Source organism: Pseudomonas sp. R11-23-07, assembly GCF_003852295.1.
GTDB lineage: Bacteria > Pseudomonadota > Gammaproteobacteria > Pseudomonadales > Pseudomonadaceae > Aquipseudomonas.
Map to the genome: position 1 here is coordinate 2,335,323 of NZ_CP027761.1, position 115,343 is coordinate 2,450,665.

A 115,343-nucleotide genomic window follows, 5' to 3' on the forward strand; every position below is an offset into this window, starting at 1 on the left:
AGTTATGCTTGGCATCGCTGGGATCCACCAGCACGTTTCCGTCGGCCTCCACCAGCATCAGGTAGCCGCTGTCGCCCAGCTTGATGGTGCGCACCAGTTCGGTGAGCTGCTTGAGCGACACGTCCAGGCCGACCACGCCAAGGATATTGCCAGTGGTGTCGGCGACGGTATGCACGGTACCGATCAGCACCACATCGTCCGGTGCCCAGTAATAGGCACCGGTGCGCACGGTCTTGCCCGGCGCAGCAATGGCCGCCTGGTACCAGGGGCGCACGCGTGGGTCGTAGTTGGTCAGTTTGGTGTCGTCCGGCCAGCTGGCGTAGCCGCCGTCGCGCAGGCCCAGGGACAGGTAGGCAGTGCTGGGATGGCTTTTGGCGAATTGGTCGAAAATCGCCAGCAGTTCGGTGTTGGTCGGTGTGAGCGGGATTTGCGCGGCGTCCGCGCTGGCGTAGCTCTTGAGGTCCTTGGCCGCGATAACGCGCGGGTCCTTGGCCACGTACTCGACGTTCTGGCTGATGCCGTCGAAAAACTGCTTCATGCCATTGTCGATCTGGCGGATTTCGCGGCCGCTGCTGTCGAGAAAGTTGGCGAGGGCGCCTTCGCGCACATTCAGCACCACGATCATCGCGACCAGGACGACCGGGAGGCACGCGATGGCCGCAAACGCCCATGTCAGCTTCTGCTTGATATTCATGACTTCACCCGCGGGTATTTATAGTTTTGGCAAGGGAGAAAACGGTCGTGCTGTGCGTCGCATGCGTTTTATGAGGACATGGTCATGCTTACCCTCGATATATCGACCGAGGGCGGCGGCACTTGAGGGGAGGGGGGCAATCAGCCGATCTGGTCACCGGCCAGGGCGTCACGGCGCATCGACTGCAGGTTCTTCTCGATGGTTTCGCAGATCGCTTCCATTTGAATCTGATGTTCACTGGAGCGAAACGGGCTTTGCAGGTCGGTGCCGATGCGCTCGATGGCCAGCAGCATGAAGCCCACCACTGTGGAGGCCAGCGGGGTGAACCAGCCGAGGGATTCCACCAGGCCCACGGGCACGATCAGGCAGAACAGCGAGATGAACAGACGTGGAAAATACACGTAAGGGTAGGGCAGCGGCGTGTTGGCGATCCGCTCCATGCCGCCCTGGGCATTGGACAGGTCCACCAGCGTCGACTCCAGCCGCGCCAGGCGGATGCTGTCCAGGTGACCGGCCTTGTATTCCCGGGCCAGCAAGGCGGCCGAGCCGGTGAGAATGTCGTTGGCGAAGTTGTTGGTGGCGCCATTGCGGGCGAATTCCGCGTCAGGGATGAACGCGCGCACTTCCTCCGGGCAGGGCTCGCCCTTGAGGTGCGCGGCCAGGCAATTCACATAGGCCACATGACGGCGCAACAGCGTGGATTTGATCGGGTTCACTTCGCTGTCGGGATCGTCCAGCAGGGTCAGTACCTGGCGCGCGAAGCTGCGCGAGTTGTTGACCATCGAGCCCCATAAGGTGCGCGCTTCCCACCAGCGGTTGTAGGCGCTGCTGTTACGGAAACTGATCAGCACCACCAGTGCCGAACCCAGCAAGGTCAGGGGCATCAGCGGCAGGTTGATCTTGGAGTTGAGGAACAGCATGAAATCCACCGTGACGGCGATATCCCACAGCAACAGCCAGAACAGGGCCCAGCCCACATAGCCCATGGTCTTGATGATCAGGCGGTATTTCTTGAGAAGGGCAGCTTTCAAACGAGAACCTCGCGGCGTGCGGTTGGCAACAGTGCCAGGTTACGACGCCGTAGACGGGTGAAGGTTCGCCTGACGGGACCCGGTTCGGGAAATCTGGAACAACTTTGGTACTGATGTCGTCTGGCGCGGCAATCGCTGTACATTGCGCCGAGGCAAAAAGCCATTAACCGCAGGGTTTACCACGTGATTTGTTTTGGGGCCGGGCTGCAGGGATTTCGTAGCTGAGATCAGTGGAATCAAGTTGGATGATCAGGGCTCTTTCATGCATGTCAGTTCGTTGAAGTCGGCTATGTGTAATACCGCGCAAGCGCTCGAACGTCATAGGGATTTTGAATCGTGCTTGAGAGCGCATTACCACGTGCTGCTCGTGCCCTATTCCAGACGACCGTTTTTCTATAAGAGTGCACTTAAATACAGCCGTTTGATGGTGTCGTTTGCGTTATTGAGCGAGTACTTCGCCACACCGCTGCCGTTGTTGTCCGAAGTTAAAAACCTGTGCGTGACGCGCAGGTATTGTTCGAAAAACAGCCTGGAATCGATCTTTCTGTTGTTTCGTGCGCTGGGCTTCATGGAGGTTGCGCCGCACCCCGAAGACAGTCGCTTCAGGGTGTATGCGCCCTCGGACGAAGCCTGCCGTGAAGCGCGCCTGATGTTGACCTCACTCACGGAGTCGTTGGCGCGGCTGTACCCCGAGAGGGCGATTTTTCAACAATTGCGCGAGTTGGATGACCGCGGTTTCCTGGCCCTTTACTTCAGGGGGTTTGCCATCATTCTCGACGCCGACCTCACGGTCGATGTATTGCTGCCCGAGTGTTACTGGCTGGTGAAAAGAGACGCCGGGCACCTGTTGATGTTGGCCATTTATAACGATGCCTTTGCGCCGGAAAATGATCGGGCAACGTTCAGGTCATCTTCGTATCTGGCATTGGCCAAGCAACTTTCGGTGTCCAAGACCCACATTATTCGAATGGTGCAGGAGGGCGTGGAAAAAGGCTATTTCAAAGCGCACTCCAAGACCCGGCTGGAAGTTCTGCCGCCCTTTGTCAGCCTGGTAAAGCGGTTCATGGCCTTTTCATTTGCGGTTGGCCTGCATGCTATTGAAATGGGAGCGTAGGGATGCCTGCTCACTTGAAGTTAAGGCCCAGGATGCGCCGGTTGCTGTCGCCTGCGGTAACGCAAGCCGAATGGATAGGCATCGTTGCCTGGATTGGTATCGGCTTGATCCAGGCGATGATGTTCGACCCGTATGTGTTGAGCGTCACCCTCGGCCTGTTAGTTGTGTGCCGTGTTCATTCACTGACGACGAACTTCCTGTTGTGGCGGTTGCTGGGGGTGAGCTATATCGTGCTGTTGTCGGTGGGGTTTGCCTACATCATTCACTTGAATCCGCCATTGCGTATCTACGGCTTGCCCCTGGCCGTCACCCTGGTTGTCGGCAGCGCGATCCTGTTTATCAGTGTCCAGGATTATCTGGTCGGCGCCCTGTCGGTCTGGCTTATCCTGTGGTCGCCGATGCAGGCCGAACTCTATGCCGCAACCCAAAGTTATCTGCTGATATTTTGCGCGTCGTCGGTGTCGATCGGTTTCATCCTGAGTTACTCATACTTGAAGAACCTGCGTTCGGTGCTGCTGGTGGAAAGTGAGTTTCGCGCATTGGCCGAGACCGATTACCTGACCTCTATCCTCAACCGACGCGCGTTCATGCAAAGCTTCGAAAAGTTGCTCGACAGCGGCCAGGGCGGCTACTTCATCATGTTGGATATCGACAGTTTCAAGGCCAAGAACGACCTGTACGGCCACGACGTCGGCGATAAGATTTTGCGCGCCATGGCGCTCTGCCTGAAAAACGCCAAAGGCAGCCACAGCTTTGGACGCATCGGTGGGGAAGAGTTCGGCGTGTTGTTGCAGGGCGATGACTCGGCGCTGGCCGGCGAGTTTGTGCTGGATTTGTTGCAGGCGATCCGCTGCAGCGTCGCCCCGCCGCACAACTACACGTGCAGTGCCGGCATGGCGCGCTTTTCGGCAGGTGACGAATTGTCGACAGTGCTCAAGTTAGCCGACAAAAACCTGTATGGCGCCAAGCGCAACGGCAAGGACTGTGTGCATCTGGATGGCGCGCCGCTGCGGTCGGTTACGGCCTGAAGCGCAGGGGCCGGTGTTCAGCGCTGGGCAAGCACACTCGCCAGCAAGCCGGGGAAGCGGCCTTCGAGCTCTTCGCGACGCAACGAGTTCATGTGGGTGGTGCCGACATTGCGGGTGTTCACCAGGCCCGCATCGCGTAACACCCTGAAGTGGTGGGACATGCTCGATTTGGGGCGCCCGCCGTCCAGTTCGCCACATGTGGCTTCGGGCACGCCGGCCAGGCAGCGCACGATTTCCAGACGCACGGGGTCGCTGAGGGCGTAGAGCACGCGCTCAAGTGTCAGCTCTTGCGGGGTAGGGTGTTTGAAGGCTCGCATGGCGCGGATCATAACAGGGGGGTAGCGTTGAATACCATAGTTCGATTACCATCGAACTATCGAATCACGCACGCTTATCCGGAGTATCTGATGTCCGCTTTGTTCGAACCGTTCAAACTCAAAGACGTTACCTTGCGCAATCGCATTGCCATCCCTCCGATGTGCCAATACATGGCCGACGACGGCATGGTCAATGACTGGCACCACGTGCACCTGGCCGGCATGGCCCGTGGCGGTGCCGGCCTGCTGGTGGTCGAGGCCACTGCCGTCGCGCCGGAGGGGCGTATCACCCCGGGCTGCGCCGGTATCTGGAGCGATGCCCATGCCGAGGCGTTCGTGCCGATGGTCAAGGCGATCAAGGCCGCAGGTTCCGTACCCGGTATCCAGATTGCCCACGCCGGTCGCAAAGCCAGCGCCAACCGTCCATGGGAAGGCGACGACCACATCCCGGCCTCCGATGCCCGCAGCTGGGAAACCATCGCCCCGTCGGCCATTGCGTTCGGCGCGAACCTGCCCAACGTACCGCGTGCCATGACCCTGGACGACATCGCCCGCGTCCAGCAAGACTTCGTCGACGCCGCCCGTCGTGCCCGTGACGCCGGTTTTGAATGGATCGAGCTGCACTTCGCCCATGGTTACCTGGGCCAGAGCTTTTTCTCCGAACACTCCAACCAGCGTACCGACGCCTACGGTGGCAGCTTCGACAACCGCAGCCGCTTCCTCCTGGAAACCCTGGCCGCCGTGCGTGAAGTCTGGCCGGAAAACCTGCCGCTCACCGCCCGCTTCGGCGTGATCGAGTACGACGGCCGTGATGAGCAGACCCTCACCGAGTCCATCGAACTGGCCCGCCGGTTCAAGGCCGGTGGCCTGGACCTGCTCAGCGTCAGCGTCGGGTTCACCATTCCCGACACCAACATTCCGTGGGGCCCGGCGTTCATGGGCCCGATTGCCGAACGTGTGCGCCGTGAAGCCGGTATTCCGGTGACGTCGGCGTGGGGCTTTGGTACCCCGCAACTGGCCGAAAGCGCGCTGCAGGCCGGGCATCTTGACCTGGTCTCCGTGGGCCGCGCGCACCTGGCTGATCCGCATTGGGCGTACTTTGCGGCCAAGGAACTGGGCGTGGACAAGTCGTCCTGGACCTTGCCGGCGCCTTATGCGCATTGGTTGGAACGTTATCGCTGAGTTAGCGACTGCGTAGCGACTTGGTAAAACTGTGGGAGGGGGCTTGCTCCCGATGGCGGTGGGTCAGTACCAGATTGTCTGGTTGATCCACCGCCATCGGGGGCAAGCCCCCTCCCACATTTGGTTTTCAGACATCAGGAATACCGAGTCACTGGATACAGAGGCGATACGCGAAAAATAACAAATGAGAATGGATGTCAAACGCGAATGCGTTGATATATGATGCGCGGCGAATTCTTGGCAGGTTTGCCGCCCCATCTGGCTCATTCACTAGGTTCAACATCCATGCGTCGTACCCTGATTTCCATCTGTGTGCTTCAGGCGTTTTCCCCTTTTACCTGGGCAGAAGAAGCCCCGACTGAAAAAGCCGGTATCGAGCTGCAAGCAACCAATGTGACCGCCACGGCGGATTTCGAGTCAGCCCAGGGCCCGGTGCAGGGCTACCACGCCACGCGATCAGCCAGTGCGACGCGCACCGACACCTCGATTCATGAAACCCCGCAGTCCATCAGCGTGGTGTCCAGGGATGTGGTCGAAGACATCGGCGCAACGCGCCTGCAGGATGCCCTTGATTATGCCGGTGGGGTCGGCCGCGCCAACAACTTCGGTGGCCAGGGCCTGACCACCTTCACCGTGCGTGGCTTTACCACCGGTGAGTTCTACCGCAACGGTTTCCCGATCAATCGCGGTTACCCGAACATGCCGGATGCCAATACCATCGAGCGCCTCGAGGTGTTGCGCGGCCCGGCGACCATGCTCTACGGCCGTGGCGACCCCGGTGGCACGTTCAACGTGGTGTCCAAGCAGCCGCTGGCCGAACGCAGCGTCACCTTGGGCAGCCAAGTCAATGACCAAGGCATGAAGCGCGGCACCCTGGATGCCTCCGGCCCGCTGGACGAAGCAGGCCGCCTGGCCTATCGCCTGAACGTGGTGGGCGAGGGCGGCGACACCTTCCGCGATCACGTCGAGACCGAACGCTACGGCGTGACGCCGGTGCTCACCTGGCAGGCCAGCGATGACACCAAGGTGATTTTCGAAGGCGACTTCATGCGCAACAATGCCCCATTGGACCGTGGCCTGACGCGCTACCCGAATCAGCGCGGCACGCCGTCGCGCGAGACGTTCTGGGGCGACAAGGACGTAGGCAAGCTGCATAACGACAACGACATGGCGCAGTTGCGTTTCGAGCATGCGCTCAATGACAACTGGACGTTGGGCGGCGGTTTCCAGTGGTTGGATGGGACATTGAAGGGCAACGCAATCGAGGCTAACGGCCTGGGTGCCGATGGCCGCACCCTGCAACGCAACTTCAACTACCGCAAGCTGGAATGGACCGACAAGGACTATCAGCTCAACCTGACCGGGCATTTCTCCACCGGCGGTTTCGAGCACACCTTGCTGACCGGCATTGAGTACGAAGACTACGACTATAAGTCGATCATCCAGCGCTCCAGCGCCGCCTCGGGCACGTACCCGATCGATATTTTCAACCCGGTCTACGGCCAGGCGCGCCCGCCGCTGACGCGCACGCCGACGCATGACAAGGAAAACCTCAAGACCTACGCGGCCTTCGTGCAGGACCAGGTGGCCCTGACCGAGCGCTTGAAAGTCCTGGCCGGTGCACGTTTCGAAAGGTTTGAACATGACTACGAAAGTTATGTGCCCGGCGTGAACCCCTTCCAGAGCGCAGAAAACGCCGTCACCCCACGTGTGGGTGTGATCTACGACCTCACCGATACCGTCGCGGTGTATGCCGACGCCGCGCGTTCGTTCAAGCCGAACACCGGTGCGGCACGCGAAGGCGGCGGCTTCGCGCCGGAGAAAGGCAAGTCCTATGAGATGGGGATCAAGTGGGAAGCCTTGGACCGCCAACTGAGCGTTGACGCTTCGATCTATCAGATCGACAAGAAAAACGTACTGACCACCGACCCGGTAATCAACACGTTCAGCGTCGCCGCAGGTGAAGTGCGCAGCCGAGGCTTTGACCTTAACGTCGCGGGCAACCTCACGCCTGAGTGGCGCATGATCGGCGGCTATGCCTACGTGGATGCCGAAGTCACCAAGGACAACAGCATCCGCTCCGGCACGCGCTTGTTGAACATCCCGCGCAACAGCTTCAGCCTGCTCAACGTCTATGAGTTCCAGGACGGCGCCCTCAAGGGCCTGGGCCTCGGTGTGGGCGGCAAATACGTCGACCAGCGCGCCGGGCAGACCGCCAATACCGCCTTCTCGATGGACGCCTACACCGTGGTCGACCTGCTGGGCTATTACAAGGTCAACGAACAGGTACGCCTGAACCTGGACGTGAAAAACCTGTTCAACCGCGAGTATGAAGAAGGTGCGTTCGGCAACGTATATGCCTACCCCGGCGCACCGCGCACGGTGCAGGTCGGAATCTCCTACACCCTCTGACGCCGTACACAGTTCCAAATGTGGGAGGGGGCTTGCTCCCGATAGCGGTGTATCAGTCAAAAATATTGAGACTGACACACTGCAATCGGGGGCAAGCCCCCTCCCACATTTGATCCCATTTATCCCTTGAGAGGCTACAACGGCGTCAACACATTCATCACCGTATCCAACGCCACCCGCGTGTCATCCAACTGCACCAACGATGCATGCCGCGCGCCCAGTGCGTCGCGGTTTTTGATCGCGGTGAGGATCGCCTTGTGCCGGGGCAGGCTCAGGCCCTGGATATCCGGGCGGCGGTTGGTGATGTTGATCGACTCGCGCAACGGCAAAGAGAGCATGTTGCACATATAGGCGAGCAGATCGTTGCGGGTGGCGTCGGCAATGGCGCGGTGGAAGTCCAGGTCGGCCTGCAACAGGTCTTCGTGGGTTTTCGCGGTTTCCATGCCCACATAGGCCTTTTCGATGGTGGCGATGTCTTCATCGGTGGCGGTGGTCGCGGCCATGGCGGCGATTTCCGGTTCGAGGATGCGCCGCACCCCGGCCAGGGTGTTGAAAAACTCGCTGTGGGGCGTGGACTGCATCAACCAGGACAGCACGTCCGGGTCGAGCAGGTGCCACTTCAAGCGCGGCCGCACCACGGCGCCCACCCGAGGCTTGGAATACACCAGGCCCTTGGCGCTGAGCACCCGCGTCGCCTCGCGCAACACCGAACGGCTGACCTTGTATTCCTCGCACAGCGTGGCTTCCATGGGCAGTCTTTCTTCCGGCTTGAAGCGCCCGGAAACGATGTGCATGCCCAAGTCCTGAACGATCTGGGCATGCATGCTCTTGCGCGGCTTGGGCGGCTGGTGATCCATAACGACGGGCAGGCTCTGGCTTAAATTCGCCGCATCATAGCATCCCAATTAGTGGGAATGCCGGGGGACTTCGGCGCCACGGCAGCCCACCAGGAAGTCGAAGTCGCAACCCTGGTCGGCCTGCAGCACATGGTCGATGTACAGCTGGCGATAGCCGCCGACGATCAGTTTCTCGGGCGGCGCCAGGTCGGCCATGCGCGACGCCAATTCGGCGTCGGGAATGTCCAGGTGCAAGCGCCCGTTGGCGCAGTCCAGTTCGATCCAGTCACCTTCCTGCACGGCCGCCAACGGCCCGCCCGCTGCGGCTTCCGGCGCCACATGCAGCACCACCGTGCCATACGCGGTACCGCTCATGCGCGCATCGGAAATCCGCACCATGTCGGTCACGCCCTGGGCCAGCAATTTGGCCGGCAGGCCCATGTTGCCGACTTCGGCCATGCCTGGGTAACCCTTGGGCCCGCAGTTTTTCATGACCAGGATCGAGTTGGCGTCCACGTCCAGCTCGGGGTCATTGATGCGCGCCTTGTACATGTCGAAGTTTTCGAACACTACTGCGCGGCCGCGGTGCTGCATCAGCTCGGCGCTGGCGGCAGACGGTTTGAGCACCGCACCCAGCGGCGCCAGGTTGCCGCGCAGCACGCAGATGCCGCCGTCGGCGCGGATCGGGTTGTCGAGGGTGCGGATCACTTCGTCCTGGCCGTAGATCGGTGAGTCCTTGGTGTTCTCGCCCAAGGTTTTGCCGTTGACGGTCAAGGCATTCGGATGGGGGATCAGGTTGGCTTCGCCCAGGCGGCGCAGTACGGCGGGCAGGCCGCCGGCATAGTAGAACTCTTCCATCAGGAAGCGCCCCGAGGGTTGCAGGTCGACGATGGTCGGCATGCCACGCCCGATGCGGGTCCAGTCGTCCAGGTCCAGCTCGACGCCGATGCGCCCGGCGATGGCTTTCAAGTGGATCACCGCGTTGGTCGAACCGCCGATGGCCGCGTTCACCCGGATCGCGTTTTCGAAGGCTTCCTTGGTGAGGATCTTCGACAGCTTCAAGTCTTCGCGCACCATCTCCACTGCACGCATGCCCGACATGTGCGCCAGCACATAACGCCGTGCATCCACTGCCGGAATCGCCGCGTTGTGGGGCAGGGAGGTGCCCAGGGCCTCGGCCATGCAGGCCATGGTCGACGCGGTGCCCATGGTGTTGCAGGTACCTGCCGAGCGCGACATGCCGCCTTCGGCTGCAAGGAAATCATCCAGGGTAATGGTGCCGGCCTTGACCTGTTCGCTGAGCTGCCACACCACCGTGCCCGAGCCGATGTCCTGGCCCTTGTGCTTGCCGTTGAGCATCGGCCCGCCAGTGACGACGATGGCTGGCACATCACAACTGGCGGCGCCCATCAGCAGGGCCGGGGTGGTTTTGTCGCAGCCGGTGAGCAGCACCACGCCATCGATCGGGTTGCCGCGAATCGCTTCTTCCACGTCCATGCTCGCCAGGTTGCGCGTCAGCATGGCGGTGGGGCGCAGGTTGGATTCGCCGTTGGAGAACACCGGGAATTCCACCGGGAAGCCACCGGCTTCGATCACGCCGCGTTTAACGTGCTCGGCGATCTGGCGGAAGTGCGCATTGCACGGGGTCAGCTCCGACCAGGTGTTGCAGATGCCGATGATCGGCTTGCCATGGAACTGATGGTCGGCAATGCCCTGGTTCTTCATCCAGCTGCGGTACATGAAGCCGTTCTTGTCGGCAGTACCGAACCACTGGGCGGAGCGTAGGCCGGGCTTTTTATCAGACATGATCGATTCTCTTATTGTATGACTATATGTTCTGAGCGTGGTTAAACATAAGCGCAAAATCGAAGCTTTGGAAGAGTTGTTTTGCAAATAGTCCTACTATATAGTCTTTCTCAACTGAGGTATGACCCTGGCGGATTTTCGCGAGAGGCGTCCCCCGAGCTTCTATAAAAACAACAATCGGAGATCGACCCCCATGAGCCAGGAACTGCGGCTTATTCGGCGCATCACGCTGAAACTGATTCCCTTCCTGATCCTGCTGTACCTGATTGCCTACGTGGACCGTTCCGCCGTGGGCTTCGCCAAGCTGCACATGGGCGCCGACGTCGGCATCGGCGATGCGGCCTATGGCCTGGGCGCGGGGTTGTTCTTCATTGGCTACTTCCTGTTCGAGATTCCCAGCAACCTGATGCTCGACCGTTTTGGCGCGCGGCGCTGGTTCGCGCGCATCATGATCACCTGGGGCACCATCACCATCGGCATGGCCTTCGTACAAGGGCCGCACAGCTTCTATGTGATGCGCTTTCTGCTCGGCGCGGCCGAGGCCGGGTTCTTTCCGGGCGTGCTGTACTACATCACCCAATGGTTCCCGGTGCGCCATCGCGGCAAGATCCTCGGGCTGTTCATCCTCTCCCAACCGATCGCGATGATGATCACCGGTCCCGTGTCCGGCGGCTTGCTGGGCATGGACGGCACCCTGGGCCTGCACGGCTGGCAGTGGCTGTTCATCGTGATCGGCACCCCGGCGATCCTGCTCACCTGGCCGGTGCTGCGCTACCTGCCGGACGGCCCTAAACAAGTCAAGTGGATGAGCGAGGAAGAGAAGGCCTGGCTCACCGGTGAGCTCAACAAAGACCTGCAAGCCTACGGCCAGACCCGCCACGGCAACCCGCTGCATGCGCTCAAGGACAAGCGCGTGTTGCTGCTGGCGCTGTTCTACCTGCCGGTGACCTTGAGCATCTACGGCCTGGGCCTGTGGCTGCCGACCTTGATCAAGCAATTTGGCGGCAGTGACCTCACCACCGGCTTCATCTCCGCCGTGCCTTACATCTTCGGCATCATCGGCCTGCTGATCATCCCGCGCAGTTCCGACCGTTTGAATGACCGTTACGGCCACCTTGCCGTGCTCTATGTACTGGGCGCCATCGGCCTGTTCTTCAGCGCCTGGCTCAGTGTGCCGGTGCTGCAAATGGCGGCCCTGTGCCTGGCGGCGTTCGCGATGTTTTCCTGCACGGCGGTGTTCTGGACCTTGCCGGGGCGCTTCTTCGCCGGTGCCAGTGCGGCGGCGGGTATCGCGTTGATCAATTCGGTGGGCAACCTTGGCGGCTACATCGGCCCGTTCGTGATCGGTGCGCTCAAGGAATACACCGGCAACCTGGCCTCGGGCCTGTACTTCTTGTCCGGCGTGATGCTGTTCGGGCTGGTGCTGACCCTGGTGGTCTACCGCCTGCTGGAACGCAAGCATGTGCTGCCCGCCGACCAATTCGCCGCCAGTGCCCGTGGCGCCACACGTACTTAATTCAGGAGAAATGGCATGCGTTTAGTTCAGTTCGAGTTGCCCAACGGCGAACGCCGCGTCGGCGTAGTGGAAGGCACACAGCTGCGCGAAGTCCAGGCGGCGCGCAGCGTGCGTGAATTGGCCCTGGCCGCGATCGAAGCCGGTGTCGGCCTGGAGCAACAGGTGAACAGCCTTGGCCTGGGCGACAGCCACGACTACGCCGCGTTGCTGGCCGAGCTCAAGGTGCTGCCGCCACTGGACCACCCGGACCCGGCCCATATGCTGATCAGCGGCACCGGCTTGACTCACCTGGGCAGCGCTTCGGCGCGAGACAAAATGCACCAGGCCGGTGACGACACCGCCCTGACCGACACCATGCGCATCTTCAAATGGGGGGTTGAGGGCGGCAAGCCAGCCGCCGGGCAGGCGGGCGTGCAGCCGGAGTGGTTCTATAAAGGCGACGGCAGCACCGTGGTGCGCCCCGGCGCCGCGTTCCCGGTACCGCCGTTTGCCGAAGACGCCGGCGAAGAGCCGGAAATCGGTGGCCTCTACGTGATCGGCCCGGACAGCAAGCCCTACCGTGTGGGCTTTGCGGTGGGCAACGAATTTTCCGACCATGTGATGGAACGCAAGAACTACCTGTACCTGGCCCATTCCAAACTGCGCAGTTGCAGCTACGGGCCGGAGCTGCGCGTGGGCGAGTTGCCCCAGCACCTGGCAGGCACCAGCCGCATCCTGCGTAACGGCGAAGAAATCTGGCGGAACGAATTCCTCAGCGGCGAGGCCAATATGTGCCACAGCCTGGAAAACCTCGAATACCACCACTTCAAATACCGCCAGTTCCTCAAGCCCGGCGATGTGCACATCCACTTCTTCGGCACCGCCACGCTGTCATTTGCCGACGGTATACGTACCCAGGAAGGCGATGTGTTCGAGATTACCCAGGCTGAATTCGGCGCGCCGCTGGTCAACCGTGTCGGCAGCAGTGATGCGGCATTCGAACCCGGCAACGTCATTACCCTTTAAAGGAGAGCCCCATGCCCCAGTTCCTCGGTCACAACTACATCGGCGGCCAGCGCAGTGCCAACGGCAGCACCCAGTTGCAGAGCGTCGACGCCACCACCGGCGAAGCCTTGCCCCAGGCGTTCTACCAGGCCACCCCGCAGGAGGTCGATGCCGCCGCCAAAGCGGCCGCCGCCGCGTACCCGGCTTACCGCGCCTTGAGCGCGTCGCGCCGTGCGCAATTTCTTGATGCGATTGCCGACGAGCTGGACGCATTGGGCGATGATTTCGTCGAATTGGTCTGCCGCGAAACCGCCTTGCCGGCGGCGCGCATCAAAGGCGAACGTGGGCGTACCAGCGGCCAGATGCGCCTGTTCGCCACGGTGTTGCGTCGCGGTGATTTTTACGGCGCGCGCATCGACAAAGCGCTGCCGGATCGCCAGCCATTGCCGCGTCCGGACCTGCGCCAATACCGCATCGGCCTGGGCCCGGTCGCGGTGTTCGGCGCCAGTAACTTCCCGCTGGCATTTTCCACCGCCGGCGGTGATACCGCCGCTGCGCTGGCAGCCGGTTGCCCGGTGGTATTCAAGGCCCACAGCGGGCATATGGCGACGGCGGAGCAGGTGGCCGATGCGATCATCCGCGCGGCCCAAGCCACCGAAATGCCGGCGGGCGTGTTCAACATGATCTTCGGCGGCGGTGTTGGCGAAGCGCTGGTCAAGCACCCGGCGATCCAGGCCGTCGGCTTTACCGGCTCGCTCAAGGGCGGCCGTGCCCTGTGCGATATGGCGGCGGCGCGCCCGCAGCCGATCCCGGTGTTTGCCGAGATGTCGAGCATCAACCCGGTCATCGTGCTGCCGCAGGCGCTGCAAGCCCGCGCCGACAGCGTCGCCCGCGACCTGACCGCCTCGGTGGTGCAAGGCTGCGGCCAGTTCTGCACCAACCCTGGCCTGGTGATCGGCATTGCGTCCCCAGCGTTCAGCGCGTTCATGCAACAAGTCGCGAAGCTGATCGGCGAGCAACCGGCGCAAACCATGCTTAACGCGGGCACCTTGGGCAGCTACGGCAAGGGCCTGGAAAAGCTCCTGTCTCACCCCGGTATCGAGCACTTGGCGGGCAACGCCCAATCGGGCAACCAGGCCCAGCCGCAGTTGTTCAAGGCCGATGTGCGCCTGTTGATCGACGGCGATGAAGTGCTGCAGGAAGAAGTGTTCGGCCCGACCACAGTGTTCGTCGAAGTCGCCGACCAGGCCCAGCTCAGCGCCGCCTTGCACGGCCTGCACGGGCAGTTGACCGCCACCATCATTGGCGAACCGGCCGACCTGCAACAGTTCGCCGAGCTGACGCCGCTGCTGGAACAGAAAGTCGGGCGCATCCTGCTCAACGGTTACCCCACCGGTGTGGAAGTCTGCGATTCGATGGTGCACGGCGGGCCGTACCCGGCCACCTCCGATGCCCGTGGCACCTCGGTCGGCACCTTGGCCATCGATCGGTTCCTGCGCCCGGTGTGCTTCCAGAACTACCCTGATAGCCTGCTGCCCGACGCGCTGAAAAACGCCAACCCGTTGCGTATCCAGCGGCTGGTAGATGGCGCGCCGTCTCGAGAATCCCTGTAAGTCATCCGGAGGCTTCATGTCGTTGAGCGCAGTCACCCCGCACCGTGCCCGGTTGGGCGAAGGGCCGTTCTGGGATGCTCCGTCCCAGGCCCTGTATTGGGTGGATATCGCCGCCCGCCAGGCCCTGCGCCTGATGGACGGGCAGTTGCGAGTCTGGCAATTACCCGAGCACGTCTCGGCGTTCATTCCTTGCGAAAGCGGGGATGCGCTGGTGACCCTGAGCAGCGGTGTGTACCGGCTGGACTTGAACACCGAAGCCCTGACCTTGCTGTGCGTGGCCGACCCGCAACCGGGTAACCGCGGCAACGAAGCCCGTTGCGATGCCCAGGGCCGACTGTGGCTGGGCACCATGCAGAACAACATCGGCGCCCACGGCGAAGACCTGCCCATCACGCGACGCTCCGGCGGGCTGTTTCGTATCGACGCCGATGCGACGGTTACGCCGCTGCTGAGCGGCCTGGGCATTCCCAACACGCTGTTATGGAGTGACGACGGCGGCCATGTGCATTTCGGCGACAGCCTGGATGGCACGCTGTACCGGCATGCCATTCAGCCCGACGGCCAGCTCGACGCCGCCCGGACCTGGTTCGCTGCCCACGAACGCGGCGGGCCGGACGGTTCGGCCATGGACAGTGAGGGCTACATCTGGAATGCGCGCTGGGACGGCAGTTGCCTGCTACGCCTGACGCCGCAAGGGCAGGTGGACCGCATCGTCGAACTGCCCGTCAGCCGCCCCACCAGTTGCGTGTTTGGTGGGCCTGATCTGACCACCCTGTATATCACCAGCGCCGCCAGCCCCTTGGATCACCCATTGGACGGTGCGGTACTGAGCATGGAGGTGGAGGTGCCAGGCAAACCCTGTCACCGCTTCGCCGGATAAACCGAAAAACGAATATTCAAAAACAACAACAAGGAGTCACCCGTATGAATCGTCGTCGTGGTTTGCGTTCCCTGTGCTGCGCCGCTGTGGCGGTCTCGGCCATGAGCTTGAGCGGCCTGCTGCTGGCCGCTGAAGAAGTGAAGATCGGCTTTCTGGTCAAGCAGGCCGAAGAGCCCTGGTTCCAGACCGAATGGGCCTTCGCCGAAAAAGCCGGCAAGGAACACGGGTTTACCGTGATCAAGATCGCCGTGCCCGACGGTGAAAAAACCCTCTCGGCCATCGACAGCCTGGCCGCCAACGGTGCCAAGGGCTTCGTGATCTGCCCGCCGGACGTGTCCCTGGGCCCGGCCATCGTCGCCAAGGCCAAGGTCAACGGCTTGAAAGTGATTGCGGTGGATGACCGTTTCGTCGATGCCAAGGGCAAGTTCATGGAGGACGTGCCGTACCTGGGCATGGCCGCCTTCGAAGTGGGCCAGAAGCAGGGCGCCGCCATGGCCGCCGAAGCGAAAAAACGCGGCTGGGACTGGAAGGACACCTATGCGGTGATCAACACTTTCAACGAACTCGACACCGGCAAGAAACGCACCGACGGCTCGATCAAATCCCTGGAAGAAGCCGGCATTCCCAAGGACCATATCCTGACCGCCGCGCTGAAAACCCTCGACGTCCCAGGCAGCATGGACGCCACCAACTCGGCGCTGGTCAAGCTGCCCAGCGGCGCAAAAAACCTGATCATCGGCGGCATGAACGACAACACCGTGCTGGGCGGCGTACGTGCTACCGAAAGCGCCGGCTTCGCGGCGGCTAATGTGATCGGCATCGGCATCAATGGCACCGATGCCATCGGTGAATTGAAGAAAGCCAACAGCGGCTTCTTCGGTTCGATGCTGCCCAGCCCGCATATCGAGGGCTACAACACCGCGCTGATGATGTACGAGTGGGTCACCAAAGGCACTGAACCGCCGAAGTACACCGCCATGGACGAAGTGACCCTGATCACCCGCGAGAACTTCCAGGCGGAACTGACCAAGATCGGGCTGTGGAAATGACCGCTGCGGCCCTGCGTTTTGACGGTATCGGCAAAACCTTCCCTGGGGTCAAGGCGCTCGACGGCATCAGCTTCACCGCCCATCCGGGGCAAGTGCATGCCCTGATGGGCGAGAACGGTGCGGGTAAGTCGACGCTGCTGAAGATCCTCGGCGGCGCCTATATTCCCAGCACCGGCACGGTGCAGATCGGCGAGCAGGTCATGGCCTTCAAATGCGCCGCCGACAGCATTGCCAGTGGCGTTGCGGTGATCCACCAGGAACTGCACCTGGTGCCGGAAATGACGGTGGCCGAGAACCTGTTCCTCGGGCATTTACCGTCGCGTTTTGGCGTGGTCAACCGCAGCCTGCTGCGCCAGCAGGCGCTGGCGTGTCTGAAGGGCCTGGCCGACGAAATCGACCCCCAGGAAAAGCTCGGGCGCCTGTCCCTGGGCCAGCGCCAACTGGTGGAAATCGCCAAAGCGCTGTCCCGTGGCGCCCATGTGATCGCCTTCGATGAACCGACCAGCAGCCTCTCGGCGCGGGAGATCGATCGCTTGATGGCGATCATCACGCGCCTGCGCGATGAGGGCAAAGTGGTGCTGTACGTGTCCCACCGCATGGAGGAGGTGTTCCGTATCTGCAATGCGGTGACGGTGTTCAAGGACGGCCGCTTCGTGCGCACCTTCGACGACATGAGCGCGCTGAACCACGACCAGTTGGTGACCTGCATGGTCGGCCGCGATATCCAGGACATCTACGACTACCGCCCGCGCGAGCACGGCGAAGTCGCCCTGAAGGTCAACGGCCTGCTCGGCCCCGGCTTGCGCGAGCCGATCAGTTTTGAGGTGCGCAAAGGGGAAATCCTCGGCCTGTTCGGGTTGGTGGGGGCAGGGCGCACGGAACTGTTCCGACTGCTCAGCGGCCTGGAGCGTGCCAGTGCCGGCAGCCTGGATTTGTGCGGTGAGCCGCTGCAATTGCGCTCACCTCGCGATGCCATCGCCGCCGGGGTGCTGCTGTGCCCCGAGGACCGCAAGAAAGAGGGCATCATTCCGCTGTCCAGCGTCGCCGAAAACATCAACATCAGTGCCCGTGGCGCGCATTCTGCGTTCGGCTGGCTGTTACGCGATGGCTGGGAGAAAGGCAACGCCGAGCACCAGATCAAGGCGATGAAGGTCAAGACCCCGAACGCGGCGCAGAAAATCATGTACCTGTCCGGTGGCAACCAACAGAAAGCCATCCTCGGCCGCTGGCTGTCGATGCCGATGAAGGTGCTGCTGCTGGACGAACCGACCCGTGGCATCGATATCGGCGCCAAGGCCGAGATCTACCAGATCATCCATAACCTCGCGGCGCAAGGCATTGCGGTGATCGTGGTGTCCAGCGACCTGATGGAAGTCATGGGCATTTCCGACCGCATCCTGGTGCTGTGCGAAGGCGCCTTGCGCGGTGAACAACTGCGCGCACACGCGACTGAATCCAACCTGCTGCAGCTGGCCTTGCCGCGCGGCCTGGCGAACTGAGAGACGACCATGACCACTCAAAACAACGCGCTGCCCTCGGCACGCAAACCCCTCGATCTGCGCGCCTTGCTCGACAACTGGGCGATGCTGCTGGCCGCGGTGGGTATCTTTGTCCTGTGTGCCTTGCTGATCGATAACTTCCTCTCGCCGCTGAACATGCGCGGGCTGGGCCTGGCGATTTCCACGGTGGGTATTGCGGCGTGCACCATGCTGTTCTGCCTGGCCTCCGGGCATTTCGACTTGTCGGTGGGCTCGGTGATTGCCTGCGCCGGCGTGGTCGCGGCGATTGTGATGCGCGACACCGACAGCGTGATGCTCGGCATCGGCGCGGCGCTGCTGATGGGCCTGATGGTGGGGTTGATCAACGGGATCGTGATCGCCAAGTTGCGGGTCAACGCGTTGATTACCACCCTGGCAACCATGCAGATCGTGCGTGGCCTGGCCTATATCTTCGCCGACGGCAAAGCGGTGGGCGTGTCCCAGGATCAGTTCTTCGTGTTCGGCAACGGCCAGCTGTTGGGCGTGCCGGTACCGATCCTGATTACCATCGTGTGTTTCCTGTTCTTCGGCTGGTTGCTCAACTACACCACCTACGGGCGCAACACCATGGCCATCGGCGGCAACCCGGAAGCGGCGTTGCTGGCGGGGGTCAATGTGGATCGCACCAAGATCCTGATCTTCGCCGTGCACGGTTTGATCGGCGCGTTGGCCGGGGTGATCCTGGCCTCACGCATGACCTCCGGCCAACCAATGATCGGCCAGGGCTTCGAGCTGACGGTGATTTCCGCCTGTGTGCTGGGCGGGGTGTCGCTGAGTGGCGGTATCGGCATGATCCGCCATGTGATCGCCGGGGTATTGATCCTGGCGATTATCGAGAATGCGATGAACCTGAAGAACATCGATACCTTCTACCAGTACGTGATTCGCGGCTCGATCCTGCTGTTGGCCGTGGTCATCGACCGCATGAAACAACGCTGAACCTGATCGTTCCCTCGCTCTGCGTGGGAATGCACCCCGGGACGCTCTGCGTCCACTTCTGAATCGGGACGCGGAGCGTCCCAGGTGGCATTCCCACGCGGAGCGTGGGAACGATCAATGTAGGGTTTTAGTTAGCGGAGAATTTGAACACGGTGTTCTGGGTGTAGGTCTGCCCAGGGTTCAAACGGGTCGAGGCAAACTTGGGCTGGTTAGGCGCGTCCGGAAAGTGCTGGGTCTCCAGGGTGAACCCACTCCAGTGCTGGTAGGTCTTGCCAGCCTTGCCCTTCACCGAACCATCCAGGAAGTTACTGGTGTAGAACTGCACGCCCGGTTCGCTGGTATAGAGCTGCAAACGCCGCCCCGACTCAGGATCATGCACCTCGGCCGCCAGTTGCTTCACATCGCCTTTGGTGTCCAGCGCCCAGTTGAAGTCGAACCCACCCTGTTTCGGTTCGGCGAACTTGAGCTGCGGATGATCCTCCTTGATGTGCTGGCCGATGGCGGTAGGCTTGAGGAAGTCCATCGGCGTGCCCTTGACCGGCGCCAGTTCGCCGGTGGGAATCAGGGTGGCATTCACCGGTGTGTAATGGCTGGCATGCAAGGTGGCGACCTGCTTGAGAATATCGCCGTTACCTGCGCCGGCCAGGTTGAAGTAGCTGTGGTTGGTGAGGTTGAGCACAGTCGGTTTGTCGGTGGTGGCCTTATAGTCGATGTGCAGCTCGTTCTTGTCGTTGAGGCGATAAGTGACTTCGGTTTTCAGGTTGCCGGGGAAACCCATTTCACCGTCCTTGGACAGGTAGGTGAGGGTGACCCCGACCGAATCCTTGTCCTTGACCGGCTTGGCTTGCCACACCTGCTTGTCGAAGCCCTGGGCGCCGCCATGCAGCGAGTTGGGGCCGTCGTTGAGCGGCACCTGGTAGCGTTTGCCGTCAAGTTCGAAGGCGCCGCCCGCCAGGCGATTGCCGAAGCGGCCAATGGTCGCGCCGAAGAATGCGGTACCGCCTTGATAGCCTTGTACGTCGTCAAAGCCCAGCACCACGTCGTCGACCTTGCCGTGTTTGTCCGGCACCTTCAGCGATTGCAGCACACCGCCGTAGGTAATCACCGTGGCTTGCATGCCATGGCTGTTGCGCAACACGTATTGTTCGACGGCGGTGCCGTCATTGGTTTTGCCGAAGGGTTTGTGTTCGCTGGTCAGGCCTGCGGCCTGGGCGCCGCCGCTGGCGATCAACATGGACATTGCCAGGCCGGACAGCAGGTATCGAGGGTGCTTCATGGTCGAACTTCCTTTTGTTGTTTTTGGATTGAATAGTTCTACTAATGTGCGATATTTCATGATTGAGACAGCGAATTTATAGCCTTTAACGCCGATTTCGTAAAATAAAATAAGACTAATTGATCGAGGCATCACGTTATGAGTACTCAGCAGGCCCTGTATCCCGACCTCAAGGGCAAGACCGTATTGATCTCCGGCGGGGCTTCCGGGATTGGCGAGTTCATGGTGCGGGCGTTCGCCGCCCAAGGCGCCAAGGTGGCGTTCGTGGACCGCGCCCAAAGCCAGGGCGAACGCCTGGCCGCGCTGTTGAACTCCAACGGGCATAGCGTTGAGTTCGAATGCTGCGATATCACCGACGAGATCGGCTATCGCGCGGCGATCGGGCGTTTCGAACATTCCCTCGGCCCGATCACGGTGCTGGTCAACAACGCGGCGAACGACGTACGCCATACCCTGGAAGAAATCGACTCGGAAATGTTCGACCGGCTGATTGCGGTCAACCTCAAGCACGCCTTCTTTGCCGCCAAGGCGGTGGTACCGATGATGAAACAGGCCGGTGGCGGCTCGATCATCAACCTGGGCTCGGTCGGCTGGATGATGGCCTCCGCCGGCTACCCGGTGTACGCCGCCAGCAAGGCCGCCGCCCACGGCATGACCCGTGGCCTGGCGCGGGAGTTAGGCCCCCACCACATCCGCGTCAATACCCTGGTGCCGGGCTGGGTGATGACGGAAAAACAACTGGCCATGTGGGTGGACGACGCGGCCCGTGAGCTGATCGCCCGCAGCCAGTGCTTGCCGGGCAGCGTGATGCCCGAGCATATCGCCAATATGGCGCTGTTCTTGGCTTCCGATGCCTCGGCGATGTGTTCGGCGCAGAACTTTATCGTGGATGGTGGCTGGGTCTAGGCCAGGCGCCACTGTTCAACTGTGGGAGGGGGCTTGCTCCCGATAGCGGTGGGTCAGTCAAAGATGCATTGACTGACATGCCCTCATCGGGAGCAAGCCCCCTCCCACAGTTGAACAGTGGTGTTTATGGAGACCGCGTGCTGTTCCAGGCCTTCATGCCGAACGCCTGGCCGCCCCCGGCGGCTGCCCGGTGATGCGTTTGAAGGCACGGCTGAACGCCGCCTGGGAGGTGTAGCCCAGGCGTTGCGCCACGGTTTCGATGGGCATGCGTTCCAGGGTCAGCCATTGGCTGGCCAGGCGCATGCGCAGTTCCGTGGCGTAGCGCAGCGGCGGTATGCCGAGGACGGCCTGGAAGCGGTCAGCGAACACCGAGCGCGAGGTATGACACTGGGCGGCCAGTTCCGCCACGCTCCAGTCGTGGCCCGGCTGCTGGTGCAAGGCGAGCAGGGCGCTGGCCAGGCGCGGGTCGCGCAACGCGGCTACCAGCCCCGAGGCGTTGCCACAGGCGCACTCGACCCAGCCGCGTACGATCATCGCCGCCACCACATCGGCGAGGCGCGCAAGAATGCCAGCAAAGCCTACGCGTGCCGTGGACATTTCGCGTTCCATTACTGCCAGGATCGGCATCAGCCCAGGGTAACGCTGGCCGCCGGCATCGATCAGCATCAGGGCCGGCATCAGGTTGCCGAGCCCCTGGAGGCTGCCGAGCTCAAACTCCATGCACGCACTGAACAACACCAGGCTGGGGACGGTATCGGGTGATGCATTCACGGCGCACACGGTATCCCCCAACGGTGCGCTGTCGAAATGGTCGATGTCCTGCACGACGGCATCCGGTGCGGATAACAGCGCGTGCGCGCCGCCGTGGGAGATGAACACCGCATTGCCGGCCGACAGCGCGAAAAGGCTGTCGTCCTCGGTGCGCAGCGTGGCGCGGCCGGCCGCGAGAAAGTGGAAATAGGCGTGGCCCGGCCTGGCGCCAAAGCCCATGCCGAAGGTGGGCCCGGCCTGGATGCGCCGGTACTGCACACCCCGCAGGCGCATGCCGCGCAGCAACTCGTTGATCAGCTCTGAAGAAGCGGTGAATGCGTCCACTCAAGTCATACTCGGGGTTTCGGTTAAAAACTCAAGGCTTTGTATCATAGATCATCCTGGTCGGCCTACCTAGACTGAGCGCCTCGCTAATGACTTGAGGAAGACCTGCGATGACTGATTGTGCAGCCCATACGCCTGCGGGCGTTGTGACAGAGCCGGCCTGGCTGGCGGTATTTTCCCTGGCGATGGGGGTATTCGGCCTGCTCACGGCGGAGTACTTGCCGGCCAGCCTGTTGACACCGATGGCCCTGGACCTGGGCGTTACAGAGGCGCTGGCCGGGCAAGCCGTCACGGTGACGGCGGTGGTAGCGCTGTTTGCCGGTCTGCTGGTGCCGGGGCTGACCCGTGGTATCGACCGGCGCGTCGTGCTGCTGGGGTTTTCCACGCTGATGATCGCCTCCAACCTGCTGGTGGCGTTGTCCTCCAGCCTGACGGTGCTGTTGTTGATGCGCATCCTGCTGGGCATCGCCCTCGGCGGTTTCTGGAGCATGGCGGCTGCAGTGGCGATGCGCCTGGTGCCGGCGGCGTCCTTGCCTCGTGCGCTGTCGATCATTTTCAGCGGGATCGCGCTGGGCACCGTGGTCGCCGTGCCGCTGGGCAGCTATTTGGGTGGCCTGTACGGCTGGCGCAGTGCGTTTATTGCGGCGGCCGCCGTCGGCCTGCTGACCCTGGCGTTCCAGGCATTCACGCTGCCGCGCATGGCACCCCATGGCACCGCGCGCCTGCGCACCGTGGTGGACGTACTGCAGCGCCCCGGCATCGCCATCGGCATGTTCGGCTGCGTACTGGTGCACACCGCGCATTTTGCGCTGTTCACCTACATCCGGCCGTTCCTGGAAAGCACCACCGGGGTCGACACCGAGGGGCTGGCGCTGATGCTACTGGGTTTTGGCGTGGCGAACTTCGCCGGCACGCTGTTCGCCGGCTGGCTTCTGGTGCGCCGCCCACGCACAACACTGGTGTTAATGCCGGTGTTGGTGGCAATCGCGGCACTGGCGCTGGTCTGGTTGCCTGCGCCACTGCCGGGCCAGGCGATGCTCCTGGCGCTATGGGGCATGGCATTTGGCGGCGTACCCGTGGCGTGGTCGAACTGGGTCGCGCGTGCGGTGCCGGACCAGGCGGAAAGTGCCGGAGGCATGGTGGTCGCGTCGGTGCAGTCGGCCATCGCGGCGGGCGCTGCCGGTGGCGGGCTGATGTTCAGCTTCAGTGGCATTGGCGGGGTGTTTATCGGTGCGGGTGTGTTGATGTTGCTCGCGGCCTTGCTCATCGCCCTGCGTGTGCAGGTGCCTGGGCAAGACGGGGACACCAGTGTGACGCGCCACGCGTCTTTGGTTTAGTCTTAAACCCTTTGTTGATCGCAAGCGCCCCCGAGGAGCACCGAGCATGTCTGACTATGTACCCCCCAAGGTCTGGACCTGGGACACCGAAAGCGGCGGCACCTTCGCCAGCATCAACCGGCCCATCGCCGGCGCCACCCATGAAAAAGCACTGCCGGTCGGCAAACACCCGTTGCAGCTGTATTCCCTGGCCACGCCCAATGGGCAGAAGGTCACGATCCTGCTCGAAGAGCTGCTGGCGCTCGGGCACACCGGTGCCGAATACGACGCCTGGCTGATCAAGATCGGTGACGGCGACCAGTTCGGCAGCGGTTTCGTGGCGGTGAACCCGAACTCGAAGATCCCGGCGTTGATGGATCACAGCGGCGCTGCGCCGATTCGCGTGTTCGAGTCGGGCGCGATCCTGCAGTACCTGGCCGAGAAGTTCGGCGCGTTTTTGCCCACCGAACCTGCCGCCCGTGCCGAATGCCTGTCGTGGCTGTTCTGGCAGATGGGCAGCGCACCGTACCTGGGCGGCGGCTTCGGGCATTTCTACGCGTATGCGCCGAGCAAGATGGAATACCCGATCAATCGTTTCGCCATGGAGGCCAAGCGCCAGCTGGATGTGCTGGACAAGCGCCTGGCGGTGAGCGAGTACATCGCCGGGGACGCCTACACCATCGCCGACATCGCCATCTGGCCCTGGTACGGCGGGTTGGTCAAAGGGCGGTTATATGGGGCGGCGGAGTTTCTCTCGGTGCATGAATACAAGCACGTCATGCGCTGGGCGGATGCGATTGATGCACGGCCGGCGGTGCAGCGCGGGCGGCGGGTGAATCGGGTGTCCGGCGATGATCAGTTGGCCGAGCGCCATAGTGCGAGCGACTTGGACTGAAAGTGTGGGAGGGGGCAAGCCCTAATGCCAGTCAGTTAAGAAGTAGCAGGAGCGAGAACTAACTTGTGGCGAGGGAGCTTGCTCCCGCTGGGGCGCGAAGCGGCCCCAAACAATGGGACTGCTGCGCAGTCCAGCGGGAGCAAGCTCCCTCGCCACAGGTTCGGTGTCGCCTTAACTGACTGGCATTAGGGCAAGCCCCCTCCCACATTTGGATCTTCTTGGCTTCAATTATTTGTAGCGCTGTTCGAACACCGCGACCTGTTCGGGTTTTATGAGTTCGAACGGTACCCACACCTCCGATTCGATTGGCTCGCCCTTGATCATCCGCACCGCCGCTTGTACCGCTTGCGTCGCCTGGGCTTTGGGGTCCTGGAACACTGAGGCGGTGAGCACGCCGCGCCTGATCGCCGCCAAGCCATCGGGCAGGCCATCGATGCCGACAATCGCCACTTCGCCCTTGGCCTTGCCGGCCTGCTGCAAAGCCATGGCCGCGCCAATCGCCATTTCATCGTTGTTGGCCACAATCGCATCGAACTGTGTGCCCGCCAGCAGCCAGTTGCTGGTCAGGTCCATGGCCTTGCTGCGTTGCCATTCGGCACTTTGCTGCTCGACGATCTTGATCCCGGGAAAGTCCTTGAGCACCTGCTTGGCGCCTTCAGTGCGGTCATGGGTGGCGTTTTGCGCCAGGTCGCCCATGATGATCGCCACGTTGCCCTTGCCGCCGAGTTTTTCCGCGAGGTAGCGCATCTGCAATTGCCCGGCTTCGATGTCGTTGGACGCCACGGTCACGACCCCCTTGGGCAGCGTGCGTTGGTCCGGATGGCGGTTGACGTACACCAATGGCTTGTTGGCGGCCACGGCGGCGCGGGTCATGTTGGCGGTGGCGGCGGTGTCCACCGGCAGCACGATGACCGCGTCGACGTTCTGGTTGAGAAACCCTTCGACCTGGTTGAGCTGACGCACCACGTCGCCCTGGGCGTCCTCGAACTGGATCTGCACGTCTTGTTGTTTGGCGGCCGTTTCAAGGCCGGTGCGTACGTAGGTCATGAAGTTATCGTCGACCCGCGCGATGCTCACGCCGATGCGATACGCGGCGAAGGTCCATTGGCTGAACAGCAGCAACAGGGTGGCAACGATCAATGAATAGCGATGCATGAGGTGTTCCTCTTGTTGTTATAGGGTGAAGGCTTGGCGAAAACGCTCCAGGGCGGCTTCGCTGTCGCCGCTGGCCCAGGCTTCCAGGCCGACCACGCCGCTGTAGCCGATGGCATGCAGCGCCCTGGCAATCGCCGGGTAGTGGATTTCGCCGGTGCCGGGCTCCTGGCGCCCGGGCACGTCTGCCACCTGGATTTCGCCGATGGCGCTGCCCGCGCGCTGGATCAATTCGATCAGGTTTCCTTCGCCGATCTGCGCGTGGTAAAGGTCCAGGTTCATTTTCAGGTGTGGGCTGCCCACGGCCTCGATCAGCGCCAGGGTGTCGTCGGCGCGGGCGAATGGCGTGCCGGGGTGGTCGACCTCGGTGTTGAGGTTTTCCAGCAGGAACACGCGGCCGGCGTCTTGCCCCAGGCGAGCGATTTTCTCCAGCGTCTTGCAGGCGCTCAGCCACATGCGCCCGGTGGTCCGGCTGACGGGTTGCACCGGCAGGCCGCCGTCACCCAGGCCGGTGCCGTGCAGGTTGAGGCTGGGGCACTTGAGGCGCTCGGCAACGCTTAAGGATTCGCGGGCGCTGTCGAGCAAGTGGCGGATACCGTCGGGGTCAGTGAGGGTGCCGCTGATGTAGCCGGTCATGGAGGTGAAGTCCGCGCCCGTCGCGGCCAGGGCGTTGATGTCCTTGTCGGTCCAGTTCCAGATTTCGGCGCTGAAACCCAGGGCATGAATCCGCTTGACCCGCTCGACGAAGGGCAGGTCGAGGAACACCATCTCGGCACTCACCGCCAGCTTGAACGGGCTCATAGGCTCACCGCCGTGCCTTGCTCGTAGGATTGGATACAGGCGCGGGCAATCGCCAGGGCGGCGCGGGCATCTTCCCCGCTGGCCAGGGGCTTGGCGCCGCTTTGCAGGCAGTCGACGAAGTGGTTGAGCTCGGCAATGTAGGCATCGCGCAACAGGTCGGTGTCCAGGCGTTGGGTGTCGGCCTGGATGCCCTGGGCCTGGTAGCGCACCAGGTCGCAGGCCTGCACGCCGCCCATGGTCAGCATGCCGGCGCTGCCAAACACTTCACCGCGCACGTCATAACCATAGACCGCCTGGAAGCTGGCTTCGGCGGTGGCAATCGCGCCGTTATCGAAGCGGATCGTGACCACGGCGGTGTCGAGCAAACCCTGGCTTTTGTAGTCCGGGGCGATCAGGGCGTCGGCCATCACCTGCACTTGCACCGCTTCGGCGCCGGGGTTGAGGTAGCGCAGGGTGTCGAAGTCGTGGATCAGGGTTTCCAGGAAAATCACCCATTGTGGTGAGGCGCCAGGGTTGTTCAGCGCCGGGTCGCGGGTCAGGGAGCGCAGCAACTGCGGGGTGCCGATTCGGCCTGCGGCGACGTCGAGGTGGGCGGCGCGAAAGCTCTTGGCGAAACGCCGGTTGAAGCCGACTTGCAGTGGCACTCGGGCATCGGCCGCAGCGGCGATGGCGCGGTCGGCTTCATCGAGGGTGATCGCCATGGGCTTCTCGCAGAAGATGCCCTTGCCGGCACGGGCGGCGCTGATCACCAGTTCGGCATGGCTGCGGGCGGGGGCGGCGATGAGTACGCCGTCGATATCCGGGTCGTCGAGCAGTTGCTGCGGGTCGGTGTAAACCTTGGCTACACCCAGCTCTGCCGCCAGACGTGCGGCTTGCCCTGGGGTAGGGTCGGCGATGGCGGCGAGGCAAGCGCCGGGAATGTGCCGGGCGGCGGTCAGGCCGTGGAAGCTGCCCATGCGACCGGCGCCGATCAAGCCCAGGCGGATGTTTTTTGTATTCATGTATGACCCCTTCTTATTGTTGGCCTCAGGACGGTCCTGGCGGGTAGAGGGGCAAGAGCAAAGGCTGTGCCAGAATATAGGTGGCTGATATTTAACGGGTATAAATAAAATAGTGTTCATTTAAATGACATGTCTATGCTGACATGTCGAAAACATGAACATGGAAACCGCTTATGAGCATGGCGATCAGTGCGCAAGACCTCGATTACCTGACGGCGCTGGGCCCCGCCGCGCTGAATGACGGCCCGGTCGCAGCGTTGGAGCAGGCGTGGCAGGCCTGCCTGGACGGCCAGCTGCAGCGCCCGCCCGAGGTGCGGCAAACGATCTGGGATTCCTGGCGGCGCAGCGTCGAGGCCGGCATCGATCCGGCAGACAACGCGTATCGCTTCGTCGCCGCCGACACACTGGCGGCCACCCTGGCCAGCCACCGCGTGCTGATCGCGGCCGCCGCGCAAGTCATGCATGGTTTGCTGGCCTATAACCCGCGCGGTCATATCAACCTCACCGACACCGACGGCACCACCTTGTATTTTTGCGGGCTGGACATCACTCCCGTGGGCAGTCGCCTGCTCGAATCGGTGCAGGGCACCAACTGCACCGGCCTGGCGCTGGCCGAAGATCATCTGGTGTACGTGCTGGCCGAAGAGAACTTCGCCGTCGGCCTGCGTCAACGCCGCATGCACTGCGCCGCCGCGCCGATCAAGAATGCACAGGGCCAGACCCTGGCCATGCTGACGCTGACGGCCGAGCCCGGCTGGTTTCACTTCCATACCCTGGGCACCGTGCAGGCGGCTGCCGAGGCCGTGTCGCGGCAGATGGCGCTGCAAGCGTTGCTGCAAGAGCAGCAAACCGTGCTTGAAGTACTTAACGAAGGCTTGGTGGTGCTGGATGAACGCGGGTGCATCAAGGCGATCAATCGCTACGCGCGGCAACTGTTCAACGTGGGCCTGGAGCTGCTCGGCAGCCCCTTCAATCGCCTCGCTCGCAGCGAGCTGAGCGACGCCATGCTGCTGCGCGGCGGCGAAAACCTGCGCGACCTGGACTGCACCTTTCATTTGCACGACCGCAGCCAGCTCGCCTGCCTGGTCTCGGTGTGCCCGCTGGAGCAGGGTGGGGTGATCGTGTCGGTGCGTGAAAACCGCCGCATCCGTGAAATCACCCGGCGCATTGTCGGCACCCAGGCCCGCTACACCTTTGAAACCATCCAGGGCACCTCGCGCGCGATCCAGGACGCGCTGCACCTGGGGCGCATCGCCAGTCGCAGTGATTCCACCACCTTGATCCTCGGCGAAAGCGGCACCGGCAAAGAGTTATTTGCCCAGGCCATTCATAACGCCAGCGAGCGTTGCACTGGCCCCTTCGTCGCGGTTAACTGCGGCGCGATCCCACGGGACCTGGTGCAAAGCGAATTGTTCGGCCATACCGAAGGCGCATTCACCGGCTCGGCACGCGGCGGTTCGGCGGGCAAGTTTGAACTGGCCGATGGCGGGACTATTTTCCTCGATGAAATCGGCGACATGGCCTTCGACGCGCAAGTCAGCCTGTTGCGCGTGTTGCAGGAAGGCGAGGTGACCCGCGTGGGCGCGAAGACCTCACGGCCAGTGGATGTGCGCATCATTGCGGCGACCCACCGCAATCTCAGCCAGGCGGTGGCCGAGGGGGCGTTTCGCGAAGACCTTTACTACCGCCTCAACGTGCTGAATATCACCGTGCCGCCCCTGCGGATGCGGCGTGACGATATTCCCTTGCTGGCGCGGCATTTCCTGCAGCGTTGCGCGCGTTCGTTGCGCAAATCGCTGCAAGGATTCTCGCCGGATGCGTTGGCGTTGCTGTCGGCCCATGGCTGGCCGGGCAACGTGCGCGAGCTGGAAAACGCGATTGAGCGGGCGACCAACCTGGCGATGGGCGAGTGGATCGAGCCTGGCGATTTACCTTTGGAGCCCAGGCCGCGCGCCCCGGCCAGCCTACATGCTGCGCCGCCTACGCAAGACCTGAGCAGCCACGAGATGCACGCCATCGTCACGGCGCTGAAAAACACCGCTGGCAATATCCGCCTGGCTGCCCGGCAGCTGAACGTGTCGCGGGGCGGGCTGTACAACAAGATGAATCGGTTCGGGTTGAATGCCGGGGATTTTCGCGGGCTGTGAGCGGTTACCGATGTGGGAGGGGCCGTGAAGCACACGCAGCCCCCTGTAGGAGCGAGCTTGCTCGCGAAAAACGCCCAGGCAACGCGTTTATTCTGGATAAACGCGGGGGGCCTGAATTTTTCGCGAGCAAGGGCTAGCCGCCCGCCTCGCTCCTACAAAAAGCTTTGACTGACTGGCATCAGGGCAAACCTCAGCTGCCCATGTTTTCCGAGGTGACGATGTGCGGCGGGATGTGCACCCGATGCCGCGCCGGATCGAACGCCTCGTCGCTCTGCAGCGCCACCAGCAGGTCCACCAGCGCCACCGCTGTCTGCTGCGGCTGCGAATCCATCACCACATCGATCAACCCTCGGCCCAGGGCCTGGCGCGACAGTTCGGTGGACTCCTGCAAAATGCAGCACAACGCCGGGCGCTTGGGCAGTTGCGCCAAGGCGTTGATCACGCCGTCACCGCCACCGCCTACCACGCACAGCCCGCGCAAGTCGGTGTGGCGGCTGAGCAGGTCGAGGGTGGCTTCTTCGGTGATGTCGCAGTTGTCCAGATTGATCAGCGGTTCCAGCGGCTTGAGCCCCGGTGCGTGTTCGGCCAGGTAGCTGTGCAAGCCTTCGACCCGCGCCTGGTGGCCGAGAAAACGGTGGCCCCCCAGCAAGATGCCCACGCTGCCTTTGCGCGCACCGCAGGTGCGCGCCAACAGCCAGCCCATGGTGCGGCCGACGACATGATTATCCTGACCCACATAAGGTTCGGCCGCGCGTTCGTGGATGTCCGAGAGCAGCGCCACCACCGGCACCCCGGCTGCGCGGATCTGCGCCAGGCACGCATTGATCAACGGGTGGGCGAAGCTGACCACCGCCAGCGCGTCGCACTGCACGGCCAGTTGCTCGATCTGCGCGACGATGGCGCTGGGTGTGCGGTCGACGATGTACTCGAACTGGCAGCTCAGGTTGGCGCTGGCGTGCTGCTGCGCCGCCGCGCTGATCGACTGGGCCAGGTTGGCATAGAACGCCTGGGCGGTGCCCAGCAGGAGAATGCCGAAACGGTAGGTCGGACGCCGTTCGCGAATGCGCTGGCCGATCAGTCGCGCGGCGAAATAACCGACCGCTTCGGCAGCCTGGAACACCTGTTCGGCGGTGTCCGGGTTGACCGGTGCGCGAGCGTTCAATACACGGTCGACGGTGGCCACACTGAGTCCCGCATGGGCGGCAACCGTGGCAATGGTCGGGCGTTTAGGGTTGTGCATGGCGAGCCCCTTGAGCGTCTTGATAGAAAACTATCAAGCCCCGCTGGGCCTGGATGATAGCTTGATAGGGAATGGATTCAAGCCCTTGAGGCTGATTTGGCCGCGCTCTATGGTTGGTTTCGCAAAGCCCCTGAAACCCCACGCTTGCGGAGAACAATAACAATGCCTGAACACACCGCTCACCGCGCCCGGCGCGATTACAGCCTGACCGGCCCCGAAGCCGCCCGCGCTGCCGAAAAAGGCCTGGTCTCGGCCCGTTGGTACCAATCGCCGATCCCGCGCAAACGCATGAAGGAACTGATGCAGCGCCGTGACGGCCCGGCCCTGCTCGACACGGCCATCTGGTTCACCGCGTTGTTCGTCACAGGCTTTGGCGGCTACTGGTTCTGGGGCTCCTGGGCCTGCGTACCATTCTTCCTCGCCTACGGCGTGCTCTACGGCACCGCCTCCAACCCGCGCTGGCACGAAACCGGGCATGGCACGGCGTTCAAGACCCGCTGGATGAATGACGCGCTGTACCCGCTGGCGTGCTTCATGTGCCTGTTCGAACCCCATGTGTGGCGCTGGAGCCATGCCCGGCATCACACCGACACCATCGTCGTCGGCCGCGATCCGGAGATCGTCGAGCCGCGCCCGCCGAGCTTTTGGATGATGTTCCTGAGCCTGTTCAATCTGCCCCTGGCCTGGAAGACCTTCAGTGGCGTGGCCCGCCATGCCATCGGCCGTATGAGCGCCCAGGAGCAGGACTTCATCCCCGAATCCGAATGGCCCAAAGTGTTTCGCGCCGCGCGCATCTGGGTGGGCATTTACGCGTTGATCATTGGCACCGCCTTGTACCTGCACAGCTGGCTACCGCTGATGCTGGTGGGGCTGCCGAGTCTCTATGGCGCCTGGCTCGGCTACCTGTTCGGCCTCACCCAGCACGTAGGCCTGGCCGAAGATGTGCTCGACCATCGCAGCAATTGCCGCACCATCTACATGAACCGCGTGCTGCGCTTTATCTACATGGACATGAACTACCACCTTGAGCACCACATGTACCCGATGGTGCCGTACCACGCGCTCGAACAGCTGCACGAAGAAATCCGCAGCGACTGCCCGCCGCCGTACGCCAATCTGTTCGAGGCCTATAAGGAAATCCTGCCAACCCTGTGGAAGCAGCGCAGCGACCCGACCTATTTCGTCCAGCGCCCCACCCATAGTGGCGAGCGAGCTTGCTCGCGCTGGGCTGCGCAGCAGCCCCAATAAACCTGACGCGGTCTTTCAGATAACCCTCAATCGCGATCCTGGGGCCGCTTCGCAGCCCAGCGCGAGCACGCTCGCTCGCCACCAGGAACGTTATTCACCTGGAGAAAAATCATGAACGATCAATGGATCGACGTCTGCGCCGTGGGCGAAATCGACGAAGAAGACGTGTTGCGCTTCGACCACGGGGCACACACCTATGCGGTGTTCCGCTCCGCCGACAATGAGTTTTTCGCCACCGCCGGCCTGTGCACCCACGAAAAAATCCACCTGGCCGACGGCCTGGTCATGGACCATGTGATCGAATGTCCCAAGCACAACGGGCGTTTCGATTACCGCACCGGCAAGGCCCTGGGCGCGCCGGTCTGTGTCAACCTGAAAACCTACCCGGTACGGGTCGAAGCGGGGCGAGTGTTGCTCGCTGTCACGGCGTGATGATGAGCGCGCCCCTGATTATCGTCGGCGCCGGCCATGCCGGTGGCCGTGCGGCGTTGACCCTGCGCGAGGAGGGTTACGACGGTCGGCTGATCCTGATCGGCGACGAACCGCACCTGCCCTACGAACGACCGCCTTTGTCCAAAGGCCTGTTGCAAGGCAGCCAGGACCTGGCCGGGTGCAGCCTGTGCGACGGCGCCCGGCTGGCCGAGCTGGGCATCGAGCATATCGCGGGCAATGCGGTCAGCCGGTTGGTACCGCAGCACCAGCAATTGCAACTGGCCGATGGCCGCTGGCTGGACTATGCCGGCGTGCTACTCGCCACTGGCGGCCGTGCGCGGCGTCTGCCTCAAGCCCAGGCCAATGTGCTTTACCTGCGCACCCACGATGAAGCGCTGGCCCTGCGCGCCCAGTTGCGCCCCGGCACCCGGCTGGTGATCGTCGGCGGTGGGTTTATCGGCCTGGAAGTGGCGGCGACCGCGCGAGGCCTGGGCTGCGCGGTGACGGTGCTCGAAGCCGGGCCGCGCCTGGCGGGCAGGGTATTGCCAGCGATCATCAGTGCAGCATTGCTGGATCTGCACCGCGAGCAGGGCGTGGACGTGCGCTTGAACGTCACTGTGGCATCTATCCATGCCGACGTCGTGCAACTGGTGGATGGGCAGACTCTGCCGTGTGACTTGGTGGTGGTCGGTATCGGTATGCAACCCAATATCGAACTGGCGGCAGCGGCCGGGCTGGAAGTCGGGCAGGGCATTCGCGTTGACGCGCATTTGCGTACCAGCGCGGCGGCTGTCTACGCGGCGGGGGACGTCTGCGAGTTCCGTCTGGGCGGTCTCTATCAGCGTCAGGAAACCTGGCGCAATGCCGAGGCCCAGGGGCGGCATGCCGCGTTGAATCTGCTGGGCCGGGCATTGCCCTTCGACGCCGTGCCGGGTTTTTGGTCCGACCACTATGACTGGGGCTTGCAGACGGTCGGCGTGATGACGCCGAGGGTGGTCAGCCGCGCCTTGCCCCACGGCGGTCTGCTGTTGTTCTACCTCGATACCGATGGGTATCTGCAAGGCGCCTGCGGCTGGGCGCCGGGCAACAGCGTGGCCAAGGACATCAAGCTGTGCGAACGCCTGATCATCGCCCATGTGCCGTTGCCGTCGGTGGGCCTGGCTGATCCGGCGATCTCTCTCAAACACTGGCTGCGGGGCTGACATGCGCGAATTTCTGGTATTCCAATCGCTGTGGGCGATGCACACCGAACCCGGCCCGCTCGAGGCGCAGTTGGATCGCATCGCCGCCGCCGGTTTCGATGGCGTCACCGATCACTACTGGAAGGCCGCGGAGGTCGCACGTCTGCACGCGGCCGCCGCCGCACGGGGTTTGCAGATCGAAGGCCAGCTGTTTCCGCAATCGGTGGATGACCTGGCGCGGGCACTGGAGGTGATCAGCCGCTACGGCTGTCATCACCTTACCCTGCAAGCTGACGTGCGCCCGCGTACCCAGGCCGAGGCGGGCCGGTTGATCGAAGGCTGGCAACGCCTGGCCGAGCAGGTGGATTTCCCGATCCTGCTGGAAACCCACCGTTATCGCCTGACCAGTGACCTGCTGTTCACCCTCGACCTGCTGGCGCAAATGCCTGACCTGAAACTGCTGGCGGACCTGTCCCACTACGTGGTCGGTCGCGAATTGCCCGAACCCGGCGCCGCCGACGACGATGAACAGATACGCACGATTCTGCGCCATAGCTGGGGCTTTCATGGGCGCGTAGCCAGCAGTGAACAGGTGCAGGTGGCGCTGGATTTCCCCCAGCATCGAGCCTGGGTAGAACGCTTTCTCGGCTGGTGGAGCTACGGAATCGAGGACTGGTTGGCCCGCCCGAACACCCCCCAAAGCCTGTCCTTCACCTGCGAACTCGGCCCGCCGCCTTATGCGATCACCGGCGCGGATGGCCGGGAACTCAGTGATCGCTGGGCTGAGGCGCTCACCCTGAAAACCCTGGTTCGCAACCTATGGAAGCAGTGCCTGGACGATCAACTCAGCAGCCCAGTGCTGACCGCCCCAATCAAAAACACCCCGAGCAGCGCGCGGTAGATCACGAACGGCCAAGTGGAGAAGCGTTCCAGAAACTTCATCAGGCCCCAGATCGCGAAAAACGCCGAAATGCTTGCCACCACCAGGCCGAAGATCAAGTGCGGCCAGGCGTGGGCGGGCAGGTCGGCGTGCAGCAGCACCCACAGTTCTTTCAGGCCGGCGAGGGCGATGGCGGGCAGGCCCAGCAGGAATGAAAAGCGTGCTGCTTCTTCGCGTTTGAAGTTCAGGAACAGCGCGGCGGTCAAGGTTGAGCCCGAGCGCGAGACCCCGGGAATCAACGCGCCGATCTGCGCGATGCCCACGATCAACGCATCACGCAAACGCATTTCGCTCACCTCGCGGGTGTGGCGGGCGCGCAGTTCAGCCGCTGCCAGTAACACCGCCATCACCACACAGGCAATACCGATCACCATCAGCCCACGCAGCGGCGAGTTGCAGGTATTCAAGGTTGACGACAGCGCCAGGCCGGCGATGCAGATCGGGATGGTCGCCAGCACAATCGCCACCGCCAGCTTGAACCAGCGGTCGTTGTAGTCGCCCCGGCGCACGGCACTGATGCTGCCCGTGGTCACTTGCTGCACATCGCGCCAGAAGTAGCTCACCACCGCCGCCAGCGCCGCCAACTGCATCGCTGCGGAAAACGCCGAGCCAGGGTCTTGCCAGCCAAGCAGTGCCGGCACCACGCGCATGTGCGCGGTGGACGACACCGGCAGCAATTCGGTAATGCCCTGGATCACCCCCAGGATAAAAATCTGCAGGTAATCCAGGGAGGCAAACCCCACATCCAGGCCGGCGGAGCAGACGTTAGTCAAAATACGTGTCCTTGAAAAAAAGGGAGAGCCGGCGAAGTTTATTCTAAATGTTTCTGGATTTCGGCCAGGGGCCAGGGCTATTTGCAATCGGTTCAGCCAATAGAAAGGTTGGGCAATGTATTGGCCTTGCCAGCCGATTTGTGAACAATGGCGCCCTGCGTTTTTTCACCGAGAGCCCCATGCCTGAAACCACTGTCGAATTGATCCAGACCGGCCCTGAACACGCCGAGCTGATCCGCAACCTCTACCAGTACTACGCCTATGAGTCTTCGGATTGGGAGCAGGAAGATGTCGAGGCCGATGGCCGTTTCTACATCCACGACGAGCACCTGGCCCGCTATTGGCAAGACCCGCAGTGGAGCGCCAACCTGTTATTGGTCGACGGTTATGTGGCCGGCTTCCTGTTGATCGAAGGCAGCGAACTGCCCGGCATCGATGCCCTGGAGCTGGCCGACCTGTTCATCCTCAAGCGCTACCGCCGCAAAGGCATCGGCCGCGCCATCGCCACCCAAGTGCTGTGCAGCGGCGAGGCCAATTGGCTGGTGCGGTTTTATGACCAGGACGAAGTGTCCCAGGCGTTCTGGCGCACGGTGCTGGATAACCTGCCGCGTCCGGTGCAAACCCTCGAACTCGAGGATGAACCGCACTTGATCAGCTACCTGGTGACCCACGCTTCACTGCATTGAGCGGCCATGGGCCTGGGCGGGGCTGAACAACACCTGCTGCATCGCCTGCGGCGGTTGCCCGAAGGCTCGCAGGAACGCCTGGCGCATGCGCTCGCGATCACCAAAGCCGGTTTCGCGGGCCACCACTTCGACCGGGTGGCGACTGGTTTCCATCATCGCCCGCGCCGCCTCCACGCGCAGCGCCTCAATGGCCTTGGCCGGCGTTTGCCCGGTTTCTTCGCGAAATACCCGGCTGAACTGGCGCGGGCTGAGACGGGCGACGTCGGCCAGGGCTTCCACCGACAGGTCGTGGGTGAGGTTTTCGCGGGCGTAGGCCAGGGCCAGTTGGACGCGGTCGGACTTGGGGTCCAGTTCCAGCAGGGCCGACAGTTGCGACTGTTCACTGCCGCGCCGTTGTGCGATCACCAGCTTGCGCGCAATGCGCCGGGCCAGGTCGCTGCCCAGGTCGTTCTCGACCATGGCCAGCGCCAGGTCGACCCCGGCGCTCATGCCGGCGCCGGTCCACACCTGGCCATCCACCACGAATAACTTGTCTTCTTCCAGGCGGATATCCGGGTAGCGCTTGCGAAACGCCGGTGCGTGGATCCAGTGAGTGGTGGTGCGCTTGCCTTCGAGCAACCCGGCTTCGGCCAGCACGAAAATACCCATGCACAGCGAGGCCACGCGGCGCGATTGCGCGGAGGCGGCCTTGACCATCTCCAGCAGATTGGCTTCCGGCAGGCGAAACTCCAGGTAGCCGCTGACGATCAGCGTGTCGTAACCCTGCGGCCTAATCGGCGCGGTGTTCACCGAAAAACCCTGGGACGTCATCACCGCGCCGCCGCTTTCCGACACCAGGTGAAACTCATAGGCCGGCTCGCCCCGCAGCAGGTTGGCGCACTCGAACACCGAGCCCAGGCTGAGGCTCAAGGACTGGAAATTCGGGTAAACCATCAACGCAACGCTGTGCATCGGCATTCTCCAAGGGGCGCGGGAGAGGCGATTGTCGGCGCGTGCCAGGTAAACGGCAACTGCCTTTGGCCGATGGCCGGAATCCTTGCGCATATGACATTGTGAGCCTGCACCTGCGGCCCTAACATCTCTCCAACGAACTAGACGACTGGTCTAATCGGCAGGGGCGAAGCATGAACAGCGAAACCAAAAGTGCACGGCAGACCATTCTTGAAAGCGCGCAAGCGATTGTGGGCGCCAAGGGATTTTCTGCGGTGGGATTGAACGAAATACTTCAAGCCGCCGACGTGCCCAAGGGTTCGTTCTATCACTACTTCAGCTCCAAGGACGCCTTCGGTGTGGTGTTGCTCGATACCTACTTCGATAACTACACACAAGGCATGGAGCAGTTGTTCAGCCAGGCGCACTTGTCTGCATACGCCAGGCTGATGCGCTACTGGCAGGCTTGGATCGACAACCACACCGGCTGCACCGACGCCGGCAAATGCCTGGCCGTCAAACTCGGCGCCGAAGTGTCTGACCTGTCAGAGCCGATGCGCCTGGCGTTGCAACGCGGCACTTCACGCACCATCGAGTTGCTCGCCCTGGCGCTGCAGCACGGGGTGCAAGACGGCTCGCTGATGATCGGGCAACCCCCCGAAAGCCTGGCGCGACGCCTGTATGCGTTGTGGCTGGGGACCAGCGTCATGGGCAAGATTACCCGTACCACCGCGCCGTTCGATGAGGCGCTGGGGCTGACCCGACAGTTGTTGGGCCACCCCGAAAACCCTGTTAATCACAACGATCGAGGCACTGGAAAATGAAAGTATTAATGGTACTGACCTCTCACGACCAGCTTGGCGATACCGGCCGCAAGACCGGCTTCTGGCTCGAAGAGTTTGCCGCTCCCTATTACGCGTTCAAGGACGCCGGTGCCGATGTAGTGCTGGCATCGCCAGCCGGTGGCCAGCCGCCGCTGGACCCGGTCAGCGACCTGCCGGACTTCCAGACTGACCAAACCCGACGCTTCGCCGCCGACCCGGCCGCGCAACAGGCCTTGGCCACCACGGTGAAACTGGATTCGGTCAACGCCGATGACTTCGACACCGTGTTCTACCCAGGTGGCCACGGCCCGCTGTGGGACCTGGCCGAGTCGCCAGTGTCCATCGCGCTGATCGAGTCGTTCGAGCGTGCCGGCAAGCCTGTCGGGTTTGTCTGCCATGCACCGGGTGCCTTGCGTCACGTCAAGGCGGTCAACGGCGAACCCTTGATCAAAGGCCGTCGCGTCACCGGGTTCTCCAACTCCGAAGAGGCGGCAGTGGAATTGACCGAGGTGGTGCCCTTCCTGATTGAAGATGAATTCAAGAAGCTGGGTGGCAACTATGAGAAGGGCGCTGACTGGCAGTCTTTCGTGATCGTCGATGGCTTGCTGGTGACGGGGCAGAACCCCGGCAGCTCCAGCGAAGTGGCCAAGGCCCTGTTGAAACTCACCGCTTAATTTAAATAACCGATTGATGCGTTGGCGGCTCGCGAGAGTCGCCAGTGTTTTCGTTCGTCCTGAATTTGGAATATCCCATGGCTCATCCATTGAACACCCCAGTAAAACTGGGACATCACACCTTGAACAACCGCGTCGTGTTGCCGCCCCTGACGCGCCAGCGCAGTGCCCAACCCGGCGATATCGCTACCGACTTGATGGCCCGCTACTACCGTCAGCGCGCCAGCGCCGGCTTCATGGTCAGCGAAGGCACCCAGATCGAGCCGCGTGGCCAGGGTTACGCGTGGACGCCGGGGATCTACACGCCGGCGCAGATCGACGGCTGGCGCAAGGTCACCGAGGCGGTGCATGCCGAGGGCGGGGTGATCTTCGCCCAGTTGTGGCATGTGGGCCGCGTATCCCATAACGCCTTGCAACCCGACGGCGCCGCGCCGGTCGCACCGTCGGCGATCCAGGCCGTGCAAGCGAAGGCATTTATCGAAACCGCGCCGGGTGTCGGCGAGCTGAAACAGCCCCCGGTACCCCGTGCCCTGACGGTGCTGGAGATCGAGGAACTGGTCGGTCACTACGCACAGGCGGCGCGCAATGCACTGGACTCAGGCTTTGACGGGGTGGAGATTCATGCGGCCAACGGCTACCTGGTCAACCAGTTCATCTCGGCCCATTCGAACCAGCGTGAGGATGAATACGGCGGCTCACTGGACAACCGTCTGCGCTTTCTGCGCGAGATCGTCGAAGCCGTCTGCCGCGTGGTGGGCCCGGAGCGCGTGGGCGTGCGCTTTTCGCCTTTGTTCAGCGGCACTGACCAAGATCGCGTGTACATCGGCCTGGTGGAAGAAGACCCGCACCACACCTACATCGAAGCGATCAAAGTGCTGGAGCAATCGGGTATCGCCTACGTCTCCATTGCCGAAGCCGACTGGGACAATGCCCCTGTGCTGCCGCACAGCTTCCGCCAGGCCGTGCGCAGCACCTTCAGCGGGCGCATCATTTACGCCGGCCGTTACACCGCTGAACGCGGCGCGCAACTGGTACAGGCGGGGCTGGCGGACCTGATCGCGTTCGGGCGCCCGTTCATTGCCAACCCGGACCTGCCGCAAAGGATTTTCAATGGCTGGCCGTTGAATGCGTTGAAGGCTGAAGGGCTGTATGGCGGGACTGAGGCGGGGTATGTCGACTATCCGGAATATGCCAAACCGGAATGAGCTGAGCGTTACCCCTGTAGGGGAGGGCTTTGCCCTCCAGCGGGAGCAAGCTCCCTTGCCACAGGGGCGTGAAGGGTTTATTCGACGCGCAACACAATCTTGCCGATATGGTCCCCGCCTTCCATGCGGGCGTGGGCCTGGGCAGCGTCGGTGTATTCATACACCTTGTCGATGATCGGCAGGCAGCGCCCTTCGCTCAACACCGGCCAGATATGTTCACGCAACTGCTCGGCAATCGCGGCCTTTTCTTCGCGAGTGCGGGCGCGCAATAGCGAACCGGTGATCACCGCGCGTTTGCCGAGAATGGTCAACAGGTCCACATCATTGGCCTTGCCGCCACCGAGAAAGCCCAGCATCACCAAATGGCCGTCCATGCCCAGGGCCTTGAGGTTGTTGTTGAGGTAGGAGGCACCCATGATGTCGAGGATCACATCAACGCCCTGGCCGGCGGTCTTCTCGGCGATGACCTGAGCAAAATCCTCCTCGCGATAATTGATCGGCTGCGCGCCGAGCTTGGCAATTGCTGCGCATTTTTCGGCGCTGCCAGCGGTGGCGAAGGCCTGGATACCGAATTCCTGGCAGAGCATCAAGGCGGTAGTGCCGATGCCGCTGGTGCCGCCATGGATCAAGGCGCGTTCGCCGCTGCAGGCGCCGCCCAGACCGAACAGGTTGGCCCAGACGGTGAAGAAGGTTTCCGGCACGGCAGCGGCCTGAATCCAGTCCATGCCTTCGGGAATCGGCAACGCCTGGCTGGCCGGCACCGCGCAGAACTGCGCATAGCCGCCGCCATTGGTCAGGGCGCAGACCTTATCGCCGAGCGCGTATTGATCCACGCCTTCGCCCAGCGCCACCACTTCACCGGCCACTTCCAGGCCGGGAATCGGGCTCATGCCGGGTTTCATCGGGTACTTGCCGGCCCGCTGCAAGGCGTCGGGGCGGTTGACCCCGGCCGCATGCACGCGAATCAGGATCTCGCCCGGGCCGGCCACCGGTACGTCTGCACGACGCGGTTGCAGCACTTCGGGGCCGCCGGGAGCGGTGATTTCGATCAGGGTCATTTCTTGAGGCAGGGTCATGAAGGGGTTCCTGTGACGATGAGCGTATGGGTTGGGACCGTGGCGAGCGGTCGACGGTTCAGCCAGATCATGCCCGCTTCCAGCAACAGTGCAACCACAATGGCGCCAGCCGCGATCAGGAACAACAGCCCATGCTGGCCGCCACTGCCATTGAACAGCGCCGAGTAGGCAAAGCCGGCGAGCGCCTGGAAGGTGGCAAAAGACACCGTCGCCCGGCTCCAGGCGATTTGCTGCGAGTGATGCTCGGGGATCAGTTCGTGGATTCGCGCCAGCGCCAGCGGCACAATGCCCGGCGGGAACGAGCCGAGGATCAGCGCCAATACGGCAAGGGCCACGAACGAGCTGGAGACCGCCAGCGAGCCCAATGCAATCGCCTGTATCACCAGCACGACGCGAATACTCAAGCGGGCACCGAGGGTGTCGGCAAGAAATCCGTAGGTCACCGGCCCGACGATGGCGCCCAGGCCATACATCACCCAGATCATCGCCCCGACATGCGCCCCGGCACCCAAGCCGCGTGCCACGTAATCCACCAGGAACACCATGGCCGGCACCAGGCCTGCCGCCATGAAGGCGTATTGCGCGAACAGCAGGTACACCGCTGCCGGTGTCGGCGCTTTAGCCGTTGGCGGCGTTGCCTCCTGCAGCGTGCCGTTGGGCCAGGCGAACCAACTGGCGGCGGTCAGCACCAGGGCCAGCAGGCCCAGGCCGAACCAGGTCTGCTGCAGGCCCAGACTCAACAACGGCGGCACGATTGTGCCGGAGCCGGCGATGCCCAAGCCGATGCCGAGGAAAATCGCGCCACTGGCCACGCCACGGCGCGGGGCCGGAACATGCGGCAGCACGGTCGCCGCTACCAACACCATGATCGCGCCGCCGGCGATGCCCGACAGCAAGCGCCAGGCGAAGAACCACAGCACCGACAACGGATAGCCACAGGCGAAAAACGCCAGGGTCACTGCCACCATCATCAGGCGCAGCGCCGTTTTGTTGGACGTCGCTCGGGCGATGGGCCGTCCGATCAGCGCGCCCACCAGGTAACCCACCAGGTTCGCGGCGCCGAGGTAGACCACGTCGCTGGCGGAAAACCACTGGGCCTGGATCAGCGCGGGGATCAACGGCGTATAGGCAAAGCGCGCCAGGCCGATGCTGACCAGGCTGGCGCAGAGCCCGGCGAAGATCGGTAACCAGACGGCGTTTCGGGATGAAGCCTGTGTGTGCAGCATGATTGCGGTCCTGGATATTTTTCTGTGGCGCCCAGCATAGCCAGGATTGCTGATGCAATAATGCAGCGAATTTGCGGCGCGTTGATGCGTTTACGCAGCGGAGGTATTAATGAATTGGGACGATGCGCGAGTGTTCCTCGCGGTATGCCGGGAAACCACATTACGTGGCGCGGCTCGGGTGCTGGGCGTGGACCAGGCCACGGTCGGGCGGCGGATCAACGCCTTGGAAAAGTCCCTCGGCGCGACGTTGTTCCTGCGCACTTCCGAGGGCTATGCCTTGACCGCCGTCGGCGAAGCCGCGTTGCTTTCGGTGGAAAAAATGGAGCGTTCGGCCCTGGAGTTGCAGCGCCAGATACAAGGGCTGGATGAGCGTCTCACCGGCACCGTGCGCGTCAGCACCACCGACTCTTTGGCCATCGACTTCCTGATCCCGGCCATCGCGCGTCTGCATGAGCAGCACCCGGACGTGCGCGTGCAGCTGGACGCCTCGACCCAGTTCCTCAGCCTGGCCAAGCGTGAAACCGATATCGCCGTGCGTAATATCCGCCCGGACAATCCGGACCTGATCGCCCGGCGCATCGCCCGCTGGCCGGTGGGGCTGTTCGCGGCGCAGTCCTATATCGACCGCCACGGCGTGCCGGAACCCGGCAGCCTGTTCGAAGGCCATGACCTGGTGGTGTATCAACCCTACCTGCAAAGCCAGAAAGACTTGACGCTGGTATGCGAACCGTTGGGGCGCGGGCGGATTGTGGCAGCGTTGAGCTCCAGCCTGCTGGTACGCCGCGCGATTGCCGCTGGCATCGGCATCGGCGAGATTCCGGTGTACACCGGCGAACGCGACGGCCTGGTCCGCCTGTGGCCGCAGCGCACGCGACCGTTGCCCTATGATGTCTGGCTGGTAACCCACGCCGACCTGCGCCATACCGCACGGGTGCGGGTGGTGATCGATGAAATCGTTGCGGGTTTTTCAGCGTCGCCGACCTAAGGTCAGCACACGCCTGCAAGCCCATCGTCGCGGCCAGGGCCACACTGGCGGTCGGTCATTTTCGACGGACACAGGTGGCATATGAACGAAACAAAAAAACAAGATGTCGGGCTGTTGTTCCTGCGGGTCAGCGGGGCGCTGTTTTTGCTGTGGGTGCACGGGTTGCCGAAACTGCTGCACTACAGCGAACAACTGAAGCTGATCGAAGACCCGTTTCGCCTGGGCGCGCCGATCACTTTACTGCTGGCCATATTTGCCGAGGTGCTGTGCCCGCTGCTGATCATCGCGGGGGTGTGGACGCGCCTGGCATGCCTGCCGATCCTGGCGGTGCTGGTGATCGCGCTGCTGGTGGTGCATCCGGAATGGACGCTGTTCGAAGGGCAGTTTGGCTGGCTGTTGATGATTATCTTCACCAGCATTCTGATTGCGGGGCCGGGGAGCCTACGGCTGGGGCAGCGATTGGCCTGAATAGTAAAGGTGATTCAAATGTGGGAGGGAGCAAGCCCCCTCCCACAGGGGTTACTCAGCGGTTCAGGAAGGCCAGCAGGTCTTCATTGAGCTGCTGGGTGTGGGTGGCGGCAAACCCGTGGGGCGCATCTTTGTACACCTTCAGTTGCGCGCCCTTGATCATCTCGGCGGCAACTTTGCCAGTGGTTTCGAACGGAACGATCTGGTCACCGTCACCGTGGATGACCAGGGTCGGCACGTCGATTTTCGCCATGTCCGGGCGGAAGTCGGTCTGGGAGAACGCGGTGACGCAATCCACGGTGGCTTTCAGCGAGGCTTGCAGCGCGATCTGCAGGGTCTGGGTGAGCACGCCCTCCGAGACTTTCTGGCCCTTGTTGAGGCCAAAGAACGGCGTGTTGAAATCGCTGATGAATTGCGCGCGGTCCTTCAGCAGGCCGGCCTTGATGCCATCGAAGACGTCGTTGGGCACGCCCTGCGGGTAATCGGCTTTCTGCCCGAAGATCGGCGTCACCGCACCCAGCAGTACCAGCCCGGCGACCCGCGCGCTGCCATGGCGCGCGATATAGCGGGCCACATCACCGCCACCCATGGAGAAACCCACCAGGGTCACGTCCGTCAGGTCAAGGTGTTCGATCAACTGGGCGATATCGTCGGCGAAGGTGTCGTAGTCGTTGCCGGTCCACGGCTGGTCCGAGCGACCAAAGCCTCGGCGGTCGAACGCGATCGTGCGAAAGCCACGGCTGCTCAGGTATTCCATCTGGTATTCCCACATGTCGGCATCCAGCGGCCAGCCGTGGCTGAACAGCACGGGTTTGCCGCTGCCCCAGTCCTTGAAGTAGATCTGGGTACCGTCTTTGGCAACGAATGTGCTCATCTGAAACTCCTGTGTCTGCATGAAAAGACTGAGTAAAAAATCCGCCTTGTTACATCGCGAAAAGCCTGCGCCAAAAAAACAAGCCGGGCTTGTATCGGTGTGCTTGCCTCAATTACCAACTGAACTTGAGCTCCATGCCCAGGTAGTTGCTGTCGTGCCCGCCGGCATCACGCAGGGTCTGGCCGACCGCGTAGTGCACGGCTTCGACCGCGCCGGTCAGGTTCGGCGTGAAGGCGTAGTCGGTTCTCAGCTGACCGTAGGCACCGGTCCAGCGTTCACCCTGGCCCGCAGTGCCGGCGACCGGCACGCTGGGCTGGGTGTAGACCGCATCCGCAGTGGTTTGCCGCCACAGCAGGCCGATGGCGGTTTGCACGCTGAGCTTGGCGATCGGCTTGACGGTGATCGACGGCTTGACGTGAATCAGGTTGCTGTAGCCGGTATAGCCCGCCAGGGAAAAGTAGTAGCCGTTGGGAAACAGCGGGTTGAAGGTGCCGACGGTGCCGTCACCGGTTTTGCGATCGCCCGAGGCGATGTCCAGTTGCAGGCCCAGGCGCGGCTTCCACGCCAGGCTGTCGAAGGTGTAGCCGGTGCGGCTGCCGCCGGCCCAGGCGCGAATGTCCTTGCTGCCCACCGAGCCGCCTTGGAGCATGGCTTCGATGTCCCAGTCGAAGCCCTGGGCCGCGCCACCCAGGCGCGCATCGAACAGCTGGCGCGTTTCGTCGCCATCGGCGTCCAGGTAGTGCGCCGCGCTGCGCTCATACACGCCGTAGTAGGCCGACAGCTCATTCGTGCCGCCCACCAGGCGCTCGACCCGCAGCATATGAAAACGCGCGTCACTGTTGGACTTGTCGTCGAAATGCCGGCCATCCTGGTACTGCACCGGTTGGCTGGCGATCCCGATAAAGCGCCAGTTCGGCGTTTCCCAGTCGGCCCACAACGCATCGAACGACTGCCGCACATTCGGGCCGTCCCGTGACGAAATGAAGCGCTGCAAGTCGAAGGCAAAATCCTGGCGACCGATACGGCTCTTGAACGTGCCGCTGCTGAAGGTGTTCACGTATTCGGCGAAGGCCAGGCGCAAATCCACGCGGTTCTGATCGGCGCCGCCTAGGGTGGTTTTGTCATAGGCGCGCACGTCCTCGAGCTGGGTGAACACGCGCCAGTGTTCATTCAAATGCAGGTCGGCATGAACCTGGAAGCGCTGGATCAGGTAGCGATCACGGGCCACGTCTTTCACGCCGAAACCGCTGGCGTCATTCATCTCGAAACGCTCGCGCAAGGTCGCACCCAGAGACAGGTAGGTGAACGGGTTGGCGCCCGACAGCGGGATGTACTTGAGGGTGTCCAGCGGCTGCGTGCGCAGCGCCGGATTCTTGAGCACCGACCAGTCTTCCTGCCAGCGATTGGCCTTGATCGCCGGTCGGCTCGGTGAATCGTCGGCGTGGACGCTGCCGACGAGCAGCGGCCACAGCACGGCCAGGCTCCAGCCTGTGTGCCGGATCATTTTTTCGCGGTGAGTTGGTGAATTTCCGCGACATAACCGCCGGGGAATTCGACCATTGCACTGCGCCGGCCTTTGCTGTCGAACTCGGGCACCAGCACCTTAGCGCCAGACCCGCTGGCCTTGCCGAGGGTGGCGGCCAGGTCGCTGACTTGATAGCCGGTGGTGTCGTGGCCGAACGGGTAGGGCAGATGGCCATTGGTAACCAGCACCGCCATGCGCCCGAAGGCTGACTCGATCTCGACGCGACGGTACTCGCCGCCCGCTTGGCCGACATCAGCGGCGGGAGCGTGCTTGTCGTCGTTCACTATTTTGCCGTGGGAGAAGCCGAGGAACGCCTTGATAAAGCGCTCGGCGCTGTCATTGGACACATACACGCGGTTCTCCGGAACCGCCTCGAACGCCGCGTAGTCCGGGGCCTTGGTGTGCCAGTAGAGCTGCATGTTGACGCCGCCCGGCCACTGCACCACGGCATCACGGCCGATGGGGTCGGGAAAATCGCTGACGATCACATCGGCGCCATTGTCCCGCGCCGCCTTGAGGGCTATGTCCATGTCCTTGACCAGATAGCCGTTGCGTTCCTGGCCGAACGGATGCGGCACGGGCGTGGTGAAACCGAACAACGAGACTGTACCCGCCGGGGTCTGCAGCAATTGCGAAGTGGTGCTGCTCGGCACCGGCAGCACATTCACCACCACCTGGGGCGTGCTTTTGCCGCCGAAGGTAGCCAGGAAACTCTGGGCGAAACGGTCGACATCGGCCGGCGCCACATACACGTGGCTGGTGTCGTATTGCGGCGCCACGGCGACGCTTGGGGTGGCTGCCAAAGCGTTGTTCATCATGGCGCTTGCCAACAGCGTCAATGCTACGGATACCTTGATTGCTTTGTTACGCATGCCCATTCTCCAGCGCTTCTACGGGTTCGAAAGCCGTGAGGTTAGGGGGCAGGCGCCATTGGGAATTGTATGGACGTGCTCGGTTGAACGTTTCAGCGGCCAGGCGTGTCCACCGAACTCTTCCGTCAGATCACACAGGTGAACGAAATGGCCAAGACTTACAGCTATGCCGCTCGGGACTCCAAGGATTCGCTCAAGCCCTTTACCTTCGAGCGCCGCGCCCCCGGCGCGGATGACGTACAGATCGAGATTCTTTATTGCGGGGTATGCCATTCCGACCTGCACACCGCCCGCAACGAGTGGAACAACACCCTGTACCCGTCGGTGCCCGGCCATGAAATCGTCGGGCGTGTGACGGCGGTCGGCGCCAATGTGAAGACATTCAAGGTGGGTGACCTGGCGGGCGTCGGCTGCATGGTCGACAGCTGCCAGCAGTGCGCATCCTGTGCCGAGGGCGAGGAGCAGTATTGCGAGAACGGCTTCACCGGCACCTATAACGGCCCGCTGTTCGGTGGCGAGAACACCTACGGCGGCTATTCGGACAACATCGTGGTCAAGCAGCAGTTCGTGCTGCGCATTTCCCACGATGATTCGAACCTGGCGGCGGTAGCGCCGTTGCTGTGTGCCGGGATTACCACCTATTCGCCGCTGCACCACTGGAAGGTCGGCCCAGGCAAGAAGGTCGGAGTGGTCGGCCTTGGCGGGCTTGGGCATATGGCGGTGAAGATTGCCCACGCCATGGGGGCGCATGTGACGTTGTTCACCACTTCGCCGAACAAGCGTGAAGATGGGCTGCGTTTGGGCGCTGATCAGGTGGTGGTGTCGAAGAATGCCGATGAGATGGCCAAGGTGGTCAACAGCCTGGACTTTATTCTCAATACGGTGGCTGCGCCCCATGACCTTGATGCGTTTATCAGCCTGCTCAAACGTGATGGCACGATGACGCTGGTGGGTGCGCCGGACAGTCCGCATCCGTCGCCTGCGGTGTTTAATTTGATCTTCAAGCGTCGCAGTTTGGCGGGGTCGTTGATTGGTGGGATTCAGGAAACCCAGGAGATGTTGGATTTTTGTGCCAAGCACGGGATTGTTTCGGATATTGAGATGATTGATATCCAGGGAATCAATGAGGCGTATGAGCGGATGCTCAAGGGGGATGTGAAGTATCGGTTTGTGATTGATATGGAGAGTTTGAAGAAGGAGAGTCGAGTGGCCTGATGACTGTGCTGGGGTGGGGGTGACCGGGTACATATCCGTTATTTAGATCGTGGCTGCTGGCGGTTCCGCTCTTACAGCGTGTCACTTTTGGAAGGACCCAAAAGTAACCAAAAGGTCCTCGCCCCACCTCTCGGCACCTCGCTTAGGCTCGGTGTGCCCGAACGCAGGCTTGAATCCGTGGGCCGCCGCCACGCGCCATCCTTGGCGCAGGGCGGCTAACCCGGCGTCCTGCCGGGTTACCCACGGATTCAAGCCTGCGTTCGGCCAGCGTGGTTTAACGGGGCGACCGGGATCAAGATCAAAAGCAAGAGCGACTCGCTTCGCATCGTAGATAGGCAAGAATCAGCGCCGTACTGTGGCGAGGGAGCTTGCTCCCGCTGGGGCGCGAAGCGGCCCTGCTCTTTAAGACTGGGACTGCTACGCAGTCCAGCGGGAGCAAGCTCCCTCGCCACAGGTTATTGATTGGCTGAGCCATTGCGCGCGCTTCACCGACCAGGTCGGCTCTAAGGCCGCCTCGCTTTGCTTTAGATTTTGCTTTTGATCTTAAGCGCCCCGTTAAACCACGCTGGCCGGAATCCGATAGTGATTAGGGGGTAAACCGGCAGGGATGCCGGTTTAGCCGCCCCGCGCCATGGATGGCGCGGGGCGGCGGCCCCCCCAAATCATTGTCGGATTACGGGCACACCGAGCGTGAGCGAGGTGCCGAGTGGTGGGGCAAGAGCGTTTTGCTTACTTTTGCGCTTTTCAAAAGTGAGACGCCGTAAGGGCGGAACCCATAGCAGCCGTTACCGCAGCAACGGATATGTACTCGGTCAATTCCAAAAAAATCCCGGCCAACCTCAAGCCACCATGATGATCTTGGACACCAACTCCACCACCGTCTTGGCCTGCAACTTCCTCATCAACCGCGCCCGATGCACCTCCACCGTCCGATGCGAAATCCCCAATCTCAGCGCGATTTCCTTGGACTTGAGCCCATTGACAATGTGCATGGCAATCTCCCGCTCCCGCGGCGTAAGGTCTCCTGTGCCCTGATGGGTGCGGTCCAACCGTTCGAAGTGCCAGATCATCAACTTGAACGGATCCCTGGGCGTGAGCGTGTAGCCATGGGACCTGGCCCAGAACACCTCGCCATTGCGATGCTGCATGAAGCGCTCGTCGGAATAAAAACCGCTGTCGCTGTCGAGCAACCACTCATGGCTGCGCTTGCCGATGGCGTGGTAGTCGGCCTGGGACGGGTAAATCAGCAGGGTCAATTGATTGACCAACGTCGCGTGGGTGTAGCCGAACAGGTTCAGGAACGCGTCGTTGCAGTCGATGATCACGCGGTTGCTGGTGACCAGCTGCGGCGCGGGGGACAGCTTGAACGCCAGGCGTTCAAGGTTCTGGAATGGCGGGGTAATCACGGTCATGGGCATCCTGCCTCGTTGTTCAACTGACTGGCGGACTACTTATCCATGTAAGTAGTTACACGAATTGGCCCGCGACCAGAGGTGGGTCATTGTAGGGAAAGTCCGGTTCAAGAACAGAAGAAATTAATTATGCCTGCTGATTGCGTGTCTATCGTTGCCGCTGGTCATTCGCGTTTTGGTCGCTTGGAAGGCACCACGCTGGAAGATCTGATTGTTCAGGTCACGCGTGAGGCCTTGAGCGATGCCGCCCTTGATGCGGCGCAGATCGACGCGCTGTTCCTCGGCCATTTCAATGCCGGGCTGGTGCCGGATGGGTTTGCCGCGTCGTTGCTGCTGCAGGCCGACCCCGGGCTGCGCTTCAAGCCGGCCACCCGCTGCGAGAACGCCTGTGCATCCGGTTCGGCGGCGATCCAGGCCGGCGTCAATGCGATTCTCTCCGGCAGCGCCGAATTGGTGCTGGTGGTGGGTGCCGAGAAAATGACCCATACCTCCACGGCCGCCGTTACCCAGGCGCTGGCCGGCGCCGGTTACCAGAATGATGCGGCCGAAGCCGGCCTGAGTTTCCCGCAGTTGTTCGGCCGCGCCGCTCGCCAGTACGCCGAGCGCTACCATTGCCCGCTGGGCTCGATGGCGGCGATTGCCACCAAGAACCACTCCAATGCCATGGCCAACCCGTTGGCGCAGATGCACCGCGAGATGAATTTCGAGCACTGCAATAACGTGTCCCAGAGCAACCCGTTCGTGGCCGAGTCGCTGCGCCTCACCGATTGCTCGCTGATCAGTGATGGCGCTGCGGCGATTGTGCTGGCGTCACCCAAGCGTGCGCGGGCGTTTCGCCGCGATGTGCAGATTCGCGCGATGACCCAGGTCAACGACACATTGCCCATCGCCCAGCGCGACATCCTGGCGTTTGAAGGCCCGCAGCGGGCGATTCATTCGGCGCTGCGCGGGGCGAATGTGACCCTGGCCGACCTGAGCTTCGCCGAGGTGCATGATTGCTTCACCATTGCCGAACTGCTGATCTACGAAGCCATGGGCCTGGCGCCTAAGGGCGAGGGGCACCGTGTGCTCGACAGCGGCGTGGTGCGTGCGGGCGGGCGCTTGCCGGTGAACCTTTCCGGTGGGCTCAAGGCCAAGGGCCATCCCGTCGGCGCGACCGGCGTTTCGATGCATGCCCTGGCATTCCGGCAATTGACCGGCGAGCCGATTGGCCTGGCGGTGCCCAACGCGGAGTTCGGCCTGGTGTTCAACATGGGCGGCATGGCGGTGGCCAACTACGCTTCGGTCCTGCACGCGCGTCGGTACTGAACCATGAACATTGCCAATTGGCTGCACGACACCCAGCGTCGCGACCCGCAACGCCCGGCCATGTTCGACGGCGCCCGGCAAGTGGCCGACTACGCCACGTTCGCCGCCCATGTGCGCCAGCGCGCCGCGCATCTGGTCGACCAGCACGGCTTGCAGCCAGGGGACGCGGTGGCGGTGCTGATGAAAAACAGTTGCGACTATCTGGAGTTGCTCTACGCCATCTGGTGGATGGGCGCGGTGGCGGTACCGATCAATGCCAAGTTGCACCCGACCGAGGCGGCATGGATCGCGGATAACGCCGAAGCACGCGTGATCTTTACCGATGGCGGCCGGGTGTTTTCATCGCGGGATTTGCCTGCGCGCTGCACGGAACTCGACGGTCACGTGCTGCCACCGAACCAGGGCTGGCCAACCCTGGAGCAACCGGTACCGCGCCAGGACAACGACCTTGCCTGGCTGTTCTACACCTCCGGCACCACCGGGCGTTCCAAGGGTGTGATGCTGTCCCATGGCAACCTGATCGCCATGTCGTTGTGCTACGCCACCGACGTCGACCCGGCCAGCGCCGCCGATGCCGCGCTGTACGCCGCGCCGATGTCCCATGGCGCCGGACTCTACAACTTTATTCACGTACGCTGCGGCGCGCGGCATGTGGTGCCGGCGTCCAACGGTTTTGACGCCGCCGAGTTGTTCGGGCTGGCGGCAGAGCTGGGCAGCGTCTCACTGTTTGCCGCGCCGACCATGGTCAAGCGCATGGTCGAGCAGGCACGGCAGCAGGGCTATCACGGCGAAGGCATCAAGACCATCGTCTACGGCGGCGGCCCGATGTACCTGGCCGACTTGCGCGACGCCGTCGATACGTTCGGCCCCCGCCTGGTGCAGATCTACGGCCAGGGCGAGAGCCCGATGACCATCAGCGTGTTGCCCCGTGGGCTGATCGCCGATCGCCATCGCGCCGACTGGGCGACCCTGGCCGCGTCCGTAGGCTACGCGCAAGCCTGCGTGGAAATCCGCATTCTCGATGCCCGCCACCGACCGTTGCCAACCGGCGAGCGCGGTGAGATCGCGGTGCGCGGCGCCACGGTGATGCAAGGCTATTGGCGCAATCCGCAGGCCACCAGCGACACCCTGGTCGAGGGTTGGCTGCTCACCGGTGATATCGGCTTTCTCGACCCCGCCGGCTACCTGACCCTCACGGATCGCTCCAAGGACGTGATCATCAGCGGCGGCAGCAATGTGTACCCGCGCGAAGTCGAGGAGGTGCTGGCCCAGCATCCCGAGGTCTTCGAAGTGTGCGTGGTGGGCGAGCCGGACCCGCAATGGGGCGAGTCGGTGGTGGCGTTTGTGGTGACGCGCAGCGGCCAGCCCCTCGACGAAGGCGAGCTCACGGCATGGTTTGTGGCGCGCATGGCCTCGTTCAAAAAACCGAAAAAATATGTGTGGCGCAGCGATTTGCCCAAGAACAGCTACGGCAAGGTCCTCAAGACCGACTTGCGGCAGTGGTTGAAAGCAGCGACTATCGCCGCGCTTTAGCACGGATCGACCAACAGACAAGGAGTCCCCCCCGATGGGCAATCACGCGCAAGACACCGTCCGCAAACGCCGCCGCGCGTTTCTCGGTGCCACCTCCGGCCACTTGATCGAGTGGTACGACTATGGCGTCTACGGCTTTCTTGCCGTGTATATCGGCCAGGCGTTCTTCGTTTCCGACGACCCCACCACCAGCCTGCTGGCCAGTTTTGCCGCGTTCGCCCTGAGCTTCTTCATCCGCCCGTTGGGCGGGCTGTTCTTCGGCCCGCTGGCGGACAAGATCGGCCGGCGTAAAACCCTGATCATGGCGCTGGTGATGATGACCGGCTCCACGGTAATGCTGGGCCTGCTGCCGACCTATGCCACCCTCGGCATCGTCGCCCCGATCCTGTTGATCCTGGTGCGCTGCGTGCAAGGCTTCTCGGCGGGCGGTGAGATCGGCACGGTGACCAGCTTCATTTCCGAATACGCCGGCCCTGGCCGACGCGGCTTTGCCACCTGCTGGCTGATGGTCACCGCGGTGCTCGGCCTGCTGCTGGGCGGCGCTGTGGCCAACGGCATGACCTGGGTGCTGGGCGCCGACGTCATGCAGGAATGGGCCTGGCGCGTGCCGTTCCTGATCGCCGCGCCCCTGGGCTTCATCTCCATGTACATCCGCCTCAAGCTTGAAGACAGCCCTGAGTTCCTGGCCTTGCAACGTGCCGGGCAAACTTCCCGTGCGCCCCTGCGCGAGGTCTGGCAGTGGAAGCGTGCCATCGCCCTGGTGTTCTTCATCATCACCTTGCACAGCTCGATCTTTTACCTGGTGCTGACCTTCGCCTCGACCTACATGGCCAAGATCCTCAAGTTCGACAGCGGCACCACCTTGCTCTATGTGTTCGTCGCCAGTTTTTCGGCGGCCTTCGTCATGCCGTTCGGTGGCGCATTCACCGATAAATACGGGCGCAAGCCGTTCCTGATGGTGGTCGGCACGCTGGCGACCCTGGCGATGTTCTGGCTGTTCAAAATGGCCCCGACGGCAACGCCGACAACGTTCTTTGCGCCGTTGATGGCGGTGGCGATTCTGTTCGGCCTCTATGCTTCGTCCACCTATGCGCTGATGAGCGAACTGCTGCCCACACGCATCCGTTCCACCGGCATCGCCGTGGCGTATAACGTGCCGGTGGCGGTGTTTGGCGGCAGCGCGCCGCTGATCTCCACCTGGCTGATCAAGGTGACCGGCGACATTACCTCGCCCTGGTACTTCTATGTGGCGACCGGAGTGGTGTCGTTGATCGCCTTGGTGCTGCTGCGCAAGGACGACTTCGTGGCCAGCGCCAGCCCGGTGGCGGCGCCTGCGGGGGCTGCGTTGGCCTGAGGCGTTGCATCGGCGCGCTGACTGCGCCAGGCTTGGCAGCCTCATCCCTTCGGAATGAATCGCGTGCAGGCTACCCGTTTGACCCTGATCTGCCATGCGGCCACGCCGTCGCAAAAACAGGCGCGCTTTGCCAATGACGAATCGCTGGTCATGGACTGGCAGGGCGCGGCGCTGTCGTTGGCAGGCCGTTACCCCGAGACGGCGCGCCTGCTCTGCGGGCCGGAGGCGCGAACCCGGCAGACGGCGGGTTTGTTCGGCGAACGGCCGGGCATCGAACCGGCTCTGCGCGACGTCGATCTTGGGCACTGGAAAGGCCAGGCCCTGCGCGCGCTCGACAGCGCTGAGCTGAATGCCTGGCTCACCGACAGCGCCCATGCGCCCCATGGCGGCGAATCGGTGGCGCAACTGTGCACGCGGGTCGGGCAGTGGATGAAGGCCCTGGAAAACCAGCCAGGGCATGTGCTGGCGGTGACCCACCCCTTTGTGATCCGTGCCGCGCTGTTGTACGTCATGCAGTACCCGGCCTCAATGTTCTACCGGATCGACGTAGAACCACTGTCGCGCACCGAACTGCGCTTCAACGCGGTCTGGCGCCTGCGCCTGGAAACTTATGCCTGAGCCCACGATCATGGCAAAATCCATGCCCCGCAATGAGAGCAACCCATGAAACGCATCCTGATCATCGGCATTGGCGCCGGCAACCCTGACTACATCACGATGCAGGCCGTGAAAGCGCTGAACCGCACCGACGTGTTTTTCCTGATGGACAAGGGCCAGAGCAAGGACAAGCTGATCGACCTGCGCCGTGAAATCTGCGAAACCTACATCACCAGGCCCGGCTACCGCTTCGTCGAGGCCGACTGCCCCGAGCGCGTGCGCGGTGATATCGACTACACCACCGCCGTGCGCGACCTCAACCGCGACAAGCAGCAGACCTTCGAGCGCATGATCAACGAGGACATGGCCGACGGCGAAGTGGGGGCGTTCCTGGCCTGGGGTGACCCGGCGTTGTACGACAGTACTATCCGCATTTTGCAGGCGATCCTTGCCGAGGGGCGCTGTGCATTCGAGTTCGAGGTGATCCCCGGTATTACCAGCGTGCAGGCCCTGGCGGCCCAGCATAAGGTGGCGTTGAACCGTATCGGCAAGTCCATTGAAATCACCACCGGGCGCCGCCTGGCGGCGGGGCAGGCGAGTGATGCCGACACCCTGGTGGTGATGCTCGATGCCGAAGACTCCTACCGCAGCGTGGCGGATCAGGAGCTGGATATCTATTGGGGCGCCTACCTGGGCACGCCGGATGAAATCCTGATCAGCGGCAAAGTCGGTGAGGTCGCGCAAGAAATCCAACGAGTGCGCAAGGCCGCGCGGCTCGCCAATGGCTGGATCATGGACACCTATTTGTTGCGCAAACCCTGAGGGATAGATCCCATGTTCAAACTGCTCGCTCTCGCGCTGACCTTGCTCGCCAGTGCCGCCCATGCGGATTCCGACCTGCATACCGACTTGCCGTTGTCGTACCTGGAACAGACCCAGGGCGATGCACGCAACCAACCGCTGGTGATTTTCCTGCATGGCTTTGGCAGCAATGAGGAAGACCTGTTCGGCATCAAGGATGCGCTGCCGTCCACCTGGACCTACCTGTCGGTGCGCGCGCCGATGCCGGTGGAGCCGCATGGCTATCGCTGGTTTACCAAAACCCCCGGCGACGGTGATTACGATGGGGTGACGGCCGACCTGCAAAGCAGCGCCAGGCTGCTCGAAGACTTTATCGGCAAAGCCACCGCCAAGTACCACACCGAGCCTGACCGGGTGTTCCTGGTAGGGTTCAGCCAGGGGGCGATCATGTCCTATGAGGTGGGTTTGCGCAGGCCCGAGCTGGTGCGAGGGATTGCGGCGCTGAGCGGCAGCGTGTTGCCGGTGCTCAAGGCCGAGCTCAAACCGAATGAAGCGTTGGACAAGCTGGCGATCTTTATCGGCCATGGCACCTTGGACCAGGCGCTGCCTTATGCCTCGGGAACGCGGGCCAACGAGGTGCTGGAAGGGATTGGCTTGAAGCCGCAGTTTCACGGGTATCCGGGGATGAACCATACGATCAGCGAGGCGGAAATCCAGGACCTGAAGGCTTGGCTGGAGAAGAGCCTGCGGTAAACACCGTAAAAAATGTGGGAGGGGGCTTGCTCCCGATGGCGGTATTTCAGTCACAGATGTATCGACTGATTCACCGCTATCGGGAGCAAGCCCCCTCCCACATTGGTTTTATGTCGCTTGGGAGATTGGCTTACTTGCCACCGGTAATCTGCTTCACCAGCGCCGCATGCCCCTTCACATCATCCGCCCGCGAAATCGCTTGGATCACCAGCAGGTGATTGCCCGAGCCAGCCAGGAACGTGGAGTTCAGGGTCTTGCCGCCGCCCTGGCTGGCGGTGCTGTCGACCTGGCGCAGGCCAAGGCCCTTGAAGGTCAGTTTTTTCTCGCCGAGTTTCTTGAAGTCGGGCAGGGCGGCGCTCTGGTTCTTGACGAAATCGCTCACGGCGCCATCGAGAAATTTGGCGTCGTTGTCCTGGATTGAAACCCCATCGTTACGTACGGTTTCGGCGACGATCACCACACTTTTCGTGGTTGCGTTGGCGTACAGGGTGCCTTGGGTATCGGCGGTGCCGTCTTCAGCCTTGCCGGAGGGCAGGGCGTCGGCGGTGTAGGCCTTGGGCAGGCTGAAGGTGAACTTGCCGCCCAGGGTGGAGAGGGTTTGCGTGGCCGGTTTGGCGGCGGCGAACACGCTGCTGGCGGTAAGCGCGAGGGCCAGCAGCAGTGCAGTCTTGGTGAAGGTGGCCATGAAGCGCTCCAGAGATGAACGAAATTGCGGCGTATTCTGTCAGAAAATTCGCAATATCGTTCATCTGCAGCCTCATACCTTGTCGGACTCTTCCTGAAGCCGGTCCATCTCAAACAAGCGCGCCAGTTCTGCACGGGCTTCCTGAGCGGTCTGCATGACTTTGGCCGCATCGTCGTACACCGCATGCTGGGCGGCGAGGACTTGCTGGTCGTGGGCCCTGAAGCGGTCGATGCGCGCATCGGCCTGTGCCTGGCTCAGGCCGAGGCCGACCAGGGTACGGCGGCTCATCTCCAGGCTGGAGTAAAAGGTTTCACGCACCGGTGAGGCGTCCAGGTCCACCAGGCGGTGGACATGCTGGCGGTTACGCGCGCGGGCGATGATCTTCATGTGCGGGTAGAGGTTGCGCACCAGTTCGGCGGTCTTGATGTTGATCTGCGGATCATCCATGGCGATCACAAAGAATTCCGCCTGGTCGACCTTGGCCGCGTGGAGGATTTCCGGGCGTTGCGGGTCACCGTAGAACACCGGCATACCGCCAAAACTGCGGGTCAGTTCGATGGTTTCCACCGAGGTGTCGAGGGCGATGAACGAGATGTTTTGTGCGCGCAGGATTCGCGCGACGATCTGGCCCATTCGCCCCATGCCGGCAATCACCACGCGCGGCGCGTCGCCTTCGATAGCGCGGTACTCCTCGGGCACGTCCACCGGCTTGGCCTTGGACTTGAACAGCTTCGGGCACACCAACAGCAGCAGCGGGGTCACGGCCATGGACAGGGTGATGGTCAACACCAGCACATCATAAAGGTGCGGTTCGAACAGGCCCTGGTCGCGGCCGATCTTGAACACCACGAAGGCGAACTCACCTCCCGCCGCCAAAACCACGCCCAGGCGCAGAGCGCTTTCGCGATTGAGTTCGCCCACCATGCGCCCCACGGCGTACAGCAGCGGCAGTTTCAAACCGATCAACAGCAAGGTCAGGCCGATCACCACCAGCGGTGTGCTGAGCAGCAGGCTGAGGTTGGCGCCCATGCCCACGCTGATAAAAAACAGCCCCAGCAGCAGGCCCTTGAACGGTTCGATCTGGGATTCCAGTTCGTGGCGGTATTCCGAGTCCGCCAGCAGCAGCCCGGCGAGGAACGCGCCGAGGGCCATGGACACGCCCACCAGCTCCATCAGCCAGGCGGTGCCGATCACCACCAGCAGCGCGGTGGCGGTGGAGACTTCACGCAGGCCGGTCTTGGCGACGATACGAAACACCGGTCGCAGCAGGTAGCGCCCGCCGATGATCACCACGGCAATACTGCCGAGAATCTGCAAAACGTGCTGCACGCCCTGGGCTTCGGTGGTCGGATGATCGCTGCCGGCCAGCAGCGGCACCATGGCAATCAACGGGATCGCTGCAATGTCCTGGAACAACAGGATCGCGAAGGCCAGGCGCCCATGGGGTTGGTTGAGTTCCTTGCGCTCGGCCAGGCTTTGCAGACCAAACGCGGTGGAGGACAGCGCCAGGCCCAGGCCCAGCACAATCGCGCTGTTCCAGGACTGGCCAAACAGCCACAGCGCTATCACGCCCATCACCAGCCCGGTCAGCAGCACCTGGGCCAGGCCGACACCGAATACCGCCTTGCGCATCACCCATAACCGTTTGGGCGAAAGCTCCAGGCCGATGATAAACAGCAACAGCACCACGCCCAGCTCAGAGAACTGCGCCACGCTTTGCGGATTGCCGATCAGGCCCAGCACCGAGGGGCCGATGATCACCCCGGCGAACAGATAGCCCAGCACCGCGCCCAGTTGCAGACGCTTGGCCAACGGCACGGCCAGCACGGCGGCGAACAGGAACACCACGGCTGCTTGTAACAGGTTGCCTTCATGGGGCATTGCGAACTCCATTGTTTGCTTGAATCAGATGCTGACGCTTTCAAGGGCGAGGGAAAGGGCCCTATTAGAGCGTGTTTTCACATTTTGAAACTTGTATTTTTGATGCACAGGTCAATGAATGTGGCTGTTATCTGGCGGATTTCGGCGGCTGCGGATGTTTGCTTTTCGTGGAAGCTGAAGAATCTACAAACACTTTCTCCCGATGCTCGGCTGGCAGACTCGTCACCTCTGTACCTAAATTCATGCTCTTGAGTTTATATTCCTTGGGTGGCATATTTGCATGGTATGGGACATTGAATACACGGATGAATTCGGCGAGTGGTGGGGCAACTTGGGTGAGAATGAGCAAGCTTCGGTTGCTGCCAGCGTGGATCTGCTGGGCCTGCTCGGCCCGGGGCTTGGTTTTCCCCACAGCAGCGATATCAGAGGCTCTCGCCACGGTAATCTGCGCGAACTGCGTATACAGCATGCAGGTCGTCCATATCGGGTGCTGTATGCCTTTGATCCCCGGCGCTGCGCAGTCCTGCTGATAGGTGGCGATAAAACCGCACAGCATCGTTGGTACGACGTGCACGTACCGGTGGCGGAAAAGCTGTATGACATCCATTTGAAAACATTGCGCAAAGAGGGCCGTACCCATGGCTAAAAAATTCGCTGATCTCAAGGCGCGCATGACCCCCGAGTCGCGTGCCGATGCCGAGCAGCTTTTTCAACAGCATCTGAAAGAGATGCCCCTGCATGAGCTGCGCAAGGCGCAGCAACTGAGCCAGGAAAGCCTGGCCAAGGCGTTGAATATCAATCAGGCGGCGGTCTCGAAAATGGAGCGTCGCACCGATATGTACATCAGCACATTGCGCGACTACATACGTGCGATGGGGGGAGAGCTGGAAATTATCGCGACGTTTCCCGATGGCCAGGTAAAAATCGACAACTTCGCGCGCTGAACCAGTCCGGCGTCGCGATGCTTGTGGTTTTCATCTCGGCTTGATTGGCTCTTTGTTACCATGGCCGCCCCTTGTCACCAGGAGTCACCGGCCCATGCAACAGCAGTGGGATGAAATGCACCGCACCCGCAAGCCTACGTTCGTCCTGTGTGGCGAGCCTCAGGGGGACGTGCTAAATCTCTATGTGCACGGTTATTCGGCGTTTTTCAGCCAGCAGCAGTTGGCCGGCTTCAAGGAACAACTGGCCGGCATTGAAGGCTCGACCAACCTGATGTTGTTCTGGCCGGCGGGGCACTTTCTGGAAAACCTGTTTGCCCCGTTCAAGGAGGTGATCGCCTCGATGCTCGGCGGCGGTGGCCTGGGCGCGGCGACGGTGGGTGTGGGCAAGGCGATCGCCTACTTTCTCGACCATTACAAAAGTGTCGAGGCGCGGGTCGATGAAGTGGCCAGGACCTTGCTGCCCGAGCTGGCGAGCTACCTGCACGCCGAATCGCTCCAGGTGCGGCAGATCAACCTGATCGGCCACTCCCTCGGCGCCCGGATCCTGGTCAAGAGTGTGCTCGCCAACCCTGAAACCGCCCATGAACTGCCATTGAATAATGTGCTGCTGATGGGCGGGGCGATCTGTACGTCGAGCCCTTGGGAAGCGGTGTCGGCACCGCTCAAGGGGCGGCTGATCAATTGCTACTCAAGCAAGGACTGGGCACTGGCGATGAAGCCGGATACCGAGCGTTGCATCGGCCGCTATGCGATTGCGGTAACGCCGGCACTCAAGGCCAAGGTCACCAACGTGCATCTAGCCAGCTTCGACCATGCCGCCTACTGGCCGCAGTTGCGCACGGTGGTGCAGTACACCGACCTGCTGCAGGAGCGCCGTGGCCTGATCCGCGCCGACCTGCGCAGCAGTGAAGCGCGTTTTGCCGAAGAAGATGTCGATCTGTTTCCGATGCTGATGCAGGCGCGGCCGGATGAGCTGAAGTTTCTCGCCGAGCTGATGGCGCAAAAGCGCAGTGCCTCGATTGATGCCAGCGTACGCGAACCGCGCAAGCTCGCCATCGAGTTGCAGCGCATGGGCGGCGACAGTTTCATGAACCTGGCCCGTGGTCATGGCGTGGCCTATCGTCAGATCGCCGAAGCGGTGGCGCAACGCTTGGGCATCAAGTTCGACGAGCCACTGGCCAGCGTGGCCCTGGCGGATATCGAAGCGCAGGTCGCGGAAAAACTCCTCAAGCAGTACCAGGACAACCTCAGCGGTGCCGACCGACAGGCGTTCGACGCCGAACTCAAGGCCGCGATGCAAAAAGAGCAGGGTGTGTTCAAGCGTCTCGACATGGGCCGTACGGCCACTACCGCCTTGAGCGGCACGGCATTGGCGGGGCTCACCGGGTTTATGCTGCGCCGCGGTGCCGCCACGGCGATTCCAGTGGTGGGCCAGGCGTTGGCGGCCGCGATGTTGCTGGTCAGCGGCGTACGGGCGTTTTCCGGCCCGGCGTATTCGATCACTACGTTGGCGGTGTTGGTGGTTGGCGTGATTCGCCAGCGCCTGGAACGTGAGGCGCTGAACCAGGAACTGGACCTGGTGGTGCAAGTGGTTGAGGCATTTGACCTGCCCCGGGAGACGGTGATGCGCACCGTTGCGTCGGACTGCTAAGCTGGCGCCCTGACTTGTGTGTTTGCCTGGGATCCCGCGTGAAATTCAGCCTGCCGAAAATTGCTACCGCCCCTTTCTGCCCGCCGGAAGTGGCCGGCTCCGTTGTCGTTGATCCCAAGGCGTCGTTTTTCAAACGTGCGCTGATGTTCGCCGGCCCCGGCCTGCTGATTTCCATCGGCTACATGGACCCCGGCAACTGGGCGACCGCCATCGAAGCCGGGTCGCGCTACGGCTATAGCCTGTTATTCGTGGTGCTGCTGGCCAGCCTGGCGGGGATGGCGGTGCAGTGCCTGTGCTCGCGGCTGGGTATCGCCACCGGTAAAGACCTGGCGCAACTGTGCCGCGAGCGCTACAGCAAGCGCTCCGCGCGCACTCAATGGGTGTTGGCGGAAATTTCCATCATCGCCACCGACCTCGCCGAAGTGCTCGGCTGCGCCCTGGCATTTCACCTGCTGCTGGGTGTATCGCTGACCACCGGGATCGTCATCACCGCCTTCGACACGCTGTTGATCCTGGCCCTGCAGAACCGCGGTTTCCGCCGGCTGGAAGCGATCATGCTGGCGTTGGTCGCGACCATCGGTGTGTGTTTCTTCATCGAACTGGTGCTGATCAAACCCTACTGGCCGGACGTGCTCAGTGGCTTCACGCCCTCGCTGTCGGCCATCAGCGATGCCGCGCCGCTGTACTTGGCCATCGGCATCCTCGGTGCGACGGTTATGCCGCATAACCTCTACTTGCACTCCTCGATTGTGCAGACGCGCCTGATCGGCAAGGACCTGGCCAGCAAACAGGATGCAGTCAAGCTTGCACGTATCGACACCATTGGCTCCCTGGCCTTGGCCCTGTTGGTCAACGCGGCGATCCTGGTGCTGGCCGCCGCAGCGTTCTACAAGACCGGCCATACCGACGTGGTGGAGATTCAGGACGCCTATCATCTGCTCGACCCGCTGGTGGGCGGTGCGTTCGCCAGCATCCTGTTCGGCATCGCCTTGCTGGCATCGGGCCAGAGTTCGACCTTCACCGGTACGATTGCCGGGCAGGTGATCATGGAAGGTTACTTGAACCTGCGCATCCCCTGCTGGCAGCGCCGCCTGATCACCCGTGGGCTGGCGCTGATCCCGGCGTTCCTCGGCGTGTGGCTGATGGGCGACGACGCCATCGGCAAGCTGCTGATTCTCAGCCAGGTGGTGCTGAGCCTGCAGTTGCCCTTCGCGTTATACCCGCTGATCCGCATGACCGGCGACAAACAACTGATGGGCCCGTTTGTCAACCGGCTGCCGACGCGGTTGCTGGCGTGGTTTTTGTTTGCGGTGATCAGTGGGGCGAATGCGTGGTTGATCGGGCAGTGGCTGTTCTGACTCACCGATCCCAATACGGCACCGTCCCAAAACATTCCACAAAATAATCGATCACCGTGCGCACCTTCAGCGACAGCCTGCGGCTACCCGGCCACAACGCCGCGATCTGCTGGGGCTCCAGGGTGGTCGCCACTTCGTATTCGGTCAGCACCGCTTGCAAGGTGCCGGCGCGCAGGCCTTCACCGATCAGCCAGGAGGGAAACACCACCAGCCCCAGACCCTGCTCGGCGGCGTGGGTCAGGGTGTCAGCGTGGTTGCCGGTGATCGGGCCCTTGACGCTGTAGGCGCTTCAGTCGCCGTGGTCGCGGCGGAAGAACCAGCGCTCCTGGCCTTTTATGCCCTTGTAGGCCAGGCACTGGTGGTTGATCAGTTCATCGGGATGGCGCGGCGTGCCGTGCTGCGCCAGGTAGGCGGGGCTGGCGGCAAGGCGAAAGCGTTGCGGCGCGAAGATCCGCGCCTGCATGCTGGAATCATTGAGCACGCCAATACGAAACAGCAGGTCAGTACCGTCCTGCAGCGGGTCGACGAAGGTATCGGTCTGCTGGATGTCCAGTTGCAGCTTCGGATAGCGGCGGCACAGCTCCCCCAGCCATGGCGCAAGGTGACGCTGGCCGAACACCATGGGCGCATTGATGCGCACCAGTCCGCTGGGTTCGCTGTCTTGTTCCTGCAGGGCCTGGCTCGCGGTTTCCAACTGCTCCAGCATCAGCCGTGCGTGTCGCCCGAGCAGGCGTCCGGCTTCGGTCGGGCTCACGGCACGGGTGTGGCGGTACAGCAACTGCTGGCCGAGGGCGTGTTCCATCAGTTGGATCTGCCGGGAAATGGACGAGGGCGCAAGGCCTTCGCGGCGTGCCACTTCAGAAAAACTGCCGTGGTCCAGCACGGCGACGAACAGGTGCAGCGCCTTGAAACTCAGTTCATTCAAACCCTGCATCATGACTCCAGGCTGTGCGTTCTGCGCAAAGGTGTTGTCTGCATGCTGCCATTTATCGCACAGCCAAGCCACTGGATAATGCACGCCTGTTTTCTTCTTCAAGCACAGGTGATGTATGCAGGCACATTCTATCGAGGGTACGGCGCAGTCCCGGCCAAAGCGAAACGTTCTCCGGCTGCTGTTATTGCCGTTGGTTATCCTCGCGGGCATGGGGCTGTCGGTCGAGGCCGGTTTGCTGGGGCCATTGGGTGTGCAGGTCGGGCATTTATGGGCGACGTTGAGCATCTTTGGCGTCGGCTCGGCGATCCTGTTCTTGCTGTTGCTGTTCAGCGGCCCACAAAAGGGCCCGGCCTTCACGCAACTGCCGCGCTGGCAGTTGATCGGCGGTTTCCTGGGGCCGATGTACGTGGTGGTGCTGACCCTGGCCACGCCCCATATCGGTGTGGCAATGACGATGATTGCGATCCTGTCCGGGCAGGTGGGCAAGAGTGTACTGATCGACCATTTCGGCTGGTTCGGCACGGCGCGCAAGCGGGTCAATGTGGAGCGCTGGATAGCCCTGGCGTTGATTGTGGCGGCACTTGTTCTGATTGCACGAGGGTAAGGTGATGAATCTGTTTGTGTTGTTGGTAGTGGTGGTCGCCGCAGGTGCGGTATTGAGCGTGCAGGCGGCCATCAACGGTCGCCTGGGGCAGACCGTTGGGGTATTGCGCAGCAGCCTGCTGACCTTTGCGGTCGGTGCGCTAACCACCTCGCTGTTGATATTTTTCTTCGAGCCCGCCCAGGCTGTCAGTTTGTTGGACGTGCCGAAGTGGCAGCTGACCGGCGCCTTGTTCGGTGTGGTTTACATGATGGTAATGGTCGGCGCGGTGCCGGTGGTCGGTACGGCGGTTGCCACGGTGGCAGTGATCGTGGGGCAATTGGGCATGGGCATGCTGATCGACAATTTCGGCTGGCTGGGCAACCCGGCGATCGAACTGTCCGGCAGCCGGATCGTCGCGATGCTGTGCCTGGCTCTGGCGCTGGTGTTCATGTATCGCAGCAATACGCGCCAGGCCGACTGACGGCGCTGAACCTTGGCGTCGCGCCTTGGGTCACTGTTTCAGGTGTGGCGTTCGCTGCACCGCGACGACCATGAAGAAGGAGTCTGACCATGCCGGATCAAACCTGTGCTTGCCCACACTGCAAATGCGTACTGGGCATCGACGCGGTCATGAAGGACGGGAAGGGCTATTGCTGCCAGGGCTGCGCCGAGCATCATGCGCACGGTGAACCCTGCGCTGCGGCGACGGGCTGCGAATGCGCCAAAGCGGCTGCCAACGCGAACTGAACCGTCCAATGTGGGAGGGGGTTTGCCTCCGATAGCGGAGTGTCAGTCACTGAATCTGTGGCTGAAACACCGCAATCGGGGGCAAGCCCCCTCCCACATTTTGCTCTGCATCAGGCTTCTGGAACGCCTTTTTCCCAGGCTGACCAGTTGTTCAGGATCGCCTGTACCAGCGGATTGCCCGTGCGGTACAGGTTCTCCAATGCCGGTACGAAACCGCCTTGATCGGCGTACTTGAGCAGATTGTCCACTTCGCTGTAGCCCGGATACGGGCGGTCGAAGTCGGAGCCTGCACGCACCACGGCCAGGCGCTGGATATCCACCAAGCCTTCACGGCTGGCGCGCAGCAGCGCTTCGTAAGTGGAGTTGTCTTCCTGCTGGGTGGTGCAGTATTCGCCCTTGTTGTCCGTGAGCAGTTTGGTCCACACCTCGGCGCGCTCGCTCAGGCGGGTACCGGAGAACCAGGTGTTGCCGGCCAGGGTGTCGCAGCGGGTGACTTGCGGCGGCTGATTGGCCGGGGCGGCGGGGTAGTGTTTGCGCCAGGCGGCGGATTCCTTGCTTTCCGTCAGCTGCACCTTGTGCGACAAGGCAAATGCCTTGGCTTGCAGCTTGGGGTTGAGCTCGAACACTTCAGTCTTGTAGTCCAGCGGCGGTTTTTCATTGGGCCCCTTGGTGTTGATGCCGATATAACCGGTCGGCCACTCCTTGGGTGCATCCCGTGAATCCAACTCCCATTGGGTACCGAATTCCACCAGGTAATGCGCCCAGGCGGCGGTACCGATGGTGCCGTGCTTGGGGCTGATACCGGCAATCCCGGCGATCAGGAAATAACTCTGGCGCAGGTCGAACTTGGGCGACAAGGCCAGGGCCAGGGTCGATGCGGCGGCGTTGGTCTGGCCCATGCCAGTGACCAGCAGGCACACGTCCTGGGTGTTGCAGCGAATCACCGGGTATTCGGCGGGCAGGCCCGGCACGCGCACTTGCTGCTTGAGTTCCAGGCGGTCGATCCAGGTTTGCGCCTCGGGGGCGAACATGGTGATCAGCATGACCTTGGGTTTGATCGGCGCGGCGTTGTCTGCCAGCACCAGGTGGGGCAGCAGGGCAAGGCCCATGGCCAGCGAGAGGCGGGTAAAGGTATTCATCTGCAGCTCCTTGATCAGAATTGGTAGCCCACGCCGGCGTAGTAACCCCAGCCGTCGGAGCGGGCGCGGAAGTTGCCTTCACCGAAATTCAACTCGCTGCCATCCTCCCAGTTGCCGCCGTTATGAAAGTAACGGCCGACCAGGGTAAAGCGCAGGTGGGTGAACGAGTACAGCAACACGTTGGTGGCCACCAGGGAATTGGCGGTGCGCGCCGGGTTGTCCTTGTGCAGGTCCGAGCCGAAATCATAGTTGGTGAAGCCGATGTAGGTCAGCGAGGCGCCATTGTCGAATTTGCCGATGGGCACGATGTATTTCATCTGTGCGCGGTAGCCGTCCCAGGAATATTCATTGCTGGCGCCGTAGTTTTCCCACTGGTAACGCCCGTAGAAGTTCGCCGACAGGTTGACCCGCGAGTGGGTGTCGATATCGGTGCCAAGGCCGCTGTACAGGGTGTTGGCGCGGTTGGCTTTATTGCTGCCGTGGTCGTAGATCCAGTCGAACGCCACATACCATTCCTTGAACGGTCCGATCGCCAGGCTGCGGCCGGCGAGGTAGTCGATGGAGATTCGCGGCTCATGCTCCATGAACACGGGCGAGCCATGGTCCCACGCACCTTTGTCATTGCTGTTGCCGATGCCGAGGATCTTCGGCACATCGATGTAGCCGTACAGCTCGAACGGCCCCTTGCGGCCGAAATACTCGTACTCCAGGTAGACGTCATCCTGCGGTTTTGGGCCGAAGCTGATGTCCTTGCTGCCGATCAGCGTCAGGTCCTGGTTGAACCACTCCGACAGGTAGGCGCCTTTTTTTGCCGGCGGGTTGGCCTCGGGGCTGAGGGTTTCGCCCTGTGCTGAGTCATCCGCGGGTTTGTCCTGCGCCAAAATGGGTGTACTGAGTACTCCCGTAACGGAGGCCAGTAGCAAGGAAACACCAAAGCAAGCGCGAGGCGTTGAGGTGGGGTGCATTGAAAATCCCTATTCGTACGCGGTTTGAACCCGATTGCTCGGGTGGAGTGAACCTGGTGGCCAAGTTCGTTCCGCAAACGTTTGCATAGGCTGTACCAACTTTGCTCAATCGTCTGAAAGGCCTGCAAAAAAGCCTGATTAGTCGTCTTTATGGTCAGAAATGACTGGGTGTCATTTTTTCCAGATGATTGCCGGTCTCGCGCCGATACTCACTCGGTGTCTGGTTCATCTCGATGCGAAAGTGCCGGTTGAAATTGGACAGGTTCGCGTAGCCGACTTCGAAGCAAATATCCGCCACCGACATATCGCTTTGCAGCAATAACCGGCAGGCGCGCTGCACGCGGAATTTGCGCATCAGCTCGATAAAGCCATGGCCGGTCGTGCGTTTGAAGAAACGCGAGAAACCCGGTTCGCTCATGTCCAGTTGCCGGGCGATGTCTGACACGCGCACCTCGCCGCCGAGTTCACGCATCAGGTAGGCGAAGGCCTTGTTGATGCGTTCGGCGCTGCGCGGGTCCAGGGTCGGCGCGTAGCGCGGGCTGGCCAGCACCTTGAACTGGCGGGGCGGGGCGTTCTTGAGGGTGTTGAGCAGTTGCAGGAACAGGATCAGCCGTTGCAGGCCCTGGGCGCTGCCGATGCCTTCCATCAATCGCGCCGCGTGCACCGCTGTTTCGCCGGTGAACTCAAGGCCGCGTCGCGCGTGTTCGAACAGCGGCTGCAGATCGCCGAGTTCCGGCAGGGCCTTGCGCAAGGCGAGGAGGGCGGCGCCGTCGAATTGCAGCACCACGTCGCGACCGCTGAGGCACTCGCCGGGTGCCAGGTCGCCAATCCAGTCGTGGGGCAGGTCCGGGCCGATCAAGGCGACATGCCCGGCACTGAATGCACCGATATAGTCGCCCGCCATCAACTTGCCGCTGCCGTGGCGAATCAGGTGGATTTCGAACTCAGGGTGATGGTTCCAGCGCGCCAGCTCCATCGGGTAGTCGTGTTCGAACCAGCGAAAGCAGTGCTCCGGTTCGGGCAGGATCACTTCCAGTTCGGCGGGACGGTGCTCGAACAGTGGGGCGCGGATGGGCATGCGGCTGCCTCTTGTGCGTTGGATACCCGCCAAAATACCCGCCTCGGCAGGCCTGGCGCTACCCCCGGCGTCGCCCCACACTGATACTTTTTTGCGCCTGGGACACCGGTTAAAAAAGTATCGGTCGGGCATCCTCCACGGGTTTGTGAGAAACCGGCCCAAGCTGCTGTAATCGGCGCTCAATAACAAAAACAACCGGTGGACACCGCCATGCTATCAACCCGCAAAGCCACGCTTGCCCAAACGCTGTTGCTGCTCTCCGGCCTGGCCATGAGCCTGCCCAGCCAGGCCGCCGACACCCTGACCATCGCCACGGTCAACAACAGCGACATGATCCGCATGCAGCGCCTGTCCAAGGTGTTCCAGGCGCGACATCCGGACATCCAGCTGAATTGGGTGGTGCTCGAAGAAAACGTGCTGCGCCAGCGCCTCACCACCGATATCGCCACCCAGGGCGGGCAGTTCGACGTGCTGACCATCGGCACCTATGAAACCCCGCTATGGGGCGCCAAACACTGGCTGGAGCCACTGACCGACCTGCCGGCCGACTACGATGTCGAGGACATCTTCCCCTCGGTGCGCCAGGGCCTGTCGGTGAATGGCACGCTCTACGCCTTGCCGTTCTACGGCGAAAGCACCGTGACCTATTACCGCACCGACCTGTTCAAGCAAGCCGGCCTGAGCATGCCCGCGAATCCAACCTGGACCCAGCTCGGCGAATTCGCCGCCAAGCTGACGGTGAGGGACAAAGATCAATATGGCCTGTGCCTGCGCGGCAAAGCGGGTTGGGGCGAGAACGTTGCGTTGCTGAGCACCATGGCCAATGCGTTCGGCGCGCGCTGGTTCGATGAGCAATGGCAGCCCGAACTGACCAGTCCCGAGTGGACGGCTGCGGCCAATTTCTACGTCAACAGCCTCAAGCAATACGGCCCGCCGGGCGTGTCGAGCAATGGCTTCAACGAAACCCTGGCGTTGTTCAACAGCGGCAAGTGTGCGATCTGGGTCGATGCCAGCGTCGCCGGCTCGTTCACCACCGACACCGGCCAAAGCAAAGTCGCCGATCGCGTAGGCTTCGCTGCGGCGCCCACTGAGGTCACCGATAAGGGCTCTTCCTGGCTCTACGCCTGGTCGCTGGCCATCCCGGCCACCTCCAAGCACAAAGACGCTGCCAAAGCCTTTATCCGTTGGGCGACGTCCAAGGATTACATCCAGCTGGTCGCTGAAAAAGAAGGCATCACCAACGTACCGCCAGGCACGCGGCAATCGACCTACAGCGAGGCGTACCTGAACGCGGCGCCGTTTGCCCAGGTCACGCTGCAGATGATGAAGCACGCCGACCCGGCGCACCCCTCGGCCAAACCGGTGCCGTACGTGGGCATCCAGTACGTGACGATTCCCGAATTCCAGGCCATCGGCACTTCCGTCGGCAAACTGTTTTCGGCAGCGCTCACCGGCGGCATGACGGTCGATCAGGCCCTGCAGCAGGCGCAGTCCACCACTGAGCGCGAGATGAAGCGTGCCGGTTATCCGAAGTAATTCCACAGGACACCTCGATGAAACGACTTGAAGGTAAGAGCGCGCTGATCACCGGATCGGCGCGGGGCATTGGCCGCGCGTTTGCCCAGGCCTATATCCAGGAAGGCGCCACCGTCGCCATTGCCGATATCAACCTGCAGCGCGCCGAGCAGACGGCGGCCGAATTGGGGCCCCGGGCGTATGCGGTGGCGATGGACGTCACCGACCAGGCCTCCATCGACGCGGCCATGGCCGCCGTGGTCGCCCATGCCGGCAAGCTGGATATCCTGGTGAATAACGCGGCATTGTTCGACCTGGCCCCCATCCTCGACATCACCCGTGAGAGCTATGAGCGGCTGTTTTCGATCAACGTCGCCGGTACGCTGTTTACCCTGCAGGCCGCCGCGCGGCAGATGATTCGCCAGGGCCACGGCGGCAAGATCATCAACATGGCCAGCCAGGCGGGACGGCGCGGCGAGGCGCTGGTGGCGGTGTATTGCGCAACCAAGGCGGCAGTGATCAGTCTGACGCAATCGGCAGGGTTGAATCTGATCAAGCAGGGCATCAACGTCAATGCCATCGCCCCGGGTGTGGTGGACGGTGAGCACTGGGATGGGGTGGATGCGCTGTTCGCCAGGCATGAGGGCCTGGCGCCGGGCGAGAAGAAAAAGCGGGTAGGCGACGAAGTGCCTTATGGGCGGATGGGCACGGCGCAAGACCTGACCGGCATGGCGATCTTCCTGGCTTCGAAGGAGGCTGACTATGTGGTCGCACAGACCTACAACGTCGATGGTGGCAATTGGATGAGCTAGAGCCATCGGTCACCCGTGGATCTCCATGTCCGGTCACTCGGCAAAACTGCGGTCGAAGAAGTAAATCTCTCCTGGCTTCAACATCTCCAGCGTCGCCTGTGGCCTGCCGCCTTCACCCTGCTTCTTGCGCCCCGTCTCACGCAAATATCCCGCTTGCGTCAGCTTCAACAAGCGCTGGCGCACGCTGGTCTTGAGCACCGGCCGCGCCAGTACCAGGGAAAAGATCGCGGTCGCTTGCGGCGCACTGAACTCCTTGCCCAGAAACATCAGCGGCAAGCTGCTGTACAGCGCTTTGGACAACAGCCGTTCCTGCACCGCCGCGACGATCAGGTTGTGATCGAAGGGCAGCTTGATGCTGCCGTCCGCCACCGCGTTGAGGGAAAACCAGGCCTGATGTTCACTCAGCGTCACCTCGTCCGCCACAATCGCCAGGTAGTAAGTGGACGACGACCAGCAGCGCGGGTCGCGAAACGCATCGCCCACCGTGCCAACCTGCTCGCTCCAGGCCAGCTCAAGGCCGACTTTGTCACTGGCGCGCAACCGTTCCACGGCATCCTTGAGGCTCAGATCCTGCACGCCGCCATTGACCACCACGCCCGGCAGCGCCCAATGCCCGGCGAAGGGCTCGGCGTCACGTTTGTTCAGCAGCAGTTTGAGGTCGCCCGAGGCGCGGCAGTAAAACACTGCGCACAGGTCGACGGTGTGGAGGTAGGCGCTAAGTGGCATGTGAAGTCCTTCTGAACGGCAGTGAGGCACAGTCTAACGGATCGAACCGCTATGTCATGTACTTGCTGAAGTACCGGTAAATAAATGTTTCTTGCAATGAAGGTACATGACATGTACTTTTGTTTCCAGGCCACCGGAGAATCACCATGACCCTCGCCAAAACTGCCATCGCTTCATTCGATGTCGACGCCCAGAAGAGTTTCACGCCGCTGTGTCCCGACGAGTTGCCCGTCGTCGGCGGAGATCTGATCGGCGCCGAGCTCAACTACATGGCCAGCCTTGCCGGGCATCGCATCGGCAGCAAGGACGCCCACACCCCACACGCGCCTTGGGTGGTCGCGCAGCACAGCCAGATGCTGCAACCCACGGGCCTCGTTCACGCCGATGTCACCTGGGTCAGCCACTGCGTACCCGGTACCGAGGGCTTCACCTTGCTGGATGAGTTGCCCACCCCGTATGACTACGACTACTTCATCTGGAAGGGTGTCGAACCCGACCTGCACCCTTACGGCGCGTGCTACCACGACCTGCACGACAAGTTGTCGACGGGCGTCATCGAATACCTCAAGGCCCAGGGTGTCGTGCGCGTCATCGTTGGTGGCCTGGCCCTGGACTACTGCGTCAAGACCACCGCCTTGCAACTGCTCAAGGCCGGGCTGCAAGTGGTGCTGCACCTGCCGGCGTGTCGGAGCATCACTAAGGCGGGCGGGGTTCAGGCCGTCAATGCGTTGCTCGAGGCCGGCGCTGTCATCAGCAGTACCCGCGAAGAACTGGCCGCGATGGCCACGCGTTAAGGAGACCCACCATGGAAAGCGCGTATGACGATAAATCCCCGGTCATCCAGGGCTTGCTCGACACCGATTACTACACCTTCACCATGATGCAGGCGGTGCTGCACCAGCATCCCAACGTAGACGTGGAATACAACTTCATCGTCCGTTCCAGGGAAAAACTGGGCCACCTGATCCCGGCGTTGCGAACCGAGCTGGAAAAGCTTGCCGGCCTGCAGATGCGCGAAGGCGAGCTGCGCTTCCTGTTCAACCCGCGTTTTCGCGAATACCTCACGCCGGATTACGAGCGCTTCCTCGGCCTGTTTCGCTTCGACCTGCGCTATATCCACGTCAGTGAAGTAGACGGCCAACTGAACATCCGCGTGATCGGCCCGATGCTGCATTGCATCATGTTCGAGCAACCGGTCCTGGCGCTGGTCAGCGAACTGCGCAACCGCGACAAATACCCTGATGTGACCCTCGAAGACGTCACCCGCAAGCTGTATCAGAAGTTCGACTGGCTGGAGAAGAACCTCAGCCGCGAAGAACTTGCCGACCTGCGCGTCTCCGACTTCTCCACCCGTCGGCGCCTGTCATTCAAGGCCCAGCGCGAAGTAGTCGACATCATGCGCCGCGACTTTCCCGGCCAGTTTCTTGGCACCAGCAATGCGCACCTGGCCTACGAATTCAACTTGCCACTGATTGGCACCATGGCCCACCAATGGCTGATGGTGCATCAGCAACTGGGCCGTCTGCGCGAAAGCCAGAACGCCGCCCTGGAGAACTGGGTGCGCGAGTACCGTGGCCGTCTCGGTATGGCCCTGACCGACTGCATCAGCACCGATTTCTTCCTCAAGGATTTCGACCTGTACTTCGCCAAGCTCTACGACGGCCTGCGCCAGGACTCGGGTGACCCCATCGCCTGGGCCGACAAAGTCCTGGCCAGATATAAGGAACTCGGCATCGACCCCATGACCAAAGACCTTATGTTCTCCGATGGTCTGAATTTCGAAAAATGCCTGCCGATCCTGCGGCACATCCGTGGCAAGGCGCGGTTCGGGTTCGGCATGGGCACCAGCCTGGCCTGTGATGTGGACGGCGTCGAGCCGCTGAGTATCGTGATGAAGCTGGTGCGGGTACACGGTGAGCCGGTGGTGAAATTCTCCGATGACCCGGTCAAGAACGTCTGCGAAGACCCGTCGTTTTTGCAGTACGCAGCACAAGTATTCAACATTGGTAGCGTGGAGGAATGACATGCAGACTCAAGAACGGATCGCACGTGAACTGAACGTCAACCGCTCGCTGGGCAAAGGTGGCGAGCCCGAGGAGATTCAACGGCGTATCGACTTCATCAAGACCACCTTGCGCGATTCAGGCTGCAAGGCGCTGGTGCTGGGCATCAGCGGCGGTGTCGACTCACTGGTCGCCGGCCGCCTGTGCCAGCTGGCGGCGCAGCAACTGCGCGAAGAAGACTACGCCGCGCGCTTTATCGCCATGCGTCTGCCCTATAAGACCCAGGGCGACGAACACGATGCCCAGGCTTCCCTGGACTTTATCCTGCCGGACCATATCGACACCCTCGACATCGCGGCCAGTGTCGACGGCCTGATGGCCAGCCTGGCCGCCGCCGAAGCCAGCGCCGCCCAACTCGATTTCATCAAGGGCAACGTCAAGGCCCGTGCGCGCATGATCGCGCAATACGCGGTCGCCAACCTGCACAATGGCCTGGTGGTCGGCACCGACCAGGCGGCCGAAGCGCTGATGGGCTTTTTCACCAAGTTCGGCGACGGCGCCTGCGACCTGGCGCCGCTGTCCGGCCTGACCAAAACCCAGGTGCGCCTGCTGGCCACGGCCCTCGGCGCTCCAACGAACCTGGCGTACAAGCCGCCCACCGCAGACCTTGAAGAATTGGCACCGGGGAAACTGGATGAGGACGCCTACGGCTGTTCGTATGAAGAAATCGATGCGTACCTGATGGGCGAGCCGGTGAGTGAGCGGGTGAGGGGGTTAGTCGAGGCGGCGTACAGCAAGACAGCGCACAAACGTGCGCTGCCTTTCGTGCCGTTGTGATCAACGCTCGATTGATCGACTCCACCGCGCGTTCCACTCCGGACGTGCCTGGTTGACCTGGTCCCAATCGATCGAAATCGCCGTCTGCAGGTAACCCTGCATCGCCTCGACCCGTGCGCGGGTCTTGTCGGTGGTCGGCGTGGTCGGGTTTGACGGGATCTGGTCACCGTCTTCCAGCGCTGGCGCCTGGGCTTGGGCGCTGAGCAGGAACGCCGCGAGCTTCTGCGCCAGTTCCGGCTGGTCATTGCGTGCGATCACGCATTCGGCCACGTTCAGCACGACTGCGCCTTCCTTGGGTTGCGCATACTCCATGGGCACGCCGAGCAGTTTCTGGGTGGCGACCTGGGTCGGCGTCAGGGGGAAGATCGCCGCTTCGTCGGTTTGCACCATCTCGGAGATTTTTGCCGAGCTGGCGATGTATTCCAGCACGTTGGGGCCGACGGTCTTCGGCCACGCCTTGAAGCCTGGCTCCACGTCGGCCTCGTTGCCGCCCTGGATACGGTTGAACATCAGGAAACCGTGCAAGCCGAAGGTGGAGGAGGCCAGGGACTGGAACACCACTTTTTCCTTGAAGCGCGGGTCGGCCAGGTCCATCCAGGAGGTGGGCGCGGCCCAGCCGTTTTCCTTGAACATTTTGGCGTTGTAGCCAAGGCCCGTGACGCCGAGGGTCACGGCCACGGCCTGGTCCTTGATTTTTGCCTTGGCCGGGATCTGTTCCAGGGTCGGGCTGGGCGCCAGTTTGTCGCACAGGCCCATGGAGATGGCGCGGTACATGATGCCGTCGTCGAGGAACATCACATGCATCTGCGGGTTGTCTTTGTTGGCCTGCACCTTGGCAAGAATGTCCGACGAGGTGCCCGGCACGATCACCACCTTGACGTTGTTGGCCTTCTCGAAGGCGGGCAGCACTTTATCGGCGTAGACCCGCTCCATGGTGCCGCCGTTCATGCCCAGGTACAGCGTGGGCGCGGCATGGGCGTTGGAGGCGAGCAAGGCGAGGGACAAGCAGGACAGCGCGGTACGTGGGTTCATGGGGTTTTTCCTCTCAGGCTTGGAAACGACGGATGGAAAACGCTTCAATGGGCTGGCGGCTGGCACCCGTGCAGACAATCTCTGCCAGGGCTTCACCGACCGCAGGGCCGAGCTGGAACCCGGCGCCGGCAAAACCGAAACCGTGGAGCAGGCCGGGTTGGGTGCTGCTGGGGCCGATCACCGGTTCATGATCGGGTAGATAACCTTCAGTGCCGCTCCAGGTACGGATGGCCTGGGCCCCGCGCAGGAATGGGTACAGCTCACCCGCATTGCGCAGGATCTCCAGCACCGCCGCGTGGCCGGGCCGGGCCTGCTGCGGGCCAAGGGCGAAGCCGCGACCACCGCCGAGGATGCAGTTGCCGCGCGCCACTTGCCGCGCATAGATGCCGCCGCCTTCAACGCCGGTGCTCACGTTCATCACCCTCGGCAACGGCTCGGTCACTAACATCGCCGGGTGTGCCGAGATCATCGGCACCGGTTCGCCAAATTGCGCGGCGACGCTGCCGGCCCACGCACCGGCACAGTTGAGCAACCATGGCGCCTGCAGGTGCAGGCCATTGGCGCAATGCACCTGGAAGCGCTGGCCGTCATGGTCGATTTGGTTCACTTCTGCCTGCTCATAAACCCAGGCGCCACTGCGCTGCGCCGCTCGGGCGAAGGCCGGCGATACCAGGCGCGGATTGGCGTGGCCGTCGTCGGGGCAGAGCGAGGCGCCCACTGCGATGTCGCCCACCCACGGGAAGCGCTCGCGCAACTGGGTGTAATCGAGCAATTGCAGGTTCAGGCCAAAGCCACGGGTGTGCGCGGCATAGGCTTCAAGCGCGGCAAAATCCCCATGACTGCGCGCCAGTTTCAGATGCCCGGAGCGCACGTACTCGCCGTCGATGCCGATCAATCCAGGCAGGTCGGCCCACAACTGATGGGCGCGCTGTGACAGCGGTAACTGATGCAAGGGCCGCCCTTGACGCCGCACGCCGCCGTAATTCACGCCGCTGGAATGCGAGCCGCAAAAGTCGCGCTCGACCAGCGCCACCCGCTGACCCTGGCGCGCAAGCATCAAGGCCGCTGACGCGCCAACAATCCCGCCGCCCAACACAATAACGTCGATCACGGCTGCACCTGCACGCCGAACGGCAGCGGCTTGACCGGCGCCTGGGCACGCAGGCGTCCGACCTGATCAATGCTCCGCCCGCTGCGCTCGGCGACAATCTCCGCCGCCGCCAGCCCGCACATGCGCCCCTGGCAGCGGCCCATGCCGACGCGGCAATGGGCCTTGACCCGGTTGATCTCCCAGTGGCCTTCATCCACCACCGCGCGCACCTCGCCCACACTGACTTCTTCGCAGCGGCACAGGGTCAACGCATCCGGGGCCTGCGCGGCCCATTGTTCAGGGAAGGGAAACGCGGTTTCCAGGCCCTGGCGAAAGCGCTGGATGCGCGCCAGCTGCTGTTCCAACTGGGTGATGCGACGCTGATCGACCCCCTTGCCGATATCTTCCAGTACGGCCAGCGCTGCACGCTCACCGGCCAATTGCGCCGCATCGGCGCCCATGATGCCGGCACCGTCGCCCGCCAGGTAAACCTGCGCCACGCTGCTGCGCCCGGCGCTGTCGCGGCGCGGCAACCAGGCCCGGTTCAGGCGGTTCCAGGCAAACGCGCAACCGAGCAGGTCTGCCAGTTGCGTCTCACTGCGCAGCGCGTGCGCGAAGGCCACGGCGTCGCACGCCAGGCGCTGTTCGCCCCAACGAATACCGTTGACCCGCTGTTCGCCGTCAATCTGTCGCAGGGTTGCGCCCTGATGCACGGCAACCCCGTGGGCGGTCAGCCAGGCGCGGTAGTACACGCCCTTGGCCAGGGTCAGCGGCTGCACGAGCAGGGCCGGCAGCGCACGGCATTGGGCGCTTAACGGCGCGCTGTCGAGTACCGCCACGACCTGGGCGCCGGCCTTGGCATATTGGTACGCCACTAAATACAGCAAGGGCCCCGAACCACAGAACGCGACGCGCTCGCCGATGGCGCAGCCCTGATATTTCAACGCAATCTGTGCGGCGCCCAGGCTGTAGACGCCGGGCAAGGTCCAGCCTGGCACCGGCAGGATACGGTCGGTGGCCCCGGTGGCGACGATGACCCGCGAGTACTCGACGCGCTCGGCACGGCCCTCTGTGAGCGTGTCCAGGCAGGCGTCTTCGGCATTCCACACCAGGGTGTCGGGGCGGTAGTCGATCAGCGGCGCCAGCTCGTCCAAGGTGCGATGCACGGCCTGGGCCTTACCCGCTTCGAAGCCGTAAAGCTGCTTGGCCGAGCGCTGGAAATTCATCGGTTGGCGCCGATAGACCTGCCCGCCGCCGCGCAGGCTTTCATCGATCAGGCACGGCTTGATGCCATGGTCGAGTAAGGTTCGCGCCGCCGTGATGCCGGCAGGGCCTGCGCCCACAATCACAATCGGTTTCATGCGTGGCGCCCCGGTTCACGGCTGATCGCCTGGCCCTCTTCCAGTAACGTCGAACAGGCGCGTACGCGGCGCCCGTCTGCAAGGCGCACCCAGCAGTCCTGGCAGGCGCCCATCAGGCAGAAACCGGCACGGCGCTCCGCGCTGAAATCGCTGCCGCGCAGGTGCTCGGCGCAGGTCAGAATGGCCGTCAGCAGGGTGTCGCCGAGCAGGCCTGCGGCCGGTTGGCCGTCCAGGGTGAACGCCAGGGCAGGGCGCTGGGTTTCAGTGAGTCGCTTGAACAGGGCCATCAGTGTTTCCCCACCAGCACGCGGTCCAGGCCGTACACCCGGTCGAGCAGAATCATGGTTGCCGCCGTCAGCGCGATCACCAGCGCCGAGACCGCCGCCATCATCGGGTCGATGGACTCGGTGGCGTACACGTACATGCGCACCGGCAGGGTTTGCGTGGCAGGTGAGCTGACGAATATCGACAGGGTCACTTCATCGAAACTGTTGATGAACGCCAACAGCCAGCCACCGGCCACGCCCGGCAGAATCATCGGCAGCGTGATCTGGCGAAACAGCGTAAAGCGGCCGGCACCGAGGGATTCGGCGGCCTGTTCGGCACTGCGGTCGATACCGATGGCGGCCGCCAATACCAGGCGCAGCACATAGGGCGTGATGATCACCACATGGGCGAGCATCAGCCAGGTGAAGCTGCCATTCACGCCCATCAGCGCAAACAGGCGCAACAGGGCAACGCCCAGGACCAGGTGCGGGATGATGATCGGCGACAGAAACAGCGCACTGAAAAAATCCCGTCCTGGAAACGCATAACGGCTGATCGCCAACGCTGCCGGCACCGCAATCAGCGTGGCCAGGGTCGCGGCGGTAAACGCCAGGACCAGGCTGTTATAGAACGCCTGGATAAAGTCGGCGCGCTCGAACACTGCGCGAAACCAGCGCAGGGAGAAGCCCGACGTGGGCAGGCTCAAGGTGTTTTCCGGGGTGAAGGCCACCAGGCACACCACCACCAGCGGCGCCAGCATGAACACCACCACCAGGGCGTGGAAACCGAGGGCCAAAGGACCGTTTCTAGACATGTGCTCAAACCCCCAGGGACTTTTTATAGCGGCCTTCGACCATGCGGTTCCAGCTCAGCATGATCAGCAGATTGACCAACAGCAGCACCACGGCGATGGTCGCGCCCATGGGCCAGTTGAGTTCCGAGAGGTATTGGTCGTACACCACCGTGGCGACCATTTTCAGGCGGCGTCCGCCGAGCAGGCCGGGGATGGCGAACGAACTGGCGGCCAGGCCGAATACGATCAGGGTGCCGGACAGTACGCCGGGCATCACTTGGGGCAAGACGATCTTGCGCATCACCGTGGCCTGGCTGGCCCCCAGCGACAATGCGGCCTGTTCAGCCGACGGGTCGAGCTTCTGCAAGGAGGTCCAGACCGGGATGATCATGAACGGCAGCATCACATGCACCAGCGCGATGATCACCGCGAACGGTGTGTACAGCAGCTTCACCGGGCGGCCGCCGAGCATCTGGATCACTTGGTTGACCAGCCCGTCGGCGCCGAGCAACAGGCTCCAGCCAAAAGCGCGCACCACCACCGAAATCAGCAACGGCGTGAGGATCAGGATCAGGAAAATCGAGCGCCATGGCGTGCCCATGCGGCTGAGGATATAGGCCTCCGGTACGCCGATCACCACGCACAGCAGGGTGACCAGCGCACTGATCCAGAAGGTGCGCCAGAAGATCTCGTAAAAGTAGGCATCACTGAACAGCGACAGGTAATGAGCGAAGGTCCACTCATCGGCCTTCACGCCTACCTGGTAATCGAACACGTTGAACGACAGCACCAGCGTCAGGCCCAGCGGCAGCATCAACAGCCCGGCAAATAGCACCAGCGCCGGCAGGGACAGCAAGTAGCCCCGGCTCATGGCTGCACCTCGTCCGGCGCCAAGACCCGCAACAGGTCCGCTTGCCAATCCAGGCCCACTGCCACGCCGTTGCCCAGCGGCGCGCTGCCGTCGTTGCTGCGTACCACGGTGATTTCGCCGAGGTCGGTATGGACCCGGTACAGCCACTGGCTGCCGAAGAAGTAACGGTCCAGCACCTTGCCCTGCAAGCGACCCGAGCCCGCGTCCAGCAGCTGGATTTTCTCCGGGCGCAGGCTCAGGGTCAGCGCGCCAGCGCCGCTTGTATGACGCACCTGCGGAATGCCCAGGGCATCGTAGTCGCCGGCGAGCAGATTGGCCTTGCCGACGAAGTCCGAGATAAACCGTGTGCGCGGGTGCTCGTACAACCGGTAGGGCGCGTCGATCTGGGTCACGCGCCCGGCCTGCATCACCACCACGCGGTCGCTGATCGATAGCGCCTCGGCCTGATCGTGGGTGACCATCAAGGTGGTGATGCCCACCGCGCATTGAATACGGCGGATTTCGAACTGCATTTCTTCGCGCAGGTTGGCGTCGAGGTTGGACAGCGGCTCATCCAGCAGCAGCACCGGCGGCTCGATCACCAGCGCGCGGGCCAGGGCCACGCGCTGGCGTTGGCCGCCGGACAGTTGCCGGGGGTAGCGTTCGGCATGGGGGGCCAGGCGCACCAGCTCCAGCACGGTCTTGACCTTGGCGGCGATCTCGTCGGCGGGCACCTTGCGCATCTTCAGGCCGAAGGCGACGTTGTCGCGCACCGTCATGTGCGGGAACAGCGCATAGCTCTGGAACACTACGCCCAGGCCCCGGCTGGCGGGCTTGGCATGGGTGATGTCGCGACCGTCGAGCAGGATCTGCCCGCCGCTCACATCGACGAAGCCGGCGATCATCTGCAAGGTGGTGGTCTTGCCACAACCCGAGGGGCCGAGCAGGGAAACGAATTCGCCTTTTTCCACCGCAAGGTCGGTGGCGACCACCGCATCGACGGCGCCGTAGCGTTTGCTCAAGGCGCGAAGTTGGAGAAATGCCATGTCTGCGTTCCACCTGTTTGAGTCGCGTCGAAACGCGCTTTTTTTGTTTTGGGCAGATGCGAAAGAACAGTTGCGGGTGCGCTGGCGCTCGATCTTCGGTCGGCTGCCGGTTGTTGTTCGTTTCGCCCCTGTGGACGCAGATTAGGACGAAGACTAGAGTGGACGGAAGACGGTATTTCACTGAATGGATGATTATTTTCTGTTTTATTCATTCATCAGAATTTAGTTGGAGATTAAGCGTGAATGATTCCACTGAGCGGAATGAAGGAGCTAGGGAAGTTGGCTCAGGCGGCGTCTCTCGCCTGTTTGCACTGCTGCGCATCCTGGGTGAAGTGCCGGAAGGCGGTGAACGCGTGACCCAGCTTGCGCAGCAGGTCGGCCTCTCGCAACCGACCACCCACCGCCTGCTGCGCAGCCTGATGGACGAAGGCATGGTCGAGCAGGACGCGCGCAGCAAGCGCTACCGTCTGAGCCTGGAGTTCTTTGCCCTGGCGGCGAATGCCGGCAAAACCGGCAACCTGCGCGACCTGGTACGGCCAAGCCTGTTGCGCTTGAGTGCGTCGCTGGGCGATTCGTTGTTCCTGCTGGCCCGCAGTGGCTTCGACGCGATCTGCCTGGACCGCAGCGAAGGCCCATACCCGATCCGTACCTTCACCGGCGATATCGGTGGGCGCGTGGCGCTAGGCGTGGGGCAGGGCAGCCTGGCGATCCTGGCGTTCCTGCCCGAGGAAGAGCGCGAAACGGTAATCCGCTACAACCTGCCACGGCTCAAGGATTTCCATGTGTACGACGAGGTGCTGTTGCGTTCGGAGGTCGAGAATGTGCGCAGCCTGGGGTATGCCGCGCGCAACACGGGCGTGCTCGAAGGCATGGCCGGGCTGGCGGTGCCCATTCTCAACCGTGACGGGCATGCGGTGGCGGCGTTGAGCGTAGCGACCATCAGTGATCGCCTGGGGCCGAGCCGTTTGCCGATGGTGGTGGAATTGTTGAAGCGCGAGGCGGCGGCGATCGGGCCACGGATCAACCCGTTTGATCCGACGTTGCGCCGGCCTTCGCAGGCGTTTGGTGGGTAGTCCATTTCTGATGCGAAAGCGTATATGAGAGAGCGGGGCTTTCAGATCGGTCCTACGCAAATGCAATTCTTTTTCGCATCGTTGCACAGGCTTTTACTTTGCGTGCGACGGTAAACTCCTTGCGTGTAACTGCATGTTTATTTGGAACTGCACTGTTTTCGGTTGCCACCAAGAGGTAGCTGAATCGAGGGCTTACTGGCCTGGTTAAGCAGTTGTTACGTCCAAGACATGAGGTGTTGCAATGAATCCTAACTTCAACCAGCCGCTCTATTCGCCTCCACCCGCACAGAGCTTCGGATATACCCCTGACGATTATGGGCGCAAGGCTACTGCGAACATGCCGAGCAGTATGACCAGCATTTATTCCAATTCGGCAGTCGCAGAGTCGCTGCTACGCAACTTTGAATACTTCTCGTCTGGAGCTGCTTTCGTTTCGCGAGACTCGCTTATTGACTTTGCCAATCGTCCACTGGTAGACGGCGGTTACCATGATCAGATGACGTTGCTTGCTAGGGATATATTGGGCCGGGGCGACCTCCCACGGCTCTTTGATGGCGTTCAGAACGGCGGTCAGGAAGACGGGCTGATCAACCAAGAGGATGTGGAACTAGCCATCAGCCAGTTAGCTCAGCAAGACGCACGTGGCTATCGGTCAGCGGGTTATAACGGCGCGATGCAACAGCCAACAGGGGAGTTTGGCGCGCGCTATACCAGCGCGATGCAGCAACAGAGAGTCAACCAGCAGTTTGCTCCTGCGTTCTGCGAACAGCCTTCCTCCAATGGGCCGCGCGGCATGGAAGGCTGGGACGCGTCGCCACCTGCACCACGAGCGTTCGGGGCGCAGCAGCCGTCCTATGCGGGGATGCCAGTCAGTCAGCAGTGGAACCCCATGACGACAGGGCAGCGACCGTATGCTAATGACAGTAACGAAGCCTTATCGGCCAAAGTGCTCTCCCATTTCAGCAACCTGCAAGACCCCTCAACGGGAACGATCACTGACGCGTCACTGAGTGCTGCAGCGTCGGGATACGCTCTGGATGGTCGGCCCATCAGCGCGGCGGATGCCGCTATCGCGCAGGAGCTGCTGGAGCGGGGCCAACTGTTCAAGACCCTTGATCAAGGCCGCAGTGGCACACTTGACGGCAGTATTTCCCGGCAGGATCTGGGCGATGCAGCGAGTGAGTACCGCACAATGAGCAACGCCGGGCTGCTACAGGCCGTGAAAGATAATTTCAGGCAGTTTACCGCCGGTGCGGATGACAATTATGTCAACGCCAATGAGCTGAAAGAGGCAGCCGGTCTTATTCCGTCCGACCGAACGTTCAGCCCGCAAGCGCGCGAAGTGGCGTTGGAGTTGCTCAATCGTCCGGGATTATTGCGCGAGTTGGATATCGGCGTTCGGGAAGACGGTACGCCAGGCGCTGAAGACAAACGTTTCGACATGGTTAACATCGACCATATGATCGAGAAAGAATCCTTCACGTAGCGAGCCAAGCCTTAAGCCAACGCACCTGTGGGTAATTACTCCGTGGCTGCGGGTGGGCAGGATCAAATGAGCGCCAACGGCTGCTTCCGGTGACTCGGGTAGCAGCCGTCGGTGCTCAAGAGGCTTGTGCAGTGGGATCGTCATCTGGGCGTAGCATTCGCGGTTCAGCGCCAATAGACTCAAGCGATTGACGACACCACCGAGACCCAGGGCCCCGAATCATCATGGAAGTCATCCAACAACGACCGCTGTGGCAGGTCTATCTGTTTTTTCTGGCACCGATGGTGCTGTCCAACTTTCTGCAAAGCTTTTCCGGCACGCTCAACGGTATCTATGTCGGGCAGATGCTGGGTACCCACGCGCTGGCGGCGGTGTCGGGCATGTTCCCCATCGTGTTTTTCTTCATTGCCCTGGTGATTGGCCTGGGGGCTGGCGCCTCGGTGTTGATCGGCCAGGCCTGGGGCGCCCGCGAGACGGGAATGGTCAAGGTGATCACCGGCGCCACGCTGACCCTCGGCGCGCTGGTGGGTTTGGTCGCAGCCCTGCTTGGCAGCCTGTTGGCCCGCCCCGCGTTGCAGGCGTTGGGAACCCCTGTCGATGTGCTTGACGATGCGGTGGGCTACGCCCAAGTGATGATGCTGATCATGCCGCTGTTGCTGGTATTCATTCTTTATACCCAACTGCTACGCGGTGTCAGCGATACCGTTTCACCATTGTTGGCCTTGATGGTGTCGACCCTGGTGGGTTTGCTGCTGACGCCAGCGCTGATTCGCGGCTGGATCGGCCTGCCGCCCATGGGCATCCAGAGTGCGGCATACGCGGGGCTGGCGGGGAATGCCTTGGCGATGCTGTTTCTGATCCTGCGCCTGCGCCACAAAAACTCGGTGATGGCGCCGGATCGCGACATGCTCGCCGCCTTGCGCCTGGACCGGGTGATCCTCGGCAAGGTCTTACGCATCGGCCTGCCGACAGGCCTGCAGATGGTGGTGCTGTCGTTGTCGGAACTGGTCATCCTGGCGCTGGTCAACGGCCACGGTTCCCAGGCGACGGCGGCGTACGGCGCGGTGACGCAGATCGTCAACTACGTGCAGTTTCCGGCGCTGTCGATTGCCATCACCGCCTCGATCCTGGGTGCCCAGGCGATTGGCGCCGGGCGCCTGGAGCGCATCGGGCCGATTCTGCGCACCGGGCTGTTGATCAACACCGCCCTTACGGGTGGCCTGATCGTGCTCGGCTATGGGCTATCGCATTGGCTGCTGGGGCTGTTCATCACCGACGCCGCCGCCCGCGTCAACGCTGAGCACCTGTTGCACATCATGTTGTGGAGCATCCTGGTGTTCGGCTTCCAGGCCGTGATCGGCGGGATCATGCGCGCCAGCGGTGTGGTGTTGATACCGGTCGCCATCTCGATTTTCTGTGTGCTGTGCGTGGAGTTGCCGGTGGCCTACCTGTTCAATGCGCATTTTGGCCTCGAAGGCGTGTGGATGGCGTTTCCGGTGACTTACCTGGCGATGCTGGTGCTGCAGACCGCGTATTACCGCCTGGTATGGCGGCATAAGCAGATCAAGCGGCTGCTGTGATAAAAGGTTGCCCACCCAAGCAGAGAAGGCGCTTTATCGATGGCTAACCCTTACGCCGAGCTGTTCCAGGTGCCGGGCGCTCGCGCCTTTGTGCTGGCGGGCATGCTGGCACGCATGCCGATCTCCATGACCGGGATTGGCCTGATCACCATGCTCTCGCAAGTGCATGGCGGTTACGGTCTGGCGGGTTCGGTGGCGGCGGTATTCGCGTTGGCTACCGCGTTTTGCGCACCGCAGGTGTCACGCCTGGTGGACCGCTACAGCCAGGGCAAGGTGCTGCCCATTGCGGCGTCGATCGGTGGCGGCGCGTTGTTGATGGTGTTGCTGTGCACGCGTTTGCAGGCGCCAGGCTGGACGTTGTTCCTGTTCGCCGCATTGGCCGGCTGCATGCCCAATATGTCGGCGATGGTGCGGGCGCGCTGGACCGAGCTGTACCGTGGTCAGCCCAAGCTGCACACCGCCTTTGCCCTGGAGTCGGTACTCGATGAAGTGTGCTTCATCATCGGCCCGCCCATTTCCGTCGGCCTCAGTGTGGTGCTGTTCCCCGAGGCCGGGCCTTTGGTGGCGGCCGTATTGCTGGCAGTGGGTGTGACCACCTTCGTATTGCAACGCACCACTGAACCGCCGGTGCATGCACGTCATGACCACCACGGGCGCTGGTTGATCGCCTCGCCGTCGGTGCTGATCCTGATGACCCTGCTGCTCGCCATGGGTGTGATCGTCGGTGTGGTGGATGTGGTCAGCGTCGCGTTCGCCCAGCAGGCGGGCCACCCGACGGCAGCCAGTATTGTGTTGTCGGTCTACGCCATCGGTTCCTGCCTGGCAGGCTTGGCCTTCGGCATGCTCAAGCTCAAGGCGCCGTTGCCCCGGCAGTTTCTGTACTGCGGCGTAGCCACGGCCGTGACCACGTTGCCGTTACTGTTGGTGACTGACATTCCGGGGCTGGCCGTGTCGATCTTTATCTCCGGTCTGTTCTTCGCCCCGACCCTGATCGTGTCCATGGCGCTGGTGGAGCAAGTCGTCCCACCCAGCCGCCTCACCGAAGGCATGACCTGGCTGATCACCGGCCTGAGCATCGGGGTGGCCATCGGCGCCGCCAGCTCCGGCTGGATGATTGACCACTCTGGCGCCGCCAGCGGGTTCTGGGTGGCACTGGCGGCGGGGGTGGTGGTGTTGGGTTCGGCGGTGCTGGGGTACCGGCGGTTAGGCAGTCAGCCGGTCGCCGCGCAAGGCTGCGGGAAATGATGGTGTAGAAACTCATCCAGCGCCTGGCGTGTCAGGTCGTTCAACGTCACTTTCTTGCGGTTCGCCGCCAACGCTGCCGCCAGATGCAGGTCATGGCCAACGCGTACGTTGAACGAGCCCTTGCATGGCTTTTCAGGAGTTTGCCCGAGCGACTGGCAGGTGGCGAGGTAATCGTCCACCGCCTCTTGGAAGGCCGCGTCCAACTCTGCGACAGTCTTGCCTTCGTAGCTCACCAGGGCCTTGATGAACAGGATTTTGCCGAACAGGCAGTTGTCCTCGAGGCTGGCTTCGATGGAGCCGATGTAGCCTTTGTGTTTCAGCTGGTTGTTCACTGAACCAGTTCTCCTGATTTCAATTGTTCGATGATTTGGCGCCGAATGTAGTGTTTCAGTTCGTTGCCGGGGTGAGGCTTGTGCAAGGTGATCAGTGCACTGGGGTCGCCAATGTCGAATTTGACCCGGCTTCCAGCCCCTTCAATCTGTGTGTAACCCAGTCGCCGTAACAGGGTTACGAGTTCAGACCAGGTGAATGCCATGTGCTCATTGAGCAGTTTGGCGAGCAGCTTTTCATTTTTGGACACGGCGTTCCCTGCGTGTAACTAAATGTAGTTGCAAAAAGTGGTGTACGTCAATGCTAGCTCGGTCTGATGTGTCTTTCCCGAGATTGATGTAACCCGTGATGACACCTCGCTTGCAGGCCCCCATTACTCGCTAATTTTTCCCTCTGCGGTTCGTTTTATAGGGACGACGTGCCTTTGTGCTTCCTGCCTATTGCTCCGGACTCCAACAAATGAATGCTGAAGACTCCTTGAAACTTGCTCGCCGGTTTATCGGGTTGCCCCTGGAAAAACGCCAGGTGTTCCTGCAGGCCTTGCAGAAAGAAGGCGTGGATTTTTCCCGGTTTCCGATTCCGGCGGGAGTGGAGACCGAGGATCGCCAGGCGCTGTCCTACGCGCAGCAACGCATGTGGTTTCTCTGGCAGCTGGATCCGGCCAGCGGCGCCTACAACCTGCCCGGCGCCGTACGCTTGAAAGGCGCGCTCAGCCTCGACGCCCTGGAACAAGCGTTCGCCAGCCTGGTGGCGCGTCACGAAACCTTGCGCACGGTGTTCCAGCGTCAAGCGGATGAGCGTCTGGTGCAGGTTTCAATCGAGCCGTCGTTGGCCATCGAGCATCTGGACTTGAGCACCCTGGCGCCCGTTGACCGTGAGCAGGCGGTCAACGCGGCAGCGACGCGCCAGTCGCTACTGCCGTTCGACCTGGAGCATGGCCCGCTGCTGCGCGTGCAACTGCTCAGGCTCGACGAACACGAGCACGTGCTGCTGCTGACCTTGCACCACATCGTCTCCGACGGTTGGTCGATGAATGTGTTGATCGACGAGTTCATCCGTTGCTATGACGCCCACGAGCGCAATGAGGCGCCACAATTGCCGGCGCTGGCGATCCAGTACAGTGACTACGCCCTGTGGCAGCGCCGCTGGCTGGAGGCCGGCGAGCAGGCGCGCCAGTTGGCGTATTGGCAGGCGCGCCTGGGCGATGAACATCCGGTTCTGGAGCTGCCGACCGACCGTCCACGGCCGGCCATGCCAAGTTACCAGGGCACTCGCCATGCCTTCGAGATCGACCCGGCGCTGGCCACCCAACTGCGCCTGTGCGCGCAAAAGCACAACGTCACCTTGTTCATGCTGCTGCTCGGCGCCTTCAACGTGTTGTTGCATCGTTATACGGGGCAGGGCGACATTCGTGTCGGCGTGCCCATCGCCAACCGCAACCGCACTGAAGTCGAAGGCTTGATCGGCTTCTTCGTCAACACCCAGGTACTGCGCACCGAGCTGACCGGCCAAACCCGCATTACCGAACTGCTGCAAGGCATAAAGGAGCACGCCCTGGGCGCCCAGGCCCATCAGGAATTGCCGTTCGAACGCTTGGTCGATGCCTTGAACGTCGAGCGTAGCCTCAGCCATACGCCGCTGTTCCAAGTGATGTACAACCATCAACCGGTGGTGGCGGATATCGCCTCTGTCAGCACCGCCTCCGGCCTGGAACTGGCCCTGGTGGAATGGCAAGGCCGCACCACCCAGTTCGACCTTACCCTCGACACCTATGAAAAATCCGGCACCTTGCATGCCGCGCTGACCTACGCCAACGACCTGTTCGACGCGCCCTCCATCCAGCGCATGGCGCGCCATTGGACCCGCCTGTTGCAGGCGATGGTGGCAGATGCTGAACAGCGCATCGGTGAGCTGCCGATGCTGGACGCTGACGAGCAACAGCTGCTGGTCAAGACCTGGAACCACACGGCCACGCCGTACCCGACCGAACACGCGATCCATCACTTGATTGAAGACCAGGCGCAACGCACGCCTGACGCGCCAGCGCTGGTGTTCGGTGAGCTGACCCTGACGTACGCCCAGCTTGACGCGCGCGCCAACCGGTTGGCCCATGCATTGCGCGAACAAGGCGTCGGCCCGGACGTGCTGGTGGGCATCTGCGTCGAGCGTTCCATCGACATGGTCGTGGGCCTGCTGGCGATCCTCAAGGCGGGCGGCGCCTACGTCCCGCTGGACCCGGAATACCCCGAGGAACGCCTGGCGTACATGATCGACGACAGCGGCATCAGGCTGCTGCTCAGCCAGCAAAGCCTGCTGGCACGGCTGCCGACCGCAGGCCTCCAAGTGATTGCCCTGGATCAGCCGGCGAACTGGCTCGACGGCTACAGCACCGCAGCCCCGAACGTCAGCCTGCATGGGCTGAACCTGGCCTACGTGATCTACACCTCGGGCTCCACCGGTAAACCCAAGGGTGCCGGTAACAGCCACCGCGCGCTGGTCAACCGCCTGTGCTGGATGCAGCAGGCCTATGCACTCGATGGCGGCGACGCGGTGCTGCAGAAAACCCCGTTCAGCTTCGACGTTTCCGTGTGGGAATTCTTCTGGCCGCTGATGACGGGTGCGCGCCTGGTGGTCGCCGCGCCGGGCGAACACCGGGAGCCGGCCCGGCTGATCGAGACCATCGGCCGGCACGCCATCACCACGGTGCACTTCGTGCCGTCAATGTTGCAGGCGTTTATCCATGAGCCCGGCGTCGAGGCCTGCGCCAGCCTCAAGCGCATTGTCTGCAGCGGCGAAGCCTTGCCGTTGGACGCACAACGCCAAGTGTTCGCCAAGCTGGCGAATGCAGCCCTGTACAACCTCTACGGCCCGACCGAAGCGGCGATCGACGTCACCCACTGGACCTGCATCGACGAAGGCGCCGACAGCGTGCCCATCGGCCGACCGATCGCCAACCTCGGCACCTACGTGCTGGATGCCCAGCTCAACCCGGTTGCGGCTGGTGTCTCAGGCGAGCTGTACCTCGGCGGCACCGGCCTGGCGCGCAGTTACCACCGCCGCTCGGCGCTGACGGCCGAGCGCTTTGTGCCGAGCCCGTTCGTGGCCGGCGAGCGCCTGTATCGTACCGGCGACCGTGTGCGCCAGCGCGCCGATGGGGTGATCGAATACCTGGGCCGCCTCGACCATCAGGTCAAGCTGCGCGGCCTGCGCATCGAACTGGGCGAGATCGAAACGCGCCTGATGCAGCACCCAACGGTGCGCGAAGCGGTGGTGGTGGTACACGGCGGCAAACAGTTGGTGGCTTACCTGGTGCTGGAACGCGACGCACCGACCGACCTCAAGGCCTGGCTGCTCGGCAGCTTGCCGGAATACATGGTGCCAAGCCACTTCATCGCGCTTGCCAAACTGCCGGTGACCGCCAACGGCAAGCTCGACCGCAAGGCACTGCCACTGCCGGACGCCACGGCGCAGCAGGCCTTTGCTGCCCCGGAAAATACCCTGCAACAAGCCCTGGCCGCGATCTGGAGCGACGTGCTGGGTATCGACAGCGTCGGCCTGGACGATAACTTTTTCGAGCTGGGCGGCGATTCGATCATCTCCATTCAGGTGGTCAGCCGGGCCCGCCAGGCCGGTATCCGCCTCAGTCCGCGCGACCTGTTCCAGTACCAGAGTGTGCGCAGCCTGGCGCTGGTGGCAGGCGTCGACGAACTGAGCGTGGTCGATCAGGGGCCAGTGAGCGGTGAGGTCATCCTCACGCCGGTGCAGCAGGGCTTTTTCGCCCAGGCCATCCCGGCGCGTCACCATTGGAACCAGTCGTTGCTGCTGACCCCGCGTGAACCCCTGCAGTCCGCTCGGCTCGACGCGGCCGTGATGCAAGTGGTCCAGCATCACGATGCCCTGCGCCTGCGCTTCGTGGCGCAGGCTGAGGGTTGGCAACAGCACCACGCCACTGCGGTCGACGCATCGCTGCTGTGGCAGGCCCATGCCGACACCGACGCCGAATTGGCCGCGCTGTGTGACAAGGCCCAGCGCAGCCTTGACCTGGAGCACGGCCCGTTGCTGCGCGCCGCCCTGGTCGAGATGGCCGACGGCACCCAGCGGTTGCTGCTGGTGGTGCATCACCTGGTGGTGGATGGCGTGTCCTGGCGCATCCTGCTGGAAGACCTGCAACAGGCGTATCGCGAGCAGCGGTTGCCGGCAAAGACCAGCGCCTATCAGCACTGGGCGTACCGGCTGCAAGAGCAGGCGCACGCTCTCGAGCACCAACTGCCGTACTGGCAGGCGCAAACCGCCGAGGCCGAGTTGCCCTGTGATCACCCCGAAGGCGGTCTGCAGCATCGCCTGGGCGCCAAGCTGGAAACGCGCCTCGACGCCGAGCACACGCGCCAGTTGTTGCAAGAGGCGCCGGCGGCCTATCGCACCCAGGTCAATGACCTGTTGCTCACCGCCCTGGCGCGCGTGGTCAGCCGTTGGAGCGCTCAGCCCGCCGCGCTGATCCAGCTGGAAGGGCATGGCCGGGAAGACCTGTTCGACGGCATCGACCTGACGCGCACCGTCGGCTGGTTCACCAGCCTGTTTCCGCTGCGCCTGCAAGCGGACGGCGAGTTGGCCGGCGCGATCAAGGCGGTCAAGGAACAACTGCGTGCAGTCCCCGACAAGGGCCTGGGCTATGGCCTGCTGCGCTACCTCGGCGCGCCCGGAGCCCGTGAAACCCTGGCCGGCCTGGCCGTGCCGCGCATCACCTTCAACTATCTGGGTCAATTCGATCGCCAGTTCGATGAATCGGCACTGTTTGTACCGGCCGCCGAGGGCAGCGGCCAGGCCCAGGACCCCGAGGCGCCGCTGGCCAACTGGCTGACGGTGGAAGGGCAGGTGTATGGCGGTGAATTGGCGCTGCAGTGGGGCTTCAGTCGCGAGATGTTCGAGGCTGCGACCATCCAGCGCTTGGCGGACGACTTCGCCTGTGAGCTCAAGGCCGTGATCGCCCATTGCTGTGCCACACCGGCCGGGCAGGTCACGCCATCGGATTTCCCCCTGGCACAGGTCACTCAGGCGCAACTGGATGGATTGCCGGTGGCCGGGCCGGCCATCGCCGACCTGTACCCGCTGTCGCCGATGCAGCAGGGCATGCTGTTCCACACCCTGCTGGCGCCGGAAGCCCAGGCCTATATCAACCAGTTGCGCGTCGACATCGACGGCCTTGATCTGCTGGCATTCGGGCGCGCCTGGCAGGCCGCGCTGGACCGTCACGACATCCTGCGCAGCAGCTTCCATTGGCTGGGCCTGGACAGCGCCCATCAAGTGATCCGGCGCCAGGTCGACCTGCAGCTGCAGGTGATTGAAGACCCGAGTGCCGATTGCGAAGCCCTGGCCCACGCCGAGCGTGAACGCGGTTTCGCACTCGATACCGCGCCGCTGTTTCGCCTGATGCTGGTGCGCGGCGCGGGGCCGACCTGGCACCTGATTTTCACCAGCCACCACATCCTCATGGATGGCTGGAGCAACGCCCAGTTGCTCGGCGAGGTGCTTGCCCATTACGCCGGCCAGGCCGTGCCCGCACCGCTCGGGCAATTTCGCGATTACCTGGGCTGGCTGCAACGGCAAGGCAACGGCGAAGCGTTCTGGAAAGCCCAGCTGGCGCCGTTGCAGGCGCCAACCCTGCTGGCCCAAGCGCTGCGTACGCCGGTTGCCGGGGCAGGCACTGCCGACCATCAGGTCGTGCTGGGCCGTGACTTCACCCACACCCTCAGTGAGTTCGCCCGCCAACACAAAGTCACTCTCAACACCGTGCTGCAAGGAGCCTGGAGCCTGCTGCTGCAACGCTACACCGGCCAGGCGTGCGTGGCGTTCGGCGCCACCGTGGCTGGGCGTTCCGCGCCGTTGACCGGGATCGAACAGCAGTTGGGCCTGTTCATCAACACCTTGCCGATCATCAGCGCCGCCTCGCCGGCACAATCGGCCATCAGTTGGCTCGGCGAGTTGCAAGCGCTGAACCTCAGCCTGCGCGATCACGAGCATGTGCCGCTCTATGACATCCAAGGCTGGGCTGGCCAACCAGGCGCCGCGCTGTTCGACACCTTGCTGGTGTTCGAAAACTTCCCTGTGGCCGAAGCCCTGAAGCAGGGGGCGCCGGCCGGGCTGAGCTTCGGGCCGTTGCATAACCATGAGCGCACGCATTATCCGCTGACCCTCGGCATCGAACTGGGTGACAGCCTGCGCCTGGAATTCAGCTACGACCGGGCGCACTTCAGCCAAGCCCAGGTCATCCGCCTGAGCGACAACCTGCAGTATCTGCTCGCGCAATTCCTCGCGGACGCGCAAAGCCCCCTGGGCAACCTGCGTCTGCTCGACGCCAGCGCCCAGCGCGACGTGCTTGCCCTCAGCCAATTGCCCGCAGCCGCCCAGCCTCATCAACGCGCTCATCAACGCATCGCTGCCCGGGCCCAGGCCGCGCCGGACGCACTGGCGGTGCAGGCTGGCAACGAACGCCTCAGCTATGCCCAACTCAACGCTCGCGCCAACCGCCTGGCCCATCGCCTGCTGGAATGCGGCGTCGGCCCCGGTCAGCGCGTGGGCCTGGCGTCCCGTCGTGGCCCGCAACTGATCGTCAGCCTGCTGGCGGTGCTCAAGAGCGGTGCGGCCTATGTGCCGCTGGACCCGAAATACCCTGCCGAGCGCCTGGCCTACATGCTGGCGGACAGCCGCCTCGACCTGCTGCTCAGCGAAACCGGCCTGCTGGCCGATTTGCCATTGCCGGCAGGGCTGAGCCGCATCGACTTCAGCGCCGGCGGTGATGAATTGGCCGGCTACCGAGCGACCAATCCGCCCAACCACGCGACGGCGGCAGACCTGGCCTATGTGATCTACACCTCCGGCTCCACCGGCCAGCCCAAAGGCGTGGCCATCGACCATGCCGCCCTCGACCAGTTCTGCGACAGCGCCGCGGTGTACAGCCAACTGAGCGGCCAGGACCGCGTGCTGCAATTTGCGACCTTCAGTTTCGACGGCTTTGTCGAGCAGTGCTACCCGCCGCTGTGCGTGGGCGCGGCGCTGATCATGCGCGGCGATGAACTGTGGGACGCCGGGCAACTGGCGCGAGAAATCGTCGAGCAGGGCGTGACCCTGGCCGACTTGCCCGCCGCCTACTGGTACTTGCTGGCCAAGGAATGCGCCGTGCACCGCCGCCCCCTGGGCCAGCTGCGCCAGGTGCATGTGGGCGGTGAGGCCATGTCCGTGGAAGGCCTGCGCGCCTGGCATGCCGCCGGGTTGGGCGGTGTGCGGCTGGTCAACACGTACGGGCCGACCGAGGCGACGGTGGTGTCCAGCGTGCACGATTGCCGGTTGGCTGATGCCAGCGACGCGTTCGGCGTGCCGATTGGGCGCGCGATTGCCGGGCGCTCGCTCTACGTGCTCGACAGCGCTTTCGAACTACAGGCGACCGATAGCGTGGGCGAGTTGTGCATCGGTGCCGAGGCCGGCCTGGCCCAAGGCTATTTTGACCGCCCGGCGCTGACCGCCGAGCGCTTCCTGCCCGACCCGTTTGCCGCCGTCCCCGGTGCGCGGCTCTACCGCAGCGGCGACCTGGCCCGTTACAACGAGGCGGGTGCGCTGGAGTACGTCGGGCGTATCGACCATCAGGTGAAGATTCGCGGCTTGCGAATTGAAATGGGCGAAATCGAAGCCAGCCTGCAAGCCTTGCCGCAGGTGCGTGAAGCCGCGGTACATGCGCTGCCGAGCGCCACGGGCACGCAATTGGTCGCCTACGTGGTAGCCGCCGAGGGCCATGCGCTGGAGACACAGGCACTGGCGAGCCGTTTGCGCCAGTCACTGCCGGACTACATGGTGCCTGGGCAGTGGGTGGTGCTCGACGCCTTGCCCTTGAACACCAACGGCAAGCTCGACCGCCGCGCACTGCCGGCGCCGGACCTGAACCTGCACGCCCCGGCCTACGTGGCGCCCCACAGCCCGCTGCAAATCCAGCTCGCGGCGATCTGGCAAGCGGTGTTGCAGGTTGAGCGCGTCGGCCTGGACGATCACTTCTTTGAACGCGGCGGTCATTCGCTGCTGGCCACCCAGGTGATCTCTCGAGTGCGGCATGCGCTCAAGCTGGAAGTGCCATTGCGCGCGCTGTTCGAACAGCCGACCCTGCGCGCATTTGCCGACGCTTGCGCGGCGCTGCAGGTGAGCACGGCGCAGCCGTTGCTGGCGCTGGAGCGCGGTCGGCCGCTGGCGTTGTCCTTCGCCCAGGAACGCCAATGGTTCCTCTGGCAGCTGGACCCGGCCAGCGCGGCCTATCACGTGCCTGCCGCCCTGCACCTGCGCGGGCAACTGGACCGCGCCGCACTGGAGCAGGCATTCCACGCCCTGGTACAGCGCCATGAGCCGCTGCGCACCACCTTTGTGGAGCAAGGCGAGCACACTTTGCAAGTCATCCATCCGCACCTGGCGGTGACCATCGAGCAGCAGCGCGTCGATGTGGCGGTGATCGAACAGGCGGTGGCCGAGGAAATCCAGCGCCCGTTCGATCTGCGCAGCGGCCCGCTGATGCGGGTTAAATTGCTCGACGTCGCGCCAGAGCATCATGTGCTGGTGATCACCCAGCACCACATCATCTCCGACGGTTGGTCGATGCAAGTGATGGTCGATGAGCTGGTGGCGCTCTACCAGGGCGACAACGCCTTGCCGGCGTTGCCGATCCAGTACGCCGACTATGCCCAGTGGCAACGTGACTGGATGGCCGCCGGGGAGAAACAGCGCCAGCTCGATTACTGGTGCGCGCGCCTGGGCAGTGAACATCCGGTGCTGGCGCTGCCCCTGGACCACCCGCGTCCGGCAGTGCAAAGCCATCGGGGCGCGCGCCGGCAAATCCATCTGGATCGCGCGCTGGTGGCCGAGCTCAAGGCGTTGGCCCAGCGTCAGGACGTGACCTTGTTCATGCTCCTGCTGGCCTCGTTCCAGACCTTGCTGCATCGCTACAGCGGCCAATCCGAGATCCGCGTCGGCGTACCGATCGCCAACCGTACGCGCCTGGAAACCGAGCGACTGGTCGGTTTCTTCGTCAACACCCAGGTACTGCAGGCGCAGTTGCATGGGCAAATGCCTTTCGAACAGTTATTGGCCCAGGGCAAGCGCCGTGCCCTCGAGGCCCAGGCGCATCAGGACCTGCCGTTCGAACAACTGGTGGAAGCCTTGCAGCCTGAGCGCAGTCTCAGCCACAACCCGCTGTTCCAAGTGATGTTCAACCATCAGGACAGCCTGCGCGCCGGCCCTGTGCACTTGCCGGGCCTGGCGTTGCAGGCGCTGGACTGGGCCGGGCACACCACCCAGTTCGATTTGAGCCTGGAAACCGAAGAATCCGCCGATGGCCTCTGGGCGTCGCTGACGTACGCCACCGACCTGTTCGAAGCGGCAACCCTGGAACGCCTGGCCGGGCATTGGCACAACCTGCTGCGCGCAGTGGTGCGCGATGCGTCCCAGGCGCTCGATGACCTGGCAATGCTCAGCGCACCGCAATGGCAGCAGACGGTTGAAGACTGGAACCACACCTCATTCGACTATCCAAGCGAGCAGTGCGTGCACCAGTTGTTCGAGGCCCAAGCCCTTGCCCAGCCGGAGGCCGTCGCACTGCGCTTCAATGGCGACCGCCTGAGCTACGCCGAACTCAACCGCCGGGCCAATCGCCTGGCGCATCGCTTGATTGCGGCAGGCGTCGGCCCTGACGTGCTGGTGGCGGTGCATGTGGAGCGCTCCCTGGACATGGCGGTCAGCCTGTTGGCCACCCTCAAGGCCGGCGCTGCCTACGTGCCGCTCGACCCGCAGTTCCCGGCCGAGCGCCTGGCCTTCATGCTCGACGACAGCGGCGCCCGGGTGCTGCTGACCCAGGCGCGGTTGCACGGCCAGCTGGCACAGCCCGAGGGCCTGCAGGTGCTGCTGGTCGAGGATGAACCCGGTGCAGAACACAACCCGCAGGTTACGCTCACGCCGGAACACCTGGCCTACGTGATCTACACCTCCGGCTCCACCGGCAAGCCCAAAGGCGTGATGGTGCGGCACCAGGCGTTGTGCAGTTTTACCTGTGCCATGGCCGACAGCTTGTCCATCGGCGCTGATGCCCGCCTGTTGTCGTTGACCACGTTCTCGTTCGACATCTTCGCCCTGGAGCTCTACGTGCCGCTGAGTGTCGGCGCGACAGTGCTGCTGAGCGAGCAGGCCATGGCGCTCGACCCGGAAGCCATTCTCGACCTGGTCCACAGCGAGGCGGCCACGGTGCTGCAGGCCACGCCTTCGACTTGGCGCATGCTGCTCGACAGCCCGCGCGCGCAGCTGTTGCGCGGCGTCCAGTGCCTGTGCGGCGGCGAAGCGTTGCCGGCTGACCTGGCCCAGCGCCTGCTCGCTCTGCAAGGCCCGGTGTGGAACCTCTATGGGCCGACGGAAACCACCATCTGGTCGGCGGCCCATCGGCTGCACGAAGCGCAGCCGATGGTCGGGCGGCCTATCGCGAACACCTCGCTGTTCATCCTCAATGCCGGGCTCACGCCATGCCCGCAAGGCGCGGCCGGTGAGCTGCTGATCGGCGGGGTCGGCCTGGCGCGTGGTTATCACGCGCAGCCTGCGCTCACCGCCGAGCGTTTTGTGCCAGACCCGTTCGGGGCGCCCGGCGCACGCCTGTACCGCACCGGCGACCTGGCGCGTTACCGCGCAGACGGCGTGGTCGAGTACCTCGGCCGGGTCGATCACCAGGTCAAGGTGCGTGGTTTCCGTATCGAGCTGGGTGAGATCGAAGCTTGCCTGCGTGACTACCCAGGCGTGCGTGAAGCCGTGGTGCTGGCCGACAACGACCGCTTGATCGCCTACCTGGTGAGCTCCGCACCGGAGGAGCAACAGGCCTACAAAGCCGCGTTGCGCGAGCGCCTGCCGGACTACATGGTGCCGGCGCACCTGCTGTTCCTCGACCGCCTGCCCCTGACCCCCAACGGCAAGCTCGACCGCAAGGCCTTGCCCAAAGTGGATGCCAGCCAACTGAGTAAAGGCCATCTGGCCCCCGTCACCTCGCGCGAACAACAGGTCGCGGCGATCTGGGCCGAGGTGCTGGACGTGCCGCAGGTCGGTCTCGACGATCACTTTTTCGAACTGGGCGGGCATTCCTTGCTGGCCACGCGGGTGGTGTCGCGGGTGCGCCAGGCCTTGGCCCTGGAAGTCGCGCTCAAGACCCTGTTCGAACAACCCCTGCTGGGTGACTTTGTGCGCGCACTGGGCGAGGAGGGCGTCACCGCGCCGGCGCTGCAGAGGGCCGACCGCACGCAACCCTTGCCGCTGTCTTACGCCCAGGAGCGCCAATGGTTCCTGTGGCAACTGGACCCGCACAGCACGGCCTACCACATCCCCAGTGCCTTGCGCTTGCATGGCCCGCTGGACCAGGCCGCGCTGCAACGCAGCTTCGACACCTTGCTGGCGCGCCATGAAAGCCTGCGCACCCATCTGCGCCAGGAGGCCATGGGCGCGGTGCAAGTCATCGAAGCGCTGGGCCTGATCGATATCGACCGGGGCGCCTGTGCCTACGCCGACCTCAAGGGCGCTGTGGCGGCCGAGGTCGCACGCCCCTTCGATTTACTGCGCGGGCCGCTGTTGCGGGTCAAGTTGCTGCGCCTGGCTGAGGACGACCATGTGCTGGTGTTGGTGCAGCACCACATCGTCTCCGATGGCTGGTCGATGCAACTGATGGTCGAGGAACTGGTGCAGCTGTACGCCGCGTTCAGCCAGGGGCAAACGCCGCACCTGCCGGCATTGCCGATCCAGTACGCAGACTATGCCGTGTGGCAACGCCAGTGGATGGAAGCCGGCGAGCAGACGCGTCAACTGGCTTACTGGCGCGAGCAGTTGGGCGGCGAGCAACCGGTGCTGGAGCTGCCGTTCGACTACCCGCGCCCGGCGCTGCCAAGCCATCGCGGCGCACGCCTGGGCATCGAGTTGGCGCCAGGGCTGCTGGACGGCCTGCGTACCTTGGCGCACAACGTTGGCGTCACGCTGCCGATGGTGCTGCTGGCGTCCTATCAGGCGCTGTTGCACCGCTACAGCGGCCAGGAAGACGTGCGCGTCGGCGTTCCGGTTGCCAACCGTAACCGCCTGGAAACCGAGGGTTTGATCGGCTTCTTCGTCAACACCCAAGTGCTCAAGGCCGATCTGCACGGGCAGATGAGCGTCGAGCAGTTGCTGCGCCAGGTGCGCCAGCGCTCCCTGGACGCCCAGGCCCATCAGGACCTGCCGTTCGAACAACTGGTGCAGGCGTTGCAACCGGAGCGCAGCCTCAGCCTGAGCCCCTTGTTCCAAGTACTGTTCAACCACCGCGTGACGTCCGCCGCAAGCCAGTTGCAACAGCTGACCGACCTGCACATCGAAGTGCTGAGTTGGGACGAAGGCGTGGCCCAGTTCGACCTGGCGCTGGACGTCGAAGAAACCCCGACGGCGCTGCATGCCTCCCTGAGCTACGCCACCGACCTGTTTGCGCCTGCCACCATCGCGCGCATGGCGGCGCATTGGCAGAACCTGCTGCAGGCAATGGTCGCCGATCCACACCAACCCATCGGCCAGTTGCACCTGCTGGATCAGCATGAGCAGCAGCACATCCTGCAACTGTGGGACCGTACCGAATCCGGTTACTCGGCCCAGCGCCTGGTGCATGAGCTGGTCGCTGACCGTGCGCGGCAAACCCCGAATGCAATAGCGGTGAAGTTCGATGCGCAAACCCTGAGTTACGCTGAGCTCGACGCCCAGGCCAACCGCCTGGCCCATGGGCTGATCGCCCGTGGCGTCGGCCCGGAAGTGCGCGTGGCCATCGCCATGCCGCGCAGCGCCGAGATTATGGTGGCCTTCCTCGCGGTGCTCAAAGCCGGTGGTGTGTACGTACCGCTGGATATCGAATACCCGCGTGACCGTCTGCTGTACATGATGCAGGACAGCCGGGCGCAACTGCTGCTCAGCCATACCCAGGCATTGGCGCAGCTGCCGATTCCGGCAGGGCTGGAGACCTTGGCGATTGACGCTACCGAGCAATGGGCGCACCTCAGCGACACCGCGCCGAACGTGGTTCTGCATGGCGACAACCTCGCCTACGTGATCTACACCTCCGGTTCCACCGGCATGCCCAAGGGCGTGGCGGTGCCCCACGGGCCGTTGGTGGCGCACATCATCGCCACTGGCGAGCGCTATGAAACCAGCCCGGCCGACTGCGAACTGCACTTCATGTCGTTCGCCTTCGACGGTGCCCATGAAGGCTGGATGCACCCGCTGATCAACGGCGCCAGCGTGCTGATCCGTGACGACAGCCTGTGGTTGCCGGAATACACCTACGAACAAATGCACCGCCACCACGTGACCATGGCGGTGTTCCCACCGGTGTACCTGCAACAACTGGCCGAACATGCCGAGCGCGACGGCAACCCACCGGCGGTGCGCGTGTACTGCTTCGGCGGTGATGCGGTGGCGCAGGCCAGCTATGACCTGGCCTGGCGTGCGCTGAAACCGACTTACCTGTTCAACGGCTACGGCCCCACTGAAACCGTGGTCACGCCGCTGCTATGGAAGGCGCGCAAAGGCGACCCGTGCGGCGCCGTGTACGCGCCCATCGGCACCTTGCTCGGCAACCGCAGCGGCTACGTGCTCGACGCCCAACTCAACCTGCAACCCATCGGCGTGGCCGGCGAGCTGTACCTGGGCGGCGAGGGCGTGGCGCGGGGTTACCTGGAACGTCCGGGGTTGACCGCCGAACGTTTCGTGCCGGACCCGTTCGGCAAGCCCGGCAGCCGCGTGTACCGCAGCGGCGACCTGACCCGTGGGCGTGCGGATGGCGTGGTGGACTACCTCGGCCGCGTCGACCATCAGGTGAAAATTCGTGGTTTCCGTATCGAACTGGGTGAAATCGAAGCACGTTTGCGTGAACAGGACAGCGTCGGCGAAACCGTGGTGGTGGCCCAGGAAGGGCCGACCGGCAAGCAGTTGGTGGCCTACGTGGTGCCGGCCGATGCGACCCTGGCCGACCAGGCCGAATTCCGCGACACCCTGCGCCGCGCCCTGAAAAGCGGCCTGCCGGACTACATGGTGCCGGCGCACTTCGTGTTCCTCGCGCAGATGCCGTTGACCCCCAACGGCAAGCTCGACCGCAAGGGCCTGCCGTTGCCGGACGCCAGCCAGATGCAACAACAGTACGTGGCGCCGCAAACCGAACTGGAGCAGCAGATCGCTGCGATCTGGGCCGACGTGCTGCACCTTGCGCAAGTGGGCCTGAACGACAACTTCTTCGAAGTCGGCGGGCATTCCTTGCTGGCCATCCAGATTACCTCGCGGGTCCAGGCCGAGCTGGGCCTGGACGTCCCGCTGATGGAACTGTTCCAGACCGAATCGCTGCGTGCCTACGTGCAGGCCGCAGCCACCTTCCGCGCCGGCAGCGAGGAAGATTTTGATGATCTTCGTGACTTTTTGAGCGAACTAGAGGCGATTTGAACCATGCTTTCCAACCCTAACGTCGACCTGGTGTCGCGCTTTCTTCGCCTGCCTCTGGAACAACGCCAGCAGTTCTATCAGCGTCTGCAGGGCCGGGGCATGAGTTTCGCTCAACTGCCGATTGCCCCGACGCGTCACGACAGCGACACGGTGCCGTTGTCCTACGCCCAGGAGCGCCAGTGGTTTCTCTGGCAACTGGACCCAGACAGCGCCACTTACCACATCCCCGGCGCCTTGCGCTTGCAGGGGCGGCTGGACCTGGCGGCCCTGCAGCGCAGCTTCGACAGCCTGTTGGCCCGTCATGAAAGTTTGCGCACGCAGCTGATCGAGGACGGTGAGCAGGTGCGCCAGGCCGTGCTGCCCGAGGTGCGGGTGCAGATCCAGCAGGCGCAGATCGATGAAGCGCAGTTGATGGCGCGCGTGGAAGCGGAGGTGGCCCAGCCTTTCGATCTGCACCAGGCGCCGATGCTGCGCGTGACCCTGTTGCAACTGGCTGAAGATAACCATGTGCTGGTGATGGTGCAGCACCACATCGTGTCCGATGGTTGGTCGATGCAGGTGATGGTCGAAGAGCTGGTGCAATTGTATGCCGCCTACAGCCAAGGCCAGGACCTGCAACTGCCGGAACTGCCGATCCAGTACGCCGACTACGCTCTGTGGCAGCGCGGCTGGATGGAAGCGGGGGAGCGGGCGCGGCAGCTAGCCTACTGGCAGGCGTTGCTGGGCGGTGAACAACCGGTGTTGGAGTTGCCGCTGGACCGTCCGCGCCCGGCGCAGCAAAGCCATCGCGGCGCCAGCTTGCAGGTGCATCTGCAACCCGAGCTGGTCGCCGGCCTCAAGCGTCTGGCCCAGCAGGAGGGCGTCACCCCGTTCATGCTGCTGCTCGCGTCGTTCCAGACCCTGTTGTATCGCTACAGCGGGCAGTCGGACATCCGCATCGGCGTGCCGATTGCCAACCGCAACCGCGTCGAAACCGAGCGGCTGATCGGGTTTTTCGTCAACACCCAGGTGCTCAAGGCTGACCTGGACGGGCAGATGAGTTTTGTCGAGCTGCTGCAACAGACCAAGCAGCGCGCCCTGGAGGCCCAGGCCCACCAGGACCTGCCGTTTGAGCAATTGGTGGTGGCACTGCAACCCGAACGCAGCCTGAGCCACAACCCGTTGTTCCAGGTGATGTTCAACCATCAGACCGACGCCCAGGGCGCGCGCGACGGCCAGGCATTGCCGGGTCTGCGCGTGGTGGAACTGGACTGGGACAGCCAGACCACGCATTTCGACCTGAGCCTGGATACCCACGAGTCAGCCGACGGGCTGTGGGCGGCGTTGAGCTACGCCACCGACCTGTTCGACGCAGCGACCATTGAGCGCCTGGCGCAGCACTGGCAGCAGCTGTTGCAGGCGCTGGTCAGCGCGCCGCGCAGCCGTCTGGCCGAGCTGCCGATGCTGGGGGCCGCCGAGCAGCAGCGCATGCTCCAGGACTGGAATGCCCCGGCCTGCGCCCGTGCATTGCAAGGCGTGCACCACTTGTTCGAGGCCCAGGCCGCCGAGCAGCCCGAACGCCAGGTCCTGGCCCTGGATGATCAAACCCTCAGTTACGGCGAGTTGAACCGCCAGGCCAACCGCCTGGCGCACCACTTGATCGCCCGTGGCGTCGGCCCGCACGCATTGGTCGGGATCGCCGTGGAGCGCTCCTTTGCCATGGTGGTGAGCTTGCTGGCGGTGCTCAAGACTGGCGCCGCCTATGTGCCGCTGGACCCCGAGTACCCGCGCGAGCGTCTGCTGCATATGCTCGAGGACAGCGGCGTGCGCCTGGTGTTGACCCAGTCGCACCTGCGCGAGCGCTTGCCATTGCCGGCGCAGGTAGACGCCGTGGCGATCGACCTTGCCCAGGCGTCGTTGGCGTTGTGCGCAGATCACAATCCACCCGGCGACTTTGAGCCGCAAAGCCTGGCCTATGTGATCTACACCTCAGGCTCCACCGGCAAGCCCAAGGGCGTTGCCATCAGCCACGCGGCGTTGAGTGAGTTCGCCGGCATCGCCGCCGAGTACTCGCACTTGGTCGCGCAGGATCGGGTGTTGCAATTCGCGACCCTGAATTTCGACGGCTTCGTCGAGCAGTTGTACCCGGCCCTGACCCTCGGCGCTACGGTGGTGCTGCGCGGGCCGCAGCTGTGGGACGGCGCCGAGCTGTACCGACAGATCATCGCCCAGGGCATCACCTTGGCCGATTTGCCCACGGCGTACTGGAAGCTGTTTTTGCAGGATTGCCTGGCGGCGGGTACGCGGCATTATGGCGCCTTGCGCCAGGTACATATCGGCGGTGAAGCCATGCCCTTGGACGGCCCGCTGTTGTGGCAACGCGCGGGCCTGGGGCATGTGCGGCTGCTCAACACCTATGGGCCGACCGAGGCCACCGTGGTCTCCAGCGTGCTGGACTGCACCGACCCCGACGTCATCAGCGGCGTCACTGCCAGCCCCATTGGCCGCGCAGTCCCTGGGCGTGGCTTGTTGGTGCTCGATCGTGACCTGAACCTGTTGCCGGTCGGTGCCGTGGGCGAACTCTACATTGCCAGCGCCAGCGGCCTGGCCAGCGCTTATCTGCAGCGTCCGGGCCTGACCGCCGAGCGTTTTGTGGCCAACCCGTTCAACGCCTGCGGCGAGCGGCTTTATCGCACCGGCGACCTGGCGCGTTATCGCGCCGATGGGGTGGTGGAGTACGTCGGGCGGGTCGACCATCAGGTGAAGATTCGTGGGTTCCGCATCGAACTGGGCGAGATCGAAACCTTGCTGCTGGCCCAGGACAGCGTGCAAGAAGCGCTGTTGCTGGCGGCTGACAATCAGTTGCTGGCCTATCTGGTGCCCGCACAGCCGTTGAGCGAGGCCGAGCGCGAAAACACCGGCGAGCAGTTGCTGACCACCTTGCGCACGCACCTGCCGGATTACATGGTGCCGGCGCACCTGATCTTCCTCGAGCGCATGCCGCTCAACCCCAACGGCAAGCTGGACCGCCAGGCCCTGCCCAAGCCCGACGCCAACGCGGCGCAATCGGACTGGCTGGCGCCGGTCACGCCGTTGCAGCAACAGATCGCCACGGTCTGGGCGGATATTCTCGGTGTCGAGAATGTCGGTTTGAACCAGCATTTCTTCGAACTGGGCGGGCATTCGTTGCTGGCGATGCAAGTGGTGTCGCGCATTCGTCAGGCATTGCAGCTGGAGGTGCCGCTCAAGGCGCTGTTCGAGTACCCACGATTGGACGCATTTGTCGCGGCATTGCAGGCCCAGGACAGCCAGGTGCCGGCCGCGCCAGCCTTATTGCCGACTGGGCGCGAGCACCCCTTGCCGCTGTCCTACGCCCAGGAGCGCCAGTGGTTCCTCTGGCAGCTGGAACCCCACAGCGCCGCGTACCACATCCCCAGCGCGCTGCGCTTGAAAGGGCAGTTAGACCCGGTTGCGTTGCAACGCAGTTTCGACGCCTTGCTGGCCCGGCATGAAAGCCTGCGCACGTATCTGCGCCAGGATCACGCGCGCACGGTTCAAGTGATCGAGCCGCAGGCGTCGTTGCAGATCGCGCACGCCGAGGTCGACGATGCCGAACTCAAGGCCCAGGTCGAGGCGCTGATCGCGCAGCCGTTCGACCTCGAACGCGGCCCGTTGCTGCGCGTGTCGCTGCTGCGCCTGGCGGCGGATGAGCATGTGCTGGTGCTGGTGCAGCATCACATCGTCTCCGATGGCTGGTCGATGCAGTTGATGGTCGAGGAACTGGTGCAGCTGTATGCGGGCTACAGCCAAGGCTTTGATGTGCAACTGCCGGCGCTGCCGATCCAGTACGCCGACTACGCCGTGTGGCAGCGCAACTGGATGGAGGCGGGCGAAAAGGACCGCCAGCTGGCGTACTGGCGCGACCGGCTCGGCGGCGAGCAAAGCGTGCTGGAGCTGCCGTTCGATCACCCGCGCCCGGCCGTGCAAAGCCACCGTGGCGCGCGCCTGGCCTTCGAACTGGCCCCCGAACTGAGCCACAATCTCAAGGCCTTGGCCCAGCAACAGGGCGTGACCCTGTTCATGTTGCTGCTCGCGTCGTTCCAGACCTTGCTGCACCGCTACAGCGGCCAGGAAGACATCCGCGTCGGCGTGCCCATCGCCAACCGCAATCGCAGCGAAACCGAGCGTCTCATAGGTTTCTTCGTCAACACCCAGGTGCTCAAGGCCGAGCTGCACGGCCAGATGAGCGTCGAGCAGCTGTTGCAACACACCCGCCAGCGCGCATTGGAAGCCCAGGCCCACCAGGACCTGCCGTTCGAACAGCTGGTGGAAGCCCTGCAACCGGAGCGCAGCCTGAGCCACAACCCGTTGTTCCAGGTGATGTTCAACCATCAGACCGACGTCGGCCAGGCCCAGGTCCAGCAGCAATTGCCGCAACTTCTGGTCGAAGGGCTGGAGTGGCAAAGCAAGACCGCGCATTTCGACCTGGACCTGGATATCCAGGAGTCCACCGAAGGTATCTGGGCCACCCTGGGATATGCCCAGGACCTGTTCGAAGCCAGCACCGTGCAACGTATGGCGCGCCACTGGCAGAACCTGTTGCAGGGCATGGTCGCCAACCCTCGGCAGCAGCTTGGCCAGTTGAGCCTGCTGGACACCGCCGAGCAGCAACAGATCCTGCAACTGTGGGACCGTACCGAATCCGGCTTCTCGGCCCTGCGGCTGGTGCATGAATTGGTGGCCGACCGCGCCCGCGAAACCCCGCAGGCGGTGGCGGTGAAGTTTGCGGACGAGCAACTCACCTACGGCCAGCTGGACCGCCAGGCCAACCGCCTGGCCCACGCGCTGATCGCCCGTGGCGTCGGCCCGGAAGTGCGGGTGGCCATCGCCATGCCGCGCAGCGCCGAGATCATGGTGGCCTTCCTCGCCGTGCTGAAGGCCGGTGGCGTGTACGTACCGCTGGATATCGAATACCCGCGTGACCGCCTGCTGTACATGATGCAGGACAGTCGCTCGCGGCTGCTGCTGACCCACTCGGCGGTGCAACACCGCTTGCCGATCCCGGACGGCCTGCAAGCCCTGGCGGTGGACCAGCTACTGGCTGGGTGCGATGCGCATGACGCGGCGCCGAATGTGGCACTGCACGCCGACAACCTCGCCTACGTGATCTACACCTCCGGTTCCACCGGCATGCCCAAGGGCGTGGCGGTGCCCCACGGGCCGTTGGTGGCGCACATCATCGCCACTGGCGAGCGCTATGAAACCAGCCCGGCCGATTGCGAACTGCACTTCATGTCGTTCGCCTTCGACGGTGCCCACGAAGGCTGGATGCACCCCTTGATCAACGGCGCCAGCGTGTTGATCCGTGACGACAGCCTGTGGTTGCCGGAATACACCTACGAACAAATGCACCGCCACAACGTGACCATGGCCGTATTCCCGCCGGTGTACCTGCAACAACTGGCCGAACATGCCGAACGCGACGGCAACCCACCGGCGGTGCGCGTGTACTGCTTTGGCGGTGATGCGGTGGCGCAGGCCAGCTATGACCTGGCCTGGCGCGCACTGAAACCGACCTACCTGTTCAACGGCTACGGCCCCACCGAAACCGTGGTCACGCCGCTGCTGTGGAAGGCGCGCAAAGGCGACCCTTGCGGCGCGGTGTACGCGCCCATTGGCACCTTGCTCGGCAACCGCAGCGGCTACGTGCTCGACGCCCAGCTCAACCTGCAACCCATCGGCGTGGCCGGTGAGTTGTACCTCGGCGGCGAGGGCGTGGCGCGGGGTTACCTGGAACGTCCGGCGTTGACCGCCGAACGTTTCGTGCCGGACCCGTACGGCAAGCCCGGCAGCCGTGTGTACCGCAGCGGCGACCTGACCCGTGGGCGTGCGGATGGCGTAGTGGACTACCTCGGCCGCGTCGACCATCAAGTGAAAATCCGTGGTTTCCGTATCGAACTGGGCGAAATCGAAGCGCGTTTGCGTGAACAGGACAGCGTCGGCGAAACCGTGGTGGTGGCCCAGGACGGCCCGACCGGCAAGCAATTGGTGGCCTACGTGGTGCCGCTGGACCCGGCCCTGCTCGACGATGCCGTCGCCCAAGCCAACGGCCGCGAAGCCCTGCGCCGCGCCCTGAAAACCCGTTTGCCGGACTACATGGTGCCCACGCACCTGATGTTCCTCGAACGCATGCCGCTGACCCCCAACGGCAAGCTCGACCGCAAGGGCCTGCCGTTGCCGGATGTGAGCCTGATGCAGCAGGTGTATGTGGCGCCGCAGAGTGAGCTGGAACGCAAAATCGCTGCGATCTGGTCCGACGTGTTGCGCCTGCCGCAAGTGGGCTTGCATGACAACTTTTTCGAGCTGGGCGGCGATTCGATCATTTCGATCCAGGTGGTCAGCCGCGCGCGTCAGGCCGGGGTGCGGTTCTCGCCCAAGGATCTGTTCCAGCACCAGACCGTGCAGAGCCTGGCGGCTGTCGCCCGGGAAGGCGACGGCGCAGTGCTGCTGGATCAGTCGGCGCTGAGCGGCGCCTTACTGCTGCTGCCGGTGCAGCAGGCGTTTTTTGCCGATGACATACCCCAGCGCCACCACTGGAACCAGTCCGTTGTACTGCGACCACACCAACCGTTGCAGGCACCGCTGTTGGCCGCCGCGCTCGAGGCGCTGATTGTGCATCACGATGCGCTGCGCAGCACCTTTGTGCACGGGCCGGCGGGCTGGAGCGCGGCGTATCGCGAGCCGCAACAGCACCAGGCCGACCAGGTGCTGTGGCAGACCCACTTGAATAGCGTCGAGGAGCTTGAGGCCCTGGGCGAAGAAGCCCAGCGTAGCCTCGATCTGAGTGCCGGGCCATTGTTGCGCGCGGTGCTGGCGCAGTCGGCCGACGGTTCCCAGCGTTTGTTGCTGGTCATCCATCACCTGGTGATCGACGGTGTGTCCTGGCGCATCCTGCTCGAAGACCTGCAAAGCACTTACCAGCAACTTGCCCAGGGCGCCGCCGTGCAACTGCCGGCCAAGACCAGCGCCACCCGAGCCTGGGCCGAGCGCTTGCAGACCTATGCGCGCAGCACGGCCTTGCAACACGAGCTGGCCTGGTGGCAGACGCACTTGCAGGGCAGCCCGTCCGGCTTGCCGGGCGCAGACCCGCAGGCCAGCCTGAGTAATCACTTGGCGCTGAGTGTGACCACGCATTTGGACCCGGCCTACACCCGGCGCCTGCTGCAGGATGCGCCGAGCGCCTACCGCACCCAGATTAACGACCTGTTGCTGACCGCCCTGGCCCGTGTGATCACGCGCTGGACCGGTGACGAGTCGATGTTGATCAGGCTCGAAGGCCACGGGCGCGAAGACCTCTTCGATGAGATCGACCTGACCCGCACCGTCGGCTGGTTCACCAGCCTGTACCCGTTGCAACTGCTGCCGGCCGCGACGTTGGCCGGCTCCCTCAAACAGATCAAGGAACAGCTGCGCGCCGTCCCCGCCAAAGGCCTGGGCTTCGGCGCATTGCGTTACCTGGGCGATGCCGAAGCCCAGCGGGCATTGGCTGCGTTGCCGCGCCCACGCATCACGTTCAACTACCTGGGGCAGTTCGACGCCAGCTTCGACAGCGCTGAGCAAGCAGGGTTGTTCGCGCCGTCCGGTGACGCCAGCGGTGCCGAGCAAAGCCCGGAGGCGCCACTGGGCAACTGGCTGGAAATCAATGGCCAGGTGTATGGCGGCGAGCTGAAGCTCAATTGGAGTTTCAGCCAGGCCATGTTTGCCCAGGCGACTGTCCAGCAACTGGCCGACGAGTACGCCGAGGAACTCAAGGCCCTGATCGACCACTGCTGCACGCCTGCCAACCAGGGCGTGACGCCCTCCGACTTCCCACTGGCACAGTTGAGCCAGCACCAGCTTGACGACTTGGCGCTGAACGCGGCCGAGGTCGAAGACTTGTACCCGTTGTCGCCCATGCAGCAAGGCATGCTCTTCCAGTCACTGTATGGCGAAGGCTCGGGTGACTACATCAACCAGATGCGCATCGACGTGCACGGCCTGGATGTATCGCGCTTCCACCAGGCGTGGCAGGCGGCGGTCGAGCGTCACGAGATCCTGCGCAGCGGGTTTGTCTGGCAGACCGCGCTGGAGCAGCCGCTGCAGGTGGTCTACAAGCAGGCACGCCTGCCGTTTTTCGAGCTGGATTGGCAGACCCGCGAGGACCGCGCCCAGGCCCTCGACAGCCTCGCCGAGTCGGCACGGGCCCAGGGCTTTGTGCTGGAACAGGCCCCCCTGTTGAGCTTGACGGTGGTGCGCACCGGCGCGTCGAGTTATCACTTGATCTACACCAACCACCACATCCTGATGGACGGCTGGAGCGGTTCGCAGTTGTTCGGCGAGGTGTTGCAACACTATGCGGGTGAGCCGTTGCCAGCGCCCACCGGGCGTTATCGCGATTACATCGCCTGGCTGCAAGCCCAGGACAAGGCGCTCAGCCAGGCGTTCTGGAAAGACCAGTTGAGTGACTTGCAGGAACCCACGCGCCTGGCACGGGGCACACATGCCCAGCCAGACACGGCCCTGACTGTAAATGGTGAGCATCGCCTGAGCCTTGACGTGCCGCAAACTGAACGCCTCAAGGCATTCGCCCAGCGCAACAAAGTGACCCTCAACACCCTGGTGCAGAGCGCCTGGCTGTTGCTGCTGCGCCAGCACACCGGGCAAGCGACCGTGGCGTTCGGCGCCACGGTGGCGGGGCGCCCGGCGCAACTGCGCGGGATCGAACAGCAGGTCGGTTTGTTCATCAACACCTTGCCGGTGGTGGCGACCCCGGATGCGCAGATGTCGGTCAGCCAGTGGCTGCAGCAGATCCAGCAGCAGAACCTGGGCTTGCGTGAGCAGGAACACACGCCGTTGTTCGAGATCCAGCGCTGGGCCGGCCTGGGCGGCGAGGCGCTGTTCGACAGTATTCTCGTATTCGAAAACTACCCGGTGTCCGAGGCCTTGGAGCAGGGCGCGCCGTCGGGGTTGCGCTTTGGTGCGGTGCACAGCCTGGAGCAGACTCACTACCCATTGACGGTCTTGTTGGCGCTGGGCGACAGCCTGGGTGTGGAGTTCAACTACGACCGCCAGGCCTTCAGCGCGACGCACATCCAGCGCCTGGCCGAGCATTTCCAACAATTATTGTTGGCATTGGCCGACGATGCTTCCCAACGCCTCGGTGCATTGCCGTCCATGGCTGCAGCCGAGCGCGAAACGGTGGTGCAGGCCTGGAACGCCACGGCGGTGGAGTATCCGCTGGATCAAGCGGTGCACCAGTTGATCGAGGCCCAAGCGCAACGCACGCCACAGGCCCCGGCGTTGGTGTTCGCCGGGCAGACCTTGAGTTATGCGCAATTGAATGCGCGGGCCAATCGTCTGGCCCATCGCCTGATGGCTGCCGGCGTCGGCCCGGATGTGCTGGTGGGGCTGGCGCTGGAGCGTTCGATCGAAATGGTCGTCGGCCTGTTGGCGGTGCTCAAGGCGGGCGGTGCCTATGTGCCGCTGGACCCGGAATACCCGCGTGAGCGCCTGGCCTACATGCTGGAGGACAGCGGCGTGCAACTGCTATTGACCCAGGCCCACTTGCAGGCGCAACTGCCGGTGCCGGCGGGGGTGCAAAGCCTGGTGCTGGAAAGCGGCGATGCCTGGCTGGACGCCTTCAGCGCCCACAACCCGAACATCGCGGTGCAGGGCGAAAACCTCGCCTATGTGATCTATACCTCCGGCTCCACCGGCCAACCCAAGGGCGCCGGCAATCGCCATCGTGCGCTGACCAACCGCCTATGCTGGATGCAGCAGGCGTATGGCCTTGACGCGTACGACAGCGTGCTGCAGAAAACCCCGTTCAGCTTTGACGTGTCGGTGTGGGAGTTCTTCTGGCCGTTGATGACCGGCGCACGGCTGGTGGTGGCCGCACCGGGCGACCATCGTGACCCGGCCAGGCTGGTCAGCCTGATCAACGCGCAGCACATCACCACGCTGCACTTCGTGCCGTCCATGCTGCAAGCCTTTTTGCAGGACGCGGACGTCGCCTCGTGTCACAGCCTGCAACGCATTGTGTGCAGTGGTGAAGCGCTGCCCGCGGACGCTCAGCAGCAGGTCTTCGCCAAGCTGCCCCGCGCCGGGTTGTACAACTTGTATGGCCCGACCGAAGCGGCGATTGACGTGACCCACTGGACCTGTGTCGAGGAAGGCCGCGACGCCGTGCCGATTGGCCGGCCGATCGCCAACCTGGCGTGCTATGTGCTCGACGACAACCTGGAACCGGCACCGGTCGGTGTGTTGGGCGAGTTGTACCTGGGCGGTGTTGGCCTGGCGCGGGGGTATCACCGTCGCCCGGCGCTGACCGCCGAACGCTTTGTGACCGACCCGTTCGGCAGCGGCGCGCGCTTGTATCGCACCGGCGACCTGGCGCGTTATCGCGACGATGGCGTGATTGAATACGCCGGGCGCATCGACCATCAGGTAAAACTGAGGGGGCTGCGCATCGAGCTGGGTGAAATCGAAGCACGCCTGCTGGCGCTCGACAGCGTCCGCGAAGCGGCGGTGCTGGCCGTCGACGGCACGCATCTGGTGGGTTACCTGGTGCTGCAAACAACTCAGGAGGATTGGAAGGCGCAGGTGGTTGCGCACCTGGCCGAGCAGTTGCCGGATTACATGGTGCCGGCGCAGTGGGTGCTGCTGGCGCAGATGCCGCTGAGCCCGAATGGCAAGCTGGATCGCAAGGCGTTGCCCAAGCCGCAGGCCCACGGCGCCGAGCAGTACCAGGCACCGCAGAGCGAACTCGAACGGCAGGTCGCGGCGATCTGGAGCGAGGTGCTGGATGTGGAGCGCGTGGGGCTGCACGACAATTTCTTCGAATTGGGTGGCCATTCGTTGCGGGTCCTGATGCTCAAGGAACGCATCCGCAAAGTCAGCGGCGTGAACGTGACGGTCAGTCAGTTGATGCTTAACCCGACCGTAGCGGGTCAGGTCAGATGCGTGCAGGGCGATAGCCGCACGTCGTTGATCGTCAAGCTCAACCAACGGACCGAAGGCACGCCGTTGTTCCTGTTCCACCCAAGTTTTGGCTCGGTGCATTGCTACACCGCAATTGCCCTGGCACTGCGCGAACAGCGCCCGGTATTGGGGGTGATGTGCCGTGCCTTGGCCGAGGAAGGCGCAGCGGTGCCGCACTGGCAAGTGATGATCGAGGATTACATCGCACAACTGTTGACGGCCCAGCCTGAGGGTGCGTTCCGTCTGGCCGGTTGGTCGTTGGGCGGTAACCTGGCGATGGAAGTGGCGCACGGCCTGGAACAGGCGGGGCGTGACGTGGAGTTTGTGGGGTGGATCGACGCCGCACCGCCGCAGTGGGTCAAACCCTACTGGGACGCAGTGGACGTCGGGGACGATCGTGAGGTGTCAGCCAACGAGCGCCGTGCCGCTTTATTGGGCGTGATGTTCCCTGAATTCACCGACGCGATTCAGCGTGCCTGGGCGCAGTGCCAGCGCGATGCCGAGGATGAAGCGGGACAATGGCAAGGGTTTGTGAGCTGGGCTGAGCAGGCCTTGGGTGACACCTTTATCGCGATCAAGGAGCAACTGCTGCACGGTAACGAAGCGCAGATTGCCTGGGACGTCGATCGGGCGCTGAGCGAACGGATGGTGGCGGCCGACTTCAAACCGCTCAAGGCGCCTGTCAGTTGCTGGTGGGCGTCCATGAGCCGGGCAGGGCGCTTCAGGGAATTGATCGAACAGCAGATGGCGACAGTGATCAGCCAGGGACGCATCGAGCGTTCGGTGATGATCGAGACGGACCACGACGGCATTGTCGACAGTGCCGTGTTCATCCGCAGCTTGGCGGAGGCGATGGGGTAACCCGTATCCAATGCGGGAGGGGGCAAGCTGAACTGGCCTAATGATCCCGGACACCTCTTAAGGGCGATATGATTCGCCCAATCAGGAGGTTCCATGCAACAGCGAAAGACCTACACCCACGAGTTCAAGCAACGTGCTGCAAGCATGGTTCTTGATGATAACTGCTCAGTTCCCGACGTCTGTGCATCGATGGACGTTGGCCCTACGGCTCTGCGCCGCTGGGTTGATCAGGTTCGTAAAGAGCGTCACAAAGGGCAGCCAGTGGCAGGTACCAAGGCTATCAGCGACGAACAGCGAGAGCTTCAACAGCTACGAGCCAAGGTCAAGCGCCTGGAGAGTGAGGCTGAAATCTTAAAAAAGGCTACGGCTCTCTTGATGTCGGATCCCGATCGTTTTTCCTGATCGAGGAACTGAGGGAGTCGAGTTCATATCCGACCAGCCTGCTTTGCAGTGCGCTAGGCGTTTCCCGCAGCGCGTTTTATGACTGGCTTAAGCGTCGCTCAGCGCCAAATACCAAGCGTGACGCGCTTAGAGCAAAAGTCGTGCAACTGCATGTCGAAAGCCGAGAAAGCGCAGGTGCACGGATGATCTCTCAGCACTTGAAGGCCCAGCAGATCAAGGTAGGTCGGCATCTGGCCGGAAAACTTATGGCGGAGGCAAATCTGGCCAGCAGACAGCGCCGCCGCCATCAATATCGCTCTAGAGGCGTTGAAGCATTTGTGGCCAAGAACCTGCTTGAGCGTAACTTCGAGCCAACCGCAATTAATCAAGTCTGGTGCGGCGACGTTACCAGCCTAATGGTTGGGAAACGCTGGTATCACTTGGCAGTGGTCATTGATCTGTTCGCCCGCCGAATCGTTGGCTGGGCGTTTTCTCTGATCAATGACGCCAACCTGGTTAGCAAGGCGCTGAGAATGGCGGTGGAGGTTCGAGGCAAACATGCAGGCTTGATGTTTCATTCGGATCAAGGCTGCCAATACACCAGCCAGCTCTTTCAGTCCGCGTTGCTGGAGTATGGGATAACCCAAAGCATGAGCCGCAGAGGGCAGTGCTGGGACAATGCACCAACAGAGCGTTTCTTCGGGACGCTCAAATCAGAGTGGGTGCCCACCAAGGGCTATATGACAGTTGAAGAAGCCAAGCAGGATATGACCAGCTTCTTCATGCGATACAACCGAATCAGGCTCCACAGCTACAACAACTACCTGTCGCCAATAGCCATGGAGCAGGAGGCGGCTTGATCACCGTAATCGGTGTCCGGAAAAACTTGACCAGAACAAGCCCCCTCCCACATTTGGAGCTTCATTACTCCGCCGATTGGGGAGCTTGCCGCAGTGCGATCAGTGTCCAGCGATGCTGACCATTACGAGGCGGATCAGGACGGCATTATCCAATGTGGGAGGGGGCTTGCTCCCGATGGCGGTGTCACAGTCAACAGATGTATTGACTGACACACTGCCATCGGGGCAAGCCCCCTCCCACATTTGGATCTTCATTACTCCGCCGATTGGGGAGCTTGTCGCCGTGCGGTCAGAAGTCCCAGCGGGTGCTGACCATCACGTTACGCGGCTCGCCGTAGGCGGCGGAGTTATAGAAACCGACATTGGTGTAGTAGGACTTGTCGAAGATATTGTTGAAGTTGACCGTCGCCGACAGGTTCTTGGTGACCTGGTAACGGGTCATCAAATCAACCAGCCAGTAGGATTCCTGGGTGATGTCCTGGTTGGTTTCGAGTGGCTCGTTCCAGATCTCGTTCCAGCCCTTGGTCTGCCAGCGTACGCCGCCGCCAATGGTGAACTTGTCCAGGTCACCCTTGAGCTTGTAGGTGGTGTTCAGATTGACCTGATGCTCGGGTTCGAAGGTGGAGATCTTCTTGTCGTCATCGTCGCGCACGATCTTGTGGGTGTAGCCACCTTGCACCTGCCAGCCTGGGCTCAGTTCACCGGAGATTTCCGCTTCATAGCCTTTGGTCACGGCCTTGGAGCCTTTGAACGCATAATTTTGCGGGGTCGGCGTCTGGTTGTTGTACGCATCGTCCGAAATCGCGCGGTTGGTCTCATGCACCTCGAAGTAAGCGATGCTGGTGTTCAGGCGGCCCTCGAAGAATTCGCCCTTGAGGCCAATCTCGTAGTTTTGCCCTTCGTCCGGTTCCAACAGCTTTTCGTTGCGATCCTTATAGGTACTTTCCTGCGGCTGGAAAATATCGGTGTAGCTGGCGTATGCCGAGAAGTTTTCGTTGAGGTCGTAGATCACCCCGGCGTACGGGATAAACCGGCCGGTTTCCTTGTAGGAAGGGTTATTGCCCGTCACATGGTAGTTAGCCACGCGCCCGCCAAGGATCACGTTCAGGTCATCCATCACGTTCAAGCGTGTGGTCACGTAGTAGCCTGTCTGGCGGATGGTGTCGTCGATGTACTGCTGGGCCGGGCCGTAGATCGGCTTAGAGATATGGCCATTCCAATTATAGAAATCGACTTTATTGCCCCCCGGCCATTCCGGCGCCCAGTAACCCTTGCCCTGCCAGCGCGAGGTACCGATCGAGCCGCCCACCACCAGCTCATGTTCGCGGCCGAACAGGCTGAAAGGCCCGGTGGCGTAGAGGTCGGCGGAAGTGCTTTTGGTTTCGCCGGTGTATTTCTGCCCGTTGATTTCAGCGGTGCCATCGGCTGCCGGCTGGACGAACTGGATCGAACCAAGGTCGGCGTGATAGCCGTTGATCTTGTGGTCGAGCTGGAACTTGGTCACCCAGCCGTCACCCAAGTCATGCTCGAGCATGGCGAACGCGGTACGGGTGTTCTGCTCCCAGGAACTCCAGGTGGTGCCATTGTTGTAGGAGCGCGGCATTTTGTTGATGCTGCCGTTGGAATTGACCAGCGGGAAGGAGCCGGACCAGCTCGAACCCTGCGGAACGTTGTCCTGGTAATCGAAGCCCACGGTCAGCATGGTGTCGGGGGACAGGTCGAATTCGGTGATGCCGTAGTAGGTTTCGGTCTTGCGCGAGTAGTGGTCCATGAAGGACTTCTTGTCCTGATAGGCTGCGACCGCACGCCCACGCACATTGCCGCTGTCGGTCAGGGGCCCGCTGACATCCACTTCGCTGCGGTAGTTGTCCCAGGAACCGGCGCCCAGTTGCACATGCCCCTTGAAATCCGCCGTTGGCTTCTTGCGGATCAGGTTGATGGTTGCCCCCAAAGAGCCTGCCCCATTGAGCAGGCCGGTAGCGCCCTTGAGCACTTCAACCCGGTCGTAGATCGCCATGTCGCTCAAGGTGTTGCCCGCCGAGTAACCGACGTTACGCACGGTGGACGGAATGCCGT

At 62.9% G+C, this 115,343-nt stretch carries 87 protein-coding genes and 2 pseudogenes (2 of these 89 cut by a window edge); 53 read left to right on the plus strand and 36 right to left on the minus strand.

All coding sequences use genetic code 11. The features are described 5' to 3' along the window. Positions 1-694: pseudogene (locus tag C4J84_RS26720) on the minus strand (cache domain-containing protein); its annotated part reaches 386 nt to the left of the window's first position; the annotation flags it as partial. Between the two features lie 140 nt (positions 695-834). Further along, on the minus strand, positions 835-1,725 hold the full coding sequence (locus C4J84_RS10750) for a bestrophin family protein (protein WP_124362462.1): 891 nt from the start codon (positions 1,723-1,725) through the stop codon (positions 835-837). Between the two features lie 262 nt (positions 1,726-1,987). On the opposite strand from C4J84_RS10750, the gene C4J84_RS10755 reads away from it, so the two are divergent. Continuing rightward, positions 1,988-2,839: a hypothetical protein gene (locus C4J84_RS10755; protein WP_177412775.1), complete on the plus strand. Its 852-nt coding sequence runs from the start codon at positions 1,988-1,990 to the stop codon at positions 2,837-2,839. A 2-nt stretch (positions 2,840-2,841) separates the two neighbouring features. After that, the gene (locus C4J84_RS10760) at positions 2,842-3,867 is read left to right on the plus strand and encodes a GGDEF domain-containing protein (RefSeq protein ID WP_124370412.1); all 1,026 of its coding nucleotides are present in this window, start codon (positions 2,842-2,844) and stop codon (positions 3,865-3,867) included. 17 nt (positions 3,868-3,884) lie between these two features. Here C4J84_RS10760 and C4J84_RS10765 read toward each other — a convergent pair whose 3' ends face one another. Continuing rightward, entirely contained in the window at positions 3,885-4,184 is a 300-nt protein-coding gene (locus C4J84_RS10765; protein WP_124370413.1) for a helix-turn-helix transcriptional regulator, read from the minus strand. A 90-nt stretch (positions 4,185-4,274) separates the two neighbouring features. Here C4J84_RS10765 and C4J84_RS10770 point away from each other — a divergent pair, with 90 nt between their 5' ends. Together C4J84_RS10770 and C4J84_RS10775 are read left to right on the plus strand one after the other, a co-directional pair. Next, positions 4,275-5,366 carry an NADH:flavin oxidoreductase/NADH oxidase gene (locus tag C4J84_RS10770; RefSeq protein WP_124370414.1) on the plus strand — a complete coding sequence of 364 codons (1,092 nt, stop codon included), beginning with the start codon at positions 4,275-4,277 and terminating at the stop codon, positions 5,364-5,366. 285 nt (positions 5,367-5,651) lie between these two features. Next, positions 5,652-7,778, plus strand: a complete 2,127-nt coding sequence (locus C4J84_RS10775) for a TonB-dependent siderophore receptor (protein WP_124370415.1) — start codon at positions 5,652-5,654, stop codon at positions 7,776-7,778. A gap of 134 nt (positions 7,779-7,912) precedes the next feature. On the opposite strand, the gene C4J84_RS10780 is transcribed toward C4J84_RS10775, so the two are convergent. Then, positions 7,913-8,635: a FadR/GntR family transcriptional regulator gene (locus tag C4J84_RS10780; protein ID WP_124362468.1), complete on the minus strand. Its 723-nt coding sequence runs from the start codon at positions 8,633-8,635 to the stop codon at positions 7,913-7,915. Positions 8,636-8,683: 48 nt separating this feature from the next. Further along, a complete protein-coding gene (locus C4J84_RS10785) occupies positions 8,684-10,420 on the minus strand; it encodes an IlvD/Edd family dehydratase (protein ID WP_124362469.1) in 1,737 nt (578 codons plus the stop codon). 193 nt (positions 10,421-10,613) lie between these two features. Between C4J84_RS10785 and C4J84_RS10790 the strand changes: the two genes are divergently transcribed. The 7 genes from C4J84_RS10790 to araH are packed head-to-tail and all read left to right on the plus strand — an operon-like array spanning position 10,614 to position 18,939. Continuing rightward, a complete protein-coding gene (locus tag C4J84_RS10790) occupies positions 10,614-11,936 on the plus strand; it encodes an MFS transporter (RefSeq protein ID WP_124362470.1) in 1,323 nt (440 codons plus the stop codon). A gap of 15 nt (positions 11,937-11,951) precedes the next feature. Further along, complete coding sequence (araD1, locus tag C4J84_RS10795) at positions 11,952-12,941, plus strand: AraD1 family protein (protein WP_124409606.1); 990 nt, start codon at positions 11,952-11,954, stop codon at positions 12,939-12,941. 11 nt (positions 12,942-12,952) lie between these two features. Then, positions 12,953-14,533: an aldehyde dehydrogenase (NADP(+)) gene (locus C4J84_RS10800; protein ID WP_124435297.1), complete on the plus strand. Its 1,581-nt coding sequence runs from the start codon at positions 12,953-12,955 to the stop codon at positions 14,531-14,533. Positions 14,534-14,549: 16 nt separating this feature from the next. Then, positions 14,550-15,413 carry an SMP-30/gluconolactonase/LRE family protein gene (locus C4J84_RS10805; protein ID WP_124429377.1) on the plus strand — a complete coding sequence of 288 codons (864 nt, stop codon included), beginning with the start codon at positions 14,550-14,552 and terminating at the stop codon, positions 15,411-15,413. 44 nt (positions 15,414-15,457) lie between these two features. Then, positions 15,458-16,462, plus strand: a complete 1,005-nt coding sequence (locus tag C4J84_RS10810) for a substrate-binding domain-containing protein (RefSeq protein WP_124435298.1) — start codon at positions 15,458-15,460, stop codon at positions 16,460-16,462. Beyond that, positions 16,459-17,961: an L-arabinose ABC transporter ATP-binding protein AraG gene (gene araG / locus C4J84_RS10815; protein ID WP_124435299.1), complete on the plus strand. Its 1,503-nt coding sequence runs from the start codon at positions 16,459-16,461 to the stop codon at positions 17,959-17,961. Before C4J84_RS10810 ends, araG begins: the two co-directional genes overlap by 4 nt. Before the next feature lie 9 nt (positions 17,962-17,970). Beyond that, complete coding sequence (gene araH / locus C4J84_RS10820) at positions 17,971-18,939, plus strand: L-arabinose ABC transporter permease AraH (RefSeq protein WP_124362476.1); 969 nt, start codon at positions 17,971-17,973, stop codon at positions 18,937-18,939. Between the two features lie 127 nt (positions 18,940-19,066). Here the strand turns inward: araH and C4J84_RS10825 are convergent, their stop codons facing one another. Further along, positions 19,067-20,215 (minus strand): aldose epimerase family protein, encoded by a 1,149-nt coding sequence (locus tag C4J84_RS10825; protein ID WP_124370422.1) that lies wholly within the window; start codon positions 20,213-20,215, stop codon positions 19,067-19,069. A 138-nt stretch (positions 20,216-20,353) separates the two neighbouring features. On the opposite strand from C4J84_RS10825, the gene C4J84_RS10830 reads away from it, so the two are divergent. Continuing rightward, entirely contained in the window at positions 20,354-21,121 is a 768-nt protein-coding gene (locus C4J84_RS10830) for an SDR family NAD(P)-dependent oxidoreductase (RefSeq protein WP_124362478.1), read from the plus strand. A 153-nt stretch (positions 21,122-21,274) separates the two neighbouring features. Here the strand turns inward: C4J84_RS10830 and C4J84_RS10835 are convergent, their stop codons facing one another. After that, positions 21,275-22,216: an AraC family transcriptional regulator gene (locus C4J84_RS10835; RefSeq protein WP_256681405.1), complete on the minus strand. Its 942-nt coding sequence runs from the start codon at positions 22,214-22,216 to the stop codon at positions 21,275-21,277. A 110-nt stretch (positions 22,217-22,326) separates the two neighbouring features. On the opposite strand from C4J84_RS10835, the gene C4J84_RS10840 reads away from it, so the two are divergent. After that, complete coding sequence (locus C4J84_RS10840; protein ID WP_124435300.1) at positions 22,327-23,553, plus strand: MFS transporter; 1,227 nt, start codon at positions 22,327-22,329, stop codon at positions 23,551-23,553. A gap of 46 nt (positions 23,554-23,599) precedes the next feature. After that, positions 23,600-24,427: a glutathione-dependent disulfide-bond oxidoreductase gene (gene yghU, locus C4J84_RS10845; protein WP_124403914.1), complete on the plus strand. Its 828-nt coding sequence runs from the start codon at positions 23,600-23,602 to the stop codon at positions 24,425-24,427. A 228-nt stretch (positions 24,428-24,655) separates the two neighbouring features. Here yghU and C4J84_RS10850 read toward each other — a convergent pair whose 3' ends face one another. The 3 genes from C4J84_RS10850 to C4J84_RS10860 are packed head-to-tail and all read right to left on the minus strand — an operon-like array spanning position 24,656 to position 27,381. After that, positions 24,656-25,582 (minus strand): sugar ABC transporter substrate-binding protein, encoded by a 927-nt coding sequence (locus tag C4J84_RS10850; RefSeq protein WP_124403915.1) that lies wholly within the window; start codon positions 25,580-25,582, stop codon positions 24,656-24,658. Between the two features lie 18 nt (positions 25,583-25,600). Then, positions 25,601-26,380: a TIM barrel protein gene (locus C4J84_RS10855; RefSeq protein WP_124366725.1), complete on the minus strand. Its 780-nt coding sequence runs from the start codon at positions 26,378-26,380 to the stop codon at positions 25,601-25,603. After that, positions 26,377-27,381, minus strand: coding sequence for a Gfo/Idh/MocA family oxidoreductase (locus tag C4J84_RS10860; protein ID WP_124370426.1), 1,005 nt, complete (start codon positions 27,379-27,381; stop codon positions 26,377-26,379). Before C4J84_RS10860 ends, C4J84_RS10855 begins: the two co-directional genes overlap by 4 nt. A gap of 173 nt (positions 27,382-27,554) precedes the next feature. Here C4J84_RS10860 and C4J84_RS10865 point away from each other — a divergent pair, with 173 nt between their 5' ends. Further along, on the plus strand, positions 27,555-29,528 hold the full coding sequence (locus C4J84_RS10865) for a sigma-54-dependent Fis family transcriptional regulator (protein ID WP_124435301.1): 1,974 nt from the start codon (positions 27,555-27,557) through the stop codon (positions 29,526-29,528). A 190-nt stretch (positions 29,529-29,718) separates the two neighbouring features. Here C4J84_RS10865 and C4J84_RS10870 read toward each other — a convergent pair whose 3' ends face one another. Further along, positions 29,719-30,768: a LacI family DNA-binding transcriptional regulator gene (locus C4J84_RS10870; RefSeq protein WP_124435302.1), complete on the minus strand. Its 1,050-nt coding sequence runs from the start codon at positions 30,766-30,768 to the stop codon at positions 29,719-29,721. 162 nt (positions 30,769-30,930) lie between these two features. On the opposite strand from C4J84_RS10870, the gene C4J84_RS10875 reads away from it, so the two are divergent. From C4J84_RS10875 to C4J84_RS10890, 4 genes are all read left to right on the plus strand, one after another. After that, positions 30,931-32,016, plus strand: a complete 1,086-nt coding sequence (locus C4J84_RS10875) for a fatty acid desaturase family protein (RefSeq protein ID WP_124435303.1) — start codon at positions 30,931-30,933, stop codon at positions 32,014-32,016. Positions 32,017-32,127: 111 nt separating this feature from the next. Beyond that, positions 32,128-32,448: a MocE family 2Fe-2S type ferredoxin gene (locus C4J84_RS10880; RefSeq protein WP_124435304.1), complete on the plus strand. Its 321-nt coding sequence runs from the start codon at positions 32,128-32,130 to the stop codon at positions 32,446-32,448. Positions 32,449-32,450: 2 nt separating this feature from the next. Further along, positions 32,451-33,650, plus strand: a complete 1,200-nt coding sequence (locus C4J84_RS10885) for an NAD(P)/FAD-dependent oxidoreductase (RefSeq protein ID WP_124435305.1) — start codon at positions 32,451-32,453, stop codon at positions 33,648-33,650. 1 nt (position 33,651) lies between these two features. Then, entirely contained in the window at positions 33,652-34,530 is an 879-nt protein-coding gene (locus C4J84_RS10890) for a sugar phosphate isomerase/epimerase (protein ID WP_124435306.1), read from the plus strand. On the opposite strand, the gene C4J84_RS10895 is transcribed toward C4J84_RS10890, so the two are convergent. Then, positions 34,470-35,342 (minus strand): undecaprenyl-diphosphate phosphatase, encoded by an 873-nt coding sequence (locus tag C4J84_RS10895; RefSeq protein ID WP_124406969.1) that lies wholly within the window; start codon positions 35,340-35,342, stop codon positions 34,470-34,472. The genes C4J84_RS10890 and C4J84_RS10895 overlap by 61 nt on opposite strands. 179 nt (positions 35,343-35,521) lie before the next feature. Between C4J84_RS10895 and C4J84_RS10900 the strand changes: the two genes are divergently transcribed. Further along, positions 35,522-36,028 (plus strand): GNAT family N-acetyltransferase, encoded by a 507-nt coding sequence (locus tag C4J84_RS10900; RefSeq protein WP_124366732.1) that lies wholly within the window; start codon positions 35,522-35,524, stop codon positions 36,026-36,028. Here C4J84_RS10900 and C4J84_RS10905 read toward each other — a convergent pair. Beyond that, positions 36,017-36,979, minus strand: coding sequence for a GlxA family transcriptional regulator (locus C4J84_RS10905; RefSeq protein WP_124406970.1), 963 nt, complete (start codon positions 36,977-36,979; stop codon positions 36,017-36,019). The genes C4J84_RS10900 and C4J84_RS10905 overlap by 12 nt on opposite strands. Positions 36,980-37,152: 173 nt before the next feature. Between C4J84_RS10905 and C4J84_RS10910 the strand changes: the two genes are divergently transcribed. The 3 genes from C4J84_RS10910 to C4J84_RS10920 all read left to right on the plus strand — a co-directional run bounded on the left by C4J84_RS10910 (position 37,153) and on the right by C4J84_RS10920 (position 39,661). Next, a complete protein-coding gene (locus C4J84_RS10910) occupies positions 37,153-37,782 on the plus strand; it encodes a TetR/AcrR family transcriptional regulator (RefSeq protein ID WP_124435307.1) in 630 nt (209 codons plus the stop codon). Further along, positions 37,779-38,456 (plus strand): type 1 glutamine amidotransferase domain-containing protein, encoded by a 678-nt coding sequence (locus C4J84_RS10915; protein WP_124435308.1) that lies wholly within the window; start codon positions 37,779-37,781, stop codon positions 38,454-38,456. The genes C4J84_RS10910 and C4J84_RS10915 overlap by 4 nt, the downstream gene beginning before the upstream one ends. Positions 38,457-38,533: 77 nt before the next feature. Further along, complete coding sequence (locus C4J84_RS10920) at positions 38,534-39,661, plus strand: alkene reductase (RefSeq protein WP_124435309.1); 1,128 nt, start codon at positions 38,534-38,536, stop codon at positions 39,659-39,661. A gap of 77 nt (positions 39,662-39,738) precedes the next feature. Here C4J84_RS10920 and C4J84_RS10925 read toward each other — a convergent pair whose 3' ends face one another. Beyond that, positions 39,739-40,737, minus strand: coding sequence for an NAD(P)H-quinone oxidoreductase (locus C4J84_RS10925; protein WP_124435310.1), 999 nt, complete (start codon positions 40,735-40,737; stop codon positions 39,739-39,741). Beyond that, positions 40,734-41,963, minus strand: coding sequence for a YbfB/YjiJ family MFS transporter (locus C4J84_RS10930; protein WP_124409622.1), 1,230 nt, complete (start codon positions 41,961-41,963; stop codon positions 40,734-40,736). Before C4J84_RS10930 ends, C4J84_RS10925 begins: the two co-directional genes overlap by 4 nt. 109 nt (positions 41,964-42,072) lie before the next feature. Here C4J84_RS10930 and C4J84_RS10935 point away from each other — a divergent pair, with 109 nt between their 5' ends. Continuing rightward, positions 42,073-42,948, plus strand: a complete 876-nt coding sequence (locus C4J84_RS10935; RefSeq protein ID WP_124370437.1) for a LysR family transcriptional regulator — start codon at positions 42,073-42,075, stop codon at positions 42,946-42,948. Between the two features lie 81 nt (positions 42,949-43,029). After that, on the plus strand, positions 43,030-43,416 hold the full coding sequence (locus tag C4J84_RS10940) for a DoxX family protein (protein ID WP_124435311.1): 387 nt from the start codon (positions 43,030-43,032) through the stop codon (positions 43,414-43,416). Positions 43,417-43,471: 55 nt separating this feature from the next. Here C4J84_RS10940 and C4J84_RS10945 read toward each other — a convergent pair whose 3' ends face one another. From C4J84_RS10945 to C4J84_RS10955, 3 genes are all read right to left on the minus strand, one after another. Next, on the minus strand, positions 43,472-44,290 hold the full coding sequence (locus C4J84_RS10945) for an alpha/beta fold hydrolase (RefSeq protein WP_124429393.1): 819 nt from the start codon (positions 44,288-44,290) through the stop codon (positions 43,472-43,474). Positions 44,291-44,402: 112 nt separating this feature from the next. Further along, complete coding sequence (locus tag C4J84_RS10950) at positions 44,403-45,794, minus strand: alginate export family protein (protein WP_124435312.1); 1,392 nt, start codon at positions 45,792-45,794, stop codon at positions 44,403-44,405. Continuing rightward, positions 45,791-46,687 carry a VOC family protein gene (locus C4J84_RS10955; RefSeq protein ID WP_124435313.1) on the minus strand — a complete coding sequence of 299 codons (897 nt, stop codon included), beginning with the start codon at positions 46,685-46,687 and terminating at the stop codon, positions 45,791-45,793. Before C4J84_RS10955 ends, C4J84_RS10950 begins: the two co-directional genes overlap by 4 nt. Before the next feature lie 147 nt (positions 46,688-46,834). Between C4J84_RS10955 and C4J84_RS10960 the strand changes: the two genes are divergently transcribed. Further along, positions 46,835-47,902 carry an NAD(P)-dependent alcohol dehydrogenase gene (locus C4J84_RS10960; protein ID WP_124435314.1) on the plus strand — a complete coding sequence of 356 codons (1,068 nt, stop codon included), beginning with the start codon at positions 46,835-46,837 and terminating at the stop codon, positions 47,900-47,902. 839 nt (positions 47,903-48,741) lie between these two features. Here the strand turns inward: C4J84_RS10960 and C4J84_RS10970 are convergent. Then, complete coding sequence (locus C4J84_RS10970) at positions 48,742-49,314, minus strand: PAS and helix-turn-helix domain-containing protein (protein WP_124362504.1); 573 nt, start codon at positions 49,312-49,314, stop codon at positions 48,742-48,744. A 129-nt stretch (positions 49,315-49,443) separates the two neighbouring features. Here C4J84_RS10970 and C4J84_RS10975 point away from each other — a divergent pair, with 129 nt between their 5' ends. From C4J84_RS10975 to C4J84_RS11000, 6 genes are all read left to right on the plus strand, one after another. Then, the gene (locus C4J84_RS10975; RefSeq protein ID WP_124370443.1) at positions 49,444-50,622 is read left to right on the plus strand and encodes an acetyl-CoA acetyltransferase; all 1,179 of its coding nucleotides are present in this window, start codon (positions 49,444-49,446) and stop codon (positions 50,620-50,622) included. A gap of 3 nt (positions 50,623-50,625) precedes the next feature. After that, positions 50,626-52,155, plus strand: coding sequence for a class I adenylate-forming enzyme family protein (locus tag C4J84_RS10980; RefSeq protein ID WP_124435315.1), 1,530 nt, complete (start codon positions 50,626-50,628; stop codon positions 52,153-52,155). Positions 52,156-52,189: 34 nt separating this feature from the next. Then, entirely contained in the window at positions 52,190-53,509 is a 1,320-nt protein-coding gene (locus tag C4J84_RS10985) for an MFS transporter (RefSeq protein ID WP_124435316.1), read from the plus strand. A gap of 63 nt (positions 53,510-53,572) precedes the next feature. Then, positions 53,573-54,127 carry a histidine phosphatase family protein gene (locus C4J84_RS10990; RefSeq protein WP_124435317.1) on the plus strand — a complete coding sequence of 185 codons (555 nt, stop codon included), beginning with the start codon at positions 53,573-53,575 and terminating at the stop codon, positions 54,125-54,127. A 45-nt stretch (positions 54,128-54,172) separates the two neighbouring features. Further along, a complete protein-coding gene (gene cobF / locus C4J84_RS10995) occupies positions 54,173-54,928 on the plus strand; it encodes a precorrin-6A synthase (deacetylating) (protein WP_124435318.1) in 756 nt (251 codons plus the stop codon). Positions 54,929-54,940: 12 nt separating this feature from the next. Continuing rightward, on the plus strand, positions 54,941-55,660 hold the full coding sequence (locus C4J84_RS11000; RefSeq protein WP_124435319.1) for an alpha/beta hydrolase: 720 nt from the start codon (positions 54,941-54,943) through the stop codon (positions 55,658-55,660). A gap of 130 nt (positions 55,661-55,790) precedes the next feature. Here C4J84_RS11000 and C4J84_RS11005 read toward each other — a convergent pair whose 3' ends face one another. Beyond that, positions 55,791-56,345 (minus strand): hypothetical protein, encoded by a 555-nt coding sequence (locus C4J84_RS11005; protein ID WP_124435320.1) that lies wholly within the window; start codon positions 56,343-56,345, stop codon positions 55,791-55,793. A 72-nt stretch (positions 56,346-56,417) separates the two neighbouring features. Continuing rightward, positions 56,418-58,226 (minus strand): monovalent cation:proton antiporter-2 (CPA2) family protein, encoded by a 1,809-nt coding sequence (locus C4J84_RS11010; protein ID WP_124435321.1) that lies wholly within the window; start codon positions 58,224-58,226, stop codon positions 56,418-56,420. Between the two features lie 280 nt (positions 58,227-58,506). On the opposite strand from C4J84_RS11010, the gene C4J84_RS11015 reads away from it, so the two are divergent. The 4 genes from C4J84_RS11015 (at position 58,507) to C4J84_RS11030 (ending at position 62,179) form a co-directional block, all read left to right on the plus strand. Then, positions 58,507-58,872, plus strand: a complete 366-nt coding sequence (locus C4J84_RS11015) for a type II toxin-antitoxin system RelE/ParE family toxin (protein ID WP_124435322.1) — start codon at positions 58,507-58,509, stop codon at positions 58,870-58,872. Further along, positions 58,865-59,170, plus strand: a complete 306-nt coding sequence (locus C4J84_RS11020) for an XRE family transcriptional regulator (RefSeq protein ID WP_124419815.1) — start codon at positions 58,865-58,867, stop codon at positions 59,168-59,170. Before C4J84_RS11015 ends, C4J84_RS11020 begins: the two co-directional genes overlap by 8 nt. Before the next feature lie 94 nt (positions 59,171-59,264). Then, complete coding sequence (locus tag C4J84_RS11025; RefSeq protein WP_124435323.1) at positions 59,265-60,821, plus strand: DUF726 domain-containing protein; 1,557 nt, start codon at positions 59,265-59,267, stop codon at positions 60,819-60,821. A 38-nt stretch (positions 60,822-60,859) separates the two neighbouring features. Continuing rightward, the gene (locus C4J84_RS11030; RefSeq protein ID WP_124370452.1) at positions 60,860-62,179 is read left to right on the plus strand and encodes an Nramp family divalent metal transporter; all 1,320 of its coding nucleotides are present in this window, start codon (positions 60,860-60,862) and stop codon (positions 62,177-62,179) included. A gap of 1 nt (position 62,180) precedes the next feature. Here the strand turns inward: C4J84_RS11030 and C4J84_RS11035 are convergent. Then, positions 62,181-63,113 (minus strand): annotated as a pseudogene (locus C4J84_RS11035) (LysR family transcriptional regulator). A gap of 115 nt (positions 63,114-63,228) precedes the next feature. Between C4J84_RS11035 and C4J84_RS11040 the strand changes: the two are divergent. The 3 genes from C4J84_RS11040 to C4J84_RS11050 all read left to right on the plus strand — a co-directional run bounded on the left by C4J84_RS11040 (position 63,229) and on the right by C4J84_RS11050 (position 64,443). Continuing rightward, positions 63,229-63,717, plus strand: a complete 489-nt coding sequence (locus tag C4J84_RS11040) for a DMT family transporter (protein WP_124362518.1) — start codon at positions 63,229-63,231, stop codon at positions 63,715-63,717. Between the two features lie 4 nt (positions 63,718-63,721). Next, positions 63,722-64,177, plus strand: a complete 456-nt coding sequence (locus tag C4J84_RS11045) for a DMT family transporter (protein WP_124435324.1) — start codon at positions 63,722-63,724, stop codon at positions 64,175-64,177. Positions 64,178-64,266: 89 nt separating this feature from the next. Continuing rightward, positions 64,267-64,443: a metallothionein gene (locus C4J84_RS11050; protein ID WP_124362520.1), complete on the plus strand. Its 177-nt coding sequence runs from the start codon at positions 64,267-64,269 to the stop codon at positions 64,441-64,443. A gap of 110 nt (positions 64,444-64,553) precedes the next feature. Here the strand turns inward: C4J84_RS11050 and C4J84_RS11055 are convergent, their stop codons facing one another. The 3 genes from C4J84_RS11055 to C4J84_RS11065 all read right to left on the minus strand — a co-directional run bounded on the left by C4J84_RS11055 (position 64,554) and on the right by C4J84_RS11065 (position 67,625). After that, positions 64,554-65,582 carry a purine nucleoside permease gene (locus C4J84_RS11055; RefSeq protein ID WP_124435325.1) on the minus strand — a complete coding sequence of 343 codons (1,029 nt, stop codon included), beginning with the start codon at positions 65,580-65,582 and terminating at the stop codon, positions 64,554-64,556. 14 nt (positions 65,583-65,596) lie between these two features. Continuing rightward, positions 65,597-66,547 (minus strand): nucleoside-specific channel-forming protein Tsx, encoded by a 951-nt coding sequence (locus tag C4J84_RS11060; RefSeq protein ID WP_124435326.1) that lies wholly within the window; start codon positions 66,545-66,547, stop codon positions 65,597-65,599. Between the two features lie 154 nt (positions 66,548-66,701). After that, positions 66,702-67,625: an AraC family transcriptional regulator gene (locus C4J84_RS11065; protein WP_124435327.1), complete on the minus strand. Its 924-nt coding sequence runs from the start codon at positions 67,623-67,625 to the stop codon at positions 66,702-66,704. Between the two features lie 210 nt (positions 67,626-67,835). Here C4J84_RS11065 and C4J84_RS11070 point away from each other — a divergent pair, with 210 nt between their 5' ends. Then, positions 67,836-69,161 (plus strand): sugar ABC transporter substrate-binding protein, encoded by a 1,326-nt coding sequence (locus tag C4J84_RS11070; protein ID WP_124435328.1) that lies wholly within the window; start codon positions 67,836-67,838, stop codon positions 69,159-69,161. Between the two features lie 17 nt (positions 69,162-69,178). Next, entirely contained in the window at positions 69,179-69,952 is a 774-nt protein-coding gene (locus tag C4J84_RS11075) for an L-iditol 2-dehydrogenase (protein WP_124435329.1), read from the plus strand. 33 nt (positions 69,953-69,985) lie between these two features. Here the strand turns inward: C4J84_RS11075 and C4J84_RS11080 are convergent, their stop codons facing one another. Next, the gene (locus tag C4J84_RS11080) at positions 69,986-70,678 is read right to left on the minus strand and encodes an NUDIX hydrolase (RefSeq protein ID WP_124435330.1); all 693 of its coding nucleotides are present in this window, start codon (positions 70,676-70,678) and stop codon (positions 69,986-69,988) included. Between the two features lie 146 nt (positions 70,679-70,824). Here C4J84_RS11080 and C4J84_RS11085 point away from each other — a divergent pair, with 146 nt between their 5' ends. Genes C4J84_RS11085 through nadE form a run of 3 tightly spaced genes read left to right on the plus strand, consistent with a single transcriptional unit; the run spans position 70,825 to position 73,518 of the window. Beyond that, entirely contained in the window at positions 70,825-71,472 is a 648-nt protein-coding gene (locus C4J84_RS11085; protein ID WP_124435331.1) for an isochorismatase family protein, read from the plus strand. An 11-nt stretch (positions 71,473-71,483) separates the two neighbouring features. Beyond that, entirely contained in the window at positions 71,484-72,701 is a 1,218-nt protein-coding gene (gene pncB / locus C4J84_RS11090) for a nicotinate phosphoribosyltransferase (protein WP_124435332.1), read from the plus strand. A 1-nt stretch (position 72,702) separates the two neighbouring features. Beyond that, positions 72,703-73,518, plus strand: a complete 816-nt coding sequence (nadE, locus tag C4J84_RS11095) for an ammonia-dependent NAD(+) synthetase (protein WP_124419824.1) — start codon at positions 72,703-72,705, stop codon at positions 73,516-73,518. Here the strand turns inward: nadE and C4J84_RS11100 are convergent, their stop codons facing one another. From C4J84_RS11100 to C4J84_RS11130, 7 genes are read right to left on the minus strand one after another with little or no spacing between them, the layout of a single operon-like run. Then, positions 73,519-74,550 carry an ABC transporter substrate-binding protein gene (locus C4J84_RS11100; protein ID WP_124435333.1) on the minus strand — a complete coding sequence of 344 codons (1,032 nt, stop codon included), beginning with the start codon at positions 74,548-74,550 and terminating at the stop codon, positions 73,519-73,521. Between the two features lie 13 nt (positions 74,551-74,563). Beyond that, on the minus strand, positions 74,564-75,661 hold the full coding sequence (locus C4J84_RS11105; RefSeq protein WP_124435334.1) for an FAD-binding oxidoreductase: 1,098 nt from the start codon (positions 75,659-75,661) through the stop codon (positions 74,564-74,566). Then, positions 75,658-77,001 carry an NAD(P)/FAD-dependent oxidoreductase gene (locus C4J84_RS11110; RefSeq protein ID WP_124370464.1) on the minus strand — a complete coding sequence of 448 codons (1,344 nt, stop codon included), beginning with the start codon at positions 76,999-77,001 and terminating at the stop codon, positions 75,658-75,660. The genes C4J84_RS11105 and C4J84_RS11110 overlap by 4 nt, the downstream gene beginning before the upstream one ends. Next, positions 76,998-77,288: a (2Fe-2S)-binding protein gene (locus C4J84_RS11115; protein WP_124362537.1), complete on the minus strand. Its 291-nt coding sequence runs from the start codon at positions 77,286-77,288 to the stop codon at positions 76,998-77,000. The genes C4J84_RS11110 and C4J84_RS11115 overlap by 4 nt, the downstream gene beginning before the upstream one ends. After that, positions 77,288-78,082 (minus strand): ABC transporter permease, encoded by a 795-nt coding sequence (locus C4J84_RS11120; RefSeq protein WP_124370465.1) that lies wholly within the window; start codon positions 78,080-78,082, stop codon positions 77,288-77,290. The genes C4J84_RS11115 and C4J84_RS11120 overlap by 1 nt, the downstream gene beginning before the upstream one ends. Positions 78,083-78,086: 4 nt before the next feature. Beyond that, on the minus strand, positions 78,087-78,932 hold the full coding sequence (locus tag C4J84_RS11125) for an ABC transporter permease (protein WP_124370466.1): 846 nt from the start codon (positions 78,930-78,932) through the stop codon (positions 78,087-78,089). After that, entirely contained in the window at positions 78,929-79,957 is a 1,029-nt protein-coding gene (locus tag C4J84_RS11130) for an ABC transporter ATP-binding protein (RefSeq protein WP_124370467.1), read from the minus strand. Before C4J84_RS11130 ends, C4J84_RS11125 begins: the two co-directional genes overlap by 4 nt. On the opposite strand from C4J84_RS11130, the gene C4J84_RS26270 reads away from it, so the two are divergent. The 5 genes from C4J84_RS26270 to C4J84_RS11150 all read left to right on the plus strand — a co-directional run bounded on the left by C4J84_RS26270 (position 79,956) and on the right by C4J84_RS11150 (position 85,341). Beyond that, positions 79,956-80,102 carry a hypothetical protein gene (locus tag C4J84_RS26270; RefSeq protein ID WP_164484534.1) on the plus strand — a complete coding sequence of 49 codons (147 nt, stop codon included), beginning with the start codon at positions 79,956-79,958 and terminating at the stop codon, positions 80,100-80,102. The two genes, C4J84_RS11130 and C4J84_RS26270, sit on opposite strands and share 2 nt — an antisense overlap. 94 nt (positions 80,103-80,196) lie before the next feature. Continuing rightward, the gene (locus C4J84_RS11135; protein WP_124403955.1) at positions 80,197-81,030 is read left to right on the plus strand and encodes an IclR family transcriptional regulator; all 834 of its coding nucleotides are present in this window, start codon (positions 80,197-80,199) and stop codon (positions 81,028-81,030) included. Between the two features lie 241 nt (positions 81,031-81,271). After that, positions 81,272-82,516, plus strand: coding sequence for a hypothetical protein (locus C4J84_RS26325; RefSeq protein ID WP_177412745.1), 1,245 nt, complete (start codon positions 81,272-81,274; stop codon positions 82,514-82,516). Positions 82,517-82,740: 224 nt separating this feature from the next. Continuing rightward, entirely contained in the window at positions 82,741-84,096 is a 1,356-nt protein-coding gene (locus tag C4J84_RS11145; RefSeq protein WP_124362543.1) for an MATE family efflux transporter, read from the plus strand. A gap of 39 nt (positions 84,097-84,135) precedes the next feature. Beyond that, complete coding sequence (locus C4J84_RS11150; RefSeq protein ID WP_124370469.1) at positions 84,136-85,341, plus strand: MFS transporter; 1,206 nt, start codon at positions 84,136-84,138, stop codon at positions 85,339-85,341. Here C4J84_RS11150 and C4J84_RS11155 read toward each other — a convergent pair. Both C4J84_RS11155 and C4J84_RS11160 read right to left on the minus strand, forming a co-directional pair. Then, positions 85,308-85,673 carry a type II toxin-antitoxin system HicB family antitoxin gene (locus tag C4J84_RS11155; RefSeq protein ID WP_124362545.1) on the minus strand — a complete coding sequence of 122 codons (366 nt, stop codon included), beginning with the start codon at positions 85,671-85,673 and terminating at the stop codon, positions 85,308-85,310. The genes C4J84_RS11150 and C4J84_RS11155 overlap by 34 nt on opposite strands. Further along, a complete protein-coding gene (locus tag C4J84_RS11160) occupies positions 85,670-85,921 on the minus strand; it encodes a type II toxin-antitoxin system HicA family toxin (protein ID WP_124370470.1) in 252 nt (83 codons plus the stop codon). The genes C4J84_RS11155 and C4J84_RS11160 overlap by 4 nt, the downstream gene beginning before the upstream one ends. Before the next feature lie 209 nt (positions 85,922-86,130). Between C4J84_RS11160 and C4J84_RS11165 the strand changes: the two genes are divergently transcribed. The 4 genes from C4J84_RS11165 (at position 86,131) to C4J84_RS11175 (ending at position 113,267) form a co-directional block, all read left to right on the plus strand. Further along, complete coding sequence (locus tag C4J84_RS11165) at positions 86,131-100,167, plus strand: non-ribosomal peptide synthase/polyketide synthase (RefSeq protein ID WP_124435335.1); 14,037 nt, start codon at positions 86,131-86,133, stop codon at positions 100,165-100,167. 3 nt (positions 100,168-100,170) lie between these two features. Next, positions 100,171-112,026, plus strand: a complete 11,856-nt coding sequence (locus tag C4J84_RS11170; RefSeq protein ID WP_124435336.1) for a non-ribosomal peptide synthase/polyketide synthase — start codon at positions 100,171-100,173, stop codon at positions 112,024-112,026. Between the two features lie 93 nt (positions 112,027-112,119). After that, a complete protein-coding gene (locus tag C4J84_RS26425; RefSeq protein WP_256658866.1) occupies positions 112,120-112,428 on the plus strand; it encodes a transposase in 309 nt (102 codons plus the stop codon). A gap of 8 nt (positions 112,429-112,436) precedes the next feature. Next, the gene (locus tag C4J84_RS11175) at positions 112,437-113,267 is read left to right on the plus strand and encodes an IS3 family transposase (RefSeq protein ID WP_256660183.1); all 831 of its coding nucleotides are present in this window, start codon (positions 112,437-112,439) and stop codon (positions 113,265-113,267) included. Positions 113,268-113,556: 289 nt separating this feature from the next. Here C4J84_RS11175 and C4J84_RS11180 read toward each other — a convergent pair whose 3' ends face one another. Next, positions 113,557-115,343: the 3' portion of a TonB-dependent siderophore receptor gene (locus C4J84_RS11180; RefSeq protein WP_124370473.1), read on the minus strand. 655 nt of this gene lie beyond the right edge of the window; the window shows 1,787 of its 2,442 coding nt (coding positions 656-2,442); its start codon lies off the right edge, out of view; the stop codon is at positions 113,557-113,559.

Excerpts from the sequence above, each read along its gene's own strand:
- C4J84_RS10755 (WP_177412775.1), top strand. The coding sequence starts at position 1,988 with ATGCATGTCAGTTCGTTGAAGTCGGCTATGTGTAATACCGCGCAAGCG.
- C4J84_RS10760 (WP_124370412.1), top strand. The coding sequence starts at position 2,842 with ATGCCTGCTCACTTGAAGTTAAGGCCCAGGATGCGCCGGTTGCTGTCG.
- C4J84_RS10765 (WP_124370413.1), bottom strand. The coding sequence starts at position 4,184 with ATGCGAGCCTTCAAACACCCTACCCCGCAAGAGCTGACACTTGAGCGC.
- C4J84_RS10770 (WP_124370414.1), top strand. The coding sequence starts at position 4,275 with ATGTCCGCTTTGTTCGAACCGTTCAAACTCAAAGACGTTACCTTGCGC.
- C4J84_RS10775 (WP_124370415.1), top strand. The coding sequence starts at position 5,652 with ATGCGTCGTACCCTGATTTCCATCTGTGTGCTTCAGGCGTTTTCCCCT.
- C4J84_RS10780 (WP_124362468.1), bottom strand. The coding sequence starts at position 8,635 with ATGGATCACCAGCCGCCCAAGCCGCGCAAGAGCATGCATGCCCAGATC.
- C4J84_RS10785 (WP_124362469.1), bottom strand. The coding sequence starts at position 10,420 with ATGTCTGATAAAAAGCCCGGCCTACGCTCCGCCCAGTGGTTCGGTACT.
- C4J84_RS10790 (WP_124362470.1), top strand. The coding sequence starts at position 10,614 with ATGAGCCAGGAACTGCGGCTTATTCGGCGCATCACGCTGAAACTGATT.
- araD1 (WP_124409606.1), top strand. The coding sequence starts at position 11,952 with ATGCGTTTAGTTCAGTTCGAGTTGCCCAACGGCGAACGCCGCGTCGGC.
- C4J84_RS10800 (WP_124435297.1), top strand. The coding sequence starts at position 12,953 with ATGCCCCAGTTCCTCGGTCACAACTACATCGGCGGCCAGCGCAGTGCC.
- C4J84_RS10805 (WP_124429377.1), top strand. The coding sequence starts at position 14,550 with ATGTCGTTGAGCGCAGTCACCCCGCACCGTGCCCGGTTGGGCGAAGGG.
- C4J84_RS10810 (WP_124435298.1), top strand. The coding sequence starts at position 15,458 with ATGAATCGTCGTCGTGGTTTGCGTTCCCTGTGCTGCGCCGCTGTGGCG.
- araG (WP_124435299.1), top strand. The coding sequence starts at position 16,459 with ATGACCGCTGCGGCCCTGCGTTTTGACGGTATCGGCAAAACCTTCCCT.
- araH (WP_124362476.1), top strand. The coding sequence starts at position 17,971 with ATGACCACTCAAAACAACGCGCTGCCCTCGGCACGCAAACCCCTCGAT.
- C4J84_RS10825 (WP_124370422.1), bottom strand. The coding sequence starts at position 20,215 with ATGAAGCACCCTCGATACCTGCTGTCCGGCCTGGCAATGTCCATGTTG.
- C4J84_RS10830 (WP_124362478.1), top strand. The coding sequence starts at position 20,354 with ATGAGTACTCAGCAGGCCCTGTATCCCGACCTCAAGGGCAAGACCGTA.
- C4J84_RS10840 (WP_124435300.1), top strand. The coding sequence starts at position 22,327 with ATGACTGATTGTGCAGCCCATACGCCTGCGGGCGTTGTGACAGAGCCG.
- yghU (WP_124403914.1), top strand. The coding sequence starts at position 23,600 with ATGTCTGACTATGTACCCCCCAAGGTCTGGACCTGGGACACCGAAAGC.
- C4J84_RS10850 (WP_124403915.1), bottom strand. The coding sequence starts at position 25,582 with ATGCATCGCTATTCATTGATCGTTGCCACCCTGTTGCTGCTGTTCAGC.
- C4J84_RS10855 (WP_124366725.1), bottom strand. The coding sequence starts at position 26,380 with ATGAGCCCGTTCAAGCTGGCGGTGAGTGCCGAGATGGTGTTCCTCGAC.
- C4J84_RS10860 (WP_124370426.1), bottom strand. The coding sequence starts at position 27,381 with ATGAATACAAAAAACATCCGCCTGGGCTTGATCGGCGCCGGTCGCATG.
- C4J84_RS10865 (WP_124435301.1), top strand. The coding sequence starts at position 27,555 with ATGAGCATGGCGATCAGTGCGCAAGACCTCGATTACCTGACGGCGCTG.
- C4J84_RS10870 (WP_124435302.1), bottom strand. The coding sequence starts at position 30,768 with ATGCACAACCCTAAACGCCCGACCATTGCCACGGTTGCCGCCCATGCG.
- C4J84_RS10875 (WP_124435303.1), top strand. The coding sequence starts at position 30,931 with ATGCCTGAACACACCGCTCACCGCGCCCGGCGCGATTACAGCCTGACC.
- C4J84_RS10880 (WP_124435304.1), top strand. The coding sequence starts at position 32,128 with ATGAACGATCAATGGATCGACGTCTGCGCCGTGGGCGAAATCGACGAA.
- C4J84_RS10885 (WP_124435305.1), top strand. The coding sequence starts at position 32,451 with ATGAGCGCGCCCCTGATTATCGTCGGCGCCGGCCATGCCGGTGGCCGT.
- C4J84_RS10890 (WP_124435306.1), top strand. The coding sequence starts at position 33,652 with ATGCGCGAATTTCTGGTATTCCAATCGCTGTGGGCGATGCACACCGAA.
- C4J84_RS10900 (WP_124366732.1), top strand. The coding sequence starts at position 35,522 with ATGCCTGAAACCACTGTCGAATTGATCCAGACCGGCCCTGAACACGCC.
- C4J84_RS10905 (WP_124406970.1), bottom strand. The coding sequence starts at position 36,979 with ATGCACAGCGTTGCGTTGATGGTTTACCCGAATTTCCAGTCCTTGAGC.
- C4J84_RS10910 (WP_124435307.1), top strand. The coding sequence starts at position 37,153 with ATGAACAGCGAAACCAAAAGTGCACGGCAGACCATTCTTGAAAGCGCG.
- C4J84_RS10915 (WP_124435308.1), top strand. The coding sequence starts at position 37,779 with ATGAAAGTATTAATGGTACTGACCTCTCACGACCAGCTTGGCGATACC.
- C4J84_RS10920 (WP_124435309.1), top strand. The coding sequence starts at position 38,534 with ATGGCTCATCCATTGAACACCCCAGTAAAACTGGGACATCACACCTTG.
- C4J84_RS10925 (WP_124435310.1), bottom strand. The coding sequence starts at position 40,737 with ATGACCCTGCCTCAAGAAATGACCCTGATCGAAATCACCGCTCCCGGC.
- C4J84_RS10930 (WP_124409622.1), bottom strand. The coding sequence starts at position 41,963 with ATGCTGCACACACAGGCTTCATCCCGAAACGCCGTCTGGTTACCGATC.
- C4J84_RS10935 (WP_124370437.1), top strand. The coding sequence starts at position 42,073 with ATGAATTGGGACGATGCGCGAGTGTTCCTCGCGGTATGCCGGGAAACC.
- C4J84_RS10940 (WP_124435311.1), top strand. The coding sequence starts at position 43,030 with ATGAACGAAACAAAAAAACAAGATGTCGGGCTGTTGTTCCTGCGGGTC.
- C4J84_RS10945 (WP_124429393.1), bottom strand. The coding sequence starts at position 44,290 with ATGAGCACATTCGTTGCCAAAGACGGTACCCAGATCTACTTCAAGGAC.
- C4J84_RS10950 (WP_124435312.1), bottom strand. The coding sequence starts at position 45,794 with ATGATCCGGCACACAGGCTGGAGCCTGGCCGTGCTGTGGCCGCTGCTC.
- C4J84_RS10955 (WP_124435313.1), bottom strand. The coding sequence starts at position 46,687 with ATGCGTAACAAAGCAATCAAGGTATCCGTAGCATTGACGCTGTTGGCA.
- C4J84_RS10960 (WP_124435314.1), top strand. The coding sequence starts at position 46,835 with ATGGCCAAGACTTACAGCTATGCCGCTCGGGACTCCAAGGATTCGCTC.
- C4J84_RS10970 (WP_124362504.1), bottom strand. The coding sequence starts at position 49,314 with ATGACCGTGATTACCCCGCCATTCCAGAACCTTGAACGCCTGGCGTTC.
- C4J84_RS10975 (WP_124370443.1), top strand. The coding sequence starts at position 49,444 with ATGCCTGCTGATTGCGTGTCTATCGTTGCCGCTGGTCATTCGCGTTTT.
- C4J84_RS10980 (WP_124435315.1), top strand. The coding sequence starts at position 50,626 with ATGAACATTGCCAATTGGCTGCACGACACCCAGCGTCGCGACCCGCAA.
- C4J84_RS10985 (WP_124435316.1), top strand. The coding sequence starts at position 52,190 with ATGGGCAATCACGCGCAAGACACCGTCCGCAAACGCCGCCGCGCGTTT.
- cobF (WP_124435318.1), top strand. The coding sequence starts at position 54,173 with ATGAAACGCATCCTGATCATCGGCATTGGCGCCGGCAACCCTGACTAC.
- C4J84_RS11000 (WP_124435319.1), top strand. The coding sequence starts at position 54,941 with ATGTTCAAACTGCTCGCTCTCGCGCTGACCTTGCTCGCCAGTGCCGCC.
- C4J84_RS11005 (WP_124435320.1), bottom strand. The coding sequence starts at position 56,345 with ATGGCCACCTTCACCAAGACTGCACTGCTGCTGGCCCTCGCGCTTACC.
- C4J84_RS11010 (WP_124435321.1), bottom strand. The coding sequence starts at position 58,226 with ATGCCCCATGAAGGCAACCTGTTACAAGCAGCCGTGGTGTTCCTGTTC.
- C4J84_RS11015 (WP_124435322.1), top strand. The coding sequence starts at position 58,507 with ATGGTATGGGACATTGAATACACGGATGAATTCGGCGAGTGGTGGGGC.
- C4J84_RS11020 (WP_124419815.1), top strand. The coding sequence starts at position 58,865 with ATGGCTAAAAAATTCGCTGATCTCAAGGCGCGCATGACCCCCGAGTCG.
- C4J84_RS11025 (WP_124435323.1), top strand. The coding sequence starts at position 59,265 with ATGCAACAGCAGTGGGATGAAATGCACCGCACCCGCAAGCCTACGTTC.
- C4J84_RS11040 (WP_124362518.1), top strand. The coding sequence starts at position 63,229 with ATGCAGGCACATTCTATCGAGGGTACGGCGCAGTCCCGGCCAAAGCGA.
- C4J84_RS11045 (WP_124435324.1), top strand. The coding sequence starts at position 63,722 with ATGAATCTGTTTGTGTTGTTGGTAGTGGTGGTCGCCGCAGGTGCGGTA.
- C4J84_RS11050 (WP_124362520.1), top strand. The coding sequence starts at position 64,267 with ATGCCGGATCAAACCTGTGCTTGCCCACACTGCAAATGCGTACTGGGC.
- C4J84_RS11055 (WP_124435325.1), bottom strand. The coding sequence starts at position 65,582 with ATGAATACCTTTACCCGCCTCTCGCTGGCCATGGGCCTTGCCCTGCTG.
- C4J84_RS11060 (WP_124435326.1), bottom strand. The coding sequence starts at position 66,547 with ATGCACCCCACCTCAACGCCTCGCGCTTGCTTTGGTGTTTCCTTGCTA.
- C4J84_RS11065 (WP_124435327.1), bottom strand. The coding sequence starts at position 67,625 with ATGCCCATCCGCGCCCCACTGTTCGAGCACCGTCCCGCCGAACTGGAA.
- C4J84_RS11070 (WP_124435328.1), top strand. The coding sequence starts at position 67,836 with ATGCTATCAACCCGCAAAGCCACGCTTGCCCAAACGCTGTTGCTGCTC.
- C4J84_RS11075 (WP_124435329.1), top strand. The coding sequence starts at position 69,179 with ATGAAACGACTTGAAGGTAAGAGCGCGCTGATCACCGGATCGGCGCGG.
- C4J84_RS11080 (WP_124435330.1), bottom strand. The coding sequence starts at position 70,678 with ATGCCACTTAGCGCCTACCTCCACACCGTCGACCTGTGCGCAGTGTTT.
- C4J84_RS11085 (WP_124435331.1), top strand. The coding sequence starts at position 70,825 with ATGACCCTCGCCAAAACTGCCATCGCTTCATTCGATGTCGACGCCCAG.
- pncB (WP_124435332.1), top strand. The coding sequence starts at position 71,484 with ATGGAAAGCGCGTATGACGATAAATCCCCGGTCATCCAGGGCTTGCTC.
- nadE (WP_124419824.1), top strand. The coding sequence starts at position 72,703 with ATGCAGACTCAAGAACGGATCGCACGTGAACTGAACGTCAACCGCTCG.
- C4J84_RS11100 (WP_124435333.1), bottom strand. The coding sequence starts at position 74,550 with ATGAACCCACGTACCGCGCTGTCCTGCTTGTCCCTCGCCTTGCTCGCC.
- C4J84_RS11110 (WP_124370464.1), bottom strand. The coding sequence starts at position 77,001 with ATGAAACCGATTGTGATTGTGGGCGCAGGCCCTGCCGGCATCACGGCG.
- C4J84_RS11115 (WP_124362537.1), bottom strand. The coding sequence starts at position 77,288 with ATGGCCCTGTTCAAGCGACTCACTGAAACCCAGCGCCCTGCCCTGGCG.
- C4J84_RS11120 (WP_124370465.1), bottom strand. The coding sequence starts at position 78,082 with ATGTCTAGAAACGGTCCTTTGGCCCTCGGTTTCCACGCCCTGGTGGTG.
- C4J84_RS11125 (WP_124370466.1), bottom strand. The coding sequence starts at position 78,932 with ATGAGCCGGGGCTACTTGCTGTCCCTGCCGGCGCTGGTGCTATTTGCC.
- C4J84_RS26270 (WP_164484534.1), top strand. The coding sequence starts at position 79,956 with ATGTCTGCGTTCCACCTGTTTGAGTCGCGTCGAAACGCGCTTTTTTTG.
- C4J84_RS11130 (WP_124370467.1), bottom strand. The coding sequence starts at position 79,957 with ATGGCATTTCTCCAACTTCGCGCCTTGAGCAAACGCTACGGCGCCGTC.
- C4J84_RS26325 (WP_177412745.1), top strand. The coding sequence starts at position 81,272 with ATGAATCCTAACTTCAACCAGCCGCTCTATTCGCCTCCACCCGCACAG.
- C4J84_RS11145 (WP_124362543.1), top strand. The coding sequence starts at position 82,741 with ATGGAAGTCATCCAACAACGACCGCTGTGGCAGGTCTATCTGTTTTTT.
- C4J84_RS11150 (WP_124370469.1), top strand. The coding sequence starts at position 84,136 with ATGGCTAACCCTTACGCCGAGCTGTTCCAGGTGCCGGGCGCTCGCGCC.
- C4J84_RS11165 (WP_124435335.1), top strand. The coding sequence starts at position 86,131 with ATGAATGCTGAAGACTCCTTGAAACTTGCTCGCCGGTTTATCGGGTTG.
- C4J84_RS11170 (WP_124435336.1), top strand. The coding sequence starts at position 100,171 with ATGCTTTCCAACCCTAACGTCGACCTGGTGTCGCGCTTTCTTCGCCTG.
- C4J84_RS26425 (WP_256658866.1), top strand. The coding sequence starts at position 112,120 with ATGCAACAGCGAAAGACCTACACCCACGAGTTCAAGCAACGTGCTGCA.